The 110,744-nt window shown below is 71.4% G+C and carries 111 protein-coding genes and 2 pseudogenes (2 of these 113 only partly in view); 42 read left to right on the top strand and 71 right to left on the bottom strand.

Annotated features, from left to right (window positions below):
* The 4 genes from M6G08_RS11145 to M6G08_RS11130 form a co-directional block, all read right to left on the bottom strand.
* On the bottom strand, nt 1-266 hold the beginning of the coding sequence (locus M6G08_RS11145; protein WP_272587012.1) for a hypothetical protein. It extends 334 nt beyond the left edge of the window; only the first 266 of its 600 coding nucleotides appear in the window; it begins with the start codon at nt 264-266; the stop codon falls past the left edge of the window.
* A 7-nt stretch (nt 267-273) separates the two neighbouring features.
* The gene (gene mqnC, locus M6G08_RS11140) at nt 274-1,473 is read right to left on the bottom strand and encodes a cyclic dehypoxanthinyl futalosine synthase (RefSeq protein WP_272587011.1); all 1,200 of its coding nucleotides are present in this window, start codon (nt 1,471-1,473) and stop codon (nt 274-276) included.
* A 78-nt stretch (nt 1,474-1,551) separates the two neighbouring features.
* On the bottom strand, nt 1,552-2,442 hold the full coding sequence (locus tag M6G08_RS11135; RefSeq protein WP_272587010.1) for a prepilin peptidase: 891 nt from the start codon (nt 2,440-2,442) through the stop codon (nt 1,552-1,554).
* The gene (locus M6G08_RS11130) at nt 2,439-5,468 is read right to left on the bottom strand and encodes a BTAD domain-containing putative transcriptional regulator (protein WP_272587009.1); all 3,030 of its coding nucleotides are present in this window, start codon (nt 5,466-5,468) and stop codon (nt 2,439-2,441) included. The genes M6G08_RS11135 and M6G08_RS11130 overlap by 4 nt, the downstream gene beginning before the upstream one ends.
* A gap of 285 nt (nt 5,469-5,753) precedes the next feature.
* Between M6G08_RS11130 and M6G08_RS11125 the strand changes: the two genes are divergently transcribed.
* From M6G08_RS11125 to M6G08_RS11115, 3 genes and pseudogenes are all read left to right on the top strand, one after another.
* On the top strand, nt 5,754-6,416 hold the full coding sequence (locus M6G08_RS11125; protein WP_272587008.1) for a hypothetical protein: 663 nt from the start codon (nt 5,754-5,756) through the stop codon (nt 6,414-6,416).
* Between the two features lie 34 nt (nt 6,417-6,450).
* Nucleotides 6,451-6,759, top strand: a pseudogene (locus M6G08_RS11120) (hypothetical protein); the annotation flags it as partial.
* Between the two features lie 157 nt (nt 6,760-6,916).
* Nucleotides 6,917-8,770: a serine/threonine-protein kinase gene (locus M6G08_RS11115; protein WP_272587007.1), complete on the top strand. Its 1,854-nt coding sequence runs from the start codon at nt 6,917-6,919 to the stop codon at nt 8,768-8,770.
* Nucleotides 8,771-8,782: 12 nt separating this feature from the next.
* Here the strand turns inward: M6G08_RS11115 and M6G08_RS11110 are convergent, their stop codons facing one another.
* The 11 genes from M6G08_RS11110 to M6G08_RS11060 all read right to left on the bottom strand — a co-directional run bounded on the left by M6G08_RS11110 (nt 8,783) and on the right by M6G08_RS11060 (nt 17,278).
* Entirely contained in the window at nt 8,783-9,832 is a 1,050-nt protein-coding gene (locus tag M6G08_RS11110) for a hypothetical protein (RefSeq protein ID WP_272587006.1), read from the bottom strand.
* A complete protein-coding gene (locus M6G08_RS11105) occupies nt 9,832-10,503 on the bottom strand; it encodes a hypothetical protein (protein ID WP_272587005.1) in 672 nt (223 codons plus the stop codon). The genes M6G08_RS11110 and M6G08_RS11105 overlap by 1 nt, the downstream gene beginning before the upstream one ends.
* A gap of 69 nt (nt 10,504-10,572) precedes the next feature.
* Nucleotides 10,573-11,046, bottom strand: coding sequence for a TadE/TadG family type IV pilus assembly protein (locus M6G08_RS11100; RefSeq protein ID WP_272587004.1), 474 nt, complete (start codon nt 11,044-11,046; stop codon nt 10,573-10,575).
* Nucleotides 11,043-11,495, bottom strand: coding sequence for a TadE/TadG family type IV pilus assembly protein (locus tag M6G08_RS11095; RefSeq protein WP_272587003.1), 453 nt, complete (start codon nt 11,493-11,495; stop codon nt 11,043-11,045). Before M6G08_RS11095 ends, M6G08_RS11100 begins: the two co-directional genes overlap by 4 nt.
* Nucleotides 11,496-11,957 carry a TadE family protein gene (locus tag M6G08_RS11090; protein WP_272587002.1) on the bottom strand — a complete coding sequence of 154 codons (462 nt, stop codon included), beginning with the start codon at nt 11,955-11,957 and terminating at the stop codon, nt 11,496-11,498. It lies immediately after the preceding gene.
* A gap of 23 nt (nt 11,958-11,980) precedes the next feature.
* The gene (locus M6G08_RS11085) at nt 11,981-12,232 is read right to left on the bottom strand and encodes a hypothetical protein (protein ID WP_272587001.1); all 252 of its coding nucleotides are present in this window, start codon (nt 12,230-12,232) and stop codon (nt 11,981-11,983) included.
* Between the two features lie 126 nt (nt 12,233-12,358).
* A complete protein-coding gene (locus M6G08_RS11080) occupies nt 12,359-13,282 on the bottom strand; it encodes a type II secretion system F family protein (protein WP_272587000.1) in 924 nt (307 codons plus the stop codon).
* Complete coding sequence (locus M6G08_RS11075) at nt 13,279-14,340, bottom strand: type II secretion system F family protein (RefSeq protein ID WP_272586999.1); 1,062 nt, start codon at nt 14,338-14,340, stop codon at nt 13,279-13,281. Before M6G08_RS11075 ends, M6G08_RS11080 begins: the two co-directional genes overlap by 4 nt.
* Nucleotides 14,341-14,345: 5 nt before the next feature.
* Complete coding sequence (locus M6G08_RS11070; protein WP_272586998.1) at nt 14,346-15,653, bottom strand: TadA family conjugal transfer-associated ATPase; 1,308 nt, start codon at nt 15,651-15,653, stop codon at nt 14,346-14,348.
* The gene (locus M6G08_RS11065; RefSeq protein WP_272586997.1) at nt 15,650-16,543 is read right to left on the bottom strand and encodes a hypothetical protein; all 894 of its coding nucleotides are present in this window, start codon (nt 16,541-16,543) and stop codon (nt 15,650-15,652) included. The genes M6G08_RS11070 and M6G08_RS11065 overlap by 4 nt, the downstream gene beginning before the upstream one ends.
* A gap of 18 nt (nt 16,544-16,561) precedes the next feature.
* Entirely contained in the window at nt 16,562-17,278 is a 717-nt protein-coding gene (locus M6G08_RS11060) for a hypothetical protein (RefSeq protein WP_272586996.1), read from the bottom strand.
* Between the two features lie 500 nt (nt 17,279-17,778).
* Here M6G08_RS11060 and M6G08_RS11055 point away from each other — a divergent pair, with 500 nt between their 5' ends.
* From M6G08_RS11055 to M6G08_RS11045, 3 genes are all read left to right on the top strand, one after another.
* A complete protein-coding gene (locus M6G08_RS11055; protein ID WP_272586995.1) occupies nt 17,779-18,714 on the top strand; it encodes a hypothetical protein in 936 nt (311 codons plus the stop codon).
* A 40-nt stretch (nt 18,715-18,754) separates the two neighbouring features.
* Nucleotides 18,755-19,498 (top strand): hypothetical protein, encoded by a 744-nt coding sequence (locus M6G08_RS11050; protein WP_272586994.1) that lies wholly within the window; start codon nt 18,755-18,757, stop codon nt 19,496-19,498.
* 103 nt (nt 19,499-19,601) lie between these two features.
* Nucleotides 19,602-21,719 (top strand): hypothetical protein, encoded by a 2,118-nt coding sequence (locus tag M6G08_RS11045; protein ID WP_272586993.1) that lies wholly within the window; start codon nt 19,602-19,604, stop codon nt 21,717-21,719.
* Nucleotides 21,720-21,795: 76 nt separating this feature from the next.
* On the opposite strand, the gene M6G08_RS11040 is transcribed toward M6G08_RS11045, so the two are convergent.
* Both M6G08_RS11040 and M6G08_RS11035 read right to left on the bottom strand, forming a co-directional pair.
* Nucleotides 21,796-22,365 (bottom strand): hypothetical protein, encoded by a 570-nt coding sequence (locus M6G08_RS11040; protein ID WP_272586992.1) that lies wholly within the window; start codon nt 22,363-22,365, stop codon nt 21,796-21,798.
* Nucleotides 22,366-22,652: 287 nt separating this feature from the next.
* A complete protein-coding gene (locus tag M6G08_RS11035) occupies nt 22,653-22,955 on the bottom strand; it encodes a winged helix-turn-helix domain-containing protein (RefSeq protein WP_272586991.1) in 303 nt (100 codons plus the stop codon).
* Nucleotides 22,956-23,117: 162 nt separating this feature from the next.
* On the opposite strand from M6G08_RS11035, the gene M6G08_RS11030 reads away from it, so the two are divergent.
* The 5 genes from M6G08_RS11030 to M6G08_RS11010 all read left to right on the top strand — a co-directional run bounded on the left by M6G08_RS11030 (nt 23,118) and on the right by M6G08_RS11010 (nt 26,042).
* Entirely contained in the window at nt 23,118-23,408 is a 291-nt protein-coding gene (locus M6G08_RS11030) for a hypothetical protein (RefSeq protein WP_272586990.1), read from the top strand.
* Complete coding sequence (locus M6G08_RS11025) at nt 23,405-23,746, top strand: hypothetical protein (protein WP_272586989.1); 342 nt, start codon at nt 23,405-23,407, stop codon at nt 23,744-23,746. Before M6G08_RS11030 ends, M6G08_RS11025 begins: the two co-directional genes overlap by 4 nt.
* Before the next feature lie 223 nt (nt 23,747-23,969).
* Nucleotides 23,970-24,626: a hypothetical protein gene (locus M6G08_RS11020; protein WP_272586988.1), complete on the top strand. Its 657-nt coding sequence runs from the start codon at nt 23,970-23,972 to the stop codon at nt 24,624-24,626.
* A 44-nt stretch (nt 24,627-24,670) separates the two neighbouring features.
* Nucleotides 24,671-25,651, top strand: coding sequence for a hypothetical protein (locus M6G08_RS11015; protein ID WP_272591311.1), 981 nt, complete (start codon nt 24,671-24,673; stop codon nt 25,649-25,651).
* A gap of 85 nt (nt 25,652-25,736) precedes the next feature.
* On the top strand, nt 25,737-26,042 hold the full coding sequence (locus M6G08_RS11010) for a hypothetical protein (RefSeq protein WP_336298987.1): 306 nt from the start codon (nt 25,737-25,739) through the stop codon (nt 26,040-26,042).
* Nucleotides 26,043-26,066: 24 nt separating this feature from the next.
* On the opposite strand, the gene M6G08_RS11005 is transcribed toward M6G08_RS11010, so the two are convergent.
* Both M6G08_RS11005 and M6G08_RS11000 read right to left on the bottom strand, forming a co-directional pair.
* A complete protein-coding gene (locus M6G08_RS11005; protein WP_272586986.1) occupies nt 26,067-26,813 on the bottom strand; it encodes a hypothetical protein in 747 nt (248 codons plus the stop codon).
* Complete coding sequence (locus M6G08_RS11000; RefSeq protein ID WP_272586985.1) at nt 26,810-28,180, bottom strand: putative T7SS-secreted protein; 1,371 nt, start codon at nt 28,178-28,180, stop codon at nt 26,810-26,812. Before M6G08_RS11000 ends, M6G08_RS11005 begins: the two co-directional genes overlap by 4 nt.
* Before the next feature lie 156 nt (nt 28,181-28,336).
* On the opposite strand from M6G08_RS11000, the gene M6G08_RS10995 reads away from it, so the two are divergent.
* A complete protein-coding gene (locus M6G08_RS10995; RefSeq protein ID WP_272586984.1) occupies nt 28,337-28,942 on the top strand; it encodes a hypothetical protein in 606 nt (201 codons plus the stop codon).
* A gap of 201 nt (nt 28,943-29,143) precedes the next feature.
* Here the strand turns inward: M6G08_RS10995 and M6G08_RS10990 are convergent, their stop codons facing one another.
* The gene (locus M6G08_RS10990) at nt 29,144-29,443 is read right to left on the bottom strand and encodes a WXG100 family type VII secretion target (protein ID WP_073725395.1); all 300 of its coding nucleotides are present in this window, start codon (nt 29,441-29,443) and stop codon (nt 29,144-29,146) included.
* A gap of 256 nt (nt 29,444-29,699) precedes the next feature.
* Between M6G08_RS10990 and M6G08_RS10985 the strand changes: the two genes are divergently transcribed.
* Nucleotides 29,700-34,340 (top strand): FtsK/SpoIIIE domain-containing protein, encoded by a 4,641-nt coding sequence (locus M6G08_RS10985; protein WP_272586983.1) that lies wholly within the window; start codon nt 29,700-29,702, stop codon nt 34,338-34,340.
* A 71-nt stretch (nt 34,341-34,411) separates the two neighbouring features.
* Here M6G08_RS10985 and M6G08_RS10980 read toward each other — a convergent pair whose 3' ends face one another.
* From M6G08_RS10980 to M6G08_RS10970, 3 genes are all read right to left on the bottom strand, one after another.
* Entirely contained in the window at nt 34,412-36,757 is a 2,346-nt protein-coding gene (locus M6G08_RS10980; RefSeq protein WP_272586982.1) for a BamB-related PQQ repeat family beta-propellar protein, read from the bottom strand.
* A gap of 148 nt (nt 36,758-36,905) precedes the next feature.
* Nucleotides 36,906-38,657 (bottom strand): serine/threonine-protein kinase, encoded by a 1,752-nt coding sequence (locus M6G08_RS10975; protein WP_272586981.1) that lies wholly within the window; start codon nt 38,655-38,657, stop codon nt 36,906-36,908.
* A gap of 85 nt (nt 38,658-38,742) precedes the next feature.
* The gene (locus M6G08_RS10970) at nt 38,743-39,591 is read right to left on the bottom strand and encodes a menaquinone biosynthetic enzyme MqnA/MqnD family protein (RefSeq protein WP_272586980.1); all 849 of its coding nucleotides are present in this window, start codon (nt 39,589-39,591) and stop codon (nt 38,743-38,745) included.
* 292 nt (nt 39,592-39,883) lie between these two features.
* Here M6G08_RS10970 and M6G08_RS10965 point away from each other — a divergent pair, with 292 nt between their 5' ends.
* Nucleotides 39,884-40,087 (top strand): cold-shock protein, encoded by a 204-nt coding sequence (locus M6G08_RS10965; protein WP_004984723.1) that lies wholly within the window; start codon nt 39,884-39,886, stop codon nt 40,085-40,087.
* A 155-nt stretch (nt 40,088-40,242) separates the two neighbouring features.
* Nucleotides 40,243-40,887, top strand: coding sequence for a class I SAM-dependent DNA methyltransferase (locus M6G08_RS10960; protein ID WP_272586978.1), 645 nt, complete (start codon nt 40,243-40,245; stop codon nt 40,885-40,887).
* A gap of 17 nt (nt 40,888-40,904) precedes the next feature.
* Here the strand turns inward: M6G08_RS10960 and M6G08_RS10955 are convergent, their stop codons facing one another.
* Both M6G08_RS10955 and M6G08_RS10950 read right to left on the bottom strand, forming a co-directional pair.
* A complete protein-coding gene (locus M6G08_RS10955) occupies nt 40,905-42,833 on the bottom strand; it encodes an AMP-dependent synthetase/ligase (RefSeq protein ID WP_272586977.1) in 1,929 nt (642 codons plus the stop codon).
* 258 nt (nt 42,834-43,091) lie between these two features.
* Complete coding sequence (locus M6G08_RS10950; protein ID WP_272586976.1) at nt 43,092-44,384, bottom strand: acetyl-CoA C-acetyltransferase; 1,293 nt, start codon at nt 44,382-44,384, stop codon at nt 43,092-43,094.
* 103 nt (nt 44,385-44,487) lie between these two features.
* Here M6G08_RS10950 and M6G08_RS10945 point away from each other — a divergent pair, with 103 nt between their 5' ends.
* Together M6G08_RS10945 and M6G08_RS10940 are read left to right on the top strand one after the other, a co-directional pair.
* The gene (locus tag M6G08_RS10945; protein WP_272586975.1) at nt 44,488-45,786 is read left to right on the top strand and encodes a 3-oxoacyl-ACP reductase; all 1,299 of its coding nucleotides are present in this window, start codon (nt 44,488-44,490) and stop codon (nt 45,784-45,786) included.
* Nucleotides 45,786-46,676, top strand: coding sequence for a MaoC/PaaZ C-terminal domain-containing protein (locus M6G08_RS10940; RefSeq protein ID WP_272586974.1), 891 nt, complete (start codon nt 45,786-45,788; stop codon nt 46,674-46,676). The genes M6G08_RS10945 and M6G08_RS10940 overlap by 1 nt, the downstream gene beginning before the upstream one ends.
* On the opposite strand, the gene M6G08_RS10935 is transcribed toward M6G08_RS10940, so the two are convergent.
* Nucleotides 46,664-47,377, bottom strand: a complete 714-nt coding sequence (locus M6G08_RS10935) for a TetR/AcrR family transcriptional regulator (protein ID WP_272586973.1) — start codon at nt 47,375-47,377, stop codon at nt 46,664-46,666. The genes M6G08_RS10940 and M6G08_RS10935 overlap by 13 nt on opposite strands.
* 31 nt (nt 47,378-47,408) lie before the next feature.
* On the bottom strand, nt 47,409-47,996 hold the full coding sequence (locus M6G08_RS10930; RefSeq protein WP_272586972.1) for a TetR/AcrR family transcriptional regulator: 588 nt from the start codon (nt 47,994-47,996) through the stop codon (nt 47,409-47,411).
* Between the two features lie 71 nt (nt 47,997-48,067).
* Here M6G08_RS10930 and M6G08_RS10925 point away from each other — a divergent pair, with 71 nt between their 5' ends.
* A complete protein-coding gene (locus M6G08_RS10925; RefSeq protein ID WP_272586971.1) occupies nt 48,068-48,961 on the top strand; it encodes an NADP-dependent oxidoreductase in 894 nt (297 codons plus the stop codon).
* A gap of 120 nt (nt 48,962-49,081) precedes the next feature.
* Here M6G08_RS10925 and M6G08_RS10920 read toward each other — a convergent pair whose 3' ends face one another.
* From M6G08_RS10920 to M6G08_RS10880, 10 genes are all read right to left on the bottom strand, one after another.
* The gene (locus M6G08_RS10920; RefSeq protein WP_443048778.1) at nt 49,082-50,443 is read right to left on the bottom strand and encodes a dicarboxylate/amino acid:cation symporter; all 1,362 of its coding nucleotides are present in this window, start codon (nt 50,441-50,443) and stop codon (nt 49,082-49,084) included.
* Between the two features lie 79 nt (nt 50,444-50,522).
* Nucleotides 50,523-50,624 carry a putative leader peptide gene (locus tag M6G08_RS35850; RefSeq protein WP_328287003.1) on the bottom strand — a complete coding sequence of 34 codons (102 nt, stop codon included), beginning with the start codon at nt 50,622-50,624 and terminating at the stop codon, nt 50,523-50,525.
* A gap of 142 nt (nt 50,625-50,766) precedes the next feature.
* The gene (locus M6G08_RS10915) at nt 50,767-51,066 is read right to left on the bottom strand and encodes a DUF4229 domain-containing protein (RefSeq protein ID WP_272586970.1); all 300 of its coding nucleotides are present in this window, start codon (nt 51,064-51,066) and stop codon (nt 50,767-50,769) included.
* A gap of 83 nt (nt 51,067-51,149) precedes the next feature.
* Entirely contained in the window at nt 51,150-51,674 is a 525-nt protein-coding gene (locus tag M6G08_RS10910) for a GNAT family N-acetyltransferase (protein ID WP_272586969.1), read from the bottom strand.
* 16 nt (nt 51,675-51,690) lie between these two features.
* The gene (locus M6G08_RS10905; RefSeq protein WP_272586968.1) at nt 51,691-52,335 is read right to left on the bottom strand and encodes a UdgX family uracil-DNA binding protein; all 645 of its coding nucleotides are present in this window, start codon (nt 52,333-52,335) and stop codon (nt 51,691-51,693) included.
* A 157-nt stretch (nt 52,336-52,492) separates the two neighbouring features.
* Nucleotides 52,493-53,656, bottom strand: coding sequence for an aminofutalosine synthase MqnE (mqnE, locus tag M6G08_RS10900; RefSeq protein WP_272586967.1), 1,164 nt, complete (start codon nt 53,654-53,656; stop codon nt 52,493-52,495).
* 48 nt (nt 53,657-53,704) lie between these two features.
* Entirely contained in the window at nt 53,705-54,160 is a 456-nt protein-coding gene (locus M6G08_RS10895) for an Lrp/AsnC family transcriptional regulator (protein WP_272586966.1), read from the bottom strand.
* A 67-nt stretch (nt 54,161-54,227) separates the two neighbouring features.
* Nucleotides 54,228-54,884, bottom strand: coding sequence for a UbiX family flavin prenyltransferase (locus M6G08_RS10890; RefSeq protein WP_272591309.1), 657 nt, complete (start codon nt 54,882-54,884; stop codon nt 54,228-54,230).
* Nucleotides 54,885-54,939: 55 nt separating this feature from the next.
* Nucleotides 54,940-55,845: a menaquinone biosynthesis prenyltransferase MqnP gene (mqnP, locus tag M6G08_RS10885; protein WP_272586965.1), complete on the bottom strand. Its 906-nt coding sequence runs from the start codon at nt 55,843-55,845 to the stop codon at nt 54,940-54,942.
* The gene (locus tag M6G08_RS10880; RefSeq protein ID WP_272586964.1) at nt 55,842-57,299 is read right to left on the bottom strand and encodes a menaquinone biosynthesis decarboxylase; all 1,458 of its coding nucleotides are present in this window, start codon (nt 57,297-57,299) and stop codon (nt 55,842-55,844) included. Before M6G08_RS10880 ends, mqnP begins: the two co-directional genes overlap by 4 nt.
* A gap of 76 nt (nt 57,300-57,375) precedes the next feature.
* Here M6G08_RS10880 and M6G08_RS10875 point away from each other — a divergent pair, with 76 nt between their 5' ends.
* Entirely contained in the window at nt 57,376-57,681 is a 306-nt protein-coding gene (locus M6G08_RS10875) for a PLD nuclease N-terminal domain-containing protein (protein WP_272586963.1), read from the top strand.
* A 25-nt stretch (nt 57,682-57,706) separates the two neighbouring features.
* Here the strand turns inward: M6G08_RS10875 and M6G08_RS10870 are convergent, their stop codons facing one another.
* The 5 genes from M6G08_RS10870 to M6G08_RS10850 all read right to left on the bottom strand — a co-directional run bounded on the left by M6G08_RS10870 (nt 57,707) and on the right by M6G08_RS10850 (nt 60,415).
* Entirely contained in the window at nt 57,707-58,033 is a 327-nt protein-coding gene (locus M6G08_RS10870) for a hypothetical protein (RefSeq protein WP_272586962.1), read from the bottom strand.
* On the bottom strand, nt 58,030-58,521 hold the full coding sequence (locus M6G08_RS10865; RefSeq protein WP_272586961.1) for a DUF6232 family protein: 492 nt from the start codon (nt 58,519-58,521) through the stop codon (nt 58,030-58,032). Before M6G08_RS10865 ends, M6G08_RS10870 begins: the two co-directional genes overlap by 4 nt.
* A 552-nt stretch (nt 58,522-59,073) precedes the next feature.
* A complete protein-coding gene (locus M6G08_RS10860; RefSeq protein ID WP_272586960.1) occupies nt 59,074-59,469 on the bottom strand; it encodes a VOC family protein in 396 nt (131 codons plus the stop codon).
* Between the two features lie 98 nt (nt 59,470-59,567).
* Nucleotides 59,568-59,930, bottom strand: coding sequence for a DoxX family protein (locus tag M6G08_RS10855; protein ID WP_272586959.1), 363 nt, complete (start codon nt 59,928-59,930; stop codon nt 59,568-59,570).
* A complete protein-coding gene (locus M6G08_RS10850; RefSeq protein ID WP_383140863.1) occupies nt 59,927-60,415 on the bottom strand; it encodes a cupin domain-containing protein in 489 nt (162 codons plus the stop codon). Before M6G08_RS10850 ends, M6G08_RS10855 begins: the two co-directional genes overlap by 4 nt.
* Before the next feature lie 116 nt (nt 60,416-60,531).
* Between M6G08_RS10850 and M6G08_RS10845 the strand changes: the two genes are divergently transcribed.
* The 5 genes from M6G08_RS10845 (at nt 60,532) to M6G08_RS10825 (ending at nt 64,947) form a co-directional block, all read left to right on the top strand.
* A complete protein-coding gene (locus M6G08_RS10845; RefSeq protein ID WP_272586957.1) occupies nt 60,532-61,395 on the top strand; it encodes a LysR family transcriptional regulator in 864 nt (287 codons plus the stop codon).
* Nucleotides 61,396-61,599: 204 nt separating this feature from the next.
* Nucleotides 61,600-62,334 (top strand): TioE family transcriptional regulator, encoded by a 735-nt coding sequence (locus M6G08_RS10840; RefSeq protein WP_272586956.1) that lies wholly within the window; start codon nt 61,600-61,602, stop codon nt 62,332-62,334.
* Between the two features lie 48 nt (nt 62,335-62,382).
* The gene (locus M6G08_RS10835; RefSeq protein WP_272586955.1) at nt 62,383-63,066 is read left to right on the top strand and encodes a DUF6232 family protein; all 684 of its coding nucleotides are present in this window, start codon (nt 62,383-62,385) and stop codon (nt 63,064-63,066) included.
* Entirely contained in the window at nt 63,063-63,416 is a 354-nt protein-coding gene (locus M6G08_RS10830; RefSeq protein WP_272586954.1) for a hypothetical protein, read from the top strand. The genes M6G08_RS10835 and M6G08_RS10830 overlap by 4 nt, the downstream gene beginning before the upstream one ends.
* 130 nt (nt 63,417-63,546) lie before the next feature.
* Nucleotides 63,547-64,947, top strand: a complete 1,401-nt coding sequence (locus M6G08_RS10825; RefSeq protein ID WP_272586953.1) for a condensation domain-containing protein — start codon at nt 63,547-63,549, stop codon at nt 64,945-64,947.
* A gap of 39 nt (nt 64,948-64,986) precedes the next feature.
* On the opposite strand, the gene ccsB is transcribed toward M6G08_RS10825, so the two are convergent.
* From ccsB to hemL, 7 genes are all read right to left on the bottom strand, one after another.
* Nucleotides 64,987-66,048 carry a c-type cytochrome biogenesis protein CcsB gene (ccsB, locus tag M6G08_RS10820; RefSeq protein ID WP_383140976.1) on the bottom strand — a complete coding sequence of 354 codons (1,062 nt, stop codon included), beginning with the start codon at nt 66,046-66,048 and terminating at the stop codon, nt 64,987-64,989.
* Nucleotides 66,049-66,140: 92 nt separating this feature from the next.
* On the bottom strand, nt 66,141-67,850 hold the full coding sequence (gene resB, locus M6G08_RS10815; protein WP_272586951.1) for a cytochrome c biogenesis protein ResB: 1,710 nt from the start codon (nt 67,848-67,850) through the stop codon (nt 66,141-66,143).
* Between the two features lie 4 nt (nt 67,851-67,854).
* Nucleotides 67,855-68,625: a cytochrome c biogenesis CcdA family protein gene (locus tag M6G08_RS10810; protein ID WP_272586950.1), complete on the bottom strand. Its 771-nt coding sequence runs from the start codon at nt 68,623-68,625 to the stop codon at nt 67,855-67,857.
* Between the two features lies 1 nt (nt 68,626).
* Complete coding sequence (locus tag M6G08_RS10805) at nt 68,627-69,286, bottom strand: TlpA family protein disulfide reductase (protein ID WP_272586949.1); 660 nt, start codon at nt 69,284-69,286, stop codon at nt 68,627-68,629.
* 66 nt (nt 69,287-69,352) lie between these two features.
* A complete protein-coding gene (locus tag M6G08_RS10800) occupies nt 69,353-70,654 on the bottom strand; it encodes a polysaccharide deacetylase family protein (RefSeq protein ID WP_272586948.1) in 1,302 nt (433 codons plus the stop codon).
* A 109-nt stretch (nt 70,655-70,763) separates the two neighbouring features.
* A complete protein-coding gene (locus tag M6G08_RS10795; protein WP_272591308.1) occupies nt 70,764-71,414 on the bottom strand; it encodes a histidine phosphatase family protein in 651 nt (216 codons plus the stop codon).
* A gap of 41 nt (nt 71,415-71,455) precedes the next feature.
* Entirely contained in the window at nt 71,456-72,772 is a 1,317-nt protein-coding gene (gene hemL, locus M6G08_RS10790) for a glutamate-1-semialdehyde 2,1-aminomutase (protein WP_272586947.1), read from the bottom strand.
* 295 nt (nt 72,773-73,067) lie between these two features.
* Here hemL and M6G08_RS10785 point away from each other — a divergent pair, with 295 nt between their 5' ends.
* Nucleotides 73,068-73,694, top strand: a complete 627-nt coding sequence (locus tag M6G08_RS10785) for a hypothetical protein (RefSeq protein ID WP_272586946.1) — start codon at nt 73,068-73,070, stop codon at nt 73,692-73,694.
* Between the two features lie 28 nt (nt 73,695-73,722).
* On the opposite strand, the pseudogene M6G08_RS10780 reads toward M6G08_RS10785, so the two are convergent.
* Nucleotides 73,723-73,869: pseudogene (locus M6G08_RS10780) on the bottom strand (flavoprotein); the annotation flags it as partial.
* Between the two features lie 30 nt (nt 73,870-73,899).
* Nucleotides 73,900-75,129 (bottom strand): epoxide hydrolase family protein, encoded by a 1,230-nt coding sequence (locus M6G08_RS10775; protein ID WP_272586945.1) that lies wholly within the window; start codon nt 75,127-75,129, stop codon nt 73,900-73,902.
* 62 nt (nt 75,130-75,191) lie between these two features.
* Here M6G08_RS10775 and M6G08_RS10770 point away from each other — a divergent pair, with 62 nt between their 5' ends.
* From M6G08_RS10770 to M6G08_RS10760, 3 genes are all read left to right on the top strand, one after another.
* Entirely contained in the window at nt 75,192-76,154 is a 963-nt protein-coding gene (locus M6G08_RS10770) for a helix-turn-helix transcriptional regulator (RefSeq protein WP_272586944.1), read from the top strand.
* Between the two features lie 175 nt (nt 76,155-76,329).
* The gene (locus tag M6G08_RS10765) at nt 76,330-76,473 is read left to right on the top strand and encodes a hypothetical protein (RefSeq protein ID WP_272586943.1); all 144 of its coding nucleotides are present in this window, start codon (nt 76,330-76,332) and stop codon (nt 76,471-76,473) included.
* Nucleotides 76,474-76,640: 167 nt separating this feature from the next.
* Complete coding sequence (locus M6G08_RS10760; RefSeq protein WP_272586942.1) at nt 76,641-77,534, top strand: phosphorothioated DNA-binding restriction endonuclease; 894 nt, start codon at nt 76,641-76,643, stop codon at nt 77,532-77,534.
* 39 nt (nt 77,535-77,573) lie between these two features.
* Here M6G08_RS10760 and M6G08_RS10755 read toward each other — a convergent pair whose 3' ends face one another.
* The 6 genes from M6G08_RS10755 to crcB (M6G08_RS10730) form a co-directional block, all read right to left on the bottom strand.
* Nucleotides 77,574-78,242 (bottom strand): potassium-transporting ATPase subunit C, encoded by a 669-nt coding sequence (locus tag M6G08_RS10755; RefSeq protein ID WP_272586941.1) that lies wholly within the window; start codon nt 78,240-78,242, stop codon nt 77,574-77,576.
* 5 nt (nt 78,243-78,247) lie between these two features.
* Nucleotides 78,248-80,386 (bottom strand): potassium-transporting ATPase subunit KdpB, encoded by a 2,139-nt coding sequence (gene kdpB / locus M6G08_RS10750; RefSeq protein ID WP_272586940.1) that lies wholly within the window; start codon nt 80,384-80,386, stop codon nt 78,248-78,250.
* Nucleotides 80,383-82,062 (bottom strand): potassium-transporting ATPase subunit KdpA, encoded by a 1,680-nt coding sequence (gene kdpA / locus M6G08_RS10745; protein ID WP_272586939.1) that lies wholly within the window; start codon nt 82,060-82,062, stop codon nt 80,383-80,385. The genes kdpB and kdpA overlap by 4 nt, the downstream gene beginning before the upstream one ends.
* A gap of 7 nt (nt 82,063-82,069) precedes the next feature.
* The gene (gene kdpF / locus M6G08_RS10740; protein WP_073725512.1) at nt 82,070-82,159 is read right to left on the bottom strand and encodes a K(+)-transporting ATPase subunit F; all 90 of its coding nucleotides are present in this window, start codon (nt 82,157-82,159) and stop codon (nt 82,070-82,072) included.
* 245 nt (nt 82,160-82,404) lie between these two features.
* Nucleotides 82,405-82,779 (bottom strand): fluoride efflux transporter CrcB, encoded by a 375-nt coding sequence (gene crcB, locus M6G08_RS10735; protein ID WP_272586938.1) that lies wholly within the window; start codon nt 82,777-82,779, stop codon nt 82,405-82,407.
* Nucleotides 82,776-83,282 (bottom strand): fluoride efflux transporter CrcB, encoded by a 507-nt coding sequence (gene crcB, locus M6G08_RS10730; RefSeq protein ID WP_383140826.1) that lies wholly within the window; start codon nt 83,280-83,282, stop codon nt 82,776-82,778. Before crcB (M6G08_RS10730) ends, crcB (M6G08_RS10735) begins: the two co-directional genes overlap by 4 nt.
* A 322-nt stretch (nt 83,283-83,604) precedes the next feature.
* Between crcB (M6G08_RS10730) and M6G08_RS10725 the strand changes: the two genes are divergently transcribed.
* Nucleotides 83,605-83,934 (top strand): Rv3488 family transcriptional regulator, encoded by a 330-nt coding sequence (locus M6G08_RS10725; RefSeq protein ID WP_272586937.1) that lies wholly within the window; start codon nt 83,605-83,607, stop codon nt 83,932-83,934.
* Between the two features lie 6 nt (nt 83,935-83,940).
* On the opposite strand, the gene M6G08_RS10720 is transcribed toward M6G08_RS10725, so the two are convergent.
* Nucleotides 83,941-85,218: an APC family permease gene (locus tag M6G08_RS10720; protein WP_272586936.1), complete on the bottom strand. Its 1,278-nt coding sequence runs from the start codon at nt 85,216-85,218 to the stop codon at nt 83,941-83,943.
* A gap of 231 nt (nt 85,219-85,449) precedes the next feature.
* Between M6G08_RS10720 and M6G08_RS10715 the strand changes: the two genes are divergently transcribed.
* From M6G08_RS10715 to M6G08_RS10705, 3 genes are all read left to right on the top strand, one after another.
* Nucleotides 85,450-85,941, top strand: coding sequence for a DUF6153 family protein (locus M6G08_RS10715; RefSeq protein ID WP_272586935.1), 492 nt, complete (start codon nt 85,450-85,452; stop codon nt 85,939-85,941).
* A gap of 86 nt (nt 85,942-86,027) precedes the next feature.
* Nucleotides 86,028-86,687 (top strand): DUF305 domain-containing protein, encoded by a 660-nt coding sequence (locus tag M6G08_RS10710; protein WP_272586934.1) that lies wholly within the window; start codon nt 86,028-86,030, stop codon nt 86,685-86,687.
* A 133-nt stretch (nt 86,688-86,820) separates the two neighbouring features.
* Entirely contained in the window at nt 86,821-87,276 is a 456-nt protein-coding gene (locus tag M6G08_RS10705) for a DUF4396 domain-containing protein (protein ID WP_272586933.1), read from the top strand.
* Between the two features lie 84 nt (nt 87,277-87,360).
* On the opposite strand, the gene M6G08_RS10700 is transcribed toward M6G08_RS10705, so the two are convergent.
* The 5 genes from M6G08_RS10700 to M6G08_RS10680 form a co-directional block, all read right to left on the bottom strand.
* Complete coding sequence (locus tag M6G08_RS10700) at nt 87,361-87,648, bottom strand: heavy-metal-associated domain-containing protein (protein WP_272586932.1); 288 nt, start codon at nt 87,646-87,648, stop codon at nt 87,361-87,363.
* A gap of 150 nt (nt 87,649-87,798) precedes the next feature.
* Entirely contained in the window at nt 87,799-89,226 is a 1,428-nt protein-coding gene (locus tag M6G08_RS10695; protein ID WP_272586931.1) for a sensor histidine kinase, read from the bottom strand.
* Entirely contained in the window at nt 89,227-89,955 is a 729-nt protein-coding gene (locus M6G08_RS10690; RefSeq protein ID WP_272586930.1) for a response regulator transcription factor, read from the bottom strand.
* Nucleotides 89,956-90,016: 61 nt separating this feature from the next.
* Entirely contained in the window at nt 90,017-90,631 is a 615-nt protein-coding gene (locus tag M6G08_RS10685) for a CE1759 family FMN reductase (RefSeq protein ID WP_272586929.1), read from the bottom strand.
* Entirely contained in the window at nt 90,628-91,728 is a 1,101-nt protein-coding gene (locus M6G08_RS10680) for an LLM class flavin-dependent oxidoreductase (protein WP_272586928.1), read from the bottom strand. Before M6G08_RS10680 ends, M6G08_RS10685 begins: the two co-directional genes overlap by 4 nt.
* A gap of 96 nt (nt 91,729-91,824) precedes the next feature.
* Between M6G08_RS10680 and M6G08_RS10675 the strand changes: the two genes are divergently transcribed.
* Both M6G08_RS10675 and M6G08_RS10670 read left to right on the top strand, forming a co-directional pair.
* Nucleotides 91,825-92,163, top strand: coding sequence for a YnfA family protein (locus M6G08_RS10675; RefSeq protein WP_272586927.1), 339 nt, complete (start codon nt 91,825-91,827; stop codon nt 92,161-92,163).
* Nucleotides 92,164-92,213: 50 nt separating this feature from the next.
* Nucleotides 92,214-92,993: an SDR family NAD(P)-dependent oxidoreductase gene (locus M6G08_RS10670; RefSeq protein WP_272586926.1), complete on the top strand. Its 780-nt coding sequence runs from the start codon at nt 92,214-92,216 to the stop codon at nt 92,991-92,993.
* 13 nt (nt 92,994-93,006) lie between these two features.
* Here the strand turns inward: M6G08_RS10670 and M6G08_RS10665 are convergent, their stop codons facing one another.
* Complete coding sequence (locus M6G08_RS10665) at nt 93,007-94,200, bottom strand: RtcB family protein (protein ID WP_272586925.1); 1,194 nt, start codon at nt 94,198-94,200, stop codon at nt 93,007-93,009.
* 218 nt (nt 94,201-94,418) lie between these two features.
* On the opposite strand from M6G08_RS10665, the gene M6G08_RS10660 reads away from it, so the two are divergent.
* The 4 genes from M6G08_RS10660 (at nt 94,419) to M6G08_RS10645 (ending at nt 98,367) form a co-directional block, all read left to right on the top strand.
* On the top strand, nt 94,419-95,264 hold the full coding sequence (locus M6G08_RS10660; protein WP_272586924.1) for a DUF3558 domain-containing protein: 846 nt from the start codon (nt 94,419-94,421) through the stop codon (nt 95,262-95,264).
* 117 nt (nt 95,265-95,381) lie between these two features.
* On the top strand, nt 95,382-96,212 hold the full coding sequence (locus M6G08_RS10655) for a DUF3558 family protein (RefSeq protein WP_272586923.1): 831 nt from the start codon (nt 95,382-95,384) through the stop codon (nt 96,210-96,212).
* An 89-nt stretch (nt 96,213-96,301) separates the two neighbouring features.
* Nucleotides 96,302-97,597 (top strand): DUF2637 domain-containing protein, encoded by a 1,296-nt coding sequence (locus M6G08_RS10650; RefSeq protein ID WP_272586922.1) that lies wholly within the window; start codon nt 96,302-96,304, stop codon nt 97,595-97,597.
* A 386-nt stretch (nt 97,598-97,983) separates the two neighbouring features.
* Nucleotides 97,984-98,367 carry a hypothetical protein gene (locus M6G08_RS10645; RefSeq protein ID WP_272586921.1) on the top strand — a complete coding sequence of 128 codons (384 nt, stop codon included), beginning with the start codon at nt 97,984-97,986 and terminating at the stop codon, nt 98,365-98,367.
* A 37-nt stretch (nt 98,368-98,404) separates the two neighbouring features.
* Here M6G08_RS10645 and lysS read toward each other — a convergent pair whose 3' ends face one another.
* Complete coding sequence (gene lysS, locus M6G08_RS10640; RefSeq protein WP_272586920.1) at nt 98,405-100,144, bottom strand: lysine--tRNA ligase; 1,740 nt, start codon at nt 100,142-100,144, stop codon at nt 98,405-98,407.
* 153 nt (nt 100,145-100,297) lie between these two features.
* Between lysS and argS the strand changes: the two genes are divergently transcribed.
* Nucleotides 100,298-102,058, top strand: a complete 1,761-nt coding sequence (argS, locus tag M6G08_RS10635; RefSeq protein ID WP_272591306.1) for an arginine--tRNA ligase — start codon at nt 100,298-100,300, stop codon at nt 102,056-102,058.
* 79 nt (nt 102,059-102,137) lie between these two features.
* Here argS and M6G08_RS10630 read toward each other — a convergent pair whose 3' ends face one another.
* On the bottom strand, nt 102,138-102,560 hold the full coding sequence (locus tag M6G08_RS10630) for a peptidoglycan-binding domain-containing protein (protein ID WP_272586919.1): 423 nt from the start codon (nt 102,558-102,560) through the stop codon (nt 102,138-102,140).
* Between the two features lie 309 nt (nt 102,561-102,869).
* Between M6G08_RS10630 and M6G08_RS10625 the strand changes: the two genes are divergently transcribed.
* On the top strand, nt 102,870-103,658 hold the full coding sequence (locus tag M6G08_RS10625) for a peptidoglycan-binding protein (protein WP_272586918.1): 789 nt from the start codon (nt 102,870-102,872) through the stop codon (nt 103,656-103,658).
* Entirely contained in the window at nt 103,655-104,500 is an 846-nt protein-coding gene (locus M6G08_RS10620) for a helix-turn-helix domain-containing protein (RefSeq protein ID WP_272586917.1), read from the top strand. Before M6G08_RS10625 ends, M6G08_RS10620 begins: the two co-directional genes overlap by 4 nt.
* Here M6G08_RS10620 and M6G08_RS10615 read toward each other — a convergent pair.
* The 4 genes from M6G08_RS10615 to M6G08_RS10600 all read right to left on the bottom strand — a co-directional run bounded on the left by M6G08_RS10615 (nt 104,489) and on the right by M6G08_RS10600 (nt 109,013).
* Nucleotides 104,489-105,328 (bottom strand): arylamine N-acetyltransferase family protein, encoded by an 840-nt coding sequence (locus tag M6G08_RS10615; protein WP_272586916.1) that lies wholly within the window; start codon nt 105,326-105,328, stop codon nt 104,489-104,491. The genes M6G08_RS10620 and M6G08_RS10615 overlap by 12 nt on opposite strands.
* Nucleotides 105,329-105,389: 61 nt before the next feature.
* Nucleotides 105,390-106,628 carry an aminotransferase-like domain-containing protein gene (locus M6G08_RS10610; RefSeq protein ID WP_272586915.1) on the bottom strand — a complete coding sequence of 413 codons (1,239 nt, stop codon included), beginning with the start codon at nt 106,626-106,628 and terminating at the stop codon, nt 105,390-105,392.
* Nucleotides 106,629-106,695: 67 nt separating this feature from the next.
* Nucleotides 106,696-107,601, bottom strand: a complete 906-nt coding sequence (locus tag M6G08_RS10605) for an SAM-dependent methyltransferase (protein WP_272586914.1) — start codon at nt 107,599-107,601, stop codon at nt 106,696-106,698.
* A gap of 89 nt (nt 107,602-107,690) precedes the next feature.
* Nucleotides 107,691-109,013: a helix-turn-helix domain-containing protein gene (locus tag M6G08_RS10600; RefSeq protein ID WP_272586913.1), complete on the bottom strand. Its 1,323-nt coding sequence runs from the start codon at nt 109,011-109,013 to the stop codon at nt 107,691-107,693.
* Between the two features lie 208 nt (nt 109,014-109,221).
* Between M6G08_RS10600 and M6G08_RS10595 the strand changes: the two genes are divergently transcribed.
* Entirely contained in the window at nt 109,222-109,947 is a 726-nt protein-coding gene (locus M6G08_RS10595; RefSeq protein WP_272586912.1) for a DUF4232 domain-containing protein, read from the top strand.
* A 46-nt stretch (nt 109,948-109,993) separates the two neighbouring features.
* Here M6G08_RS10595 and hemB read toward each other — a convergent pair whose 3' ends face one another.
* Nucleotides 109,994-110,744, bottom strand: the 3' portion of a protein-coding gene (gene hemB, locus M6G08_RS10590) for a porphobilinogen synthase (protein ID WP_272586911.1). The gene runs 242 nt beyond the window's last position; the window shows 751 of its 993 coding nt (coding positions 243-993); its start codon lies beyond the right edge, outside the window; the stop codon is at nt 109,994-109,996.

Here is a 110,744-nt window from a genome sequence, read left to right as displayed (position 1 = left end):
CCGAGGAGTGCGAGCCCGCGCTCCCCGAAGATCGGCTCGGTGCCCAGCCGGTCCGCCTCGCGCGGGTCTGGGTGGTACGCCTGCTCCAGCAGTTCCGGGCCGTACGGATTGAGCAGTCCGGGCGTCAGGATGCCGGGCCACCGGCGCACCCGCGCCCGCGGGTGGTCGGCGGCCAGTGCCTCGTACGGGCCGACGGCGGCGAGCTGCGCGCCGTCGACCACGACGGCCGCCTCGGGCGAGGCCTCGGAGACGTGGATCGTCAGCACGACGGCCTCAGTTGGGGGCGAGCAGCTTCAGCTCGGGGTGGGCCGTGCCACCCGCGATGGCCGTGGACGAGATGTGGGAGACGACGCGCTCGTCCACGGGGTCGTTCGCCGGGTCGTCATGCACGACGAGGTGCTCGTACGTGGTCGACCGCTGCGCCGGGACGCGCCCCGCCTTGCGGATCAGGTCGATGATCTCCAGCCGGTTGGACCGGTGCTTGGCGCCCGCGGAGGAGACGACGTTCTCCTCCAGCATGATCGAGCCGAGGTCGTCGGCGCCGTAGTGCAGGGAGAGCTGGCCGACCTCCTTGCCGGTGGTCAGCCAAGAACCCTGGATGTGGGCGACGTTGTCGAGGAAGACCCGGGCGATGGCGATCATCCGCAGGTACTCGAAGAGCGTGGCCTGCGTGCGGCCCTTCAGGTGGTTGTTCTCGGGCTGGTAGGTGTACGGGATGAAGGCGCGGAAGCCGCCGGTGCGGTCCTGCACGTCCCGGATCATCCGCAGGTGCTCGATGCGCTCGGCGTTGGTCTCGCCGGTGCCCATGAGCATGGTGGACGTCGACTCCACGCCCAGATTGTGGGCGATCTCCATGATCTCCAGCCAGCGCTCGCCGGACTCCTTGAGCGGGGCGATCGCCTTGCGCGGACGCTCGGGCAGCAGCTCCGCACCGGCCCCGGCGAAGGAGTCGAGCCCGGCCGCGTGGATGCGCTGGATCGCCTCCTCGACCGACACCTTCGAGATCCGCGCCATGTGCTCGACCTCGCTCGCCCCCAGGCTGTGGATGACGAGGTCGGGGAACTCCTTCTTGATGGCGGCGAAGTGCTTCTCGTAGTACTCGACGCCGTAGTCCGGGTGGTGGCCGCCCTGGAACATGATCTGGGTGCCGCCCAGCTCGACCGTCTCCGCGCAGCGGCGCAGGATGTCGTCGAGGTCGCGGGTCCAGCCCTTCCTGGTGTCCTTGGGGGCCGCGTAGAAGGCGCAGAACTTGCACGCCGTGACGCACACGTTGGTGTAGTTGATGTTGCGCTCGATGATGTACGTCGCGATGTGCTCGCTGCCGGCGTACTTGCGCCTGCGTACGGCGTCGGCGGCGGCGCCCAGCGCGTGCAGCGGGGCGTCCCGGTAGAGGTCGAGCGCCTCTTCGGGGGTGATCCGCCCACCGGCGGCGGCGCGGTCGAGGATGGGCTGAAGGTCGGCCTTCTCGGTCACCGGCGTCCCTTTCGCAAGGTTCGTAAGGGTTGTGGACAGACCTGACCAGCGTACGCCAGGCCTTTTACGGGTCGGTGTTCAGGCCGCGTAGGCCCCCGCCAGGACGCCCAGGAAGGCGCCCGCGATCAGGAACGGCCCGAACGGGATCGCCGTCTTGCGCCCCGCCCGCCGGGCGACGACGAGGGCACCGCCGTACAGCGCGCCGAGCAGGAAGCCGGCGAAGGTGCCGAGCATCAGGGTCGGCCAGCCGTACCAGCCGAGGACGGCCCCGGCGCCGAGGGCGAGCTTGACGTCTCCGAAGCCCATGCCGGCCGGGTTGATGAGGAAGAGCACGCCGTAGCCGCCGCCGAGGGCGAGGGCGCCCAGCACGGCGGTGGTCCACTCCCCCGCGTGCTCGGGCACGAGCGCGGTGAGCCCGAGGAGGACGAGCGCGGCGCCGGCGAGCGGCAGGGTGAGGGGGTCGGGCAGGCGCCGTACCCGCAGGTCGACGGCGGCCAGCAGCACGCCGACCGGGGCGAGCAGCAGCCAGACCGCCACCTCCGGACGGGTCCCGGTGGCGGCGGCGAGGGCGGCGCAGACGAGGGCGGTGACGGTGGCGAGGACGGCGGTGCCGGGGCCGTAGAACGCGTTGTCGGTGCTGCGGGAGTTATCGCTGCCACCGGTACTGCCGGTGCCGCCGGTACTGCCGGTGCCGTCGGTAGTGCCGGTGCCACCGGTGCTGCCGTTGCCACCGGTACTGCAGGTGCCACCGATAGTACCGGTGCCGCCGTTACCGCCGTTGCTGTCGGTCGCGCACTGCCCGCACCGGGCCCGACCGAGCCAGCCCGGCACGGGATGCTCCCGTGGGCACCGATCACGCCACTCCGCCCCCGCGGGGGCGGAGAAGCGGTAGGCGGCCCGCGGCAGCAGCGCTCCCGTCACCAGGCCCCAGAGCGCGGCGACGAGGACGATCAGGAGGTCGAGGCTCATCCCGCCGCCGCGACGCCGTCGCGCCAGGTGGGCAGCAGTTCGTCCAGCAGCGCCTCGGTGCGCGGCGGCAGCCCGCGGGCGCCGCTGCGGTCGACGAGGTCGGCGGCCAGGGCGTGCAGCCGGGCGGTGTCGTCGGTGGCGCGTGTGGCGCGCAGCAGCTCGTGCCACAGGCGCTCGTCGGCGGGGGCGGTGCGCAGGGCCGCGTTCAGCGCCTCGATGGCCTTCTCCGCGCGGTTCTTCTCCAGGTGGAACTCGGAGAGCGCCAGCCCGGTGTCGGCGACGAGCAGCGGGAGCTGGGCGTCGACGATCTCGTGGGTGAGCCAGCGGTAACGGCCCTCGGGCCGGTCGGCCAGCAGCGGCCCGCGCACCAGCACCAGTGCGTCGGTGAGGAGCCGCCCGCGCACCTGGCGGCTGCCGACGCCGCGGCCCTGCGTGGCCTCGTAGTAGAGGGAGCGCAGGACATCGAGGTCGGAGACGACGGACTTGGCGAGGGTGAGCCGTCCGGTGGCGTCGGTGCCGAGCCGCGGGGTGCCGTCGGGGTCGGTGCCGAGCCAGACCCGCAGCCGCTCCAGCAGCGCGTCGCGCACGTCCGCCGTGACGCCGCGCGGCCACAGCGCGGAGGACAGCACACGTGGGTGCACGCCCTCGCGGTGCAGCAGGAGCATCGCCAGCGCCTCGTGGAGCAGGGCACTGCGGTCGCCGTCGGGCGCGTCCAGGCCGATGATCTCGTACGACCCGACGAGGCGGGCGTACACCGCGGGCCGCCCCTGCTCGCTGATGTCGACGAGGAAGGGCGGGCGGTTGGCCCGGCCACCGGACCCGTCGGGCCCATCGGACCCACCCGGCCCGTGCTCGGGGTCGGGGGCGGCGTCGGTGAACAGTTCGACGACGGCCCGCTGCTGGGCGGCCGGCAGCATCTGGGCCCCAAGCTCCAGTCCGAGGAGCGGTGCGAGCAGCTTGCCCTCGCCGGTGATCTGCATCTCCCAGGCGGCACCCGGGAGGTCGGCGCCCTCGGTGCCGACGAGGTAGCCGATACCGAGGCGACCGGCGTCGGCGGCGAGTTCGGCGAGCCGGAGGGCGTCCTCGTCGGAGGGCTGGGCGGCGAGCAGGACGAGGTGCGGGGCCCAACGCGTGTGCCGGGCGGGCCCGGTGCGGCCGGTGAGGACGGAGTCGTGCCCGGCGGCACCGAGCGCGCCGCGCCGCTGTCGGGTCTCGGCGGACATGGTCTCGAAGAGGTCCTCGAACCCGTCGAGGTGCCGGATGCGGTTGGGCGCGAGCGGCGTGAGGTCGTCGCCGAAGCCGACGAGCGTGATGGTCATGCGGTCGGACCAGCCGTTGGTGGCCAGTTCGGCGGCGACCGACGCGAACACGGCGGTCCGGTCGGCCTCGGTGCCGCCGAGCGAGACGATGCCGGGCACCGACTCCAGGTTCAGCAGCAGCCGGGAGTCGTCCATGGTGCCGAGGCTGACGAGCCCGGGGTACGGCGCGGCGGTGTCGGCGTCCTCGTACCGCTCGGCGTCGGCGCGGGCCAGCATCCAGAAGGTCTGGTCCTGCCCGAGCTGCCAGGGCGTCGGCGGCTTCCCGGCGGGCTGGGCGAGCTGGAGGTGCAGGTCGCCGTTGCCGCCCATCCAGGCCGCGTACACGACGGGCAGCGGCCGCGACTCGGCGGTGAGGGCGGCGGCGAGTCCGCGCAGCGCCCGGTCCAGGAGGCGTACGCCCTCGGGGTCGGCGCCGACGAGCAGTGCGTCCTGCACGTCCTGAGCGTCGCCGGTCGGCGTGGGCGGCTCCATGCCGCGCCGCCCGCCGACGCTCCCGAGCGCCGACTGCCACAGCGCCTGCCGTCGCCGGCGGCCGAGGGCGCCCAGGAGGCCGGCGGCGAGGAGGGGGGCGGCGAGGAGGGCTTCGGGAAGGCCGAAGGAGTGGTCGGCCGCGGCGGGGGCGGCTTGGTCGTGCCCGGTGCTGGGGGCGGGAGTGGCGGGCGCGGGCCGCTGCTCGGGAAGGGAGACCTGGGCGTTGTCGCCGCCCCCCTGGGCCCCGGCTCCACCAGCACCACCAGCCCCCTGGGCCCCGTTCCCGGCTCCGCCGCCGCCCTGCGCGTGGTCACCGGTCTGGGCGTAGTCGCTGATTTGCTGCTGCACCTGCTCGGAGACGTTCGGCGCCTCGTCGGGCATCTCGACGAGCTCGCCGCCGCGGGCGTCGCCGGGCATCTCCATGATCCAACCGGGTCGGATGAGGCTGGCCTCGGACAGCTTGGACCCGTCCGGCTGCACGCGGTCCTTGTTCAGCTCGAAGATCTCCTTGTACCGGCGTCCGTCACCGAGGTGCCGGTCGGCGATCTCCCAGAGGGAGTCGTGGTGACGTCCCTCCGGCGGCTGGATCCGGTAGTACTTCGTGTCGCCGTGCGCGGCGGAGGCACCCTCGGCGCGGGCCGCGGCCTGACCGGCCTGCTCGGCGACGGCGCTCGCGGTGCCTGCGGCCTGCTCCTGCTGCTGGGCGAAGATTCCCGGCGTCTGCTGGGCCGCCGCCACGGAGGGCTTCTGGTTCCCCTCGATGCTCTGCCCGAGCTGCGACAGTCCCGGCGTGAGGCTCGCCGCGGTGGCGCCGACCAGCAGCAGCGCGGCGACGAGCTGCCGGGCGAGCAGCTGACTGGGCCCGGACCCCGGCACCCGCCCCGGCACCCCGACGCCGGACAGCGCGGCCTTGACCTCGACGAGCACGCAGGCGGTGAACTGCGCCCAGGCGAACCAGACGACGACGGTCAGGATGTTCTGGAAGGTCTTGACGGTGATCTCACGCTGAAGCCAGTCGAGGCTGGGCGCCCCGTCCGGAAACGGCCACCCGGCGGTCATGGCCAGCGCGAGGGGCACCCCGACGACCAGCCCGAGCAGCGCGACGAACGCGAGGAACGCCTTGACGAAGTCCCCGAACGACCGCCGCCGCACCCGCACCGGCTGCGGCGTACGGTTCCTCGGTGCCGCCGAGGGAGCCGTCGAGCTTGCGGAGCTTGAGGTGCGGCGTCGCGGCATGGGCGGTGTCCTGGGTCGTGGGCCGTGTCGGAGAAGGCGGCGGGAGCGTCCGGTATGAGGGATGTGCTGAGCCTACAGAGATCTTATGGACTCCCACCGACACCGTCGAAGGCCCGAATGAGGACTCCACCGCAACATCCGCCCGCTTCGCTCCCTTTGCCCCATAACGCCGTCACCCCCTTCACGGCCCCCACACAATCCCCGGGAACCGGCCAGACCCCCCCCCGCACCGCCCCTGATGGCTCCGTTCCCTGTCGCAACGCCGCACTCCGGGGAGGAACAACCGTGGCCCGCAGCACCCTCTCCATCACCGCCGGCACCTTCACAGCGACGGCGGCACTGTTCCTGACCGCGTGCGGAGGGGGCGGGGACGACTCGTCGTCGGAGGACACCAAGGGGGCGGACACGGGGGTGGGCACGGGGGTGGGCAGTTCCTCGCCGTCGGCATCCGCGTCTGCGGCGGCAGCCGCCGGGCGTCCGGAGATCACGCTTCCGAGCAGCTTCCGCCTCACCTTCGAGGACTGGACGGCCGACGAGCCCGGCCAGCAGACCGTCCTGAACGACGGCAACGAACAACTCCGGGCGGGCTACGCGGCGATCATCGCCGGCGACCCCGACAGCGAGGCGCTCGCCTTCTACGACACCGAAGCCGGCCTCTCCCAGGACCGCGAGTGGATCAAGTCGTACACGGACAAGGAGCTCACCGTCCTCGGTGAACTGCCGGTGTTCGAACCGGAGGCGACGCTCTTCGCCGAGGAGACCAAGGCACAGCTGAGGTACTGCACGGACGAGAGCGAAGCACGCACCAAGAACCGCAAGACGGGCAAGGTCGAGGCCAACCCTCCCGGCACCGACCCGAAGGTCGCCTACACGGTGACGATGCAGAAGAACGACCAGGGCGTGTGGCAGGCGGTATCCACCGAGTCGAAGAGGGGCGGGTGCTCCTGATACGGCGACGGACGAGGTTCCTGACGGGACCGCAATCCCGCTGACCGAGCTGGAGGACTACGGGCGCCAGCTGCGGTCGCTGAAGACGCGGCTGAACCACACCAAGAAGCTCTTCGAGTCGTACAAGGACGACATCGGCGACGGCAGCGTCAACGACGCTCTCGGCGACTTCGAGTCCTACTGGGAAGACGGCCGCGAGGACATCACCCAGCAGCTCGACGCGCTCGCCTCCATGTCGGACGCCGTGGTCCGGGAGTTCAAGAAACTCGACGACGACCCGACCAAGAAGGTCAACGATGCCGCCAAGACGGAGGACCAGCGAGGCGGGAAGGGCGGCACGGGTAGCGGGGCGACAAGTGGAGCCGTAGGGGCCGGGGTCGGGCGGGGGCCCTCTCGCTGGGGCTGCCGTTCGTCCAGACGCATGTAGCCCCTCGATCACGCCCCGCTCCGGCCCCATCCGTACCATGACTGACTCAACCCGCTCGCGGAAGGACCCCCCGATGGAAGCGCTGTCGCCCGACGACGTCCGGGAGATAGCCGGCTACCGACTGCGTGCGCGGCTGGGCGAGGGCGGCATGGGAGTCGTGTATCTGTCGCACACCCGTGGCGGGCAGCCGGTCGCCCTCAAGGTCGTACGGCGTGACTACGCGCAGGACCCGGAGTTCCGCAGGCGTTTCGCCCACGAGGTCGCCGCCGCCCGCCGGGTGCAGGGTCCGTACACCGCTCCCGTCCTCGACAGCCTCACCGACGGCCCCGAGCCCTGGCTCGCCATCGGCTACGTTCCGGGTCCCTCCCTCGCCTCCGCGGTGTACCAGCACGGCCCGCTGCCGCTGCGTACCGTGCTGCAACTGGTCGCCGGCATGGCCGAAGCCCTGCAGACCATTCACGCGGCCGGTGTGGTCCACCGGGACCTGAAGCCGTCCAACGTGCTCCTGGCCTCGGACGGGCCGCGTGTCATCGACTTCGGGATCGCCCGCGCGGCCGACACCACCGCGCTGACCGGGACGGACGTAAGACTCGGCACCCCTGCCTACATGGCTCCCGAGCAGGCCATGGGCGGTGATGTCACACCGGCGCTGGACATCTTCGCGCTCGGCCTCGTCGCCTACTTCGCGGCCACCGGACGCCATCCCTTCGGCGAGGGCTCATCGCCGGCCCTGCTGTATCGGATCGTCTCCAACGAGCCCGATCTGACCGCGTGCCCCGACGAGTTGCGCGGCCTCGTCGCCGCGTGCCTGGCCAAGGAGGCGGACGCACGGCCGACGCCGGCCCGCGTCATCGAGACGTGCCACACTCTGGCCGGGACTTCGGGGCTGGCCCGCCAGGAGGGCTGGTGGCTGCCGACCCCCGTCGCCCAGCAGATCGCCCACCAGGAGCACACGCTGCGCCTGTACTCGGCTCCCGGCCCCGCCGACGCGGTCCCGCCTCTCCCGTCCCCGGTGCCCACCCGGCCCGGGTTGCCGCCGCAGGCCGCGTTCGCCGCCGCGGCGCCCACCCGGCCCGCGAGTTCACCCGCCGAAGCGTTCATGGCCGCGGCGCCCACCGCACCGTCGCAGCCCCCGCAGGTCATCGGCGGGCCGGCTCAGCAGGGGCCGGCCGCGACCGGGGAACCGTCCAGGCGTCGTCGTGGGCCACTGGTCGCGACCTTGGCCGTCATCGGCGCCCTCGCCATCGGCGGGGGCTCGGTCGCCGCCTACCGACTACTGGCGGACGACGGCTCCGGGGGCGATCGGACGGCGTCCGGTGCCGCCTCCGGCCCTGTCTCCCCCGATCCCACCGCTGCCGACGGCGCGGTCGGGCAGGACTCCGGGGCTGGTGCGCCATCGACCGACGAGGCGCCGAGGACTGAGCCGGGATGGCAGATCAGCGCGCGGAACAAGAACCTGGTACTGCGGGCGCCCAAGTACTACGCGAACGCCGAGGACATCGGCTCCGGCACACGGTGCAGCCCTTCCGACGTCACCACGCTCGACATCGAGGACCTCACGCTGGAAACCAATGGTTCCTACGTGCCGACTTCCGGTCGGTGGCTCACCTACACGGACTGTCCGGACCCGATCAAACTGAACGGCATCCGTCTCGCCGACGACGGCGGGTCGTTCGCCACCCTGACCGAACGCCGTCCCACACCCACAGAGTGCCGCGACGCCGCCCGCGCGGCCACGCTTCCGAACCCGATTCCACTCAGCAGGATCAGGGACGATTCCCTCCTCAAGGAGGGAACCGCCCTGTGCATCGAGTCCGGCCAGGGCACGGTGACCCACCTGTGGATCACCAGGGTGAACAAGGAGAGCGCCGAGAACGACAACCTGCGCACGTACATCTTCACGGCCACCCAGTGGAAGCCCGAGTGACAACGGGCCGGCCTAGCGGTTCACCGACTGGATCTCCTGCACCGTAACGTCCTGCGTGGCGCCGAACGTGCCGTCCGGGAGGTCTCCGCCCTCGCCCGTGGTACTGGTCCACGAGATCTTCCAGGTGACGGTCGCCTGCAGGGCGTACGCACCGTCGGAGCCGGAAGCGCGGAGGTAGGTGACGCCGCAGGGCGGGGTGTCGTTCGCCTTGCCGTCCGCGTACGGCTCGCCGATGCTGCCGTCGGCGTCGATCTCGCAGTCGCCCGAGGCGGGGTAGGTGCGGGCGTCGCTCGTGCCGGGGTCGATGTGCAGGGAGACGGGCTCGGCGGTGGTGGTGGCGGACAGGCCCGTGCCGGGGAGGCTGGCGGTGACCGAGATCTTCTTGAACCTGGACTTGTCCAGCCAGATCCAGGTGGGGAGGTTCACCTTCGTGGCTCCGGCCGGCTTGATCTCGATCTCCGTGCCGGGGACGGGGAGTTCGTCGTAGGCGTATTCGGCGAGGATCTGCGGAGTGACGGCCAGGGGCTCTTCGGGCACGTCTCCCTCGTCCACCCAGAACGGCTGCCTGTTGCAGGAATTGGCCTCCGGATCATCCTTCCGGTTGGGGTTCTTCACCGCCGCCCAGAACATCCCCTCGCCCTGCTTGTCGAGGTTGTAGTTCTTGTAGGGTTCGCCGTCCTTGTAGTACGCGTCCAGCGAGTCACCGATGAAGTCACCGACGCCACGGAGGAAGAACAGGCCGTCGATGCCCCGCCACAGCTTCACGGTCTTCTCGATCTGCTCGGGCGAGAAGGCAGGCTCGTACCAGCAGGCGGGCGGTGTCCAGTTGCTGTTCTCCGGAGTGAGGGTTCCCGTGCCGGTCGGCTCGGAACTGCCGTTCACACTGGTCGTGACCTTGGTCTCGGCCCTGATGACGCCGTCCCCGGTGGAGCCCTTGGCATTGCCCTCCGTGCCACCGCCGGCGTCGCGGCCGCCACCGGCGACGGCCACGGACGGCACTGCCGTCACGGCCAGGGCCAGGACGGGTACGAGAAGGGCGCGTGTCGCAGGCAGAGGACGCATCACATGCACTTCTTCGCCGCCTCGGTCGAGGACACGCTCGTGGTCTGCCACACACCTTCGGAGTTCTTCTCCAGCCGGGTGTTGTAGAAGACGTAGTCGCTGGGTGACGCGGTGACGGAGCGGTCCACCTTGCCCGTCTTGCGGTCCTTCGGGTAGGTGCCGGTCGCGTCCATGCAGTAGGTGACCGTCGCCACCCCGTCCTTCGGCAACGTCACCTCACGGTCGTAGTAGCGGGTCTCACCCGTGAAGCTGCGGTTGTTGTCGTAGAAGGACTTGATGTAGGTGGCGGCCGACATGAGGGCCTCGTCCTTCGAGTAGAACTTCAGCGCCGGGTGCTTCTCCGCGTCCACGACGATCGCCTCGTCGATCGAATTGACGCGCCGCTCGTTGTCCGCCAGCACCGCGTCCTTGACCGGATCGCCAGTCGGACCGCCCTCGAAGACGTTCTTCACGTCGGACGGCAGCTTGATCTCCGGGCGGTCGATGCTGTCCTCGCTCGCGGACGGGGAGGGCGACGTGGATGCCGAAGCACCCGTGTCCGCGCCCGCGATCTCGTCCTTCCCCGAGTCCCCGGACCCCCCGGAGTCCGAGCCTCCGCAGCCGGAGAGGAGCAGGGCGACCGTTGCCGTCAGGGCGGCGGCAGCGGTGGCGGTGGTCGTGCGTGTGCGCATGGGAGTTTTTCCTCCGTCGGTGGGGGGATGGGGGGGCGCGGTCAGAGGCAGGGGCGGTGTCGTGTGTGCTCAGCCCACCTCGTTCTCCGCCACCGCCTGCCCGTGGACGACCACGTCACCGCCGTAGAACATCCCCGTGAAGACCGGGGAGTAGGTGAGCTGCACCTCGACCTGCACCTGCTCCGTGTCGGCCACCACGCAGTGCGTCCCGGCGATGTCCGCGCCGGTCATGTTCATCTCGGCGGCGAAGGCCTTGACCCTCGCGTCGCAGTTCTCGTAGTTGATGGGGGCGGGACCGCCCACGTCGTCGTAGAGGGCCTCGCGGTCGATGTCCTGGGCGGCGTAGCGGGCGGCCTGCTCGGCGATGTCCGCGGCGCGTTCCCGCTTGGAGATGGACATGCCGCCGTCGATGACGAAGGCCGACAGGGCGAGGAAGACCAGGGCGAAGATGATGACCGCGCCGGCGCCCGAGCCACGGTCGTCCAGGTGGGCGAGCCGGTGGGCGACCCGGTGCGCGATCCTGCCGCGTACGAGGGATCTCACGCCGTCCTCCGGTACGGGTCCAGCGGGGAGCTGAAGGTCGCCGAGAGGGTGGTGGGGATGTTCAGGCCGATCATCGCCAGGCCGCGCACCTCGCAGCTGACCTCCACCGTGAACAGCGTGTCGGGCTCGAAGCCCGCGCTCTTCTGGACGACCGAGACCGGGCCCGAGCAGACGTCCGCGAGGTTGGCCTCGGCGGCCTTCTTCGCCTCGGCGACCGCCGTGCCGTGGTTCTTCTGGATCGAGCCCGCGCGTGCCGCGTCCCGGGCCGCGCCGTCGAGGGCGCCCCGTCCTTCGACCAGCTGGCCGAAGCCCACCAGGACGAGGATGAAGAGGATCATCACCGGGGCGAGGATGACCACCTCGATGGTGGACAGCCCGTCGTCGTCCGCCGACACCCGACGGCGGTCTTCGAGCGCCGTCGGTACGAGAGCCCGCAGGGCGACACGCATCTAGTTCCCCCCGTCCTCGACGAAGCGTTCCACCGGACCCATCGACTCCGCGTGCACCGTCAGGTCCAGGCCCGGGAACACCGTCGGGATACGGGCCGTGATCTCCACACCGACCGTGTCCTGTTCCGGCTGGAGCATCTTCACGTCCGGTGCGATGACCAGCTGGGGACCCAACTGGCTGATGTAGCTGTCCACCACGTCCCGCGCCTCGCCGCGCCAGGCGCCGGGCTGGGCGTCGGCCGTCGCACGGGCCTTGCGCGCGCCCGCCTGGGCCGCCGCCTGCGCCACGTGGTCGGCGAAGAAGTACAGCCCGAACTGCACCGTCGCGAAGATCATGAAGAACAGGACCGGTGTGAGGAACACGAACTCGATCGCGGTCATGCCGGATTCGCCGCGGGCGGCCGCCGCTTCGCGGGCGGCCTCGACCCTGCGGCGCAACCGTCTGAACACGTTGGCCGGCATCCCCGTGTACCCCGTACGTCCGGTCAGCAGGTGCTGCTCGCGTCGGCGCCCTCGATGCAGTTACCGACGTTCTCGGCGCCCTTCTCCATGGCCTTGGTGATGATCGCGGCCACCACGCCGACGATCGCGACCACGACCGCGGAGATGATGACCCATTCGACGGCGGACGCGCCGCGGTCGAGTTCGCCGGAGCGGGCGCGCTCCACGCGGCCCTGGAGGAAGACGACCAGGAAGTCCACTGCCGGGATGCCGGTGCGGAAGTTCTGTCCGTTCATGATGAGTTGTCCTCTCGTATCAGTTTCTGGAAGCGAAGCCGCTCCGGAACCTCTGAAGTCTCTGGAGCACGTGCAGCCCCTGTAAGCCTCTTGGGCCTCCCGAGCCTCTGGAGCTGGTAAGCCGCGTCACACCTGAAACACCCGCATCGCCGCCGGATAGATCAGGAACACCAGGAACCCGGCGCACAGCAGGAGCTGGGCCACGAGCATCGACTGGGACTTCTCGCCCGCACTGCCCTCGATCTCGGCGAGTTCGCGGTGCCGCATGGTCTCGGCGCGGGAGGCGAGGGACTCCCGGACCTTGGCGCCGTCGTCGGAGACCAGGGCGAGGGAGGCGGCGAGGTCCTTGAGCTCCTCGACGCCCAGGTCCTCGCCGAGCTGGCCGAGCGCCTGCCACTGGCTGATGCCAGTGATGCGGGCGTCGGCCAGGGCGTTGCGGATGCGGTGGGTGGCCCAGCCGTCCGACACCTCCGCCGCCGCCATCAGGGCCTCGGGCAGGCCACGGCCGCCGGCCAGGCTCATGGAGACCAGGTCCAGGTACGCACCGATCACGCGCCGCAGGTCACGGCGTTTGTCGGCGGCGTCCCGGCGTACCTCCAGGTCGGGGAGGAAAAAGAAGATCCCCGCGCAGAGCAGGGCCAGCCAGACCGGGATGATCGGGCTGTCGCCGAACCCGAGCCGCCACACGATCGCGAACAGGAACGGACCGAAGAACAGGCCGCCCACGGCCAGCAGCGTCTTCGTCGCCAGGAACTTCTCCCAGCTGCGGTCCAGCACCGCCAGGTCGGCGCGCAGCGAGCGCAGCTCCCAGCCCTGCTGCAGGTACAGCTCGGCGACGCGGGCGCCGACCCGGGCGCGCAGCGTGCCGAGGCGGCCGTCGTCCTTCGCCGTGCGCGACGACGACTCGTACGCCGTCCCGCGCGCCCGCATCGCGTCGATCCGGGCGACCTGCTGGACCGGGCTCCGCCTGCTCGGCATCAGGGCGCGGACCAGGGCGTAGACGCCCAGGCCGATGACCGCGCCGACCAGGACCGGCATCGTCAGGTTCATCGTCGTACCCCCTCGTCCCCAGACGCCTGCGACGGCTGGGACGGTTGCGGCAGGCGCTGCGCGGTCTGGGCGGCCGGCTGGCCGGGGTGGCCCGGCTGGCCCGGCGTACGGGGGCGCACGAACTGGACGTCCGAGCCGTCCCGGACCAGGAAGCGCTCCGGCGTCTCGATGGTCGACAGCTTGCGCATCCACCAGAAGCCCAGCGCGAACAGGCCGCACACGCAGGCCAGGACGAGCTGGCCGACGGGGGAGCCGTACGGCTCGACGAAGTCCCGGTTGAAGATGGACAGGCCGAGGACGAACAGCACCGACACCGCTACGACGATCTGCACCGAGCGGCGGGTCGATGCGCGCTGGGCCATCACCCGCTGACGCATGTCGACCTCCTCGCGCGCCGACTTGGCGAGCGCGCCGAGGACCTGGCGCAGACCCGGGCCGCGCAGCCGCGCGTTGAGGATCAGCGCGGCGACGATGATGTCGGCGGAGGCGTCGTCGATCTCGTCGGCCAGGTGCTGGAGCGCGTCGGGCAGCGGGGTGCGCGAGCGCAGCCGGTCGACCAGGGCGTCGAGGTGGGGGCGGAGTACGGGCGCGGCGGCTCGGGCGGAGGCCGGAATGGCCTGCTCCAGTCCGACCGCGCCGGCGATGGTGTCGCGCAGGGATTCCGTCCAGGAGGCCAGGGCCTCGACCCGCTTCATGGCGGCGCGTTCCTCGGCGGCGCCGCCGAAGAGGTGGTCCCAGAAGAAGACGAGGATGCCGGCGGCGATGCCCAGTACCGCCCAGCGGGTGACGAGCATGACGGCGAGGCCGACGATGGCCGCGAGGGAGCCGCGCTGGCCCGCCCAGCGGATCAGTTCGTTGGCCCGCTCGGCGGCCTGGCGCTTCTCGTGCTCCGGCTTGGCGGGCAGACCGCGTACGGCGACCATGAGCAGCGCGATGCCGCCGCCGACGGCGACGCCGCAGCCGAGCGCGTACAGGACGGTGGTGGAGAACAGACCGCCCATGGAGCCGAGGGAGTCGAGCGCGGCGAGAGTGGTGTGCGTGGGGGGTGTGGTGGTCATGTGCGTCACCCCCACGTTCCGTTGGGCCGGTAGCCGTAGGCGATGAGTTCCTCCAGGCAGGCTATGGGGGCGTGCGGGACGACCCGGCCGTCGGGCGCCTCGGCGAAGACCTCGCTGGAGAGCACGCGTCCGTCGACGCCGTTCACCTCGCGGACTGAGGTGACCATGCGCTGGAGGCGTCCGCCGCTGTGGAAGTTGTTGCGCCGCTGGATGAAGACGACGAAGTTGACGGCGCCGGCCACCAGCATCTGGCTGGCCTCGATCGGCAGCCGTTCGGCGGCCTGGAGCGCGTACGTCGAGATGCGGTTGAAGACCTCGTGCGAGCTGTTGGCGTGGATCGTGGAGAGCGAGCCGTCGTTGCCCTGCGACATGGCGTTGAGCATGGTCACGATCTCGTCGCCGAGCACCTCACCGACGATGACGCGGGAGGGGTTCATACGGAGGGACCGGCGGACCAGTTCCGCCATGCTGATGCTTCCGTGGCCCTCGGAGTTGGGCAGCCGTTCCTCGAAGGCGACGACATTGGGGTGCAGGTCGGGGAAGGTGTCGAGGCCCAGCTCCAGGGCGCGCTCGACGGTGATCAGGCGCTCGTTGGGCGGGATCTCGTTGGCGAGGGCGCGCAGCAGCGTCGTCTTTCCGGCGTTGGTCGCGCCCGCGATCATGACGTTCTTGCGGGCCCGGACCGCGCAGGCCAGGAAGTGGCCCAGCTCGGGGGTGAGGGTGCCGTTGCCGACCAGGTCGGAGATGAAGACCTTGCCCATGCGGGCGCGCCGGATGGAGAGCGCGGGGCGCCGGGCGACGTCCATGACCGCCGACAGACGCGAACCGTCCGGCAGGCGCAGGTCCAGCTGCGGGTTGGCGGAGTCGAAGGGGCGGGAGGAGAGGCCGGAGTAGGCGCCGAGGATCTGGATCAGCTCGATGAGCTCCTCGTCGGTCTCGGCGACCGGCTCCCCGCGCTCCTCACGCCCGTCGGAGTAGCCGACGAAGACCTGGTCGCAGCCGTTGATGTCGATGTTCTCGACCTCGGGGTCGTCCAGCAGCGGCTGGAGCCGCCCGACGCCGAACAGCGCGGCGTGCACGGCGGCGGCGTACGCCTCCTCCGTCTCCGCGTCCAGTGGCGTACGCCCGGCGTTGATCTCGGCGCGGGCGTACTCCTCCAGGATCTGCGCGATGACGGCGCGCGCGTACTGCCTCTCGTCCTCGGTGGACATCGGCGTGACGCCGCTGACCTGGTCCTGGCGACGCTGCTCGGCGATGCGGTCGCCAGCCTCCTGCCGGAACCGCTTGACCAACGAGTGGTCGACTGTGGTCATCGGCCGGCTCCGGCGTGACCGGCCATGCCGGTGCCTGCGGGACCGGTGGAACCGGTGGAACCAGCAGGACCGGCGGGTCCGGTCGGCATGGACCAGGCGGCGCCGAACTGCTGGTACAGGTCCGAGGTGACCTTGCGGGCGGAGCGGATGAGCAGCGACTTCTCCAGCCGGCCGCGCCTGCGTCCGGCCAGCTGGTCGGCGCCGGCCGGGTCGTCGGCGATGGTGCCGACCACGCGGGCGCCGGTCTGGGCGGCCACCAGCATGTCGTTGACCTGGCCCGACAACTTGGCGGCGTTGTTGGTGTCAGCGACGAGGACGACGCCGATCAGCGGCATGCCGAGGCTCGCGGCGCCGCGCGGGCCGCCGTGCAGCTTGTTGTTGAGGGCGGCGGCGCGGTCACGGACGCGGGCGATGGCCTCCGGCTCGGTACGGGAGAGCAGGAGGACGAGCGAGGCGTGCGGGAACAGCTCGGTGGCCGGGGAGTCGCCGCTGATGCGACCGCAGTCGGCGATGACGTCGGCGGGCGCGTTCGGGGAGTCTGCGAGGGAGGCGAAGGCCCGGCCCAGGGTGGGCCACAGGCCCGCGAGACCGGCGGCCTGCTCGGAGATGCCGAGGCCGACGAGGACCTCCAGGCCACCGCTGAGCGGCTGTACGTGGTCCCAGAGCTGGTCGGGCACGAGGCCGCGGCGCGCGGTCGCGGCGATCGACAGCATGCCGGTGTTGGGGTTCAGCGGCCCGCCGTGCGCTGCGGCGGACCGGTACACCAGGTCGCCGCCCGCCGGGTCGGTCTCGGCGAGCAGGACGCGGCGCGGCCAGACCGCCGCGAGGGCGACGGCCGCGGTGGTGACGCCGGGGGAACCCTTGTCGGCGGCGAGGGCGATGAGGGCCATGGGTGGTTGGGTCGCCTTCTACTTGCCGGGGACGCGCACGAGGGCCACCTCGCCAGCGGAGGACGCCGAGGCGAGGGCGGCCGCGTCGGCTTCGTCGACGAGAAGGGTGATGGACTTGTTGCCCGTACTCACGGTGGCGTCGCTGTCTCCCGTGACCTTCTCGACCGAGGCGTTCGCGATCAGGGCGTTGCCGGAGGAGGACGACGAGGAGTCCTGGTCGGAGTCGGAGCTGCCGGCACTGCGGGAGCCGACCCGGTACGCGGCGACCGTGTCACCGCCCTTGATGTCCGCGTAGTACTGGCCCTCCTTGAGAGCCACGCCGACGGACGCCTTGCCGGCGGGCATCTTGGGCTCCTTGGCGAACATCTCGCCGACCGGGAGGGAGCCACCGGGAATCATGGTCACCGCTTGGTAGGTCTGGATGGTCTTGAGCTGCGATTCCTTGATGTAGTGGATGCCCGGGTCGTCCGCGACCATCACGATCGTGGAGTTCTGATCGGTGATCTTCCCGCCCGGCGGGATGTCCTTCGTGACCTTGACGACCTCGACCCGTTCCCCGACCCGCAGCACCAGCATCGTGGCACCCAGCGCGCCCAGCAGGATCAGCAGCACCGCCAGCGCGGCCAGCGCGGGTTTGCGCTCGCGAGGAGGGCTGGGAAGCCGGTCACCGACCGACGGCTGAGCCGGAGCCGCGGCACGTCCCGCGCCCGCCCCCGTACGCCCCTGGATCTTCACGCAACCGCTCCCCGTACACCCAAGAAATTGTCTGCCGCGCACTCGCTTGAGCAGCAGTCACCACTCAAGTGCGCGCAATCATCAGTAAATTCGGACACTCCGCGCGTCCCGCCCGACCGTTGGTGTCCAGGGGCACCCCCTGACACACCCGCCCGACCTGGGCGAATAGCCAGCAGCGAGGCGAGTGTCAAGCCATCGCACCGTATCAGCCGCACATAAGCCCCTCAAGACGCGCCGGCTCCCTCGGACCTCACGCCTCACACCGTTACCATTCGGCAACTTCGCGCCGCCGCCGCCCCTTTGAGTACCGCCCGAGAGCCACCCGTTCCAACTGTGCGTGTGCGAATAGGCTCCCGCTACAGCGAGACACCGTCCGCATGCCGTTCGTCACGGTGCGGCCATGATGCCTGCACGAATCACTCACGAAGGTGCGGAGGGCGCGTGCCATGATCTTCGCTCGGACTGATGATGGGTCTGCACGGCATACAGGGGGAAGGACGATGGACCTGCTACCGGTGAACGGGGCAGCGCTGGCCGCCGATGCCAGAGCCCTGGCCGCGGTCCAGGCCATCAGCACGCGACACGGCTTCGACTACACCGACGACGCGGCGGTGACCGTGCTCCTCACCGAGCGACGTCAGGCGTTGACCGCGGAGCAGCGACGGCCGGCGGCAACGCTGGGGGTACTGGCGCTGACGGCCGGCCTGCTCCTGCCGTGCGCCGTCCCGATAGTCCCGGCGCTGACCGATCACCTCTTCGCCGCGCTGGGCGCCGCCGGGTGTCTGTTCGTCGTCGGGGTGGCCATGGTCGTGCACGTGCGCGTCCGCTGGAAGCGCGCGCTGACGGACGGACCGCTCGCCGGCTACCGCGAGGTCCTCGGCGTGGCCCGCGCACACGGCATTCCGCTGACACACGTACCGGCGTGGCTGGAGGGCCGGTCGTCGACCGGGGGCGGCAAGGGCGCGGTGCCGATTCCGACGTACGCGGCCGTCGAGCCACTGCCGGACCAGGCGCCACCGGACGAGCCACTGCCGGGCACGGCACCGCCGGGCGCGGGGCCGTGCCGCGCGGCGGACGCCCCCGCCACCGCACCGGTCACCGTGCCGCCGAAGCCCGAAGCCGTCAGCGCGTACGAGACGATGGCCGACGTCGGCGGCTGGCACGACGAGACGGGCTGCCTGCTGATCCTGGGCGGCGCGTGCGGGGCGATGTGGGCCGCGACGTCGGACGAACCCGGCGCCTACGGTGCCCTGCTCCTCGTCCCCCTCGCCGTGTACATCTGGCTCGTCGGCCGTCGGCAGGGCCGGGAGAAGGAACGGTTGCGGGAGGCGGCGCTGGCCTATGTCCGGGAGGTCGCGGCGGCGCAGGCAGCCGGGGCCAAAGTGCCCGAACTTTCGCCCAAGCTACGCGAACTGACCGAATCACAACACGACTGACCGGACCGAACTCCCCCCCACCCCCCACCAAGGAGTCCCCATGAAGCGCGCCGCCCCGGCCGCACTCGCCGCCCTGTCCACCCTCTCCCTCGCAGCGCTCACCTCCTGCGGCGGGGACTCCGGCTCGGACACGGACTCGGCGGAGAAGCCGGCAGCGACCGCACAACAGGAGAAGCAGCAGACGCCGGAGGAGCGGCTGAAGCAGCTGGTGATCACCAAGGCGGACGTCTCCGGCATGACCCTGTCCGACGCGGACGTGGCGAGCTCCGACAACAGCGAGTTCGCCTTCGCCAAGTCCCCGCAGGAGGTAACGGTCGAGAAGCCCGTCTGCGCCCCACTCGCCCACGCCATGAACCAGCTCCCCCTCGGCGAGCCGCAGGCCGACCTCACGCGCTCCCTCAGTTCCGACGCCACCAAACCCTTCACGTACGTGATGCTCATGGCATACGAGTCCGGCAAAGCCGAGGCCGCCCTGGCCGGCCTGTCCAAGGCCGTGGGAGCCTGCACCGGCGGCTTCACCGCCAAGGCCAACGGCAACACGAGCGCGTACGACTCCGTGACCGCCGAGAAGCCCGTGGCGGAGGCCGGTGACGAGTCGCTCGCCTTCCGGTCGACGCTGACGTTCCGGGGCGCCACGCACTCCGTGCACACCCAGGCCGTACGCAGCGGTGACGTCGTCGCCGTGTACTTCTCGGTCGACGGCATGGCCATGGTCAACGCGAGGCCGAGCGACGCGAAGCTGTCCGCGGCGGTCGTGAAGGCGCAGAACGCCAAGCTGGGTTGAGGGAGGGCGGTTCGCAGCAGCGAAGTCGTCAGTAGAGTGCCGCGGGCGAGGAATGCACGGTCGGGGACGGGGACACGGGGCAGAGCGAGCGGTGACCACACTCATGCCGGACGAACGACCCCCGGCCGTCGGCACCGGGCTCGGCGGGATCCGCCTGCTCCTCACCCTCTGCGGCCTCACCGCCCTGCTCCTCACCTCAGCGGCTCTGGCGGCCTCCCCGGCCCGCGCCGCCGACGCCCCCGCGGCGAACCAGCCGCCCAACCAGGCCGCCTACCTGGCCGACCGCCTCCGCGAGAACCCGGTCCACGTCACCGATCAGCTCCCCCGCGTGATCCCGCCCTCCATGGCGCCCGACTTCGCCCGGCTCGCCAAGCGCACCGGTGTACCGACGTACGTGCTCGTCCTGCCGTACCAGAGCGGCTCCGGCGAGGACCTGCTGGGCACGGTGCACGACAAGCTCGGGCACGACGGGCTCTACGTACTCCTCGACGACTCGGGAGTGAGGAAGGCGGCGGCCTACGGCGTGAACGCCCCCGCTGAGGCCGCCCGCAGGGTCGCCGCCTACGAGCTCCCCCACGACGCGGGCCCGCTGCGCAACTTCGAACGCTTCGTGGACGTCGTCGCGCAGGGCCCGGAGAAGGCGGAGGCGCGAGCGGCCGCAGCCGGCAAGAAGCTCCGGGACGGCTACGAGCCCGAGGAGATGTACATCGGCCCGGCCGACCGGAAGAACCAGTCCTTCGTCACGGGCATCGCGCTCACCAGCGTACCGCTGACGATCCTGCTGCTGGCGCCGTGTGTACGGCGGGCCCGTCGCCGCTTCCCACGAGCGACCCCGCCCCGCCCCGCCGCGGGCCGCCCCGTCTGGCGGCGTCTGCTCACCCCGGGCCTCGCCCTCGCCGCCGTGGCAGCGATCGCCCTCACCGCTCCGCTCGTCTTCGACCAGACGAAAAGAAGTGTTGCTCCGCTGCCCAGCGCCGCCGACATGACGGCACGCGTCGAACGGGTCGCAGCCGGCCTGGCCCGCGACCCGGTGTACGTGGACCCGGAGAGCCCACAGGTTCTGGACGCCACTCAGCTCTCCCGGCTGCACGACCGCATCGAACAGTTCGGGCGCTCAGAGGGCGGTGGCCCGGTGTACGTCACCGTCGTGCCGCACCTGCCGGAGGACGAGTCAGCCGGTGACGAGGAGCTGTTCGCGGCCGCGGTGCGGGCAGAACTGAGCAAGGCGGACCAGGTCGGCGAGGCGGACGGCGTGTACGTCGTCGCCGACCCGCTGGACGGCTACATCGACGTCTTCAACCACGGCCTGCGCCTGGAGAGTCTCCGCCTCCTCTACGACATCCCCGAGTTCATCTCCTACGGAGACGACCGGTCGGACGAGGCAGACGACCACCTCCTGGGCGAGCGCCTCGACGCGCTGATGACGTACCTCGACAAGTCACCGCGCACCGACGAGCCGACCACCTCCGGCGACCCTGCGCGCCCCCTCAGTCCCGAGGCAGAGAACGCCCTCCCGCCGCTCTTCGCCACCGACTTCTGGCCGGGCCTGTTCGTCGGCGTGGTGGCGGCGCTGCTGCTGCTCGGGCTGGTGGCGGGCTTCCTCGGGATCGTCGCGGCGGTGCTGCGCCGGCGTATTCCGGCGGTGCTGCGGACGCAGGCGCTGACTCTGGCGGCACCGAGCAAGCCGTCCGAGGCGTACCTGTGCCGTACGGCTTGTACGGAACTCTCGGCGGCGGGACAGGCCGTCGCCGAGACCGACGCCGGGCGGGAGGCTCTCGCCCTCGCCTGGGAACGTTTCGACGCCGCGATGTTCCTCGTCGATGGCGACATCGAAGGCATGAGCTCACTTGGTGCGCCGGGTACCGACCCGGCGACCCTCCTGGCCGTCATTGTCCTCGCCCGCGGGGCCCGCAACGCCCTCGACGGCGATACCAACGACCGTTGCTGCGCCATCAACCCGCTCCACGGCCCCTCGGCCGGCCGCCGCCACGTCCGCGTCTTGGCGCAAGGCAACCGCAGGCGCAGGCTGTCGCTGTGCCCGCTCTGCCTGGACGCGGCCAACACCACACCGTACGAACTGCGCGAACGCAGGCTGACCCTGCCGGGCCCGTCCGGCACGCGCGTGCCGTACGACGAGCCGACGGGCAGTCCCCTGTCCGTGCTCGGCGACGGGATCAACCGCCTGGCGGACCGAGTGCGGGAGACCTCACCCGCCCAGTGAGCCAGGGACCGCTCCCCGCATCGCGTCTGACGCCGATCGGAGGACACACGATGGACACACGAGACACCGGCACCGATTACCGCCCAGCGGCAGCGCGGCGACTCTTGCCCTTGCCCTTCTTGCGCAGCTTCCGCTGGCGCTCCCCCTCCCGCGCACGGCGCTCTTCGATGACGGCACGGCGCCAACGGTAGAAGAGCCAGCCCACTCCGCCCGCGACGGCGACATACGCGAGCACTGCCGACCCTGCCCCGGGGATATAGGCACACCCCGGCTCGTACGACCGGCAGTTCTTGCCCGGCAGGCCACTGATCAGGAAGGAGACCGGCGCCAACACAGCCGCGACGCAGGCCACTCGGGTAACGACCCACATCACACGCGCCGGGCCACTGGGCCTCGCCTGGCCGTCGAACCGGCCCGGCACAACACCGGCCCACCCGACAAGACTCAGCACTCCCAGAGCGGCACCGACTGCCCAGGAGCCACCGGGCACGTCGTACACAACCGGCGCGATGTGACGCGAGAACCACCGCATGCTCCCAATGGCGAGGACCAGCACCGGTACGCCCACAACCAGGTACAGGACCAGCCCGGTCATGTCCCGTTTCCGGGTCGGGACGTCCTCGTCGGCCTTCTCCTCGTCCGACACCTGCTCGCTCCCCGCCGTACTCACGATCCCACCTGCTCTGCCGAACCCCGCCCCAGGTGCCCATCACGACGGCCATCACGAAGAGGGTCCCGAGGAACCCTCCGTACGAGCTGCTGTCCGGGTCGTCCGTCGGGCCGGCGACGCCTTCAGGGGCGTACCGCACCCTAATCCCTGGGGTACGACACCCCGCCCGATCAGCTCACTCATGAGGGACACGGCGGCTGACCTCCTACCCGCATCATGACGGGCCCGGCCAGGGCAAGCAGGGCTCTCGACAGCCGGTCGGGCTACTGCTCGGCGTCGCCCTGCTCAGGCACCGGCGACTCATTGGTGCCCTCGGGATACGCGACGAAGGTGCCTTTGGCGGGGAGCGTGACGACGAGCCCCCGCTCTCGGAGTTCGCGAGTGGCGCGACGAGCGGTGAGATGTGCGACTCCGTACTCCGCAGCAAGGTCACGCTCGCCGGGCAACCGAGCACCCGGTCGCAGTTCCCCTGCCGAAATCCGCTCTGCGATGTGATCAGCCATCTGCATGTACACGTAGGCGATCTTGTTCGGGTCAATCGGCGACTGCCCTGATTCCCGTGTCATTCGAACAACGTACGACAGCACTCAGCGCCAGCCATCACCGGAGCACACCTAACCGCTATACACCACACATGCGCACCCTGTAGCGTGGCTGCCACGACAAGGACCCCGGCGACGGGTAGTGGCCGCCCCGGGGCATGGCCGACGCTGCAAAGGAGCGCCAACATGCTGGACCTTACCGTCCGCTTTCTCGCGTGGATGCTGAGCATCTGCACACCAGGCCCTCAGGGCCGCCACCGCCTGGTCGAGGAGCCGCCCTTGCGGTTCATCCCCGCACCGCCACCCCGCTTCACCGAAACCCTCGACGGCAACGCCTCCCGCCTCGTACGCCCCTACGTTCTGGCGTCGCCCAACCGCCGACACCCAGCCACTTTCGGCATCGGCGTCGGCGTCACCGTGGGTCAGAAGTGCATCCACAACCCCGACAACGCATACGCACCGGCAGCCACCCGATGACCCGCCCCGCCCGGCGCATGTGCGCCCGCTGTCAGCGCACCACGGACGAACCGGTTCTGGTCCACGAAGTCCACGCCGCCACAGGCCCCGGCTTCAACGTCTACGCATGCCCGGAGTGCGCCCCGCACTACCCGCCGATGCCGGACCCCCTCGAGATCCTCGACGCCGCCGCCCGCCGCCGCTCCCACCTGAAGATCCGCGTCTGCGACGCCAACGCGGACGGGACCGCGGCCGACTCCACCCCCAAGCCCGAAGTCCACGCCGGCGACACCCGGCCAACCCCCTGTCCAAGGGCGCACCCGCCCTGCGCGTGTACAGGACGCCGACCGGCCCTGTAGCGAGAACAGAACACCCACAGTCCCGCCACGGCTCCGGACGCAGCACATCCTGCGCCCGGAGCCGCGCCCCGTCTTGACACAATCAGGACACAGCGCCACGTCATATCGCCCCGGGGAGCCCGAAATGCCCCGCTTCTCGGAATAGTTCGCCCTGGCGAAACCAGCAACCTCATCGATAACGTCTGTGCTCTTGACTGAACTTTTGTCTCACGGGGAGTCCACTGTGAAGCGCCGCTCTTTGCCGCTTGTAGCCACAGTCACCGCAACGGCAGCACTGCTCTTGACGGCCTGCGGCAGTGGGGAAGGAGAGCCCAGCGACAAGGACAAGATCGCTGGCGCTGACACCGGCGACTCGTCGGCATCGGTGTCTCCCTCACCAAGCCCATCGGCCGACGTCGATCGCCCTGACCTCTCGTTGCCCGACGATGTCAAGGAAGTCTTCGAGGACTGGAACACCGGGGACGCCGCCAAGGACGCAGTCCTCGAAGACGCGGGACGATCAATGACGGCTGTCACTCGTGCCATCACCGAGGGAGACACCAAGTCGCCCGCTCTCAGCTTCTACTACGAGGGCGAGGCATTGGCGGGAGCCGCGAAATGGGTGCAGACCTTCGTGGACCACAGCGCGACCATCACCGGAACCACGCGCTACTACGCGCCGACCGTGGATCTGTCCGGCAAGACCACCGCAGCGGTCACGCTCTGCGCAGATGAGAGCAAGGCTTTCAACAAGTTCCGGGAGTCGAACAAGGTCGACCGTAGCGCCCCCTCCGACAACTCCTACGTGTATTACGTCAGCCGCCTGGAGCAGAACCCTGCGGGGGTTTGGGTCACCAGCAAGGTCATCTCCAAGCGGGGGAGCGAGAAGTGCATTCCGTAAGGCTGAGCAGAAAGCTGCTCGCCCTGCCAGCAGCCGTGCTGTTCATGAGTACTCCGCTCACAGCGGGCTCGGCGCACGCAGAGACTGGCTTCGGCGGATCACGCGGAGAAGCCGAGACCAGCAGCGGTTCAAGCGGCCGCACGATAACCTCTCAGGTAACTTTCAATACCTCCGAAAACGGAACCGCCAAGTCGACCGGCGCTCTTACTCCAGTGGGCGACTATGAACCACCTGCCTGCTGGTACGAGCCGAAGTGGACGCCCGAAGAGTACGAGAAGGATTTCAAGGATCGCTGGAACGTCGGGCACTTCAGCGGCGCGGCGGAGGGCTACGCCGCCGAGAAGTCTCGGTACATCGAGGGAAACCCCTACGAGGACTTCAACAAGGAGAAGGCCGGCGAAGGCATGTTCTGGGGAACGGTCTACGACTGGGGCCGCCTCGAAGGGGATGACTACCTGGCCTGCAGCCAAGCCGACTTCTGGGTCGACAACGGCGATGACCCACCGGTGGAAGGGGCCATCGACACCGAGACCTTGGCGATGCTCGCGTACAACCAACTTCAGGTACCCGACACGGAGGTCTCCTTGGCCCCTGCGGACACCACGAAGGTCAACCTCCCCACTTGGGCCTGGCTCGACAAGGCTGACTTCCACGAGGTCTCGGTCACCGCGACCCTCGATGTGGGTGGTTGGAACCTCTCCGCCACGACCACGGCCACCCCGGTGTCACTGAAACTCGAGCCTGGCACACCGGACGCCGATGTCTACCCCGCCTCCGGCGAATGCGTCATCAACGCTGACGGCTCCATCGGCGAGCCCTACGCGAAGGGCAAAGCCGACCAGGAACCGACCTGCGGCATCAAGTATCTCCGCTCCTCGGGAGACGGCACGTACGACCTCCAGGCCACCATTACCTGGGAGATCACCTGGACCGGCACCGACGGCGCCGGCGGCGACCTGCCGGACGGGACCTTTGGCAGCAACCAGGCGGTCACCGTGCAGGAGATTCAAGCGGTCAATCGGTGAGCAGACGGCGATGAGAGCGGGTTGCCTCAGGCTCAGTATGCTCAGGCGTCGATGGCAGCCTAAGGAACGACGGGAGGAGCAGACGGTGTCTTTTCTTCGATTTGCAAGTGACGAAGTAATGGGCATGGCCGGGACACTGGAGACCAGTGGCGGCCAGATGAAGTCCGCCTCGAAGGAGATGAAGCACGCCGACTCGAAACAGATGGGCCACAGCGGCCTCGAATCGGCCTGTGACGATTTCGCTGACTCCTGGGACTACGGCTTCGGTCAGCTGTCGAAAGTGACGAAAGGCGTGTCGAAGTTCGCCAAGAAGGCGTCGGAGGAATTCACCAAGCTAGATCAGAAACTTTATGACGAGATGAAGAAGAAGCAGGCGGAGTCCGGTAAGTAATCTGAATATGGCGGTCTGCCGAGCTCAGCGGTTCTGCTGCGCCACGTCGAACGTGAACGTGCGGCCTATCTGCGCCAGCCGTCCACAGTAGGAATCGAGCAGGAACACTGAGGGCGTGGAGATGGTCACGTAGACGCAGTAGTCCCGCGGCGCGGGGACGATCAGCTGGAGCGATGCCACGGGCAGAGTTGGCCGAATCGCCCCGGCAGGACTGTCGGCGTCCAGGACCCCGCTCTCTGTCATAAAGCGCGCCGGCAGCGTGAGCAGGCGCAGTGACGCGGACATCACGCCTGGCCCGCAGGGCAGCTTGGCTGCCAACAGCATGTCCTGACGCCCCTGTGCGCCTTTGCCCAGGTCGAAGTCCAATTCTTGCGGTTCTCCCTCGCCGGCGAAGAACTTCTCGTACTTCGCCCGGTAAATGCCTTCAGCCGTCAGGAGCCGGTCGTAGTGCCCGCTCGGGCGCACAGTGACCGCGAGCAGCCCCATGGACAGTCGCTCCTCGCCCGAAACGTTTTCGGTCCCCAGGCACATCGCCGTCAGATCGACGGTGTCATCGCCTCCTGCGGAGAAGCCGGGGAGGGCAGCACGCATTTGTTGCGTCGCGGAGTCCAGCTGCCCCTCGTCGGCGTCCGGTACCAGCTGTGCCAGCGCCTCGCGCCAGCCGTCGACGGCTCCCGGATCGGGAAGTCGGACGAACTCGTCGGGAACGGTGCACTGGAAGGCATAGGGAACCTCGCGACGAGCGGCCGCGTCGATCGGCGTCTGTGTCATGCGGCAGTCCCGAAGTTGGAGGGCTGCAGGCCCTTGGTGAAGCTTTCGCCGGCCGATGTGAGTGTGGTGGCGGTGTCGAACCGGGGCCCCAGCGGACCGGGCGCCATCGTATTCGGCTCGCTGTCCGGCGCCTCGTAGGCGGCGAATCCGGCTCCCGGGCCGACCACCGGTATGTCGGAGATGTTCCAGTCGCCGTCCAGCCACCGGCCGTCATTGGTGTTGGAGCCGATGGCGAAACCCGCACCGGTCACCGTGCCGACGACATCGAGCGCCTTGCCCGTGGCGACGTGCACCCAACCCTGCCCCGCCCTGGCGAATCCGCGCAGCGAGCCGGCCATGCCACTGGGGATCTTCGCGATGTTCCCCCAGGCCCCCGGGCCGATCCTGCCCAGGGTGGCCATGAGTCCCTGGGAAGCCCTCAGAGACCGGCCGGACTGAACGAGTGCCCGCCCGGCCTGCGCCAGCTTCGCACCGGCGAGGGAAGCGCCACCGGCGACGACTCCAAGCGCGTCCCAGGCCAGAGTCTCCCAGGTGACACCCTCCGCCCCACCGATCATCGCGGCGCTGTGGGCGGCGAGAGCGCCGACACCGACGATGAAACCGATGAGCCCCAGCGCTCCCACGCCTGTACCGAGCATGAGGGCGACCAGGCAGACCACACCGATCACCATGGCGATGTCGGCGAGAATGTCCCCGACCAGCTTCCAGAAGTTGGGGTCGCTGAGGACGTTCCAGGCATCGGTCAGGAACTCGGTGAAACCGTCCACGAGGTCGTCGAACCAGCCGGGCTCGGGCGGTGCGTCGTCCGCCGCCTCCTTGACCGTGCGTGCCGTCGCGTCCGCCGCCGAGATGTACTCCACGTTCAGGGCGCTAGCCCTTCCCCGCACGGCTTCCAACTCGTCATTCGCCGCGTCGTACGCCCGCTCCTTGCCCTTCTTGTCCTTCTCGTACTCTTCCTTTTCTTTGTCCGTCATTTGTGACGTGTCGTCGGAGGCACCGTCGAGGTCACCCTTGGCACTGCTCACCTTGCGTGCGGCCGCCGCCGCCTCTTCCTCCAGCTTGCGCGCCCGTGCCTGGAACGCGTCGAGACTCGTCTCCCAGTTGGACAGCGCACGGTGTGCAGACCCGACCGAGTCGAGGGCCCGCTTGAGATAGGGCGGAATCTTGTCGACGGACTCCGTGAACACCTCGGCGGCCTTGCCGGCCCAGATGCCGTCGGACTTGCCGATTTTGCCGAGTTGGGTCTGCGCCGTACCACTCTCCCGGTTGACACGGCCGATCGCGGACACCATCAGGCGCACCGTCTCCAGATCGCCCGGAGCCGGATCGAACCCGAGGTTGGGGTACTTCGACGAACCCACTGCCATCCCCCTACATGTCGCGCCCCCGCCGCTAGGGGCTTGTCTGGCCTAGTGATAGGAAGCTATCCGTGAGGCGAGTGGTTCCCCCGCCGCCGACGAACACGGTAACCGCGTCCTGACACCTTCCGACGACCCGGCCCCGGCCCCACTCCAGGAGGTTCGATGTTCCTGCAGCCTCAGATGAAGGCACTGCTGCGGGACAGTGCACAAGGCGCAGAGCGCCATGACGCACGCAACCTGCAGCGTTCTTGGCGCAAGTTCGCGGCCTTCGCCTATGTCGCCGAGCAGTACGGGTACCGCTACGAAGGGCTGTCGTCGATTTCGCCCAAGGGAAGCCCGAACCCGTACTTCGCCTTTCGACGCCTCCCGGACGCCCCGGAGCGATCCGCGTGGGCCGCCCGGCACTTCCCCACCGCACTGCAAGGGGGACAATTGCCCGGTATGCGGCCCGGTGGCAATCGTCTGCGCCCACTGGCCGAGGCCAAGCATGACGTCGACCTCCTGCACGCCCGCATCATGGTCGACTACAGCCGGACCCATCGGCGGCGAGGGCTGACCGCCCTCCTGGTCATTCCCCTAGCCATGCTCATTCCCCTCTCCCAGACAGGCTTCACGCCCCAGTCGACCCTCGTGTGCGCTGGGATTTGGTTGTTCTTCGCCGCGCTCTTCGCGACCGGCCTGTACATCGCCCGGCGCAGGTACTCGAAGTACGGGCGCATCCTCCGGGAGGCCGACGTCGACTGGCCACCGAGCTCATCGTTCAGGTGAGTTGAGTTTTAGCGATCTTTCCATGTGACCGAAAAATCGCCGAGGACGTCGCGCGGTTTCTCGCTGCCCAAAGCGTCGCCGCGGTCATACCGAGTTCTGTCTGCCGCCCGTTCAGACTTTCTTCCTCAGGGACCACCCCGTCCGGGCGCGGCCTGACACGTACGTGTCGCCTCGCGCCCGGACAAGGGGGTGACGCCGACTTCAGCCCTTGGCGCTCTTCGCCAGCTGCTCGTCCAGGTCCTCGTACGCCTTCTTCGCGTTCGTGAGGAACTTGGACAGGCCCTCCAGGCCCTTCACGGTCTTGGCCGCGCCCTTGGTGAAGTCCTTGATGGACTCGTCGTAGGCGCCGGAGGCCTTCTGCGTGGTGAAGCCGTTGGCGACGAGTTCCTCGACGCCCTTCTCGATGGCCTTCAACATGTCTTCCATGTCGCCCATCGCCTTGATGAGGTCGTTGGCCTTCTTCTCCATCTCGGCATAAGTAAGGTCTGCGTCCTTGGCCATGACGGCTCTCCCTCCCGTTGCGGTCGCCGCAGGGCCTTCCCCCGTGGCTTGCCCGACGCGGGCCGCCCGGTCGTGTGCCGACGGTCCGCACGAGCAAAGATCTTACGGGTGGGGCTGTTGGGATGACAGGGATGCCCGGCGAGGGAAGCGGGAACCGGTGCGCAGCCCGTTGCACAGGGGAAAGGTGCGGCAGCTAAGGTCGCTGCACTGTGTTCAGCGTTCCGGGGGCGGCCTCAGCCCAGCGAGGAGGACGAACGTGCGCCTGAGTCTGACCGTCGTCGACCCGATCGGCGGGGCCAGCGCCGATGTGGTGCTCGACGCCGATCCGGAGTCGTCGGTCGGCGACATCACTCGGGAGCTGGCACGCCATGTCGGTGTTGCCGATGGTGCGCAGGTCATTCCTATCGGCGGGCGTCCCGGCCCCGGCGGCGCACCGCAGGCCTTCGTCGACGGCTACGCCCTCGATCCCGACGCCAACATCGTCGGCTCACCGCTGCGCGAGGGGGCTGTCGTCAGTCTGCACGATCCGGCCGGCTGCGTTGCCGGTGAGCCGACCGGTGTCGTGGAGTTCCGCGTGGCCGGCGGTCCAGCCGCCGGTGTCGTGCACCGGCTGGGCGTGGGCCGGTACGACATCGGCAGCGGGCCTGCCGCGCACCTCCGCATCGACGATCCCGAACTCGCCTCGCGCGCCGCCACCTTGTCCATCGCCATGGACGGCACCTGCGACGTCACCCTTCACGGCATCGAGAAGAAGAACACCGGGGTCCAGGAGGAGCCGCAGGAGAAGTGGAAGAAGAGGCGGAAGGGAGAGGATAAGCAGGAGGAGACGGAGCGCGACCCCAACCACCCCCGGCTCGACGGTGACGACTTCGACGGCGGGACCTGGCCCCTCGGCTCCCAACTCGCCCTCCGCAACACGCTTCTCGAGATCGATGCCTACTCCCCTCCCAACGCCGCCCTGAAGTGGTCGGAGGACGGGGCCGGGCTCGACTACAACCGGCCTCCTCGACTGCGCCCGGCGGAGCGCGAGACGCACTTTCGGCTGCCTACTCCGCCCAGGGACTACGAAGCCCGGCCGCTGCCCTGGCTGATGGCGCTGTTCCCGCTGGTCGGCGCCGTCGTGTCCGTCATGATTTTCGGGCGCTGGTACTACATGATCATGGCGCTGCTGAGCCCGGTCATGCTCTTCGGCAACTACTTCATGGACAAGAAGCACGGGCGCAAGTCCCATGCGCAGCAGGTCAAGGAGTACAAGGAGACCAAGGAGCGGATCGAGAAGGACGCGCAGGACGCGCTGCGGCTGGAGCGGCTCGAGCGGCGCGGCACCGTTCCCGACCCCGCCTCCGTGCTCGCCTTCGGCACCGGGCCCCGTACCCGGTTGTGGGAGAGGCGGCGCACGGATGCCGACCATCTGCTTCTTCGGGTCGGCACCGGGCGGGTGCCGTCCGAGGTCGTGCTCGACGATCCGGAGCAGGACGACCACAAGCGCCAGGTGACCTGGGACATCGAGGACTCGCCCGTCGCGCTGCCGCTGCGGGAGCTGGGCGTCATCGGTGTCGCGGGGCCCGGTGACTCGGCCCAGGCACTGGCGAGGTGGGCCGTGGCGCAGACGGCGGTGCTGCACAGCCCGATGGACGTCCAGTTCTACGTGCTCACCGAGAACCAGGCGCAGCCGCGCTGGGACTGGGTCCGCTGGCTCCCGCACGCCCGCCCGGTGAACGGCCAGGACGTCAACGTGATGGTGGGGACGGACTCCGAGACCGTGAGCGCCCGGGTCGGTGAGCTGACGCAGTTGCTCGACGCCCGGCAGAAGGCGCTGAAGGAGAACAACCGCGGGGGTGCCGGTCCCGCCTTCTCCGACCCGGACATCGTCGTCGTCTGGGACGGGTCGCGTCGGCTGAGGTCGCTGCCGGGTGTCGTGCGGCTCCTGCGGGAAGGGCCGGCGGTCGCCATGTACGCGATCTGCCTGGACGAGGAGGAGCGCTTCCTGCCCGGCGAGTGCCAGGCCTTCGTCGTCGCCGAGCCACTGCGCCGCCACGATGACGGCGTCACCGCTCAGGCCGGCGGTTCCGCGCAGGCCGCCGGCGGCTTTCCCTCCTTCCAGGCCTGGCACCAAGGTGCCCAGCAGGCGCAGCAGGCCGCCGAGCGGGCCCCCGAGCTGCGGCTGCGCGTCGAGCAGACCGGCGCACGGCGCAGGTCCGGGGTACGCCCGGACTTCGTCTCCCCCGCCTGGTGCGCCCGGCTGTCGCGGGCGCTGTCGCCCCTGCGCGACATCAGCGGCGAAACCGAGGACTCCGCCCTCCCGTCCTCGAGCCGGCTCCTCGACGTGCTCCAGCTGGAACCCCCGACGCACGACGGCGTCGCCGCGCGCTGGCGCATGGGCGGTCAGTCCACCATGGCGGTCATCGGTGAGTCGTACGACGGGCCGTTCGGCATCGACATCCGGCGCGACGGCCCGCACGGGCTCATCGCCGGTACGACCGGTTCGGGCAAGTCGGAGCTGCTCCAGACCATCGTGGCCGCGCTCGCCGTCGCCAATACGCCCGAGAACATGACGTTCGTCCTCGTCGACTACAAGGGCGGTTCCGCCTTCAAGGACTGCGTCAAGCTCCCGCACACCGTCGGTATGGTCACCGACCTCGACGCGCACCTCGTCGAACGCGCCCTGGAATCGCTGGGCGCGGAGCTGAAGCGGCGCGAGCACATCCTGGCCGCCGCCGACGCCAAGGACATCGAGGACTACCAGGACCTGGTGCGCCGGGACCCGTCCCACGCTTCCGTGCCCCGGCTGCTCATCGTCATCGACGAGTTCGCGTCCATGGTCCGGGACCTGCCCGACTTCGTGACGGGTCTCGTCAACATCGCCCAGCGAGGCCGCTCGCTCGGCATTCACCTCCTGCTGGCCACACAGCGGCCGAGTGGTGTCGTGTCGCCCGAGATCCGCGCCAACACCAACCTCCGGATCGCGCTGCGCGTGACCGACGCCGGTGAGTCGACCGACGTCATCGACGCTCCCGACGCCGGTCACATCGCCAAGAGCACGCCGGGGCGCGCGTACGTCCGTCTCGGCCACGCCTCCCTCATCCCCTTCCAGTCCGGCCGCGTCGGTGGCCGCCGCCCGGGTGCCGCCGATCCGGCGGCGCTCGCCCCGTGGGCCGGGCAGCTCTCGTGGGAGGACCTGGGACGGGCGGGGCTCGCCAAGCCCAAGTCCGAGGCGCGGGAGGACGACGAGATCACCGATCTGAAGGTCCTGGTGGACGCCGTCCGCGAGGCCAACACCGCCCTCGGCATCCCGGCCCAGCACTCTCCGTGGCTGCCCGCCCTGGACGAGACGCTGCTGCTGGACGACGTTCCGGAGGTGCGCGGCCAAGGGGCGCTGCCGGCTGCTCCGTACGGCATCGCGGACCTGCCCGCCGAACAGGCCCGTCGCCCCGTGGTCGTCGACTTCGCCACCTTCGGGCATCTGCTCATCGCCGGTGGTCCGCGCAGCGGTCGCTCACAGGTGCTGCGTACCATCGCGGGCTCCCTGGCCCGCACCGTGTCGAGCGCTGACGTCCATCTGTACGGCATCGACTGCGGCAACGGCGCCCTGAACGCGCTCACCCGGCTGCCGCACTGCGGCGCGGTCGTCGGCCGCAATCAGCAGGAGCGGGTCATCCGGTTCTTCAACCGGCTCACCGGCGAACTCACCCGGCGACAGGACCTGCTGGCCGAGGAGGGCTACGCCGACATCGGGGAGCAGCGGGCCGCCGCGGCCGAGGACGAGCGGCTGCCCCACATCGTGGTCTTCCTCGACCGCTGGGAGGGCTGGCTGCCCACGCTCGGCGAGTACAACCACGGCGACCTCACCGACCAGGTGATGGTGCTGATGCGCGAGGGCGCCAGCATCGGCCTGCACTTGGTGATCACCGGCGACCGCCAGCTCCTGACCGGGCGGATCTCCTCCCTGACCGAGGACAAGTACGGTCTGCGCCTCGCCGACCGCGGTGACTTCTCGTTGCTGGACATCAACGCGCGCAAGCTTCCCGAGGAGATCCCGCCCGGCCGGGGCTACGCGAGCGGGACGGCGACCGAGACGCAGTTCGCCCTGCTCGCCGAGGACACCACCGGTCAGGGTCAGGCTGCCGCGCTCGTCGCGATCGGCGAGGCGGCGACCGCCCGGGACGCCGGGCTGCCGCGCTCCCGCCGCCCGTTCCGCGTCGACGTGCTGCCCAGCCGGATCTCCTTCGCCGATGCCTGGGACATGCGCGACCCGGTGGCGAGCGCCTCGCCGCTGTGGGCGCTGGTGGGTGTCGGCGGCGACGAGCTCACCGCCTTCGGCCCCGACCTCGCGCAGGGGGTCCCGGCGTTCGTGATCGGCGGGCCCGCGAAGTCCGGGCGCAGCACGGTGCTGATGAACGTCGCGCGCTCCTGCCTCGCCCAGGGCGTACGGCTGGTCCTGGCGGCACCCCGCCCGTCGCCGCTGCGCGAGCTGGAGGGGACGGACGGAGTCCTGAAGGTCTTCACCGGCCGGGACATCGACGAGGACGAGATGGAGGAGCTGATCGAGTCGGCCAGTCCCGGGCAGCCGATCGTCGTCCTGGTCGACGACGCGGAGGTGCACGACGACTGCGACGCCGAGGACATCTTCAAGCGCATCGTCGAACGCGGTGTGGAGGAGGGTCTGGCCGTCGTCATCGCCGGTGACGAGGAGGAGATCTGCGACGGCTTCTCCGGCTGGCAGGTCGACATGAAGAAGGCCCGCCGCGGCATCCTGCTGTCCCCGCAGGACAGCTCCGCGGGTGAGTTGATCGGCATCCGCACGAACCGGAGCATGGTCGGCGGCCAGATCACTCCGGGCAAGGGCATGCTGCACCTCGGCAGCGGGGAACATCTGACGGTGACCACGCCGATGTGACGGGCGCCCGCCGCCCGGGAGTGGCGACGGGCCGCAGGACCGACGTTCGGTTCTGCGGCCCGTCGTTCTCGCTACACCGCCGGCAGCGCGTAGATCTCGTGGCCGTGCGTCGCCAGCAGCCGGTTGCCGGCGAGGGTGATCTGCCACGGCTCGCCCACCGTCTTGCTGTCGGTGTACGTCCAGCGGAGCTTGCCCGTTTTCGTCTCCAGGGCGACGATGCCGCCGTCGACGGAGCCGGTGGCGCCGTACACTGTCGAGCCCGCGCGGAGGAACGACTCCGGGCCGTCGACGTCCAGTTCGTCGCAGAGCCAGGTCCGCTTGCCGGTCTTGACGTTCACCGCCCACACGCCGTCGTCGTGGTCGCTGACGTAGAGCACGCCGTCGAAGACCGTGGGGTTGTCGAAGCCTCGGCGGCCGGCCGGGTCGAGCGTCCAGACGGTGCGGCCCTTCTCCACGTCGACGGCCTTGAGTTCGTCGCCCGGGAGGAAGACGAGGCCGTTCGCGACCGTGGGCTGCCAGGACCACTCGTCGCCGATCTTCTTGGTCCACACCTGGCCGCCGGTGGCGGTGTCCCGGACGGTGAGGTTGAGGTTCGAGTCGGCGTAGACCAGGTACTTGCCGGAGGCGGTGCCCTGGACGTCGTAGTCCTTCGTGCCCCAGTCACGGTGCTGGACCCACGCCGTCTTCCCCGTGGTGTGGCTGACGGCCGCGACGGCCGTGCGGTACTTGGTGGCGCTCTTCGACTGGCCGTGGTCGGTCGCCGTGACGTAGACGTTCTTGCCGTCGATGGCGATCGTGTCCTCGACGGACAGCTGCTTGCCGAGGCGGCTGCGCCAGGCCTCCTCTCCGGTCTTGACGTCGTAGGCGACCAGGGCGCCCTCGTAGTCGCCGTCGGCGAGGAAGACCTTGCCGCCGTGGAAGAGGAGCCTGGCTCCGGGCCGGCAGATACCCGCCTTGGTCCAGCGGGCCTTGCCGGTCCTGACGTCGTAGGCCACGAGCGGGTCGCCGCTGACCAGGAGCAGTCCCGCGTGGGTGAGGAGCGGTACGCGCGGGCTGGTGCTGTCCTCCTTCGCCGACTTGTGCCACAGCGGCTGCGGGGCCACTCCGGCGGGCGGGGTCGTAAAGGTCTCGTCCGCGGGCTCGGCCGAACCGCCCTTGCCGGGAGCGTCCGTCGCGTCGTCGGAGACGCCGTCCCCGGAGGCGAACAGCCACCCGCCGCCGACTCCGGCCACCGCGACGGCCGCCGCGGCGCCGAACGCCAGGCCGAGCGCCCGCCGCCGGGAGCGGTCCGGCGCCGGCGCCCCGCCCGCGCCGACCCGCACCGTGCCGGGAAGGGGGGCGCCGTAGCCGGGTGACGGTGCCGACGTGCCGCCGGGCGGCGTGCCGTATCCGGCCGGTGGCGTACCGCCGGGCGGTGTCCCGAGCGGCGCCGTACCGGCCGGCGGTGTCCCGACCGGCATGGTCGGCGCCGGACCGAACGCGGGCGCCGCCTGCGCCGGCGGGACGTTCGCGGGTGCGTCGGGTGCCTCCAGGTCCAGGATCCCCGCGGCATGGGTCGCGATCGTCGAGGCCACCGCCGAAGGCAGCCAGTCGTGCAGGGCGGCGTCGATGCCCTGCCCGGCCAGCGCGGTCACGATCTCCGCGGGCGCCGGACGCCGCGCCGGGTCCTTCATGAGGCAGGCACGGATCAGCCCCAGCAGGGACGGGGGTACGCCCGTCAGGTCGGCCTCGCCGTGCACGATCTGGTAGAGCAGCGAGGCGTGCGAGGCCGTGCCGTCACCGAAGACGCCGCGCCCGGTCGCCGCGAACGCGAGCACGGAACCCAGCGAGAACACGTCGCCCGCCGTGCCGACGTCCTTGCCCGTCGCCTGCTCCGGCGACATGTAACCGGGAGAGCCGACCACCACGCCGGTCTGGGTCATCCGGCTGCCGTCCACGGCGCGCGCGATGCCGAAGTCGATGAGGCGCGGTCCGTCGGCCGCCAGCAGGACGTTGGACGGCTTGAGGTCGCGGTGGATCAGGCCCGCCGCGTGGATGTCCTGGAGGGCGGCGCCGAGTCCGGCGGCCAGCGCGCGGACCGTGCGCTCCGGCAGCGCTCCGTGGGCCGCGACCACGTCCGTCAGGTCGGGACCGAGGACGTACGACGTCGCCAGCCACGGCAGGGGCGCGTCCGGGTCGGCGTCCACGACGGGCGCGGTGAACCGGCCGGAGACCGCTCTCGCGATCTCGACCTCGTGCCGGAAGCGGGCCCGGAAGTCGCCGTCCGCCGCGAGGTCGGGGCGGACCACCTTCACGGCGACCGTACGGCCGCCGGGCGACCGGGCGAGGTAGACGCGTCCCATGCCACCGGCGCCCAGTCTGCGCAGGAGGCGGTAGGGGCCCAACTCCCTCGGATCGTCCGCTTGCAGTGTGTCCATGGCCGGCCTTCCCCGTCGTCAAGCGTGGGCGAACGCCGCGCCTCGCACAGGGACGTTCGCTGTGGCAGACACAGTAGTAAGAGGGGTGGCTGAGGCGGTTGCAGGGGGACGGCGGTCCATCGGCCCTCCCGCACACCTGACGCGGCGGCTACCGCACTCTCGACAACCGCGCCTTCGGCCGCCCCGAGTCCTCGCTGTCCGACTCGTACCGGAGGTCGTCGCCGACCGGCGTGAGGCGGACGGTGTGGAGGGCCTGGTTGCACACGTCGCGGTTGCCCTCGGCTCCCACGGCGCCGGCGACGATCTGCTTGTCGGTGACCTTTTTCAGGGTCAGTACGTCGTCGCAGGTGCCGCCGAAGAGGTCGGTGTGGCGCAGGGTGCCCAGTTTCTCGCCGACCGCGGCCTCGCGGACGGTCAGCCGGAAGGTGCCGAGGGGCAGGTTGCCGTCGACGGCGACGGCCTGGCCCTCCCAGGTGCCGACGTAGCGGTCGGGGACGGGGGCGGCACCGGCGCCGCCCGTGTCCGCTCCGGGGTCGGACGGTGCGGTCGCCGACGGGGTGGGGGTGCCGCCGTCCGCGGAGTCGTTGCTCCCGCCGCCCGGGAGCAGGTCGAGGACGAACACCGAACCGACCGTCACCGCCGCCATCGCCCCGGCCACCGCGAGCGCCACCGTGCAGCTGAGCCGGCGGCCCCGGCGCCCCTCACCCGCCTGTGTGGAGGTGGCCGCGACGGAGACGGAGAGCCTGCCGGGCGGGCGGTCGCCGTCGCGCGGGGCCGGTACGCCGGTGCCGGGCGCCGTAGGCGTGGGCATCACCGTCGGCGTGGGCATCACCGGCGGGGGCCCGAAGACGCCGGGCGCCGCACCACTCCCCGCATTCCCCGCGCTCCCCGCACTCCCCGCATCCCCCGCTTCCCCCGGCGGCCTGCTGAACCCCGCGTCCCCCGCCCCCACCGACGGCCGGCTGAACCCCACCGGCCCCGACACCGCCCCCGGCGGCTCCTCCGCCGCCTCCAGGTTCAGCAGCCGCACGGCGCTCCGGCTGACCCGCTCCACCAGCGGTCCCGGGAGCCAGCCGCCGGCGACCAGGCGGGCCGCGCCCTCGGGAGCGAGGCGCCGGGCCACGTCGCCGGGGGCCGGGCGGGCCGCCGGGTCCTTGGCGAGGCACGCGGCCACCACGTCCCGCACCTCGCCGTCCAGGGTGCCGAGCCGCGGCTCCTCGTGGACGACCTTGTAGAGGAGCGCGGCCGAGGAGTCACCGGGGAAGGGCGGCTCGCCCGTCGCCGCGTACGCCAGTACCGCGCCCAGGGAGAAGACGTCCGCCGCGCCCGTGACGCCCTTGCCGAGGATCTGCTCGGGGGACATGTAGCCGGGGGAGCCGATCGAGACGCCGGTGGAGGTGAGGGACGCGGTGCCCTCCGTGGCGCGGGCGATGCCGAAGTCGATCAGGAGGGGGCCGTCGAGGGTGAGCAGGACGTTGGACGGCTTCACGTCGCGGTGGACGAGGCCCAGGTCGTGCACGGCCGCCAGCGCCTCGCCCAGGCCCGCGCCGAGCGCCCGTGCCGAGTGGTCCGGCAGCGGGCCGCCGTCCGTGACGGCCGCGGTGAGGGACGGGCCGGCCGCGTACGCGGTGGCGACCCACGGGACGCGGGCCTCCGGGTCCGCGTCGAGCACGGGCGCCGTCCAGGCGCCGCCGACCCGGCGCGCCGCGTCCACCTCGCGCCGGAATCGGGCGCGGAACTCCTGGTCGAGCGCGAAGTGCGGGTGCACGATCTTCACGGCGACCGTGCGGCCGCCGGCGCTGCGGCCCAGGTAGACCCGGCCCATGCCGCCGGCGCCCAGCCGGCCGAGCAGCCGGTAGGGCCCCACGGCCGTGGGCTCGTCGACGTCGAGCGGCTGCATGGCGTCCACCCCTCCCCCGTACGCCAGTGTCTGGGAGCAGGGTAGTGCGCCGCCCGTGCCGGGCCCCGGTGGAAACAGGGCTGTGTCAGGGCTGGAGCAGTTCCACCTGCACGTCCGCCGGGAAGCCGGTCGTCGGGCCCACCCGGCGGGCGAACTCGGTGACCGCCTCCAGCTGCGGGCCGCCGAAGCGGAAGTCGAGGGTGGTGAAGTACTTCGCGAGGGTCTCCTCGTCGAAGGCCTCCCAGCGGGCCGCCTGCTCGGCGACCTTGTCGACCTCCTCCAGGGAGAGGTTGCGGGAGGCGAGGAAGGCCTCGTGCACCTTGCGGGTCAGCTCCGGCTCGCGCCGCGCGTAGTCCTTGCGCGCCGCCCAGACCGCGAAGACGAACGGCAGGCCCGTCCACTCCTTCCACAGCGCGCCCAGGTCGTGCACGGCGAGGCCGTAGCGCGGGCCGTCGATCATGTTCGCGCGCAGCGCCGCGTCGCCGATGAGGACGGCCGCGTCGGCCTCCTGCATCATCAGGCTCAGGTCCGGCGGGCAGGTGTAGTAGTCGGGCGTGACCCCGAAGCGCTCGGCGAGCAGGAGCTGGGCGAGGCGGACGGAGGTGCGCGAGGTGGAGCCGAGGGCGACGCGGGCGCCGTCCAGCTTCTCCAGCGGCACCTGCGAGACGATCACGCACGACATGACCGGTCCGTCGCAGCCGACGGCGATGTCGGGGAAGGCGACGAGGTCGTCGGCGTTCTTGAGGAATTCGACCAGGGTGACGGGACCGATGTCGAGATCGCCCTGGACGATCTGCTCGCTGAGCTTCTCCGGGGTGTCCTTCGTGAGCTCGAAGTCGAGGAGCGTTCCCGTTCTCGCGAGCCCCCAGTACAGGGGCAGGCAGTTCAGGAACTGGATGTGGCCGACGCGCGGCCGGGTGCGAGAATTGTCCACATCGCGAGGCTAGCCCTCCCCCCGTTTCCGCCGGTCGCCGACCCCCGGCGTCAGCCGAACGGCCGGGTGGTTCAAACATTCGGGTGAAGTGATCTTGGCCTCTGTTGCGCCGGGGGCCCTGCGTGCTAGGCTCACAGCAAGTTGCAGTTTGGTTTCCCTTGCAGTACAGAGCCTGCGGAGCATGTGACCGCGGGCTCTCGTCGTTCTCAGACGTATGCAGTTGTGCGGCATTCACAGTCTTCACACTTGCTGGTTCTGGAGCAGGGCAACCCTTTGAGCCCAAGGAGGGCTTATGGCTACCGGAACCGTGAAGTGGTTCAACGCCGAAAAGGGCTTTGGTTTCATCGCCCAGGAAGGCGGCGGCCCCGACGTCTTCGTCCACTACTCCGCGATCAACGCGACCGGATTCCGGTCCCTCGAGGAGAACCAGCAGGTGTCCTTCGACGTCACGCAGGGTCCGAAGGGCCCGCAGGCGGAGAATGTCACTCCTGTCTGATCGACAGCAGTACCCAAGGAGCCCCGCGCCGGTTTCGGCGACGGGGCTCCTGCCCTTTCCGGCGCCCGGCGCCCGGCGCCCCATGAATTCCCGGTGACTCCTGGTGGATCCTGTGCGTCCAGGCGGCTGTCGGTGGCAAGCCTTAGGGTCCCGCCATGACCCACGACACCGGCTTCCTGGACACCACCCGCACCTTCTACGACACCATCGCCGAGGACTACGCCGACCTGCACCGTTCCTCGGGCGCCGGCACCCCGCTGGACCGGGCGCTGATGGGCGCCTTCGCCGAGCTGGTGGGGCCGGAGGGGGAGGTGGCCGACCTGGGCTGCGGGCCCGGCCGGGTCACCGCGCACCTCGCCTCGCTCGGCCTGCGCGTCTTCGGCCTGGACCTCTCCGCCGCGATGCTGGAGGTCGCGCGCCGCGAGCACCCGGGGCTGCGGTTCGAGCAGGGCTCCATGCTGGAGCTGGAGCTGCCCGACGGGGCGCTCGCGGGGGCCGTCTCCTGGTACTCGTCGATCCACACGCCGTGGGACCGGCTGCCGGACCTCTTCGGGGAGGTGCGGCGCGTGCTGGCGCCGGGCGGGCACTTCCTCCTCGCCTTCCAGGTCGGTGACGAGCCGATGCACCTCGACCGTCCCTTCGGCCGCCCGGTCGCCCTGCACTTCGAACGGCGGCGGCCCGAGGCGATGTCCCGGCTGCTGGAGGAGGCCGGGTTCACCGTGCTGTCGCGGACGGTGCGCGTGCAGGAGGAGGACACCTCCGCGAAGGTCCCGCAGGCCTGCCTGATCGCCCGCCGCTGAAGCTCCCCCTCCCGGCCCTACGTCTCGTACAGGCCCTCCACCGCCTCCGCGAAGTCCCGCACGATCACGTCGCGGCGCAGCTTCATCGAGGGGGTCAGGTGGCCCTCCCACTCCGTGAAGTCCCTCGGCAGGACGGCGAAGCGGCGGATGGACTCCGGGCGGGAGACGAGTCTGTTGGCCTCGTCGACGGCGCGCTGGAGGACCGCGTGCACCTCCTCGTCGTCGACGAGCAACTCCGGCGGCACCGGGTGCTTGCCGTTCATGCGGCGCCAGTGGTCGACGCCCTGGACGTCGAGGGTGAAGAGGGCACAGACGTAGGGGCGGCGGTCGCCCAGCACGATGCACTGGGAGATCAGGGGGTGGGAGCGCAGCCAGTTCTCCAGCGGGGCCGGGGCCACGCTCTTGCCGCCCGCGGTGATCAGGAGCTCCTTCTTGCGGCCGGTGATCGTCAGATAGCCCTCGTCGTCCAGGCTGCCGAGGTCGCCGGTGGCGAACCAGCCGTCGGGGGCGGCCGGGACGACGCCGCCCGCCTGCGGGTCCCAGTAGCCGTGCAGGACCTGCTCGCCGGCGACCAGGATCTCGCCGTCGGCGGCTATCCGGACGCGGGTGCCGGGCAGCGGCCAGCCGACCGTGCCGAGGCGCGGCTTGAGCGGCGGGGTCACCGTCGCCGCGGCCGTGGTCTCGGTGAGGCCGTAGCCCTCGAAGATCTCGATGCCGGCCCCGGCGTAGAAGGCGGCCAGGCGGCGGCCGAGCGGGGAGCCGCCGCAGATGGCGTACTTGACGCGGCCGCCCATCGCGTTGCGAATCTTGCGGTAGACGAGCGGGTCGTAGAAGGAGCGGGCGGTCTTCAGGCCGCGGCCGGGGCCGCCGCCCTCGCCGGTCTGGCGGGCCTCCGTGGCCTCGCCGTAGCGCACGGCCACTGAGACGGCGCGGTCGAAGGCAAAGGCGCGGCCGCCGGACTCGGCCTTGGCACGGGCGCTGTTGAAGACCTTCTCCAGCATGTACGGGATGGTGAGGAGGCAGGTCGGGCGGAAGGCGGCCAGGTCCGGGAGCAGGTCCTCGGGCTTCAGGCTCGGGGCGTGGCCCAGGCGGACGCGGGCGCGGACGCAGGCCACGGCGACCATGCGGCCGAAGACGTGGGACATCGGCAGGAAGAGCAGGATCGAGGGCTCCTCGCCCGTCTTCGCCTTGAAGACGGGGTAGAGCAGCTCGATGGCGTTGTCGACCTCGGCGAAGAAGTTGCCGTGGGTGAGCGCGCAGCCCTTGGGGCGGCCGGTGGTGCCCGAGGTGTAGATCAGGGTGGCGAGGGTGGACGGGCCGAGCATGCCGCGGCGTACGTCGATCTCCGCGTCCGGCACCCGCTCGCCCAGCTCCGCCAGCCGCTCCACGTGCCCCTTGTCCATGACCCACAGGTGCTTGAGATCGGGGATCCGGTCCAGTTCGGGACCGAGGGCCGCGGCCTGCGCGGTGGTCTCGGTGACCAGGGTGACCGCGCCGGAGTCCTGGAGGATCCAGCGGGTCTGGAAGAGGGAGGAGGTCGGGTAGACCGGGACGGTGACCAGACCGGCCGCCCAGGCGGCGAAGTCCAGCAGCGTCCACTCGTACGTCGTCCGGGCCATGATCGCGATGCGGTCGCCCGGCGTCAGGCCCTCGGCGATCATGCCCCTGGCCACCGCCAGCACCTGCGCGGCGAACTGTGCCGCCGTCACCTCGGACCAGTCCCCGTCCGGCGACCTGCGGCTGAGCACCACCTGGTCCGGGACGGCCGCCGCGTTGTCGAAGGGCAGGTCGGCGAGGGAGCCGCGCCGCACCGGCGGGGCGAAGGGGGGTACGTACGCCTCCCGCACAGCCCCGTCCAGCCGCCGCGTCTCGGGCCGCACCAGGGTGGGGCCGGGCGAGTCGGCGTAGGCGGCGGACGCGGCGAAGGAGGGAAGCGGGGTGGACACGGGCGGCTCCTGGAACGGGCAGCGGCGACACTGCGAACGTGCAGCGGCGACACTGCTCTGCTGGCGACCGCGCGGTCGGCGGTGCTCTGCTGCATGACGTACGTGCCTCGCGCGCCGAGGCGTTCATCGCCGGGTCCGCGGACGTGGGTCACCGGCGGTCAGGTGGGGATCGTACGGTTCCCTCGTGGGGAGTTGGTGCGGGTTCCGGGACGGTCCCGCGCCGGGGGTGTGCAGTCTTGGGGGTTACCTGCCAGTAAGTCACGTTCTTTCCAGTATGGCCGTCACGCCCTGGCCGCCCGCCGCGCAGACCGAGATCAGTCCGCGTCCCGGCCCCCCGCGCTCGGCGAGCAGCCCGGCCAGCGTCGCCACGATGCGGGCGCCGGTCGCGGCGAAGGGGTGGCCGGTGGCCAGGGAGGACCCGGCCGTGTTCAGGCGGGCGCGGTCCACCGGGGCCAGGCCCCGCTTCTCCCAGGCGGCGAGCGTGGCCAGCACCTGGGAGGCGAAGGCCTCATGGATCTCGACCAGGTCGAAGTCCTCGATCCCGAGCCCGGCCCGCTCCAGCATCCGCGGGACCGCGTACGCCGGGGCCATCAGCAGACCGTCCTCGCCGCCCGCGACGTCGCCGCCCGCGAAGTCCACGGCCGCCGTCTCGTACGCCGTGAGGTACGCCAGCGGCTCCAGCCCCCGCGCCTCGGCCCACTCCTCGCTCGCCAGCAGCACCGTCGCCGCGCCGTCCGTCAGGGGCGTCGAGTTGCCCGCCGTCATGGTGGGGCCGGGGGCGTCCAGGCCGAACACCGGCTTCAGCGCCGCCAGTTTCGCGGCGGTGGAGCCGGGGCGCAGGTTCTGGTCGCGGGCCAGCCCCCGGAAGGGGGCCACCAGGTCCTGGAAGAAGCCCCGCTCGTACGCCGCCGCCAGCCGCTGGTGGCTGGTGGCGGCCAGCTCGTCCTGGGCCTCGCGGGTGATGCCCCAGGCGCGGGCGGTCACGGCCGCGTGCTCGCCCATCGACAGGCCGGTGCGGGGCTCGGCGTTGCGCGGGATGTCGGGGACCAGGTGGGCCGGGCGGATCTTCACCAGCGCCCTGGCCCGGCCGCCGGCGGACTTCGCCCGGCGGGCCTCCAGGAGGATGCGGCGCAGGCGGTCGTTGACGCCGAGCGGCGCGTCGCTGGCGGTGTCGGCGCCGCCCGCGACCGCCGACTCAATCTGGCCGAGGGCGATCTTGTTGGCGGCGGCGATCACGGCCTGGAGTCCGGTGCCGCAGGCCTGCTGGATGTCGTAGGCGGGGGTGCGCGGGTCGAGGGCCGAGCCGAGGACCGTCTCGCGGGCGAGGTTGTAGTCGCGGCTGTGCTTGAGGACCGCGCCGGCCACGAACTCGCCGACGGCGCCCGGCTCCGTCAGGCCGTGGCGCCCGACGAGGCCGTCGAGGGCCGCGGTGAGCATCTCCTGGTTGGAGGCGGTGGCGTACGGCCCGTCGGAGCGGGCGAAGGGGACGCGTGCGCCACCGACGACCGCGACGCGGCGCGCCTGTGGCGGCTGCGGCTTCAGGGGGCTCATCTCGACCTTCTCCTCACCCGTGACATAGGCTTACCTACGGTAACCTTACTCCAGAGTAAGCACAGCGTCAGCGCCACCTACACAGCCGTTGGGGAGACAGGACATGGCCGACCGCTATCTCAGCTTCACCGGCACCGCACCCGGCCGCTTCCTCACCCGCCGCCTCGGCCTGCCGCAGCCCGCACAGCTGCGGCGCGACGCGCTCACCGGCGGCCTGCTGCACCTCGCGGCCGGCAAGACGGAACTCGACCTCGCGTCCGTGCTGGACCGCACGGGCCTCGCCCCGGACACGGACGGACACCCCGCCGCCGTCGTCCTCGACGCCACCGGCGTCCGCGACGTCGACACGCTCGCCGAGGTGCACGCCGCCCTGCACCCCGTCGTACGGTCCGTCGCCACCAGCGGCCGGGTCGTGGTGCTCGGCGCCCCGCTCGACCCCGCCGACCACCACCAGGCAGCCGTGCAGCAGGCGTTGGAGGGCTTCACCCGCTCGCTCGGCAAGGAGATCGGACGCGGCCGGACGGTCAACCTCGTCCGCCTCACCGACGCGTCCGCCGCCGAGTCCACCCTGCGCTTCCTCCTCTCCCCCGCCTCCGCCTACGTCAGCGGCCAGGTGATCGAGGTCGGCCCCGCGGCCGGCTCCCCCACCGCCGTACCCGACGACGCCGAACTGCCCCTCGCCGGGCGCACCGCGCTGGTCACCGGCGCCGCGCGCGGCATCGGCGCGGCCGTCGCCGGGTCCCTGGCCGGGCGGGGCGCCCGGGTCGTCGTCCTCGACGTGCCGCAGGCCGGGCAGGAGGCGCGCCGGCTCGCCGAACGCCTCGGCGGCACCGCCCTCGCCCTGGACATCACTGCCGCCGACGCGGGCGAGCGCATCGCCGCCGCCGTGCCCGGCGGGCTGGACGTCCTCGTCCACAACGCCGGCATCACCCGCGACCGGCGTCTGGCCAACATGCCCGCCGAACGCTGGAGTTCCGTCCTCGACGTCAACCTCGCGAGCGTCCTGCGCACCACGGACGCGCTGCTCGCGGCGGGCGCGGTCAACCGGGGCGGCCGGATCGTGGCGACGGCCTCGATCGCGGGGCTCGCGGGCAACGCGGGGCAGACCAACTACGGCGCGAGCAAGGCGGGGATCGCCGGCCTGGTCCGCTCCCTCGCGCCGCGCGCGCTCGCCGGGCACGGGGTGACGGTGAACGCGGTGGCGCCGGGCTTCATCGAGACGAAGATGACGGCGGCGGTCCCGCTGTTCATCCGCGAGGCCGGCCGCCGCATGAACTCCCTGGGCCAGGGCGGCCTGCCGGTGGACGTCGCCGAGACCACCGCCTGGCTCGCGCACCCCGCCTCGGGCGCGGTCAACGGCCAGGTCGTACGGGTCTGCGGCCAGAGCCTGCTGGGGGCGTGATGACACACACGGCACGCCCGCCCGCCCTCGCGCCGCTCCTGCTGCGCGGCGCCCTGCTCTCGCCCCTCAAACGCCCCCGCACGGACGCGGACTTCCCCCGCACCCGGCTGGTACTGCCCGGCCTGCGGGTGGACCTGGCGCGGCTGGCGGCGTACGAGAGGGTGTGCGGCTTCCCGACCGGCGCGGACGCGCTGCCCGTGACGTACCCGCACGTACTGGGCTTCCCCTTGGCCATGCGCCTGATGAGCGGGCGGGACTTCCCGCTGCCGCTGCTCGGGCTCGTCCACACGTCGATCGGCATCACGCGGCGGGCCGCCATGCCCGCGACCGCCGAGTACGAAGTCAGCGTCCACGTCGAGGGCCTGGCCCCGCACCGGCGCGGCACCGAGGCCGCGGTGGTGACGGAGCTGCGCACCGGCGGCGGGAACGAGCCGGTGTGGGAGTCGCGCAGTACGTACCTGGCGCGGCACCGGGTGGACGGGAGCGCGGCACCGCGCGGCCCCGAGCCGGCCGCCGCGAACCCGCGAGACCACGACCCGGCCGCCCCGGACACCGAGCCGCTGCCCGTCCGGGCCGAGTGGCGCCTCGCCGGTGACGTCGGGCGGCGTTACGGTGCCGCCTCCGGCGACCGCAACCCGATCCATCTGCACCCGCTCACCGCCCGCCTGTTCGGCTTCCCGCGGGCCATCGCACACGGCATGTGGACCGTGGCCCGCTGCCTCGCCGAGCACGGGACGCCGGACGCGGCCGTGGTGCGGGCCCGGTTCCGGGCGCCGGTGCTGCTGCCGGGGACGGTGGCGTACGGGGCGGGGGGCGGGCGGTTCGAGCTGCGCGGCGGGGACGGACGCCGGCTGCACCTGTCCGGTCAGGCCGGGCCCTACCCGGCCTGAACCGGCACCGCCGGCGCCCCCGACTCGGAACCGGTCTCGGCATCGGCCTCCGTCCCGGTCTCCTGGGGCGGTGCCCAGGGCCGGCCCGCCATCAGGTCGCCCAGCCCCGCCCAGGCGAAGTTCATCAGGGTCGCCGCCGCCTGCTTGGCGGTGACGCCCTCGGTGGCGCCGGCCCAGTCGGCGAGCGACTCGGCCGCGCCGACCAGCGCCTCGGCCAGCCCCGCGACCTCGCCCTCGGGCAGGTGCGGGCGGCCGTGCGCCTCCCGCGCCGCGGCCGCGATCAGCTGGGTCACGAACGCGACGATGTCCTCGCGCATCGCCGCGACCTCGGCGGCGAACCGCTCGCCGTGGGTGCGGGCGTGGAGGTGCAGCACCCGCCAGGCGTCCGGGTTGCTCGCGGTGTGGGTGAAGAACGCCCGCAGCCCCGACCAGAGTTGTCCGTCGGCGGGCAGTCCCGGCCGTACACCGGCGCGCACGGCCTCGGTGAGGGCCCGGGACTCGCGGCGGACGCAGGCGCTGAAGAGGTCGTCCTTCGAGTTCAGGTACAGGTACACCAGCGGCTTGGAGACACCGGCCAGTTCGGCGATCTCGTCCATCGACGCCGCCATGTACCCGCGCTGTCCGAAGATCCGCACGGCGGCGTCCAGCATCTGCTGCTCACGGACCGCCCGCGGCATCCGCTTGGTCTTCCCTGCACCCATAGGCATCAGCGTACGGTCCGCGCGGCGGTGATCAGGCCGTCCGCGCTCCGGCGGCCTCCCAGGCCGCCTCGATCATCCGGAAGACCTCCTCCACCGCCGCCCGGGGATCGTCCGCCTCGCGGGCCAGCGCGTGGGCGTCGACGACGAACCTCGCGAGCGCCCGGCAGGCCGTCGTGGTCCGCGGCAGGCCGAGGTCGGCGGCGACGGCCGCCGCCAGGGACTCCGCGTGGCGCAGCCTCATCGACTCCTCGTACTGCCGCAGCGCGGGCGACGCGTCGATCATGCGCCAGACCGGGGCGGCCTCGGGCGCCGCGCAGTGCGCCACGAGAGCGTGCACCTCGCGGCGCAGCGCGGGGATCAGCGGCTCGTCCGGCGCCCGGCCGGTGACGGCCCCGGTGAGGCGCCGCTCGAAGTCCGGGTCCCGCTCGAAGACCAGGGCCTCTTTGGCGGCGAAGTGGGAGAAGAGCGTGGTGACGGCCACGTCGGCCTCGGCGGCCACCTCCCGGATGCCCACCGCGTCGTACCCGCGCTCCAGGAAGAGGCGCAGGGCGGTGTCGGCGATCTTCTGCCGGGTCGCGGCCTTCTTGCGCTCACGGCGTCCGGTCGGCACGGTCGTCATGACCCCAAAGCTATCAGGTGCGAAATCGAACCCGTTTCAAAACACTAACGGTTAGTGCTACGGTCGGCCGCATGAGGAAAGTGAGCTTCGCCGAGTTCGGCGGTCCGGAAGTCCTCGAACTCCTGGACGCCGAGGAGCCCCACGCGGGCCCCGGTCAGATACGCGTCGCCGTGCGGGCGGCGGGCGTGAACCCCGTCGACTGGAGGCTGCGTGAGGGCCAGGTCCTGGGCGCCCATCCGATCGAGCTGCCCGCCGGGGTCGGGCTGGACGCCGCCGGGGTGGTGGACGAGGTCGGTGAGGGCGTCGACGGTGTGGAGCCCGGTGATCCGGTGTTCGGCGAGGGCGTCGACACCTACGCCGAGTTCGCCGTGCTGTCGGCCTGGGCCCGGATGCCCGAGGGCCTGACGTTCGAGGAGGCGGCCGGGTACCCGTCCGTCGTGGAGACCGCGCTGCGCGTCATCCGCGAGGTGGGGGTGCGGCCCGGACAGACGCTGCTGGTCAGCGGCGCGTCCGGCGGAGTCGGGTCGGCGGTGCTGCAGAGCGCCCGCGACCGCGGCATCGCGGTGATCGGCACGGCCGGTGCCGCCAACCAGGACTACCTGCGGGAGCTGGGCGCCGTACCCACGACGTACGGCGAGGGATGGGTCGAGCGGGTGCGCGGGCTCGGCCGCGTGGACGCGGCGCTCGATCTGGCCGGCTCCGGGGTGATCGGCGAGCTGGTCGAGCTGACCGGGGACCCGCGGCGGGTGGTCTCCATCGCCGATCTCGGCGCGCCGGAGTTCGGCGTCCGGTTCTCCGGTACGGCCGGGAGCGTGCCGGACGCGCTGGCCGAGGCGGTGGACCTGATCACGCGGGGCCGGCTCCACATCCCGGTCGAGAAGGCGTACCCGCTCGCCGATGCCGCGGCGGCGCACGTCGACAGCCGGGCGGGGCACACGCGCGGGCGCCGGGTCCTGGTGGTCTGACGGCGGCCGTGGCGGCGTCAGGGCCGGCGCGGTGGGCGTGGAAGCGAGAACGGGCCGGTCCCCCTCCCCGTGCGTGTCGCACGGGGAGGGGGACCGGCCCGTTCGCCTGTCGGAACGAGGTCAGGCGGCGGCCGGAACCGGCTCCGGCACCTGCTTCTCCCGCTCGCGCTCCGGCTCGTCGATCGGCGAGCTGTGCGCCTCGTCGTAGGCCTTGCGGTCGAGCAGTCCCTCGCGGGCCGAGACGATGACCGGGACGAGAGCTTGGCCGGCCACGTTCGTCGCCGTGCGCATCATGTCCAGGATCGGGTCGATGGCGAGGAGGAGGCCGACGCCCTCCATGGGCAGGCCCAGCGTGGACAGGGTCAGGGTCAGCATCACCGTGGCGCCGGTGAGGCCGGCCGTGGCGGCGGAGCCGACCACCGAGACGAAGGCGATCAGGAGGTAGTCGCCGACGCCGAGGTCGATGCCGAAGATCTGCGCGACGAAGATCGCGGCGATCGCCGGGTAGACCGCGGCGCAGCCGTCCATCTTGGTCGTCGCGCCGAACGGCACGGCGAAGGACGCGTACTCCTTCGGGACGCCGAGGCGCTCGGTGACCTTCTGGGTCAGCGGCATGGTGCCGACGGACGAGCGGGAGACGAAGGCCAGCTGGATCGCGGGCCAGGCGCCCTTGAAGAACTGCAGCGGGTTGAGCTTGGCGACGGTGGCGAGCAGCGCCGGGTAGACCACGAACAGCACGATGGCGCAGCCGACGTAGATGTCGGCGGTGAAGGTGGCGTACTTGCCGATGAGGTCCCAGCCGTAGGTGGCGATGGCCTTGCCGATGAGGCCGATCGTGCCGATCGGGGCGAGGCGGATGACCCACCACAGGGCCTTCTGGAGGAGTTCGAGGACGGACTCGCTCAGGTTGAGGATCGGCTGGGCCCTCTCGCCGAGCTGGAGGGCGGCGATGCCGGCGACGGCGGCCATGAAGACGATCTGCAGGACGTTCAGGTCGGTGAACGGCGTGATGACGTCGGTCGGCACGATGCCGGTCAGGAAGTCGATCCAGGACCCGGTGTTCTCGGGCTTGGCGCCGTCGGCCGGGGTGAGGCCGGTGCCGGCGCCGGGGTTGGTGACCAGGCCGATGACGAGGCCGATGGCCACCGCGATCAGCGACGTGATCATGAACCAGAGGAGGGTGCGGGACGCCAGGCGGGCCGCGTTGTTGACCTTCCGCAGGTTGGTGATCGACACCAGGATGGCGAAGAAGACGAGCGGTGCGACGGCCAGCTTCAGCAGGCCGATGAAGAGGTCACCGACCTTCTCCAGGGTGGTGACGAGCCAGGATATGTCCTGGCTGCGGGCCAGCCAGCCCAGCAGGACGCCGAGGACGAGACCGGCGAGTATCTGGGCCCAGAAGGGCACCTTGAAGGACTTCTTGGCCGGGGACTGGGCGGAAGGCTTCGCGGGCGACGGATTCGCGGGCGAGGAAGAGGACACGGACAGACTCCGTAGGGGACGGGACGCGGGGGACGGACGCGCAGGGCTGACGTGGAGAACGACGGGATGAGGAGGAACGTCAGGGGCGACAGTTCGCGGACGCGCACCGACAGAGGTCCACGTGCAGGCGCGCCACGAGCGCGAGGCTCGGGGGTGTGTGGGGCGCGGCTGCGTGCTTCATGCACACGACTTTAACACCAGTGCTTTGGGGCCCTCAAAGCCTCACTTTGAGAGGCTGGAGGCCGGCTCCTGCCCGTAAAACGCAGATCGCCCCGGTTTTCCGCGGAATGCGGGAACCGGGGCGTACGTGGGTGTGACGGACGTTACGAGGTCTGGCCCTGCGCCCTCGCGGAGTCGTCGGCGACGTCCTCCTGGCCGCGGTTGGCCTCCAGGTTGGTCTTGAAGCGGTCGACCCGGTTCACGACCTGCACCGAGGCCCGGTCCCGCTCCTTGCGCAGCGCGACGTAGCTGATGGGGGCGGAGACCAGCAGGGCGAGCAGGATGATCCACATGCCGTTGGAGTCGCCGAGTCCGCGCGGGAACACGCCGACGTAGACGAGTCCCCAGACGGCCACGAGGCAGCCGACGAAGATCCCGAGGCGCATCAGCGTGTAGCGGAGCATCTCAATCCACTCTTCCGTTTCTGGCACAAAGAGGCACTGTCCAGTGAAGCATGCCGGGCCGCCCGCCCCGCAGGGGGGTCGGCTCAGGCCAGCGGCAGCAGCATGAAGACGTCGTCGCGGTCGTCGCCGGGAGCCACCCGGATCGCGCCGGGCACCCGGCCGACCTCCTTGTAGCCGCAGGACTCGTAGAACCGCTCCAGTCCGAGGCCGCCCCGGCAGGTGAGCCGGATCGCCTCGACACCGTCGAGGGTGCGGGCCGCGTCCGCGGCGGCGGCCATCAGGTCCCGGCCGTAGCCCCGGCCCTGGTGGCGCGGGTGGACCATCACCGTGTAGAGCCACAGCCAGTGGGTCATCAGCCGGTGGGTGTTCAGGGTGAGGAACGCGGTGGCGGCCACGCGGCCGGCTTCGTCGTGCCCGACGAGGAGGCGGGTACGGCCCTCGGCCATGGCGACCATGTGCTTGACCAGCTCGGGGCGGATGTCCTCCCGGGTCGCCGGCGGGACGAAGCCGACGGAGCCGCCCGCGTCGGTGACGTCGGTCCACAGGTCGAGTACGCCGTCGCGCAGGTCCGGGGTGAGGGCGGGATCGAGAGTGAAAGTAAGGGACACAGCCCCATCGTAACCATTACTCGGCGAGTGCCCGGGTCGCCACCTCCAGATCGGAGACCAGTCCCCGGTAGGCCCCGTCCCGGTCCTCGGCCCGCAGCACCGCCGAGGGGTGCACGGTCGGCACCAGCCGTTCGAGGCGCCCGTGGACCTCCTCCTCCAGCACCGTGCCGCGCACCTGCGTGACCCGGAACGAGGAGCCGAGCAGCGCCTTGCCGGCCGTCGCGCCGAGCACCACGATCAGTTCGGGCTCCACCCGGTCCAGCTCGGCGGCCAGCCAGGGCCCGCAGGCGGTCGTCTCGCGCAGGGTGGGCGCCTTGTGGATGCGGCGCTTGCGGGGTTCGGCCCGCGTGAACTTGAAGTGCTTGACGGCGTTCGTGACGTAGGCGTCCGCCGGGTCGAGGCCGGCCTCCGCCAGCGCCCGGTCGAGGAGCCTGCCGGCGGGGCCGACGAAGGGTTCGCCCGCCCGGTCCTCCTGGTCGCCGGGCTGCTCACCGACGAGCATGACGCGGGCGGTCGCCTTGCCGGCGCCGAAGACGGTCTGGGTGGCGTCCCGGTGCAGGGGACAGCCGCGGCAGTCGACGGCCGCCCGGCGCAGGGCGGGGAGACCGCCGCGCTTCGGAACGAAGGGTTCGGCGGTGTAGGCGTCCTCGGTACCGGCCATGGGGTCCGACTACCCGCCATGGGGATTCGGACCCGTGCCGGGTGCGGGTGGGTGGGGGCTGGTCGCGCAGTTCCCCGCGCCTCTGTCAGGGGCGCGGGGAACTGCGCGAGCGACCACCCACCGGCCCGCACCCGGCGGACAGCCGCACCGCCCCTTGTCACACCCGCATCGGCTGCGGAGACTCCCGGCGCCCCGCGTCGGGACCGTCGTACTCCCTGAGGACCTCGTACCGCGTGTTCCGCTCCACCGGCCGGAACCCCGCGTCGCGGATCAGGTCGAGCAGGTCCTCGCGCGTCAGCTTGTTCGGCGTGCCGAAGTCGTCCGCGTCGTGCGTGATCTTGTACTCGACGACCGAGCCGTCCATGTCGTCGGCGCCGTGCTGGAGGGCCAGCTGCGCGGTCTGGACGCCGTGCATGACCCAGAAGACCTTGACGTGCGGGACGTTGTCGAACAGCAGCCGCGACACCGCGAAGGTCTTCAGCGCCTCCGCGCCGGTCGCCATCTGCGTGCGCGCCTGGAGTCGGTTCCTGACCTTGCCGTCCTTCAGGTCCACGAAGTCGTGCTGGTAGCGCAGCGGGATGAAGACCTGGAAGCCGTTCGTCTCGTCCTGGAGCTCACGCAGGCGCAGTACGTGGTCCACGCGGTGGCGCGGCTCCTCGATGTGGCCGTAGAGCATGGTGCACGGGGTCTTCAGGCCCTTCTCGTGGGCCAGGCGGTGGATGCGCGACCAGTCCTCCCAGTGGGTGCGGTGGTCGACGATGTGCTGCCGCACCTCCCAGTCGAAGATCTCGGCGCCGCCGCCGGTCAGGGACTCCAGACCGGCGTCGATCAGCTCGTCGAGGATGTCGGAGGCGGACATCCCGGAGATGGTCTCGAAGTGGTGGATCTCGGTGGCGGTGAACGCCTTGAGCGACACGCCCGGCAGCGCGGCCTTCAGTTCCCTGAGCGAGCGCGGGTAGTAGCGCCACGGGAGGTTCGGGTGCAGGCCGTTGACGATGTGCAGCTCGGTGAGGTTCTCGCCCTCCATCTCCTTGGCGAGCTTCACCGCCTCCTCGATGCGCATCGTGTACGCGTCCTTCTCGCCCGGCTTGCGCTGGAAGGAGCAGTACGCGCAGGACGCGGTGCACACGTTGGTCATGTTGAGGTGACGGTTGACGTTGAAGTGGACGACGTCGCCGTTCTTGCGCGTCCGCACCTCGTGCGCGAGGCCGCCGAGCCAGGCCAGGTCGTCCGACTCGTACAGCGCGATGCCGTCCTCGCGGGTCAGCCGCTCCCCGGAGCGGACCTTCTGCTCCAGCTCCCGCTTGAGCCCGGCGTCCATGCGATACCTCTTTCTGAGACAGACTCCGTAAACCGTACGCCCCGCTCGCTACACCTCTTCGGGCAGCTCGCCCACGCGGTTCTCCCACTTGGTGGAGAGCACGATGGTGGTACGGGTCCGGGAGACGCCCTTCGTCCCCGACAGGCGCCGGATGATGCTCTCCAGGCCGTCCACGTCGGCCGCGCGCACCTTGAGCATGTAGGAGTCGTCGCCGGCGATGAACCAGCAGTCCTCGATCTCCTGCAGCTCCCGCAGCCGCTGTGCCACGTCCTCGTGGTCGGCCGCGTCGGAGAGCGAGACGCCGACGAGGGCGGTGACGCCGAGGCCGAGCGAGGCGGCGTCCACGGTGGCCCGGTAACCGGTGATGACGCCGGCCGCCTCCAGCCGGTTGATGCGGTCGGTGACGCTGGGTCCCGACAGTCCGACGAGGCGCCCCAGCTCCGCGTACGAGGCCCGGCCGTTCTCCCTCAGGGCCTGGATGAGCTGCCTGTCCACCGCGTCCATGCGATCGAAGCCTTCCACTGAAGAGTTCTGAAGATGTGGGTAACAAACGTGTGGGGGGAGGTGGTGCTCAGGTGGCGGGGCGGGCCCCTCCGAGGTCGCCGCTCCAGCGGCGGTAGAGGCCGTGCCCGACGCCCGCCGCGTCGAGGACGCGTCCGGCGACGAAGTCGACCAGGTCCTGGATGTGCGTCGCCCCCGCGTAGAAGGCCGGCGAGGCGGGCACCACGGTCGCGCCCGCGTCGTCCAGTGTCACCAGGTGCCTGAGGGTCCGGCCGTCCAGCGGGGTCTCCCGGACGGCCACGACCAGCTTGCGGCGCTCCTTCAGGGTCACGCTCGCCGACCGCTGCAACAGGTCCTTCGACAGCCCGAGGGCGACACCCGCCACACAGGCCGTCGACGCGGGCACGATCAGCATGCCCTTGACGGGGTACGACCCGGAGGACGGCCCGGCCGCGAGGTCGCCCGCGCTCCAGTGCCGCACCCGGTCACCGAAGACGTCCACGTCGAACGTGTCCGGCTTGCCGTCGGCCCCGCGCGCGAGCCAGGTGTGCAGGTCGTCGCGCCAGTGGGCGTCGCGGAAGGAGATGCCGGTCTCGTCGAGCAGGGTGAGCCGCGAGGCCCGGCTGACCACCAGGTCGACGCTCTCACCGGCGGCGAGCAGCGCGCGCAGCACGGCGGCGGCGTACGGGGTGCCGGACGCCCCGGAGACCCCCACGATCCAAGGCACGCGCTGCGTCTGTCCTGGGTTCATGATGCCGAGCCTAGTCGCAGGCTCAGGGTATTCAGACCGTGAGGCCCCGTACGAGCAGATCCAGCAGCGCGCAGACGAAGAGTGCGATGCCGATGAAGCCGTTGACGCTGAAGAACGCCCGGTTGAGGCGGGTCAGGTCGTGGGGGCGGACGATGGTGTGCTCGTAGGCGAACGCGGCCGCGACGATCAGCAGGCCGAGCCAGAAGAACGCGCCGGCGTCGGTGGCGACCGCGTACCAGGCGAACAGGGCCGTGGTGACCGTGTGGCAGGCGCGGGCGCCCCAGATCGCGGCCGGGATGCCGAAGCGGGCCGGGACCGACTTCACGCCGACCTGCCGGTCGGTCTCGACGTCCTGGCAGGCGTAGATCAGGTCGAAGCCGCCGATCCAGATGCCGACCGCGAGGCCGAGGATCACGGCGTCCCAGGACCACTCGCCGCTGATCGCCAGCCAGCCGCCGATCGGGCCCATGGCCTGCGCGAGACCGAGGATGGCCTGCGGGAAGTTCGTGAACCGCTTGCCGTACGGGTAGACCACCATCGGGACGACGGCGATGGGGGCGAGGGCGAGGCAGAGCGGGTTGAGCAGGGCCGCCGCGCCCAGGAAGACGACCAGGGCGATCAGCGCGCCGGTCCAGGCGTGCTTGACCGACATGGCGCCGGTGACCAGTTCGCGGTGGGCGGTGCGCGGGTTGCGGGCGTCGATCTCGCGGTCGATGATCCGGTTGACCGCCATCGCGAAGGTGCGGAGGCCCACCATGGCGACGGTGACCAGGAGCAGCCGGCCCCAGTGGATGTTCTCGTCCCACATGTACATCGCGGTCAGCGCGGCGATGTACGCGAAGGGCAGGGCGAAGACCGAGTGCTCGATCATCACCAGGCGCAGGAACGCCTTGGTGCGCCCCGGCTGCTGCGGCAGCGCGGCGGAAGCCGACGTCACAGTCCGTACTCCTTCCAGCGGCGGTCGACCTTCGCCGCCGTCTCCGGGTCGGACAGCACCATGTCCGGCCAGCCCCCGTCTCGCGTGTACCCCTCCTCGGGCAGCTTCTTCGTGGCGTCGATGCCCGCCTTGCCGCCCCAGAACTGCTGGTAGGAGGCGTGGTCGAGGTGGTCGACCGGGCCTTCGACGACGGTGAGGTCGCGGGCGTAGTCGGTGTTGCCGAGCGCCCGCCAGGCGACCTCGTGCAGGTCGTGGACGTCGCAGTCGGAGTCGACGACCACGATCAGCTTGGTCAGGGACATCATGTGGGCGCCCCAGATGGCGTGCATGACCTTCTGGGCGTGCTTGGGGTACTTCTTGTCGATCGAGACGATCGCGCAGTTGTGGAAGCCGCCGGCCTCGGGCAGGTGGTAGTCCACGATGTCCGGGACGATGATCTTCAGCAGGGGCAGGAAGAACCGCTCCGTGGCCCGGCCGAGGGGGCCGTCCTCCGTCGGCGGGCGCCCGACCACGATCGACTGGAGCAGCGGACGCTTCCGCATCGTCACGCAGTCGATCTTCAGGGCGGGGAACGGCTCCTGCGGGGTGTAGAAGCCGGTGTGGTCGCCGAAGGGGCCCTCGGGGAGCATCTCGCCGGGCTCCAGCCAGCCCTCGATGACGACCTCGGCCTGCGCCGGGACCTGGAGCGGGACGGTCTTGCAGTCGACCATCTCGATCCGCTTGCCCTGGAGGAACCCGGCGAACAGGTACTCGTCGATGTCGCCGGGGAGCGGGGCGGTGGAGGCGTACGTCACGGCGGGCGGGCAGCCGAAGGCGATGGCGACGGGCAGCCGCTCGCCCCTCCTGGCCGCCACCTGGTAGTGGTTCCGGCTGTCCTTGTGGATCTGCCAGTGCATGCCGATGGTGCGCTTGTCGTGGCGCTGGAGCCGGTACAGGCCCAGGTTGCGGATGCCCGTCTCCGGGTCCTTGGTGTGGGTGAGCCCGAGGTTGAAGAAGGAGCCGCCGTCGTCGGGCCAGGTGAAGAGGGCGGGGAGCCGGTCGAGGTCCACGTCGTCGCCGTGCAGGACGACCTCCTGGACCGGCGCGCTGTCGCCCTTGACCTTCTTCGGCGGTACGTGCGTCATCGCGCCGAGCTTCCCGAAGGCCTCGCGCACGCCGACGAAGCCCTGCGGCAGCTCGGGCTTCAGCAGCCCGCCGATCTTGTCCGAGATGTCGGAGTACGACTTCAGGCCCAGGGCCTTGAGCAGGCGCCGGTCGGTGCCGAAGACGTTCATCGCGAGGGGCATGTCGGAGCCCTTCACGTTCTCGAAGAGCAGGGCGGGGCCGCCGGCCTTGTTCACCCGGTCGACGATCTCCCCGACCTCCAGGTACGGGTCCACCTCGGCCTTGATGCGCTTGAGGTCGCCCTCGCGCTCCAGAGCCCTGAGCAGGGAGCGAAGATCGTCGTAAGCCATGCGGTCCAGTATCCCCGAGCGGCTACCCTGGGCCTGTACCGACCCTGTACCCCACCGCTTTCGCTGGAGAGGCTCCATGCTTCGGGTGCTGATGTTCCTGATCCCACTGGCGTTGAGCGTCTACGCGTTCATCGACTGCATCAGCACGAAGGACGGCGACATCCGGCACATGCCGAAGCCGCTGTGGGCGATCCTCGTGCTGCTCTTTCCGCTGGTCGGGTCGATCTCCTGGCTCATCGCCGGCAAGAAGCGGCAGCCGGCCGGCTCGTCGCCGTGGGGCGGTGGCGGACGCCGCCAGTGGGTGGCGCCGGACGACAACCCCGACTTCCTGAAGTCCCTGGACAAGGACGACGAGAAGGACGAGGACCCCCGGGCCGAGTGAACGCCGTCCGGGCGGACGGTGCGCTCTATGCGCCGAGGGCGTTCAGGAAGTTCCGGACGGCCTCGACGACGGGCGCTCCCACGTCCCCCACCAGTACCGCGATCCCCGTCACCGCCGCGAGCACGTTCCGCAGACGCGCGGGGTCGCTCCCGTCGGCCGCCTGCAGTTCCGGCAGGCACTGGTCGACCACCTGCCGGTCGGTGTCCGAGAGGTGTGTGCGCAGGTTCTGGACGGCCTCGATCATCCGGGCGCGGGCGGCTGCGGGGTCCACGGGTCCGTAGTTGTGGACGATGCCCGTGTTGTTGTTGCCGTACTGGCTCACCCGGTCACCGAAGTGCATGTCCCCGCTCATCGCCTCACCCCTGTGTTGCCGTTGCCGATCTGCTGGATCCTGTCGCCGACGTGGAAGTTCTCCACCGAGACCTGGAACTCCGCGCCGGGGTCGTCGATCGCGTCCATGATCTTGACGACGAGGTCGTCGACGACCGCGCGGTCCTCGCTCGCCACCAGGGTGGCCGGGTTTCCGGACGTCTCGATCACCAACGCGTACAGCAGCTTGCGGGTCAGGATCTCGTACAGGGCGAAGGCCAGGAGCAGGTAGAAGATGATTCCGCAGATGCGCACCGCGTAGCCGAGGAAGGTGACGAGGCCCCACGAGGGCAGTGCGTCGAGGATCGCGATGACGATGACGCCGAACAGGGTCATCCCGACGCCACCGGCGAGGAACTTCAGCGTTTCGCCGGTTCGGCGGGTCGGTATCTCGACGGTCTTCGCCCGAGCGATGTTCTGCAGCGGGTAGGCGTCGTCGCGCAGCCACAGCACTCGACGACTGACACGCACGTCGACGGTTTCTCTTCCCGGCACCAGGCCCCCAACCCCCGTTTTTACCACTCCTTGACACACTAGGGTGGTCAACTCCCCACAGCAACAAGGCGATCCGGCCATCTACGGCTCGAAAGTGCCGGAGAGCGGCCGGCCACGCCCGTGTCTCAGGAGCGGGCCCAGCGCTGCGCGGCGGAGCCGTCGCACCTCCGCATCATGATCATGCTGCCCGCCGCGGCCTCTGCCGGACACGTGCCGTCCCTGGGGGCGACGACGGCGCCGCCACTCCTGACCGCTCTGGCTGCTGCGGCGGCCTCGCGCAGGATCAGCCCCAGCGCCTCGGCGGCCGGGTGTCCCGGTCACCCGCGAGCAGCGGCGCGGGGCGTCGTCCTCCAACGGCTCGGCACCACTGCCCGTGAGGCCTGGTCCGGGTCCGGCCTCCCCGCTCAACTCTCTCCCCGTTCGCCTGGCGCCGCGAGCGCCCGTGGGACCGTCACGGCGCTCGCGGGAAGCCACATCGTTGGCATGGCGCCCCCGAGTACGCCGCTGTACCGGTCTGGTGAGGCCGCGTCACCTTGTCCTCGCGGCGGCTTCCGGGGTCACCGGGGTGAAGAAGTTGACCAGGTTGCCGTCGGGGTCTCGGAACAGGAACGCGCGGTTGCCCCAAGGCATCGTCGTCGGTTCCCTGACGATGTCGTCCACGAAGCCGGCCAGGTCGCGACGCACGCCGTCCACGTCGTCGACGCGGAACTCGATGATGAGGCTGCGGTTGTCGGCCGGGTGGGCGGAGCCGGGAGCGAAGAGCGGCACCGTCCGGGTGCTTCCGATCGCGAGGGTCCCGGAGCCGGTGCGGATTTCGGCGAAGTCCTCGGTGGCCCAGTCGGCGCGGACCGAGGTGGCGCGTTCGTAGAAGTCGACGAGGCGGGCGACGTCGTCCGTGATGATGCGGATCGATGCGAGGTTCATGGGTGGGCTCCTGTCCGGCCGGGTCTTTCGTGACCGCACGCTAGGAGCGATGTAGGTCACCGGCCGACCGCCTCCCCCGCCTTTTCCGCGGTGGCGGCTCACAGCCAGACCGTGCCGAGCGGGACGGTGGCCGCGGCGACGGTGAGCAGGGTGAGGTTGAGGGCGATCCGCCGGTCCCCCAGGCGCAGGTGCACGCCGGTCGCGCCGATCTGCAGGAGCACGAACCCGACGGCCGCGGCCGGGGCCAGCCCGGGCGCGACACCGGTCAGCGGCGGGAGGACCAGCCCGGCGGCGCCCAGCACCTCGACCACCCCGACGGCCCGGACGGCGGGCATCGGCATGCTGTCCACCCAGGCCATCATCGGCCGCAGCCGCTCACGGCTGCGGACCGCCTTCAGTACACCGCCGTAGAGGTAGAAGGCGGCGAGGAGAGCGGCGACGATCCAGTAGGCGACGGTCACGACCGCGCCCTCCCCGCGAAGTCGGTGGCGGGTTCGGTCGCGTAACGGCGCATGGTGCGGACGCTGTCCTGCGGGGTCGGGGCCCGGCCGTCCGCGTACTGGTCCCCCAGGTCGCGGAAGTACCGCACGTACAGGTCCGGGGTGAAGGTGCTGAGCAGGACGGCCGGTTCACCGGTCACGTTGGCGAAGGTGTGCGGTGCGCCGGGCGGGACGAGCACGAACGTGCCCGCCGTCGCGTCGTGGTCCGTGTCCCCGACGGTGAACCGGACCGTGCCGGATACGACGTAGAAGCCCTCGTCGTGCTCGGCGTGGCGGTGCTGCGGCGGTCCCGGGGTGTGCGGGGCGAGGACGGACTCGGCCACCCCGAGGCGGTGCCCGGTGTTGCGGCCGTCCTCCAGGACGCGCATCCGCGTGCTGCCCAGGAGGATCACCTCCCCGTCCCCCGGCCCGACCACCGACACGGCGGGATCACCGGTCGTGGTCATGGCCGTCTCACTGGTTCGCGCTTCTTGGTGGGTCATGCTCCGATTGCACCGCCGGGGCGGCACGACCGTCCAAGACCTCTTCCGCGAAGGCGATACCGTACGGGTATCGTCGCTGTATGGAGCTACGTACGCTGCGCTACTTCGTGGCGGTCGCCGAGGAACTCCACTTCGGCCGGGCGGCCGCCCGGCTCCACATGAGCCAGCCCCCGCTGAGCCGGGCGATCAGGCGGCTGGAGACGGAAGTCGGCGCTCCGCTGTTCGACCGGAACCCGGCCGGGGTCACGCTCACCGAGGTCGGCACGGTCTTCCTCGACGAGGCGCGCGACCTGCTCGACCGGAGTGACCGGATGCGGGTACGGGTGGCCGCCGCAGCCGGCACCGCGACCCTCACCGTCGGCATCCTCGGCGACAGCACCGACCCGGACGTCCTCCGGCTGGCCGCCGCCTACCGCCGGCGCCACCCCCAGATCGAGGTCACCGTCCGCGAGACCGACCTGACCGACCCCACCTGCGGACTGCACGCCGGGCTGGTGGACGTGGCCCTGACCCGCGCGCCGTTCGGCACCACCGGCCTGACCGTGCGTGAGCTGCGCGCCGATCCGGTGGGCGCACTGCTGCGCGCCGACGATCCGCTGGCCCGCCGCGACGGCCTGACCCCGGCCGACCTGGCCGACCGCCGCTGGTTCCGGTTCCCGGAGGGAACCGACCCGCTCTGGAGCGCCTACTGGAGCGGCGGGCGGCTCCGTGAGGGCCCGGTGGTCCGCACCGTGCAGGAATGCCGGCAGGCCGTGCTCTGGAACGGCACGGTCGGCATGACCCTCGTCGGTCACGAGCCCACGGAGGGCCTGACCGTGGTCCCGCTGACCGGCATGCCGGCGAGCCGTGCGGTGGTGGCCTGGCCCGAGGGCGACCCGAACCCGCTGGTCCGCGCGTTCGTCCGGAGCGCCGTCGCGGCGTTCCGGGGACCGGGCGGGTCTTAGGGCCTGCCCGTGGGCCTGCCCGTGGGCCTGCCCGCGCCGGAGTCCTGCGCCGCAGGGGCGGCGGCCGGGTCGTGCGAGGCCCTGGACGCGGTGGCGGGCGACGGGTGGCGAGCCGCGAGAACAACGCCCACCGGCGCCCCTTCTCCGGTCGCGCCGTGCTGGAGCGCCGGCTCCGAGCGCGGGCCGCGCATAGGCTGCGGGCCGATGAACACCGACGACCGCCGCCGCCGTCTGCGCACCGTCGACCTGGCCCGCGCGGCCGGGCTGTCGACGCAGCAGATCCGCAACTACGAGGACGCCGGCGTCCTGCCGCCGGCCGGGCGGACCGAGTCCGGGTACCGCGTCTTCGGCGAGCGGCACCGGCAGGCGCTGCTGACGTACCGGGGGCTGCGGGAGGGGTACGGGCCGGTGACGGCGACGCGGGTCATGCGGGCCGTGCACGAGGGGGACGTCCCCGGCGCGCTCGCCCTCGTGGACGCCGCGCACGCCGCCCTGCACGAGGAACGGGTCTCGCTGCGGGCCGCGCGGGAGGCGCTGGAGGTGCTGGCCGGGCAACGGACGGAAGCGGTGGCGGGCACCGGCGGCCTGCGCATCGGCGAGGTGGCCGCGCTGGTCGGCGTACGGACGTCCGCGCTGCGGGTGTGGGAGACGGCGGGGCTGCTCGCGCCCGGGCGGGAGCGGGGCACGAAGTACCGCGTGTACGGGCCCGCCGACGTGCGCGACGCGCGGGTGGTGCACACGCTGCGCCGCAGCCACTACCTGTTCGACCAGATCCGGCCCGTCCTGGACGGCCTGCGCCGGGAGGGCGGCGGCGAGGCGCTGCGGACGGCGATCGCCGCACGGGAGCAGGCGCTCACGGCCCGTACGCGGGCCACCCTGGAGGGTGCGGGCCGGCTGCACACGTATCTGACTTGCACCGAGGACACCGTGCGTGGTTAATGGGTCACTCACTGACGGCCCATCAGCCGACGGAGGGTCAGGACAGCGATGGAGAGCACCCCGCACCAGGAGTTCCAGCCACCGGGCCAGGGATTCCAGCCACCCGGCCAGAGAACCCGGCCACCGGGCCAGCCGGCCCAGCCACCGGGTCAGTACGACATCCCGCCACCGCCCGCCGTGCCGCCGCGGTCCGTACGGGCCATCGACCTGCGGGTCGGCAAGCGGCTGCTGTGGGTCGGGGCGGCGGCGTACCCCCTGCAGAACATCACCCGGGTCCACACCTTCACCATGACGCCCCGGCGCAAGGAAGCCACGCTGCGGTTCCTGAAGCGCACGGCGCTGATCCTGTCGGTGGCCTTCGGACTGACGATCGTCGCCGGGCTGGCGGCGTTCGCGGACACGTCGACGGCGGGCGGCATCCTCACCTTCGTCTGGCTGGGGGCCATCGCGGCGCTGGTGTTCAGCATCGTGGAGCTGTTCTCCGTACTGACGGCACCGGCCCAGTACGTCCTGGCGATGGAGACGTCCGGACCGTCCATCGCGATGGTGACCAGCGCCGACCCGCACCAGCTCGACCGGCTCGTCGCGCCCATCGTGCAGGCCATCGAGAACCCCGAGGCGGAGTTCCACGTCAAGGTGGAGCAGCTCCTGGTCAATCCCAGGAACTACTACTTCGGCGACAACGTCAACATGTACGGCGGATCGGGCAACGTAGGGGTGGGGAACTCATGAGCGGCGACAACTACTACTTCGGCGACAGCGTCTCGATGCACGGCGGTTTCGGCAACACCGGCATCGTCAAGAATCACGCGGCCCCCGCCGGGACCGAGGCGTCGCCCGCCCTGGAGGCGGCGATCCAGCAGCTCGTCGAGCTGGTGGGCGAGCTGCGCGCACAGGTGCCGCCGGCCAGCGCGCAGTCCATCGACGACTGTCTGCCGGACATCACCGCGCCGACCGGTGTCGAGCCGCAGCAGCGGCACCGCGCGCTGATGGCGGTCGCCGGGATCGCCGCCACGGTGGGAGCGGTCGGCCAGCCCGTCGTCGAGGCCGTGAACAGCGTCCTCGCGCTGCTCGGCGGCTGACCGCGCGGCCCCCGTACCGCCGTTCGAGGGGCCATCCGTTTCGTTGAACCCTGCCGACACACCATGTGCGCGGTCGCGGGCACGGCATTCCCTTGGTCGGGTCTGTTACATCTGCGAACGGAGACCCCTCGTGCGACTGACCGACATCCACCGCTGCGAGATCCGGCCCGGGCGCCTCGTCGAGTGGACGCTCAGTCCGGCGACCGTCGAGGTCGCGGCGGCGCTGCCCGAGGACACGCGGCCACCGGCGTACATCCAGGAGTCGCACATCCGGACGGCCCGGTCGGTGCGCGACGACGGTCTGTTCGTGCCGACCTGGCTGGGCGCGGCCTTCGACCTCCCGGGACCGGTCGACCTCGACGTGCTCCAGGAGGCGCTGCGCGCCTGGACCCTGCGGCACGAGACGCTGCGCAGCGGCTTCCGGTGGGGCGACGCCCCCGGCGCCCCCATGCGGCGGTTCACCCTCGACGCGGACGCCGTGTCCCTGCACCGCGAGGACGTCGGCGACTTCCCGGACGCGACGGAACTCTCCCGCCACCTCCAGGACCGCTTCGACCGGGTCGCGGACGCGCTGCGCTGGCCCAACCTCATCTACACGGCGGTCGTCCGCGACGACGGCGTCAGCGTCTACATGGCCTTCGACCACAGCAACGTCGACGCCTACTCCATCTACCGCATCCCCGCCGAGGTCGAGGAGCTGTACGCGGCCGGTGTCGCGGGCCGGACGGTGCCCCGCCCCCGGGTGGGCAGTTACGTCGACTTCTGCGAGGCCGAGCGGGCGGACGCGGACCGGATCGACGGCGGCCACGACACCGTCGCCCGCTGGCGGGAGTTCATCCGGCGCTGCGACGGGCGGCTGCCGTCCTTCCCCGTCGACCTCGGCCTGGAGCCGGGCGGCCCGCTGCCCGAGCAGAAGCTGCTGCGCGAGCCGCTGGTGGGCGCGGCCGACGCCGCCGCCTTCGAGGCGTACTGCCGTCCCTACGGCGGCAGCCTGGTCGGTGTCCTGGCCGCCACCGCCCTGGCCGTCCACGAGATCGGCGGCGAGCCCGTCTACCGCACCGTCGTGCCGTTCCACACCAGGTCGCGGTCCCAGTGGTCGGAGTCGGTGGGCTGGTACGTCGGCGGCGCGCCGATCGAGGTCCCGGTGGCGGGGGCCGGCGACTTCACGGCCGCCCTGCGCACCGTACGCGCCGAACTCCAGGCCAACCGGCGGATGTCCCGCATGCCCATCGACCGCGTGCTGCGCCTGCTCGGCACGGACTTCAAGCCGACCTCGCCCGACCTGTACTCGATCGTGTCGTACGTCGACGCCCGCGACGTCCCCGGCTCCGGCAGCTGGCCGGACCGCACGGCGTACGCGCTGCTCCGGGTCTCGTACGGCGACCAGGTGTGCGCCTGGGTCACCCGGCTCCCGGAGGGCCTGTGGTTCGCCGCCCGCTACCCGGACACCGACGTGGCGCACAAGAACCTGCGGCTGTACGTCGAGCGGCTGCGGGACGTCGTCACGGGCGTCGCCCGCCGGCACCCGTAGGGGCACCGGCGGGTCCTTCGGGTCCTCCCGTCCGGCGGATCAGAACCCGACGGACCGGAGGGCGCCCAGGCCCACGTCGGCGTAGGAGTGCTTGCCGGAGACGAAGATGTTGACGCCGTAGTAGTTGAACAGCCAGCAGGCGAAGGCGGCCAGCGCCAGGTAGGCGGCCTTGCGGCCCTTCCAGCCGGCGGTGGCGCGGGCGTGCAGGTAGCCGGCGTAGGCGACCCAGGTGATGAAGGACCAGGTCTCCTTGGGGTCCCAGCCCCAGTAGCGGCCCCAGGCGTCGCCCGCCCAAATGGCGCCCGCGATGATCGTGAACGTCCACAGCGGGAAGACGGCGGCGTTGACGCGGTAGGCGAACTTGTCGAGGGACGCGGCCGAGGGCAGGCGGTCCAGGACGGAGTCGGCGAAGCGGCCGGGGGTGCCGCCGGAGGCCAGCTTGCTCTCGTAGCCGTCCTTGAACAGGTACAGGATCGTGGAGACCGCGCCGACGTAGAAGACCGCGCCGCAGAAGATCGCCGTGGAGACGTGGATGTACAGCCAGTACGAGTGCAGCGCGGGGACGAGCTGGTCGCTGGCGGTGTAGAGGACCGTGACGGCGAGGCCGAGGTCGAGCAGGACCGTGGTGATCAGCGGGAGGCCGAGCCAGCGGACGTTCTTCTTCAGGGCGAGCAGGACGAGGTACACGCCGACGGCGGTCGTCGTGAACGTGATGTTGAACTCGTACATGTTGCCCCACGGCGCCCGCTTCACGGACAGCGCGCGGGCGATCACTCCGCCTGCCTCGATGGCGAAGGCCAGCACGGTGAGGGAGATGGCGATCCGCCCGTAGAGGTCGCCCTTCTCGGTGCCGCCGTGGGCGCCGGGGCCGTCGGGCACGTCGCGGGAGCCGGTGGCGGCACGCACGACGACCTTCGGCCGCTCCAGTACGGCGGTGCCGCCGGCCTTCTTGACGGTGACGGCCGGGGCCGCCTTGCCCTTGCCCTCGGCCTTGTCCTCGCCGGACGCGGTGAGCGCGGCGGCGGTGCGGCCGACCTTGCTGCGGCTGCCGAAGAGCCACTCGGCGATGTAGGCGAAGAACGCCAGCGTGTAGACGGCCATCGCGGAGTAGATCAGCGTGTTGCTGATGTTCGCGAGGTTCTCGTTGGTCGCGGCGGCCAGCTCGGTTGCGGCCTCGGTTGCGGCGGCGAGAGTCACTTGTCAGACCCTTCGGCAGATACGACGTGGGTGTCGGGGGAATCGGGAGTGTCTGGGGCCCGCTCGTACAGGCTTCCGGCGAGGTCACCGAGTTCTTCGGGCACCTTCGCGGACTCGCTCCGCCCCAGGCCGGCCATCTCGACGACCGTGACGCCGTCGTCGCCCTTGACGGCCCGCACCCAGACGCGGCGACGCTGGATGAACAGGGAGCCGGCGAGACCGAGGATGGCGGCGACGGAGCCGGCGAGCGCCCAGCCGCTGGCGGGCTGCCGGGTGACCTGGAAGTTGGCCCATTCCTGGACGCCGTTGAAGGTGACGGTGCCGGCGCCGTTCGGGAGGGTCATGGTCTCGCCGGGCTTCAGCAGCTTCTTGAACAGCTCGCCGTCGGAGTCCTTGAACTCCTTCAGCTTGGTCTTGTCGAGCTGGTAGATGCTCTTCGGGATGCCCGCGTCCACCCCGAGGTCGCCGTGGTAGGCCGAGAGCGCCAGCGTCGGGTTGAGCAGCGCCGGGAAGGTCGAGTACATCGCGCTGCCCTCGCCGCCGTAGGTCGGCAGGAAGAAGGCGTTGAAGCCGAGCTGCTCCTTCTCGCCCTCGGCGTTGCGGTAGCCGTCGCGGACCATCACGGCGCCGGAGGAGGTGACGTTGGAGTCCAGCGGCAGCAGGGCCGTGGCCTCCTTGTCCATGACGACGTTGCCCTCGGCGTCCTTGATGGTGAGGATCGGCGCGTAGCCGTGGGCGGTGAGGTAGACCTTGGAGCCGTCGATCTCCAGCGGCTTGTTGACCTCGATGACCTTGGACTGCTGCTCGCCGTAGGCGCCCTCGGTGTAGGTGACCTCGGCCTCGTAGACGCGGGGGGTGCCGCGGTTGGGACCGGTGGCCTCGTAGGTGCCGTGGAAGTCCTTCAGGCTGAAGCTGAAGGGGACCAGGTCGTGGTCCGGGTCGAAGAGGTTGCCGGACTTGAAGTCGTCGTACTGGGTGAGCGTGTTGGAGAAGCCGTCGCCCTCCAGGATCAGCTTGTTGCCCTCGTACTTGAAGAGCTGGCCCCAGGCGAAGGCGATCAGCATCACGATCAGCGCGACGTGGAAGACGAGGTTGCCGGCCTCGCGCAGGTAGCCCTTCTCGGCGGCGACGGCGTCACCGACGGCGTGGGCGCGGAAGCGGCGCTTCTTCAGCAGCTTCAGCGCGGCCTCGCGCACCTCCTCGGGCTCGGCCCCGGTGCGCCAGGTGGTGTACGCGGGCAGCCGGGACAGGCGCCGGGGGGCGCCCGGCGGACGGCCGCGCAGCTGGCCGACGAACTGCCAGGTGCGCGGGACGATGCAGCCGATGAGGGAGACGAACAGCAGGATGTAGATCGCGGAGAACCACACCGAGCTGTAGACGTGGAAGAGGCCGAGCTTGTCGTAGAGGGGCCCGAGGAAGTCGTTGTTCTCGCGGAACTCCTCGACCTTCAGGGCGTCGACGCCCTCCTGCGGGATCAGCGATCCCGGGATGGCGCCCAGCGACAGCAGCAGGAGCAGCAGCAGCGCCACCCGCATCGAGGTGAGCTGCCGCCAGAACCAGCGGAACCAGCCGACGACGCCGAGGGAGGGGAGGTTCGGGGCCTCTTCCTTGGGGGCGGTGGTCAGCTGGGAGCCGGCGGCGCCGAGGTCCTGGTCCTCGGCGGCTGCCGGGGTCTTGCCGGTCGCCGTTTTCGAAGTGCCGCTCATCGGTTCAGATCCCTACAGTGAAGCCGTTGGACCAGGTCTGCATGTCCTGGACGATGCTGTCCCAGGCGCCGGTCAGCAGCAGCAGGCCGGTCGCGATCATCATGCCGCCGCCGATCCGCAGCACCCACACATAGTGGCGCTTGATCCAGCCGAAGGCGCCGAGCGCCTTGCGGAAGGCGACCGCGGCGAGCACGAAGGGCAGGCCGAGGCCCAGGCAGTAGGCGACGGTCAGTATCGCGCCGCGGCCGGCCGTGCCCTGCTGGGAGGAGAGCATCAGCACCGAGGAGAGGGTCGGGCCGATGCAGGGCGTCCAGCCTATGCCGAACAGGGCGCCGAGGACGGGGGCACCGATCAGGCCGCTGACGGGCTTGCGGTGGAAGCGGAACTCGCGCTGGGTGAGCCAGGGCATCAGACCCATGAAGAAGACGCCCATGAGGATCATGAAGACGCCGAGCACCTTGTTCAGGATGCTCCGGTTGTCCTGGAGCGTCTCACCGAAGTAGCCGAACAGCGCGCCGCTGGAGACGAAGACGGCGGTGAAACCGAGGACGAAGAGTGAGGCGCCGGCGACCATCCGCCCGCGCCGGGCCTCTTGGAGGTCGGTGCCGGTGACGCCGGTCACGTAGGAGAGGTAGCCGGGGACGAGCGGCAGGACGCAGGGCGAGAAGAAGGAGACGAGGCCGCCGAGCAACGCGATGGGCAGGGCCACCAGCAGGGCACCGTTGAGTACCGTGCCGTTGCTGCCCGCCACGGCGAGCGTGGACAGAGCGTTCACGTCACTTCTCCGACCCGCCGGAGGTGTCCTTCAGGTACGGGTCCAGCATCTTGCGGAGCTTCTCCTCGCTGAGCGCCTGGAGGGTGCGCGCGGCGACCTTGCCCTCCCGGTCGACGATCAGCGTCGAGGGGATGGCCTGCGGGTTGAGGGTGCCCTTCTCGAAGCGGAGCAGCAGCTTGCCGCTCGGGTCGTACAGGCTCGGGTAGCTGACCCCGAACTCCTCCTCGAAGGCCCGCGCGGGGCCGACGGAGGTGTCGCGGGTGTTGATGCCGAGGAACTGGACGCCCTGGTCCTTGACGTCCTGGTAGACCTTCTCGAAGTTCTTGGCCTCGGCCCGGCAGGGCGGGCACCAGGAACCCCACACGTTGAGGACGACGACCTTGCCCTTGTAGTCGTCGATGTCGGCCTGCCCGCCGTCGACCGTCTCGCCGGACAGGTCGGGGGCGTCGGCCCGCTCACCCTTCTTGACGGTGGAGATGCCGTCCGAGCCGGTGACGAAGCCGGTCTGGCCGCCGCCGCCCGAGGTGCCGCCGGAGCCGCACGCCGTCACGAGCAGCGCCGAGACCGCCGCTGCGGCGGCGAGCGCGGCGCGACGGCGGACGCGGACGGCGGTGCGGTTCGAGCGGTTCGAGCGCAGGGGGGCGCGGCTGGCGGCACTCATGTGAAAAGTTTCGCATGTCCGTTCCGGGGATCTTGCGCACCCCCCTCACGGGCGGAAACCCGCATTTCAGGCGGCGTTTCCCGAGGAGGTCGGGGCGCCTGTGCCGGCCCCCTTGAGGAAGGCGTTCCAGCCGCCGGCCGGCCGCTGCCCCACCTCGACGGTACGCAGCTTGGCGAGCACGTCGGGCTTCTGCACGTCCAGCCAGTCGGTGAACTGGCGGAAGGAGACGAGCCGGATGTCCTCGCCCTTCTCCCTCTCCCGGGCGATGTGCTTGAGGACGTTCTCTACGGCGTCCATGTAGATGCCGCCGTTCCACTCCTCGAAGTGGTTGCCGATGAAGAACGGCGCCCGATTCGTCTCATATGCCCGCTTGAAGCCGGATATGTAGGCGTTGGTGGCCTGTTCGCGCCAGCCGGGGTAGTTGTGGGCGGGCGCCTTGGTGGAGTTGACGGACTGGTTGGCGAGGATGTTGTAGTCCATCGAGAGCACCTCGAAGGAGTGCCCGGGGAAAGGTATCTGCTGCAGCGGCAGGTCCCAGATCCCGTCCTTCTTCGCCGGCCACACCTGACGGCCGCCGGGCGAGGAGGCGTCGTAGCGCCAGCCCAGCTCGCGGGCGGTGGGCAGCAGGTTGTCCTGTCCGAGGAGGCAGGGCGTGCGGCCGCCGACCAGCTCCTTGTCGTAGTCGAAGGGGAGAGCCGGGAGGTCGGTCCAGCCGCTGTTGGTCTTCCACTCCTTGACGAAGGACTTCGCCTGGTCGATCTCGCTGCGCCACTGGGCCGGCGTCCAGTTGCCGACGCTGCCGCCGCCGGCGCAGAAGTGCCCGTTGAAGTGGGTGCCGATCTCGTGGCCGTCCAGCCAGGCCCGGCGCACGCCTGCGAGGGTGTCCTTGATGTGGGCGTCGGTGAGGTAGCCGATGTCCGAGGCGCCGCGCGGGTTGTTCGGCGGGTCGTAGAGGCGCTTCTTCGACTCGGGCAGCAGATACAGCCCGGAGAGGAAGAAGGTCATGTGCGCGCCGTGCTCCTGTGCGAGGTCGAGGAAGCGCGGGAAGAGCCCGTTGCCGACCTCCCCCGCCCCGTCCCAGGAGAAGACGACGAACTGCGGCGGCGCCTGCCCCGGCTCCAGCGGCACCGGCGCGTCCGGCTGGTGGGGCTGCTTGCCGGTGTACGACGTCGAGCCGTCCCCGATGGGCTTGGCGGGGGCCTTCTCGCTGCCGGACGGCGAGGGTTTCCCGGAACCGCCGGCCCGGTCCGAGCCGTCCGACGACGGGTGGGAGCCGGTACCGCAGCCCGCGAGCCCGACGGCGGCCGCGGCCCCCGCGCCGAGTCCGAGCATCCCCCTGCGGGTGAGAGTGCGGGTGGAAGTGCGCATCGCAACCTCGTTCGTCACGTCCTCTGGTGGTCACTAGGTGAGAGGACGTGACGAACGTGCGGGTTCCGGAAATTTGTGCGGATTGCGTGACGGGGGGGTCAGGCCCCGGTCAGGCCCCGTACGCCTTGCCCTGCTGCCCCTTGACCGGCTTGGCGCCGGCCAGGAGGTGGGCGGGGACGAGGTCGCGGGCCGGCTCGGTGTAGCCGACGGAGACGATGCGGTCGCCCCGGTACGTGAACGTCGTCAGGGACGCCAGCGTGCACTGCCGCTTGCGCGGGTCGTGCCACAGGCGCCGCCGCTCGACGTACGAGCGCAGGATCCAGATCGGCAGCTGGTGGCTGACGACCACGGCCTCGTGCCCGCGCGCCCGCTCCTTGGCCGCGTCCACCGCGCCCATCATCCGCACCACCTGGTCGACGTACGGCTCGCCCCAGGACGGCTTGAACGGGTTGACCACGTGCCGCCAGTTGCCGGGCCGGCGCAGGGCGCCGTCGCCGATGCCGAAGGTCTTGCCCTGGAAGACGTTGTCGGCCTCGATGAGCCGCGCGTCGGTGGCGAGGTCGAGTCCGTGCGCCTTGGCGATCGGCGTCGCCGTCTCCTGCGCCCGCTCCAGCGGGGAGGCCACGACGTACTTCACGTCGCGGGGGGCGAGGTGCTCGGCGACCCGGTCGGCCATGCGCCGGCCCAGGTCGGAGAGGTGGTAGCCGGGCAGGCGGCCGTAGAGGACGCCGGTGGGGTTCTCCACCTCGCCGTGCCGCATGACGTGGACGACGGTCAGCTCCTGGTCGTCGGTGTCGTGGCTCACGCCGTCGCCTCCGCAGCCGCGCGGGCCGCCGCCGGGAGGGCGTCGGCGACGCGCTGGACGGCCCGCTCGTCGTGGGCGGTGGACACGAACCAGGACTCGAAGGACGACGGCGGCAGGTAGACGCCCTGGGAGAGGAGCGAGTGGAAGAAGGCGGTGTAGCGGAAGGACTCCTGCGCCTTGGCGTCCTCGTAGTTGCGCACCGGACCGTCCGTGAAGAACACGGAGAACATGTTGGAGGCGGTCTGCAGGGTGTGCGCGACGCCCTCCTTGCCGAGCGCCTCGGTGACGAGGCCCTGGATCTGGAGGGAGGTCGCGTCGATCCTGTCGTACGCCGCCTCGTCGAGGAGCCGCAGCTGGGCGAGCCCGGCGGCGGTGGCCACCGGGTTCCCGGAGAGGGTGCCGGCCTGGTAGACGGGCCCGGCCGGGGCGAGGTGCGCCATGACGTCGGCGCGCCCGCCGAACGCGGCGGCGGGGAACCCGCCGCCCATGACCTTCCCGAAGGTCATGAGGTCGGGAACGACGCCCTCCACCCCGTACCATCCGGCGCGGCTGGTCCGGAAGCCGGTCATGACCTCGTCGGAGACGAACAGCGCGCCGTTCGCGGCGCACGCGTCCTTGAGCCCCTGGTTGAACCCGGGCAGCGGCGGCACGACGCCCATGTTGCCGGGCGAGGCCTCCGTGATCACGCAGGCGATCTCGCCGGGGTGGGCGGCGAAGGCGGCGTGCACGGCGTCGAGGTCGTTGTACGGCAGCACGATCGTGTCGCTCGCCTGGGCGCCCGTGACGCCCGGGGTGTCGGGCAGCGCGAAGGTCGCGACGCCGGAGCCGGCGGCGGCCAGCAGCGAGTCGACGTGACCGTGGTAACACCCGGCGAACTTGATCACCTTGGTGCGCTGAGTGAACCCGCGGGCGAGCCGGATGGCCGACATGGTGGCCTCGGTCCCGCTCGACACGAGCCGGACCTCCTCCAGCGGCGCGACCCGCTCCACCATCGCCTCGGCGAGGGCGACCTCCCCCTCGGCGGGCGTACCGAAGGACGTCCCGCGCGCGACCGCCTCCTGCACGGCGGCGACCACCTCGGGGTGGGCGTGCCCGAGGATCATCGGACCCCAGGAGCACACGAGGTCGACGTACTCACGCCCGTCGGCGTCCGTCAGGTACGGGCCGGTGCCGGACACCATGAACCGGGGCGTGCCGCCGACGGCGCGGAAGGCCCGCACCGGGGAGTTCACGCCGCCGGGCGTGACGGCCGCCGCGCGGTCGAACAGAGCCTGCGAGGCCGGTGCTTCGTATGGGTATGCCAGTTCGCTCATGACCTGCGACTTCTCCGACCTTCTCGACCTTCTCCGACGTATCGGACCCTGCGCGGCCTCTGGTTGCCCAGGGTGACTTCGTCAAGGGTAGACAACCGCCCCCAATGCCGTGCCGTCTGCCAGACTGGAAGTCATCCACGCAGCTCACCGGGCGACGCGGACGGGGCTGCCGAACGTCCGGCGGGCATATGTCCGACCGCACGTTTCGGCGAGCGGCCGTGGGGGAGGTCACTGACACGATGATCGGGTTGCGCGGCGGGGACCACGCGTCCTAGAAAAGCAGTCGGGTGGAGATATGCATCGCGGTGGCGGACTGGGCGAGGGGACCGACGACCTGGGTCCTCGACGTGCCCGGCGGGGAAGGCACCGACGCGAGGCGGCGGAATCGACCGAAGCACGTCAGGCACACGGCACCCCGGGCGAGCCGGACCGGCTCGAGGGGCGGACCGACCGGCTGGGGGCGGGGAGCAGGAATGGTGGTCGGGTGGGGGTGACCTACAAGTACTTCGGCGCGCCCGACGGCGCGACCGCGGCCCGCGTCCCGATCTCGATGCGCCCCGAGGAACTGGGCGGCGACGAGCTCGGGATGAACGGCATGTTCACCAAGATCAAGCCGGAGACCATGGCCGCCATGGTCCTCACCGGCATCGAGGGCGTGCCCCTGCACAGAGTGCCCCCGCTGGAACTGGTCGTCCTCCACCCCGACTACGCGGTCGTGAAACTCCCGATGACCGTCGTCGACCCCCTGCGCGGCATCGGCGAGGAGGCGGTCGGCGCGGCGGCCTTCATCTGGTCGACGGTCCCGGACCGGGGCGGGCCGCGGGACGCGTTCAACGTGTACCAGTTGCTGCACGAGTGGCAGGACTTCTCACATCGGCTGCATGAGGCGGGGCATCAGCCGTACTGCTTGGTGTGGCCCTGAGCTGGGGGTTCTTGCGGGGCGCTGATCGCTACCGCGCGGAGAGCCTGGGGGCGAGCAGCTCCAGCACCTCCTCCCAGCGGTAGCGCTCGGCCCCGCCGCCCGCCTTCGGCCGGTGAGGCTCGTAGGAGCCGATCAGGACGCCCATCTCACGCAGTACGTCCAGACTCCGGTACGCCCGGCCTTTGATGGTTCAGGGCGCTTCCCGTCAGCGCACCTTGTCGAAGAACTCGCGGACGTCGCTGACAAGCAGTTCCGGAGCTTCCATCGCGAGGAAGTGGCCGCCACGGTCGAGTTCGGTCCACCGCACGATGCTGTGGTCACGTTCGGCCCAGCGGCGGATGGTCACATCGCGGGCGGAGAGCAGCACGGCGGTGGGCACGGTCCCCCGTGGACCGGCTGCCCAGTCGCCCTGACCGTCGCTCCAGCCGGTGTCGTGCGCCGCGCCGAGGGCAGTCCAGTCGTCGGTTGCGGCTTCGCTCCAGGTGCTCGCTGAGATCTCCTCGTAGTAGACCTGCGCGGCCGAGGCAGCGGTGGCGGTCAGCCAGTACAGCGAGACCTCGGTCAGGATGCGGTCCCGGTGGATGCTGTCCTCGGGCAGTGCGTCTTCCGGGTCGGTAGACTCCTTGAATTTTTCCACGGTCCAAGCCAGCTGGCCGACAGGGGAGTCGGTGAGGGCGTAGGCCACGGTCTGCGGACGCTTGGAATTGCACTGCAGGTAACCGTCGTTGAAGTTCTGCATCCGATGCCAGCGTCGCTGTTCGGCTTCCGTCAGGCCGTCCATCTCGCCCTCCGCCCCGGCGGGAAATGTGATCATGGCGTTGACGTGGACGCCGATCACATGGTCCGGTGCCTGCTTGCCCATCTCCGGGGCAACCCATGATCCGGTGTCGTAGCCCTGCACGCCGTAGCGCGTATAGCCGAGGCAGGCCATCAGCTGGGTGAACACCCCAGCCATCCGAGCCGTGTCCATGCCCGGCCCGGCCAGCGGGGTGGAAAAGGCGAACCCCGGCAGCGAGGGAATGACCAAGTGGAACGCATCGGCCGGATCACCGCCGTGCGCGCCGGGATCGGACAGCGGACCGATGACATCGAGGAAGTCCGCCACCGAGCCCGGCCAGCCGTGCAGCAGCATCAGCGGCGTGGCATCGGCCCTGGGGGAGCGCACGTGCAGGAAGTGGATGTTCTGCCCGTCGATGGTGGTCACGTACTGAGGAAACGTGTTGAGTTCCGCCTCGTGCGCCCGCCAGTCGTAGGCGGCGCGCCAGTACTCGGCCAGGTCCTTCAGGTAGGCCACCGGGACGCCGCGGCTCCAGCCGACACCGGGCAGCTCATCCGGCCATCGAGTGGCGGCCAGGCGGGCTTGCAGATCATCGAGTTGGGCCTGCGGTATGTCGATGCGGAAGGAGCGGATACCACTGGGTGTTGTGTTCGCCATGGTTGCGACGCTAGGACTCGCTTAGGTCAGGTTCGGTCCTCACTTTCCGGCAGTCTTACGGCATGCTGGAGACCTCCGGGCGGCTGCTGAAGCTGCTCTCCCTGCTGCAGACCCACCGCGACTGGTCCGGGGCCGAACTCGCCGAACGCCTCGGCGTCAGCCGACGCACCCTGCGCCGTGATGTGGAACGGCTGCGCGCGCTCGGCTACCCGGTGAACGCCACCCAGGGCACTGCGGGCTACCGGCTCGGGGCCGGGACCACGCTGCCGCCGCTGCTGCTCGACGACGACGAGGCTGTCGCCGTCGTCATCGGCCTGCGCACGGCGGCCGGTGGCTCGGTCGCCGGCATCGAAGGGTCCTCGATGCGCGCGCTCACCAAGCTCGAGCAGATGCTCCCACCCCGGCTGCGGTACCGAGTGAACACCCTGCACACCGCTACCGTCCGGGCAGGCGCAGCCCCGGCTCCCAAGGTCTCCGCGGACACCCTCATGGCCATCGCGGAGGCGTGCCGCCGACGCGAGCGGCTGCGCTTCGACTACGTCAGCCCTCGCCGCAGCCGCAGCACACGCTTGGTCGAGCCGCACAGCCTCGTCAGCTTCGACCGCCACTGGTACCTGGTCGCCTGGGACACCGACCGCACCGACTGGCGCACCTTCCGCGTCGACAGACTTACTCCGCGCATTCCGACTGGACCGCGGTTCACCCCCCGCGAACTCCCCGACACCGACGTGGCCACCTATCTGGCTCACCAGTTGTCGTCACGGACCTGGCCGTTCCGGGCCACCATCACCCTGCACGAGCCCGCCGCAGCGGTCACCGACCGTATCTGGCCCGGCATGGGCGCCATCGAACCCGTCGACGACGACAGCTGCCTACTGCACCTGGGCGCCGACAATCCCCGTGACCTCGCCTGGATGATCACCTCGGTCGACGCCGATTTCACTCTCACCCACGCGCCACCCGAACTCGCCGACGCCCTGCACGCCCACGCCGCCCGCTGCCTGAATGCCGTACGCAAGGCATAGGCACTCCTGCCGCGCAGGCGTCCGGGCATCTCCCGACGAACGGGCTCGAACGCGCCGCACAGATCCAGTTCGAGGAGTTGAGAGAGCACCTCACGCACGGTGACCGTGCGGCAGCGGCCAGGGAATTGATCGACGTCGTCAGCGTCGCCCTCAACCTGGGATTCAGCCCGGACGGATGCTCGACTACATCGAGTTCGAGGACGACTCCGCCATGGTCAAGACCAACCCGCCGTCCGACATCATCGGCCTCCCCCTGTCCAACAGCGCCGTCCGCACGCGTTACGGCATCACCGTCGTCACCATCAAGCGACCCGGGTGAGGGTTTCACCTACGCCACGGCCGAGACCGTCGTGGAAGCGGACGACACCATCATCGTCGCCGGACGCACGCGAGCGACCGAGCGCTTCAGCGAAATCCAGTAGGACATGCCCGAACAGCGCCCTGGACCTGAGGGATGACGATCCGGTCCGTCTACGATCAGCCGTCATGGACTGGCTGGAGCGGATCGCGAAGTTGCGGCAGTGGACCAGGAGCGGCACCCGCGCTCCGCACAAGCCACTGCTGCTCCTGTACGCCCTCGGCCGGTTCCAGGACGATGCCGACGGCGCCCTGCGGTACACCGCGGTGGAACGGGACTTGCAGGACCTGCTGGTCGAGTACGGGCCGCCGAACAGGACCACACCCGCCTACCCCTTCCACCACCTGGTCAGCGACGGGGTGTGGGAGGTCCGCACCGACCGCGGACCGGGCAGCCCCGGCAGCGGGGTGCGGGACCTCCGGGAGACGGGCGCCACCGGGCGGCTCGCGCCGGATCTGAGAGCGGCGCTGCGACGTGAGCCGGACCTGCTCGGCAGTATCACGCGGCTGCTGCTCGACCTGCACTTCCCGCCCTCCCTGCACGGAGAACTGTGCGAAGCCGTCGGCCTGGAGCTGGAGCCGGGAGCGGTCGAGCGGCTCTCGGCGGTACGCGGACAGCGGGACCCGCGGATGCGGGAGCTGGTCCTGACCGCCTACGAGTACCGGTGCGCCTTCTGCGGATACGACGGGAGGATCGGCGCGGTGCCGGTCGGTCTGGAGGCCGCCCACGTGCGGTGGTGGGCGTTCGGCGGACCCGACGAGACCGAGAACGGGCTGTGTCTGTGCTCGCTGCACCACAAGCTCTTCGACAAGGGCGTCCTCGGCGTGGGAGACGACCGGCGCGTCCTGGTCTCGCAACGCTTCGTCGGCCACAGCCCCGCCGCCCGCGAGCACGTCATAGCCCTCGCGGGCCGCCCGCTCATCGGACCGCAGCCCGGCTCGCGTCCCGTCGCCGCCGCTCACCGCGACTGGCATGCCCGGCAGGTCTTCCGCGGCGAACCGCGCCCCGCCACCACTGCCTGACCTCGGCGGCCGTCCCCGAGAACCCCCTTCTGCCTGCTCTCACCTCTCGGCCACGAGTTCCTTCAGCGCGATGTTCAGTTCCAGCACGTTCACCCGGGGCTCGCCGATGAAGCCGAGGGTGCGGGGCTCGGTGTGCTCGTCGACCAGCTTCCGGACGCGTTCGGCGGGCAGTCCGTTGCGGTCGGCGACCCGGTGCACCTGGAGGTCCGCGTACTCGGGGGAGATGTGCGGGTCCAGGCCGGAGCCGGAGGAGGTCACCGCGTCGGCCGGTACGTCGGAGGGGCTGACGGTGTGGCCGGCCACGGAGTTGTCCTTGATGACGGCGGCCTTGGCGTCCTCCACCCACTGGAGCAGCTCCGCGTTGTCGGCGGAGCGGTTGGTGGCCCCGGACACGATGAGGTCGTACTGGGTGTTGACGCTGTTGGTGCCGAGGCCGTTGGCAGGGCGGCCCTGGAACCACTTCAGGTCGGGTTCCGGGGTGTCCTGGCCGCCCTTGAGGGGGAGGTTGTACTGCTGGCCGATCAGGGAGGAGCCGACGACCTTGCCGTCGGCCTCGATCTCCGAGCCGTTCGCCCGGTCGGGGAAGAGGCCCTGGGCGATGCCGGTGACCAGCAGCGGGTAGGCGATTCCGGTGACGACGGTCAGGACGAGGAGGGCGCGCAGGCCCGCCACGAGCAGCCGGGCGGTGTTGCTTACGGACGTGTTCATGACGGTCAACCGATTCCGGGGAAGAGCGAGACGATCAGGTCGATGAGCTTGATGCCGATGAACGGGGCGATCAGCCCGCCGAGGCCGTAGACGGTGAGGTTGCGGCGCAGCAGCCGGTCGGCGCTGACCGGCCGGTAGCGCACCCCCTTCAGGGCGAGCGGGACCAGCGCGACGATGATCAGCGCGTTGAAGATCACCGCGGAGAGGATCGCCGAGTCCGGCGAGGACAGGCGCATGATGTTGAGCTTGTCCAGTCCCGGATGGACGGCCGCGAACAGCGCCGGGATGATCGCGAAGTACTTGGCCACGTCGTTGGCGATGGAGAACGTCGTCAAGGCGCCCCGGGTGATGAGGAGTTGCTTGCCGATCTCGACGATCTCGATGAGCTTGGTCGGGTCGGAGTCGAGGTCGACCATGTTGCCGGCCTCCTTGGCGGCCGACGTGCCGGTGTTCATCGCCACGCCGACGTCCGCCTGCGCGAGGGCGGGCGCGTCGTTGGTGCCGTCGCCGGTCATCGCGACCAGCCTGCCGCCGGCCTGCTCCCGTTTGATGAGGGCCATCTTGTCCTCGGGGGTGGCCTCCGCGAGGAAGTCGTCGACGCCCGCCTCGTCGGCTATCGCCTTCGCGGTCAGGGGGTTGTCGCCGGTGATCATGACGGTCCTGATGCCCATGCGGCGCAGTTCCGCGAACCGCTCGCGCATGCCCTGCTTGACGACGTCCTTGAGGTGGATCACCCCGAGGACGCGGGCGCCTCGCTCGTCCTCGACGGCGACCAGCAGCGGCGTGCCGCCCGCGGCGGAGATGCGCTCGGCGGCCGTGTCCGCGTCCTCGGCCACCGTGCCGCCGCGCTCCCGGACCCAGGCGGTGACGGAGCCCGCGGCGCCCTTGCGGACGCGCCGGCCGCCGACGTCGACGCCGGACATGCGGGTCTGGGCGGTGAAGGGGATCCATTCGGCGCCCGAGATGTCGCTGTGGCGGCACTCGCGGCCGTGCCTCTCCTTGGCGAGGACGACCACCGAGCGGCCCTCGGGCGTCTCGTCGGCCAGCGAGGAGAGCTGGGCGGCGTCCGCGACCTCGGCCGCGGTGGTGCCGCGCACCGGCACGAACTCGGCGGCCTGCCGGTTGCCGAGCGTGATGGTGCCGGTCTTGTCCAGCAGCAGCGTGGAGACGTCGCCGGCGGCCTCGACCGCGCGGCCCGACATCGCCAGCACGTTGCGCTGCACCAGGCGGTCCATGCCCGCGATGCCGATCGCGGAGAGCAGCGCGCCGATCGTGGTGGGGATCAGGCACACCAGCAGCGCCACCAGCACGACCATCGTCAGTTCGGTGCCCGCGTAGCCGGCTAGGGGCGGGAGGGTGGCGCAGGCCAGCAGGAAGACGACGGTCAGCGAGGCGAGCAGGATGTTCAGCGCGACCTCGTTCGGCGTCTTCTGCCGGGCCGCACCCTCGACCAGGTTGATCATCCGGTCGATGAAGGTCTCGCCCGGCTTGGTGGTGATCCGGACGACGATGCGGTCGGAGAGGACCTTGGTGCCGCCGGTGACGGCGCTGCGGTCGCCGCCGGACTCGCGGATGACGGGCGCGGACTCGCCGGTGATCGCCGACTCGTCGACCGAGGCGACGCCCTCGACGACGTCGCCGTCGCCGGGGATGACGTCGCCGGCCTCGCAGACCACCAGGTCGCCGACGCGCAGCTCGGTGCCGGCCACCGTGCTCCCGTCGGCCCGGCGGGCGACGGTGTCGGTCTTGGCCCTGCGCAGCGTGTCGGCCTGCGCCTTGCCGCGGCCCTCGGCGACGGCCTCGGCCAGGTTGGCGAAGATCACGGTCAGCCAGAGCCAGGCGCTGATGGTCCAGCCGAACCGGTCGCCGGGGTCGGTGAAGGAGAACGCCGTGGTCAGCACGGAGCCGACGAGGACGACGAACATGACGGGCGACTTCACCATCAGCCGCGGGTCGAGCTTGCGCAGCGCGTCGGGCAGCGACCTGACCAGCAGTCTTGGTTCGAAGAGGCCCGCGCCGACGCGGCCCCCCGGCTTGTGCCCGGTCGGTATGTCGTCGTGCGGCGTCCGGGGGTCGGTGGCCGTGGACGTGGCTGTGGACATGGAGTCCTCGTGCTCCTGGGTGTCGGTCGTGTCGGTGGTCATGCCGCCAGCCCTTCGGCGAGCGGGCCCAGGGCGAGTGCCGGGAAGTAGGTCAGACCGGTGATGATGAGGATCGCGCCCACGAGCAGGCCGGTGAACAGCGGTTTCTCGGTGCGCAGGGTGCCCGCGGTGGCGGGGACGGGCTGCTGACCGGCCAGGGAGCCGGCGAGCGCCAGGACGAACACCATCGGCAGGAACCGGCCGAGCAGCATGGCCAGGCCCAGGGTGGTGTTGAACCACTGGGTGTCGGCGTCGAGGCCGGCGAAGGCCGAGCCGTTGTTGTTCGAGGCGGAGGTGTAGGCGTAGAGGATCTCGGAGAAGCCGTGCGCGCCGGTGTTGGTCATCGAGTCGCCCGGGGTGGGCAGGGCCATCGCCGCGGCGGTGAAGGCCAGCACCAGCGTCGGGGTGACGAGGATGTAGCAGGCGGCGAACTTGATCTCGCGGCCGCCGATCTTCTTGCCCAGGTACTCCGGGGTGCGCCCGACCATGAGCCCGGCGATGAAGACCGCGACGACCGCCATGATCAGCATGCCGTAGAGCCCGGACCCCACGCCGCCGGGCGCGATCTCGCCCAGCATCATGCCGAGCATGGCGATGCCGCCGCCGAGGCCGGTGAAGGAGGAGTGGAAGGAGTCCACCGCGCCGGTGGAGGTGAGGGTGGTGGACACCGCGAAGAGCGACGAGCCGCCGATGCCGAAGCGCAGCTCCTTGCCCTCCATCGCACCGCCGGCCGCCTGGAGGGCGGGGCCGTGGTGGGAGAACTCGGTCCACATCATCAGCGCCACGAAGCCGGCCCAGATGGCGGCCATGGTCGCGAGGATCGCGTAGCCCTGACGCACCGAGCCGACCATGACGCCGAAGGTCCGGGTGATGGCGACGGGGATCAGCAGGATCAGGAAGATCTCGAACAGGTTGGTGAACGGGGTGGGGTTCTCGAAGGGGTGGGCGCTGTTGGCGTTGAAGTAGCCGCCGCCGTTGGTGCCCAGCTCCTTGATGACCTCCTGCGAGGCGACCGCGCCGCCGTTCCACTGCTGCGAACCGCCGGTGCTGTGCTCATTCAGGAATTGGCCGACCTCGTGGATGCCGGAGAAGTTCTGGATGACGCCGCAGGCCACCAGCACCACCGCGCCGACCGCCGCGAGCGGCACCAGGACCCGGACGACACCGCGCACCAGGTCGGCCCAGAAGTTGCCCAGCTCGCCGGTGCGGGACCGGGCGAAGCCGCGTACGAGGGCGACGGCGACGGCGATGCCGACGGCCGCGGAGACGAAGTTCTGCACGGCGAGCCCGGCGGTCTGCACGACGTGGCCCATGGCCTGTTCGCCGGCATACGACTGCCAGTTGGTGTTGGCCACGAAGGACGCGGCGGTGTTGAACGCCTGGTCCGGGTCGATGGAGGCGAAGCCCAGCGAGCCGGGCAGCACGCCCTGGAGCCGCTGGAGCAGGTAGAGGAAGAGGACGCCCGCGAAGGAGAAGGCGAGGACGCCGCGCAGGTACGCGGTCCAGCCCATCCGGGTGTCGGGGTCGGCGCCGATGCCCTTGTAGATCCACTTCTCGACCCGCAGGTGCCGGGGGGAGGAGTAGACCCGGGCCATGTAGGTGCCGAGGGGGGCGTGGGCGAGCGCCAGCGCGGCCATCAGGGCGAGCATCTGGAGCACGCCGGCGAGGACGGGGCTCATGGGGCGCTCAGAACCTCTCCGGGTGAATCAGGGCGAGGACGAGGTAACCCAGCAGGGAGACGGCCACGATCAGGCCGACGACGTTCTCTGCGGTCACAGCTTCGTCACCCCCTTGGCGACGAGAGCCACGAGCGCGAACACCGCGATCGTGGTGACGACGAAGGCCACGTCGGCCATCGCGAGCTCCTAGTGAGGTTCGAACGGGAGTCTGACAACGAGATGAGAACCCCGGTCCGACCCGATTCGGCCGCCGTTGATGGCTTCCTTACGGCGGCCCGAGCGCCTTTGATGCATCTCTTACGGCGCCGGTGAACGCGCGATGTGCGGGCTCCCGTGCTCCGGTCAGCCCCAGACCCCGTCCGCGATCGCGGCGCCGAGGAAGGCCGCGCCCAGGCCGGCGGCGACACCGGCGACGACGTTGGCGGCGGCCGGGAGCCGCGCGCCGGTCTCGGCCAGCCGCAGCGTCTCGTAGGAGAACGTGGAGTAGGTGGTCAGCGCTCCGCAGAACCCGGTGCCGGCCAGCAGGCGCACCGAGTCGGAGGCCGCGCCGTGGGCGGCCGCTCCGGTGAGCGTGCCGAGGACCAGGCAGCCGACGACGTTGACGGTGAAAGTGCCGAAGGGGAAGGGGGTGCCGTGCCGGGCCTGGACCGCGCGGTCGGTCAGGTACCGCAGGGGCGCACCGACCATGGCACCGGTCACGACGAGCAGCCAGTTCACTTGCGCCTCCCGGAGATCGCGCGTCGGGTGAGGCTCGCGGCGCACCAGACGCCGGCGAGGGCGGCCGACACGGTGGTGGCGAGGTAGGCGAGGGCGGTGCCGGGGTCGCCGCCCCGGAGCAGGCGCTGGATGTCGACGGCGTAGGTGGAGAAGGTGGTGAAGCCGCCCAGGACGCCGGTGCCGAAGAACGGGCGCAGCAGGCGGTGCGCGGACCACACGTCGGTGACGAGCACCATGAAGACTCCGATCACCGCGCAGCCGGCCGCGTTGACCAGCAGGGTGGTCCAGGGGAAGGCGCCGGGCTCCGTGCGCCACAGCAGCGAGGCGCCGTAGCGGGCCGCGGCGCCCAGGGCACCGCCGGCCGCGACCGCCAGGAGGACGGGCGCCTGTCCCTCGGCGAGCTCGCGCCGCTGGGCGGGGACCGACAGGTCGACGTCGCAGTCGATGGGCTCGCGGCCCTCGGGGGCGTCCACCGGCGGTGGCTTGCGCGGGGTGTTCCGCAACGCGGGTCTCCTACTCGTGCGGCCGTCCGGGCATGCGGACGGTCCTGGTCACCAGTAGGGACTGTTGGCGGCGAAGGTGCCGCGGTTCGGGTACGGCGAGCCCCACCGCCGCGCGACCACCCGGACGGGGCAGGCCGCTGCCGCCCAGGGTAGCCCAGCGGGCCTGCACGGGTCCCGCCCGAGTTCCGCCGGAGTCCAGCCCGAGTCCACCCGGAGTCCAGCCCGGGTCCACCCGAGTGCCGCCGGACTCCCGTGCCGGACCGTCCGGGCCTCGTAGACTCGACGGCCGATATCGGTTGCGTCACTGTCGGAGGTGGACCGGGTGCGGGAGTTCCAGCGGGGCGCGGTGCGGCTGCACATCCTGCACCACGCGGCCCAGGAGGAGATCCACGGTGCCTGGATGACCGCGGAGCTGGCCCGGCACGGGTACCGGATCAGCCCCGGCACCCTCTATCCGACGCTGCACCGCCTGGAGGCGGACGGGCTGCTCACCTCCGAGCAGCGCGTGGTGGACGGCCGCACGCGCCGCGTCTACCGGGCGACCGAAGCGGGGCGGGCGGCCCTCGCCGAGGACCGCAGGGCCCTGGAGGAACTGGCCCGCGAGGTGCTCGGCGACGAGCGGCACCGCCCTGATCATTCACCAGGGAGGTGACTGCGGCTACGCGCCGCGGGCGGCGAGTGCCCGGCGGACGCCGTACGCGATGACGCCGACGGCGAGCACGGCCGCCCCCGAGATCACGGAGGAGACCGGCAGGGTGAACGCCAGCAGCAGGCAGCCCGCGAACCCGGCCGCCGGGACCAGGCGCGGCGGGCGCCCCTCCTCGGGGGGCAGCGTCCAGGCGGAGGCGTTGGCCACGGCGTAGTACACCAGGACCGCGAACGAGGAGAAGCCGATCGCGCCGCGCAGGTCAGCCGTCGCGGCGAGCACGGCCACCACGGCGCCCACGAGCAGTTCGGCGCGGTGCGGCACCTTGAACCGCGGGTGGACGGCGGCCAGGCCGTGCGGCAGGTGCCGGTCGCGGGCCATGGCCAGGGTGGTGCGGGAGACGCCGAGGATCAGCGCCAGCAGCGAGCCGAGCGCGGCCACCGCCGCCCCGGCCCGGACCACCGGCGACAGCCAGTCGGCGCCCGCGGCCCGTACCGCGTCCGACAGCGGCGCGGTGGCCTCGGCCAGCCCCTCGGGGCCGAGCACCGACAGGACGGCGAGCGCCACGAGGACGTACACGGCGAGCGCGATGCCCAGGGCGAGCGGAACGGCGCGGGGGATGGTGCGGGCCGGGTCGCGGACCTCCTCGCCCAGGGTGGCGATGCGCGCGTATCCGGCGAACGCGAAGAACAGCAGGCCCGCGGCCTGGAGCACCCCGCGCACGTCGGCGTCGCCCCCGACGTCCCAGCGGGCGGCGTCCGCCGCGCCGGAGCCGAAGGAGGCGATCACCACCGCGGCCAGCACCGCCAGGACCACGGCGACGATCACCCGGGTCAGCCACGCCGACTTCTGCACCCCGGCGTAGTTCACGGCGGTCAGCGCCACCACCGCGGCGACGGCGACGGCGTGCGCCTGACCGGGCCAGACGTACGCGCCCACGGTCAGGGCCATGGCCGCGCAGGAGGCGGTCTTGCCGACGACGAAGGCCCAGCCGGCGAGGTGGCCCCAGAAGTCGCCGAGCCGCTCCCGGCCGTAGACGTAGGTGCCGCCGGAGGCGGGGTATCGGGCGGCGAGCCGGGCGGACGAGGTGGCGTTGCAGTACGCCACCACGGCGGCCACCGCGAGCCCCAGCAGGAGCCCGGAGCCGGCGGCGCGGGCGGCCGGGGCGAGCGCCGCGAAGATCCCCGCGCCGATCATCGAGCCCAGCCCGATCGTCACGGCGTCGGGCACGCCCAGCCGCCGCCGCAGCTCGTCCGGCGTCCCCGCCGCGGCGGTCGAAGACTCGCCCATCAGCCCACTCCGTTCCGTCTCACGCCGCGCGGCCCGGCCACGTGGCTCGCGGCACGCGGCACACGGCACACGGCACACGGCACACGGCTTACGGTTTTCGATATCGGCAGACGATATATGAGCCCGGTGACTCGGCAGTGAACTTCCGGCGCCGGACGGGGAACGCCGCTCCCCGCTCCCCCGCGCGAGGCCGCCGCGTCCGCTCCCGCCCCAACCCGTAGCATGACGTGCGTGACCAGGAGCACCCCGTCGATCATCCGCCCGGCCGGGCGGCTGTTCACGCTGCTGGTGACTGCGGTACTGGCCGGGCTGCTCGGCATGCACGGCCTGGCTCCCGGGGTGCCGACGGCGCACGCCGGCACCGGCACGTCGTCCGGTGCCCACCACGCGGAAGCCATGGCGGCGGCCCACACGGAAGCCATGGCGACGGCCCACACGGACGCCGTGACGGCCCACACGGACGCCGTGGCGGCTCACGCGGACGGCGCCGCGGCCCTCGCGGACCGGGCCTGCGGACACTCGGCCGGCGGATCGGGACACGTCGATCACGCCGACGGCACGTGTGCGGCCGCCGGGACCGCCTCCGCCTACACGCCGCCGCCCCTGACCGGCGGCACGGCCGACGCGCCCGCCGCCGCCTCCCCAGCCGTGACGGCCCCGGGAGCGCCCCAGGACGGACGGGGCCCGCCCGACCTCTCCGAACTGCAACTCCTGCGGATATAGAGCGGCCCGCACGCCCTCGCATCCACCAGGCACATCCACTCGAACGCGCGCCGCGAGCAGGCGCGCGTGAAGGAGTTGCACCCAGCATGAAGCACAAGCGTTCCCTCGTACGCCGTACCGCCGCCGTGATCGCCGCCGGAGCGGCGGCACTCGCCCTGGCCGCCTGCGGCGGGGCCGACGACGGCGACACCGGCGGCTCCGCCGGACACGGCGGCCACAACGCGACGGCCTCCGCGTCCGCGTCCGCCTCCGCACCGTCCTCGCAGGGCAAGCACAACGCCGCCGACGTGGCGTTCGCGAAGGGGATGATCCCCCACCACCGCCAGGCCGTCGAGATGGCCGGCCTCGCGCCCGGACGGGCGGCGTCGCCCGAGGTCGAGAAGCTGGCCACGGAGATCAAGAAGGCCCAGGACCCGGAGATCAGGACGCTCTCCGGCTGGCTCACCGCGTGGGGCGAGGAGGTGCCCGCGGAGGGCGCCGCGATGGACCACTCCGGGCACGGCGCGGGCGCCATGGACGGCATGATGACGGACCAGGAGATGAGCGGGCTCGCGGACGCCTCGGGCGAGGCGTTCGACACCGCCTTCCTGGAGCTGATGGTCAAGCACCACGAGGGCGCGCTCACGATGGCGAAGACCGAGCAGGCCGACGGCTCGTTCGCCCCGGCCAGGAAGATGGCCGACGAGATCATCACATCCCAGAGTGCCGAGATCGAGCGCATGAACCGGCTCCTCGGCAAGGGCTGATCCACCGGCGGGCGTCCGTCGCCACCGGGGTACTCAAAACAGGTACCGGAATACCCCATGGGGGTATATGGTTCCCGACCGTGGGGCCCACCCGGACCCCCACGGTCGGGACGTCGATTGGGGTTGACACGTCATGGAGCATCAGCACGCGCACGGCGCGACCTGGGCGATGGCGGTGCGGGCGACCCTGCACTGCCTCACCGGGTGCGCCATCGGCGAGATCCTCGGCATGGTCATCGGCACCGCCCTGCTGTGGGGCAACGTGCCGACGATGGCGCTGGCGATCGGCCTCGCCTTCGTCTTCGGCTACTCGTTCACCCTCTTCGCGGTGGTGCGCGCGGGGGTGTCCCTGAAGGCCGCGGTGAAGGTGGCGCTGGCCGCCGACACCGTGTCCATCGCGGTGATGGAACTGGTCGACAACGCCATCATCGCGCTGACGCCGGGGGCGATGGACGCGCACCTGTCGGACGGACTGTTCTGGTACGCGCTGCTCGGCGGTTTCGCCGTGGCGTTCCTGGTCACCACACCGGTCAACAAGTGGATGATCGGCCGCGGCAAGGGCCACGCCGTGGTCCACGCCTACCACTGACGGCACCTTCGCGACCGCCTGTCCGAACGTGCCGCCGGGCGGCCCCCGGAGCATCGGGGGCCGCCCGGCGTCGTACGGGGATCCTCAGGCGGCGCGGCCGGTGAGCTCGTAGCCCGCCTCGTCGACGACCTTCGCCAGGAGCGCGTCGTCGGGCTCCCCCTCGGTGGTGACCAAGACCCGGCCGGCCTCGCGGTCGACCTCGACCGCCCGTACGCCGTCCAGGACGCCGATCTCCCGGTCGAGCGTGGCCTCGCAGTGTCCGCAGGTCATGCCGGAGACGGCGTAGACCGTGGTGACACCCTCGGCGACCGCCGCGGTGGTGTCGGTGGCGGCGGTGGTGGAGCAGCTGCCGTCAGGGGTGCAGCAGGACATTTCTTCCTCCTGGGAGTGATCGGTGGGGACACCCGGGCCAGCCCGAGACCCTGGGTACCCCGTGGGGGTACGCGAGCTCGCTCGGTCAATCTATACCCCGTGGGGGTATGCGCGAAAGCCGCACGGGCGACGACAACGCACTCGCCGTCCTCAGTCCCCGTCCCCGCCCGCCACGGGCCCCCCGCCCACCGTGAAGCCGATCACCGACCCGCCCCCGTCCCGCCGGAAGGCGAACGTCGCTCCACCGTGCGCCAGCGCCACCTCCCGCACGATCGACAGGCCGAGGCCGGAACCGGCCCGGGAGCGGGCGTCGGCGGCGCGGTAGAAACGGTCGAAGACCCGGGTCAGGTCGGCCTCGGCGATGCCCGGACCGCGGTCGCGGACCTCCACCCTGATCGGGCCCTCCAGAGCCGGCCCGGCGACCGCGACCTCGATGGGCCCGGTGCCGCCCGGGTCGAACTTCGCGGCGTTCTCCACCAGGTTGGACAGCGCCCGCGTCAGCATGGCGGGCCGCCCCTCCGTCACCGTCTCCCCACGGACGCTCACCCCGATGTCCCGCCCCGTACGGCGCCGCGCCAGACTCGCCACGTCCCGCGCGACCCGCGCCAGGTCGACCCGCTGCGGGGGCTCCCCGGCGGACTGCCCGGCCGCCAGCTCGACCAGCTCGTTGACCAGGTCGGTCAGCTCACGGGCCTCCTGGCCGAGGTCGGCGACCAGTTCCCGGCGCGCCTGCGGCGGGAGCTCGTCGATCCGGCGCAGCAGCGAGATGTTGGTCCGCAGCGAGGTCAGCGGCGTCCGCAGCTCGTGCCCCGCGTCCTGGACCAGCCGCCGCTGGTCCTCCTCCGACTGGGCGAGGCGGACCAGCATCAGGTCGATGGCGCGGCCCAGGCGCCCCACCTCGTCCGGGCCGGTCACCGGCACCTGGACACCCAGCCGGCGGGTGCGGGCGACGTCCTCGGCGGCGGAGGTCAGGAGCACCAGCCGCCGGGTGATGCGCCGCGCCAGCCACCAGCCGAACAGCCCGGCGGCCGTCACCACCGCCGCCATCAGCAGCAGCGTCCGGCGCTGCAGCGCCCGCAGCAGCTCCTCGGTGTCGCTGAACTCCTGCGCCACCTGCACCGCGCCCCGGCCGCCGCCCAGGGACACCGTCGCGACCCGGAAGACGTCGTCGCCGACCCCGACGTCCTCGTGCTCGACCGTCCGCCCGGCCACGGCGGCGTGCGCGGTGCGCCGGTCGGCGTCGGTCACCGGCAACCGGGGACCGGCCGGGTCGGAGATCTCACCGTCCGGCCCGAGGACCTGCACGTCGGTGCGGGCCGGGCGCACGATCTCGTGGCCCGGCGCGGAGGAGGCGAAGTCGCCGGGCGACATCCGCCGCTGGCGCACCTCGGCCCGCAGGTCCTGCACGACCTGCGCGAAGACGGTCTCCTGGTCCACCCGCACCAGCCGGGCCGCCGCGTTGTACGAGAGCACCCCGACGAGGACGGTGACCACGGCGGTGACCGTCGCGAAGGACACCGCGAACGTCGTCCGCAGCGACAGCAGCCGGGGCCGGCGCCCGAGCGGGGACGGGCCCACTCAGTCCTCCCGCAGCACGTAACCCACCCCGCGCACGGTCTGGATCGGCTGCGGCGCGCCCGGCTGGTCCAGCTTGCGGCGCAGGTAGCCGACGTAGACGGCGAGGTTCTTGGAGCCGGGCCCGAAGTCGTAGCCCCAGATACGGTCGTAGATCGTGGAGTGGTCCAGGACGACGCCCGCGTTGCGCACCAGCAGCTCCAGCAGCTCGAACTCGGTGCGGGTCAGCTCCAGCTCCCGCCCGTCCCGCCAGGCGCGGCGGGCCCGCGGGTCCATGCGCAGCCCGGCCGCCTCCACGTACCGGGCGGCGGCGTCCGGCTCCTGTGGCCCGGCCGCGGCCGGGGAGTCGGAGTCGGGGTCCTCCCGGTCCGTGCGCCGCAGCAGGGCACGCAGCCGGGCGAAGACCTCCTCAACGTCGAAGGGCTTCACCACGTAGTCGTCGGCGCCCGCGTCCAGGCCCGCGATCCGGTCGGCGGTCTCCACCAGCGCCGTCAGCATCAGGATCGGCGTCGGGTCGCCCTCGGCGCGCAGCTCCCGGCAGACCTGGAGGCCGTCGACGCCCGGCATCATCACGTCCAGCACCAGCACGTCCGGCCGGCCGCTCTGCGCCTGCGCCAGCGCCTCGGTGCCGTCGGCGACCGCGGTGACCCGGTAGCCCTCCAGGGTGAGGGCACGCTCCAGGGCGTGCCGGATCGCGCGGTCGTCTTCGGCGAGCAGAACAGTCCGGGGCACCCGTCCAGTCTGCCAAGGCGACCGGGCCCGTGACCGGACGGCCGGGCTTCTTACCGATCTCTCACCCTGGGGGCCGCAGCGCCGCCAGCCGTTCCTCGAAGGGCACGACCTCGAAAGCGTCGTCCGCCGGCTTCCCGGCCGGCCGCGCGGCCGCCGGCAGCCCGGCCGTCAGCGCGGCCAGCTCGCCGGCCGCCCGCTCGATCCGCCCGTCCAGCCCCTCGGCGCCCCAGTCCTCCGAGGCGGCGTACACGCCGGTCGGGACGACGACGGCCTTGAGGTAGGCGAAGAGCGGGCGCAGGGCGTGGTCCAGGACCAGCGAGTGCCGGGCCGTGCCGCCGGTCGCGCCGATCAGGACCGGCTTCCCGGCGACGGCGTTCTCGTCGGTGACGCTCAGCGCGTCGAAGAACGACTTGAACAGCCCGCTGTACGACGCCGAGAACACCGGAGTGACGACGATCAGCCCGTCGGCCGCCGCGACCGCGTCGAAGGCGGCGGCGAGGTCCGGGCCCGGGAAACCGTTGGTGAAGGTGTGCGCGATCTCCACCGCGAGGTCGCGCAGCTCGACCACCTGGGCCTCGGCCGACGTCCGCTCGGCGGTGGCGGCGGCCAGGCGGTCGGCGAGCAGCCGGGTGGAGGACGGGACGCTCAGTCCCGCCGAGACGACGACGAGCTTCATGCCCGTACTCCTTCCTCGCGCTCCCTGCGGGCGGCGGCCAGCAGAGACGCGTGGGTCGGCGCGTCCGGCACGTCGGCCGGACGGTCCTTGGCGAACTCCTTCCGCAGCACCGGCACGACCTCCTCGCCGAGCAGGTCGAGCTGCTCCAGGACGGTCTTCAGGGGCAGCCCGGCGTGGTCCATCAGGAACAGCTGGCGCTGGTAGTCACCGGCGTAGTCGCGGAAGGCGAGCGTCTTCTCGATCACCTGCTGCGGGGAGCCCACCGTCAGCGGCGTCTGCGCGGTGAAGTCCTCCAGCGACGGCCCGTGCCCGTAGACCGGCGCGACGTCGAAGTACGGCCGGAACTCGCGGACCGCGTCCTGACTGTTCCTCCGCATGAACACCTGTCCGCCGAGACCGACGACCGCCTGCTCGGGGGTGCCGTGCCCGTAATGGGCGTAGCGGTTGCGGTACAGCTCGATCATGCGCTTGGTGTGATCGGCCGGCCAGAAGATGTTGTTGTGGAAGAAGCCGTCGCCGTAGTACGCGGCCTGCTCGGCGATCTCGGGCGAGCGGATCGAGCCGTGCCAGACGAAGGGCGCGACGCCGTCCAGCGGGCGCGGCGTGGAGGTGAAGCCCTGGAGCGGGGTGCGGAACTTCCCCTCCCAGTTCACCACGTCCTCGCGCCACAGGCGGTGCAGCAGGGCGTAGTTCTCGACGGCGAGGTTGATGCCCTCCCGGATGTCCTTGCCGAACCACGGGTACACCGGGCCGGTGTTGCCGCGGCCCATCATGAGGTCCACCCGGCCGTCGGCCAGGTGCTGGAGCATCGCGAAGTCCTCGGCGATCTTCACCGGGTCGTTCGTGGTGATCAGGGTGGTGGAGGTGGACAGGATCAGCCGCTCGGTGCGGGCCGCGACGTAGCCGAGCATCGTGGTCGGGGACGACGGCACGAAGGGCGGGTTGTGGTGCTCACCGGTCGCGAAGACGTCCAGGCCGACCTCCTCGGCCTTCAGCGCGATGGCGACCATGGCCTTGATGCGCTCACGCTCGGTCGGCGTCCGGCCCGTGGTCGGGTCCGGGGTGACGTCGCCGACGGTGAAGATGCCGAACTGCATGGTCGCTCAACCTCCGATTTGTTGACGGTTCAACTATACCCGTGCAACGGTCGCCCACCGGCCGATATTCCGCAGGCGGCGTGCGAGGCTGCCCCCATGCTGGTCCTCCGCTCCGCCGCCCTCTTCGTCGTCGCCGCCCTCTTCGAGATCGGCGGTGCCTGGCTGGTCTGGCAGGGGGTGCGGGAACAGCGCGGCTGGCTGTGGGCCGTCGGCGGCGTCCTCGCCCTCGGCGCGTACGGCTTCGTCGCCACCTTCCAGCCCGACGCCCACTTCGGCCGCATCCTCGCCGCGTACGGCGGGATCTTCGTCGCCGGCTCCATCCTGTGGGGCGTGATCGCGGACGGCTACCGCCCGGACCGCTGGGACATCACCGGGGCCCTGGTCTGCCTCGCCGGGATGGCCGTGATCATGTGGGCGCCGCGCAACGGCGGCTGACTACGCTGGCGGCGACCGTTCGTACAGTCTCTGACGCCCAGGAGCAGCCCATGGCCACCGCAGCCACCCCGTCCGCCGCCTCCCGCATCGCCGTCGTCACCGGTGCGAGCAGCGGCATCGGCGCCGCCACGGCCCGGCAGCTCGCCACCGCCGGCTACCGCGTCGTCCTCACCGCCCGCCGCAAGGACCGCATCGAGGCGCTGGCCGAGGAGATCCAGGCGGCCGGCCACAAGGCCACGGCGTACCCGCTGGACGTCACCGACCGCGCGGCCGTCGACGAGTTCGCCACCGCCTTCAAGACGGTCGGCGTCCTCGTCAACAACGCGGGCGGCGCGCTCGGCGCCGACCCCGTCGCCACCGGCGACCCGGACGACTGGCGCCGCATGTACGAGACGAACGTCCTCGGCACCCTCAACCTCACCCAGGCCCTCCTGCCCAAGCTGGAGGCGAGCGGCGACGGCGCGATCGTCGTCGTCTCCTCCACCGCCGGCTTCGCCACCTACGAGGGCGGCGCGGGCTACGTCGCCGCCAAGCACGCCGAACACGTCCTCGCCGAGACCCTCCGCCTGGAAATCGTCGGCCGCCCGGTCCGCGTCGTAGAGATCGCGCCCGGCATGGTCAAGACCGACGAGTTCGCCCTCACCCGCTTCAGCGGCGACGAGGACAAGGCGGCCAAGGTCTACGCCGGCGTCCCGGACCCCCTCACCGCCGACGACGTCGCCGACACCATCACCTGGGCGGTCACCCGCCCCGCCCACGTCAACATCGACCTCCTGGTGGTCCGCCCTCGCGCCCAGGCGTCGAACACGAAGGTGCACCGGGAGGCGTAGGAGGCGGTGCTCCTCAACCCTTCACGCACACGAACTGCTTCAACTTGGCCACGACCTGGACCAGGTCACGCTGCTGCCCCATCACCTGATCGATGTTCTTGTACGCCCCGGGGATCTCGTCCAGCACACCCGAGTCCTTGCGGCACTCCACACCGCTGGTCTGCGCTTCCAGATCCCGCACCGTGAACCGCCGCTTCGCAGCATTCCGGCTCATGCGCCGCCCCGCCCCGTGCGAGGCGGAGTTGAAGGCCTTCTCGTTACCGAGCCCCTTCACAATGTACGAGCTGGTCCCCATGGAGCCAGGGATGATCCCGTACTCGCCCGAGCCCGCCCGAATGGCGCCCTTGCGGGTTACCAGGAGGTCCATCCCTTCGTACCGCTCCTCCGCCACGTAGTTGTGGTGACAGGAGATCTCCGGCTCGAAAACCGGCTTGGCCTTCTTGAACTCCTTGCGGACCACGTCCTTCAGGAGCGCCATCATGAGGGTGCGGTTGTACTTCGCGTACTCCTGCGCCCAGAACAGGTCGTTGCGGTACGCCGCCATCTGCGGGGTGTCCGCGACGAACACCGCGAGGTCGCGGTCGACCAGGCCCTGATTGTGCGGGAGCTTCTGCGCCACGCCGATGTGGTACTCGGCCAGTTCCTTGCCGATGTTCCGGGACCCGGAGTGCAGCGTGATCCACACAGCCCCCTCATCATCGAGCAGCAGTTCGAGGTAGTGGTTGCCCCCGCCCAGCGTCCCCATCTGCTTCCCGGCCCGCTCGTGACGGAACTTGACCGCTTCCGCCACCCCGTCGAACCGCCCCCAGAAGTCGTCCCATCCACCCGTCGCCAGCCCGTGGAAGCGCCCCGGATCGACGGGACTGTCATGCATCCCCCGCCCCACCGGAATCGCCTGCTCGATCTTCGAGCGCAGCCGCGACAGGTCACCGGGCAGGTCGTTCGCCGTCAGGGACGTCTTCACCGCCGACATCCCGCAGCCGATGTCCACGCCCACCGCCGCCGGGCACACCGCGCCCCGCATGGCGATCACGGACCCGACCGTCGCGCCCTTGCCGTAGTGCACGTCCGGCATGACCGCGAGGCCCTTGATCCACGGCAGGGTCGCGACGTTGCGTAGCTGCTGGAGCGCACCCTCCTCGACCGTCGCCGGGTCGGTCCACATCCGGATCGGCACCTTCGCGCCCGGCATCTCCACGTACGACATATCGCCCTCATTCCCCCGGAAAACCAACAGAAGCCTCAAAGCGCAAAACCGGCGCCAAGGGCAGCCAAAGGGGCGGCTGACCGGCGTTCACGGCGGCGCGTGCGATACACATTGTCTTCAGGGGACGCCCCCGCGCGGCAAGCGAATAACCAGCGGGGACACTGAAGTACCAGTGCCTGGCGTACCGACCACAGCCACCCGGCGAGAGGAGCCGCACCGTGCAGCGGAAGGCCTACGTACCCGGCGCCGCCGCCTGTCTGGCGGTGTTGCTGGCCGGCTGCACCGGCGCCTCGGGTGACGGCGCCACGTCGGACGACTCCAACCCGGGCCGGCCCGGCGTGACGACCGAGGCGGCCGAGCCCGGCAAGTACCGCACCCTCCCGGAGCCGTGCGGCGCGGTCGGCGAGAAGGCGCTCGACTCGCTGCTGCCCGGGATCGAGGAGATCGCGGACGAGCGGCAGCGCGAGAAGGCGTACGCGGGTGAGCCGACGCTCGCCTACGACACGGACCGCAAGGTCGGCTGCCGCTGGAAGGTGGAGTCGGCGGACGCCACCAACCACCTCTTCGTGAACTTCGAGCGGGTCGTGTCGTACGACAACACCGTGAGCGACGACAGCGAGGCCGAACAGCTCTTCGCGGAGCAGGTGGAGGGGGCCGACCTCCCCGAACCGGTGGTCTCGGACTCCGAGTCCGCCCCGGACTCCGCGTCCCCGTCCGGGGCCCCCTCATCCGGCGCCCCGTCGTCCGGGGGACCGAGCTCCGGCCCGAGCGGCGCGTCCTCCGCGCCCTCGTCGAGCGCCTCCGCCGACGCCACGCCCACCGGACTCCAGCCCCGGCTCCTGGACGACCTGGGGGACGAGGCCTTCGTGGACGACGAGCTGAGCAGCTCGGGTTCCACGGCGAAGCGGCGCACGGTGACTGTGGCGTTCCGCACGTCGAACGTCATGGTGACCGTCGAGTACGCGGAGCAGTCGGCGACCCTCGGAGCCGTGCCGGACAGTGAGGAAATGCAGGACAAGGCGCGGAAACTGGCTTCCCAGCTGGCCGATTCGCTGGGTGGTTGAGTCCGCTCCGGGCGCCCCGGCGGCCGTGTGTGGAGCACCTGAAGAGGAGCCACACGGTTTCCCCACCGCGTACGGTGACCCCTCGGACCCGTTCCGAACGCAGGAACCACGAGTGCCATGAGTGAAGGAACCATGCAGCGACGAGCCCAGCGTGACCAGCAGGATCCGCGTGCGAAGCGACTCACCCGCGCCCTTGTCTGCGCGGCCGCCGTCCCCGTGATGCTGGTGGCAGCCGGCTGTTCCTCGGACTCCGGCTCCGACGACGGGAAGGACAAGGCGGCGGAGAAGACGGCCGCCTCCAAGTCCGCGAAGCCGTCCCCGACGGTGCGGGCGGCGGCGTACGGGAAGCTTCCGGAGCCGTGTTCCGTGCTGGCCGAGAAGACGCTGGAAGACCTGGTGCCCGAGGCGGACAAGGGCAAGGAGGGCGCTTCGAACGACACGGCGACGCGCGGCGGTTGCTCCTGGGACAGCCTCGACGACAACGGTGTGAAGGGCTCCCAGTTCCGCTGGCTGAGCGTGTCGATGCTGCGCTTCGAGTCGGATCAGTCGCGCGGCCCGGGCGACAAGCTGGCGCGTGACTACTACACGAAGCAGGTGCAGGACGCCCAGGGCACCGAGAACGCCAAGAGCGTCAAGACGGCACCGGTGAACGGCACGGGCGACGAGGCCTCCGTCGTCAGCTACGAGCTGAAGAAGAAGGAGGGCACCTTCAAGCAGCAGACGGTCGTGGCGCGCGTCGAGAACGTCGTCGTCACGGTCGACTACAACGGTGCGGGCCTGGCCGGTGACAAGACGCCGGACGCCGCCGACCTGGCGAAGGACGCGCAGAAGGCGGCCAAGGAGGCGGTGGCCTCGGTGACGAAGGCCAACGGCAGCACGTCGAGCAGCTCGCCGTCGCCGTCCAAGTCGTCCAAGTCGTCGACGTCGTCGTCGCCGAAGACGGACTGACGGGCCGTATCACCCCACCGGCCACCCGACCCCCGCACACATGTGCCACTCTGTTGCGCGCAACAACTGGCACTGGGAGGGGAGTACGGGTGGCCGCGCCACTACAGCTGACCCGGACGCATCGCGTTCTCATCGGCATCGTCGTCTTCGGTGCCGTCGTCATCGCGGCGATCGGTTTCGCGGGTTCGTACGCGGCGGTGCGGGAGCTGGCCCTGAAGAAGGGCTTCGGCGACTTCAGTTACGTCTTCCCGATCGGCATCGACGCGGGCATCTGCGTGCTGCTGGCGCTGGACCTGCTGCTGACCTGGATCCGCATCCCCTTCCCGCTGCTGCGGCAGACGGCGTGGCTGCTGACGGCGGCGACGATCGCGTTCAACGGCGCGGCGGCCTGGCCCGACCCGCTGGGCGTGGGCATGCACGGCGTGATCCCGGTGCTGTTCGTGGTGTCCGTCGAGGCCGCCCGGCACGCGATCGGGCGGATCGCGGACATCACCGCCGACAAGCACATGGAGGGCGTCCGCCTCACCCGCTGGCTCCTCTCGCCGGGTCCGACCTTCCTGTTGTGGCGGCGCATGAAGCTGTGGGAGCTGCGCTCCTACGAGCAGGTGATCAAGCTGGAGCAGGAGCGGCTGGTGTACCAGGCGCGGCTGCGTTCGCGGTTCGGCCGGAACTGGCGCCGCAAGGCGCCGGTGGAGTCGCTGATGCCGCTGCGCCTGGCCCGGTACGGCGTGCCGCTGGCGCAGACGGCCCCGGCGGGCCTGGCGGCGGCGGGAATCGAGCCGGCGCTGCTGCCGCCGGCGCCCAGGGAGCAGGGCGGGGAGCCGCAGGCCGTCGCGCCCTCGGCGGAGCAGCGTCCGGAGCTGGTCAAGGCCCCGGCGGCGAAGACGCCGCCCGCCCGGGAGGTGCCGGAGGCGGAGGGCGAGCCCGACGAGCAGAGCCCCTGGTTCAACACCCGCCAGGTCGAGTACCAGGGCGGCTACGACCCCGCCTACGACCCCGCGGAGCACTACGCCGAGTGGTACGAGGAGCAGCGGCGGGCCGACCAGTACCGGGACCAGTACGAGGAGGAGCCTCCGCTTCAGGAGCCCTCGCCGGAGGAGACCGGCAGCTTCCCGATACCGGTGGTTCCGGGCCGTACCCGCGAGCTGGGTGAGGGCGGCGGTACTCCGGCCGCGTCCGATCCCTCGTCGCAGGGTCCGGACGAGGACGCCTACTACCAGGTCTTCAAGCAGTCGATCAACGGCAGCTATCCGACGCCGCGGGAGTTCGGCGACAACGTGGAGGCGACGTTCGGCACGCAGCTTCCCGACCACGAGACGAAGCGCATGGTCACCCACTTCACCGACCGCCACAGCGCGGAGCTGGAGGAGGACCACATCGCGTAGGCGGCGCATGCGGCGCATGCGGCGCACCGACGACGGAGGACGCGCGCGTCGCGGTCGCCTCCTACCTGTCCCGGTCCGGTGCGGGCCTGCGGCGTGAGGTGTCCGCCGCGCTGGACGGTGGGGACGACGCGGTGCCCGACTGCTCACCTTCGGCCAGTCCGAGTGGATCGGGGCCCACGCTGGAGGGCGTGGCCTCGCCCGTCGCCAAGCGGGCCACCCAGCACGGCGGCGACGTCATCTCCCCCGTCACCGGTACGCCGAGTTCCCTTTTCGGGTGATCACACAACGGCCAGGGGGTCACACTGTGAGCGCCGACCACTGATCCGACCGGAGTGGCGGCGGACCGAAGCCGACGGTCCGCCCCGACCCCGGACAGAAGGAATCTCATGCTCACTTCCGTACCCGTCGGATGGCTGTGGCTGCTGGCCGCGGCGTCCACCGCCCTGTCCAGCTGCCTGCTGGGGAGCTGGATACCGCTGCGGAAGTTCCGCATCGCCTATCCGCTGATCATGGTCACCTGCGGCGGGCTCCTGATCGTCGTCTGTGAGCTGAACGGCTTCGGTCTGTCCGAGGCGCTGGTGATGTACTCCTGCGCCCACATCGGCCTGACGCTGGGCATGCTGCCCCAGCGGAAGCTGTTCAAGGAGGTGCTGGAGCGGTGGCGCAGGGGCGAGCCAACGGACCACATCAAGGTCCCGCGCGGGCACCTCGCCTTCCTCGTCGTCACCGTGGTCGCCGTCTCACTGGCCGGCTTCGCGCTGACCCGCTGAGTTCCGGTGCCCGCCCCGCGACGGGCACCGGAACCCCCTACTCCCCGAGCAGGGACCGCACCCGCTCCTGCCCCACCGCCAGCAGCAGCGTGGGCAGGCGCGGGCCGGTGTCGCGGCCGACGAGCAGGTGGTAGAGCAGCGCGAAGAACGACCGCTGGGCGGTCTTGATCTCCGGCGGCAGCTCCTTGGGCGTGGCGTCGGCGGAGAAGCCGGCCTGGACCTTGGGCACGCCGTAGACGAGGTGGGTGAGCCCGTCCAGGGACCAGTGGTCGGCGAGTCCGTCGAGCAGCAGCCGCAGCGAGGCCCGGCCCTGCTCGTCCAGCGACTTGAGCAGCTCGGCGTCGGGCTCGTCGCGGACGATGGTGCGCTGGTCGGCGGGGACGTGGGTGTTGATCCACGCCTCGGCCTTGTCGTACCGGGGACGGGCCTCGGCCAGCGCGCCCAGCGGGTCGGCCGGGTCGAGTTCGCTGAGGATGCGCAGTGCCTGGTCCTCGTGGCCGGCGGTGATGTCGGCGACCGAGGCGAGGGTGCGGTACGGCAGCGGCCTGGGCGTGCGCGGCAGCTCACCGGCGGCCGTGCGGACGGCGCGGGAGTGGGCGGCGGCGTCGGCGGGCAGGGCCGATCCGTCGGCGACCTTGGCGTCGAGGCGGTCCCACTCGTCGTAGAGCCGCTGGATCTCCTGGTCGAAGGCGATCTTGAAGGACTGGTTGGGGCGGCGGCGGGCGTACAGCCAGCGCAACAGCTGCGGCTCCATGATCTGCAGCGCGTCGGCCGGGGTGGGCACCCCGCCCTTGGAGGAGGACATCTTCGCCATGCCGCTGATGCCGACGAAGGCGTACATCGGGCCGATGGGCTGCTCGCCGCCGAAGATCCCGACGATCTGCCCGCCGACCTGGAAGGAGGAGCCGGGCGAGGAGTGGTCGACGCCGCTGGGCTCGAAGACCACGCCCTCGTAGGCCCAGCGCATCGGCCAGTCGACCTTCCAGACCAGCTTGCCGCGGTTGAACTCGCTCAGCCGGACCGTCTCCGAGAAGCCGCACGCGGTGCAGGCGTACGTCAGCTCGGTCGAGCCGTCGTCGTAGGCGGTGACCGTCGTCAGGTCCTTCTCGCAGTTGCCGCAGTACGGCTTGTACGGGAAGTACCCGGCGGAGCCGGAGCTGCCGTCGTCCTCGGCGGCGGCGCCGGAGCCCTCGGCGGCCTCCAGCTCGGCGTCGTCGACCGGCTTCTGCGACTTCTTCGCCGGTGCCTTCTTGGTGCGGTACTGGGCGAGGATCGCGTCGATGTCCTGCCGGTGCTTCATGGCGTGCAGGATCTGCTCACGGTAGACGCCGGTGGTGTACTGCTCGGTCTGGCTGATCCCGTCGAACTCGACGCCCATCTCGGCGAGCGAGTCGACCATGGCGGCCTTGAAGTGCTCGGCCCAGTTCGGGTACGGGGAGCCCTCGGGGGCGGGGACGGAGGTCAGCGGCTTGCCGATGTGCTCGGCCCACGTCTCGTCGACGCCCGCGATGCCGGCCGGGACCTTGCGGTAGCGGTCGTAGTCGTCCCACGAGATCAGGTGCCGGACCTCGTGGCCCCGGCGGCGCACCTCGTCGGCGACCAGGTGCGGGGTCATCACCTCGCGCAGGTTGCCCAGGTGGATGGGGCCGGAGGGGGAGAGCCCGGAGGCGACGACGACCGGTTTGCCCGGGGCACGGCGCTCCGACTCGGCGATGACCTCGTCCGCGAAACGGGAGACCCAGTCGGTGGTCTCTGTGCTCTGAGCCACGATCGGCACGTCCTTCTTTCTGACTCGGGCAGCCGGTACGGTCGCACGGCTGACCGCTCCATTCTCCCAGCCCGGCCCACATCCGCGAAAACCGCTTTTCACCGCGTGGGATACTCGGTTTCCGTAGTACTCCAGGAACCCGAGCAGAACGGCAGCCACTCCATGGCCTCGGTCACGTCCCTCAGCGACTCCGTCCAGCAGCACCTCGCGTCCGCCCTCACGGCCACCCGGCCCGAGGCCGCCGGCGTCGACCCGCTGCTGCGACGCAGCGACCGGGCGGACTACCAGGCCAACGGCATCCTCGCCCTGGCCAAGAAGGCGAAGGCCAACCCGCGGGAGCTGGCGACCGAGGTCGTCGCCCACATCACCACCGGCGACGAGCTGATCAAGGACGTCGAGGTCTCGGGCCCCGGCTTCCTCAACATCACCGTCGCCGACCGGGCGATCACCGGGAACCTGGCCGCGCGGTACGCGGACGGCGAGCGCCTGGGCGTGCCGCCGAAGGAGGACGCGGGCGTCACGGTCGTCGACTACGCCCAGCCGAACGTGGCGAAGGAGATGCACGTCGGCCACCTGCGGTCGGCGGTCATCGGCGACGCCCTGCGCTCCATGCTCGACTTCACCGGCGAGCGGACGATCGGCCGGCACCACATCGGCGACTGGGGCACCCAGTTCGGCATGCTCATCCAGTACCTGTTCGAGCACCCCGGCGAGCTGGCCCCGGCCGAGGAGGTCGACGGCGAGCAGGCCATGTCGAACCTGAACCGGGTGTACAAGGCGTCGCGCGCGGTCTTCGACTCGGACGAGGAGTTCAAGGAGCGGGCCCGTAAGCGGGTCGTCGCCCTCCAGTCCGGCGACAAGGAGACCCTCGAGCTGTGGCAGCAGTTCGTGGACGAGTCGAAGGTGTACTTCTACTCCGTCTTCGAGAAGCTCGACATGGAGATCCGCGACGAGGAGATCGTCGGCGAGTCCGCGTACAACGAGGGCATGCCCGAGACCGCTCGCATCCTGGAGGAGACGGGCGTCGCGGTGCGCTCCGAGGGCGCGCTCGTGGTGTTCTTCGACGACATCCGCGGCAAGGACGACCAGCCGGTGCCGCTGATCGTGCAGAAGGCCGACGGCGGCTTCGGCTACGCGGCCTCCGACCTGACCGCGATCCGCAACCGGGTCACCGACCTGCACGCGACCACGTTGCTGTACGTCGTCGACGTGCGCCAGTCGCTGCACTTCAAGATGGTCTTCGAGACGGCCCGCCGGGCGGGCTGGCTGAACGACGACGTCACCGCGCACAACATGGGCTACGGCACGGTGCTCGGCGCGGACGGCAAGCCGTTCAAGACGCGTGCCGGCGAGACCGTGCGGCTGGAGGACCTGCTGGACGAGGCGGTGCAGCGGGCCGCCGAGGTCGTGCGGGAGAAGGCGCGGGACCTCACCGAGGCCGAGATCCAGGAGCGGGCCGCGCAGGTCGGCATCGGGGCCGTGAAGTACGCGGACCTGTCGACGTCGCCGAACCGCGACTACAAGTTCGACCTGGACCAGATGGTCTCGCTCAACGGCGACACCAGCGTGTACCTCCAGTACGCCTACGCCCGTATCCAGTCGATCCTCCGCAAGGCCGGAGAGGTCCGCCCCGCCGCCCACCCGGAGCTGGAGCTGCACGAGGCGGAGCGGGCGCTGGGCCTGCACCTGGACGCGTTCGGGAACACGGTCTTCGAGGCGGCCGCGGAGTACGCCCCGCACAAGCTGACCGCGTACCTGTACCAGCTGGCGTCGCTGTACACGTCGTTCTACGACAAGTGCCCGGTGCTGAAGGCCGAGACGCCCCAGCAGGTGGAGAACCGGCTCTTCCTGTGCGACCTCACGGCCCGCACCCTGCACCGGGGCATGGCCCTGCTGGGGATCAGGACGCCCGAGCGGCTCTGAGGCCCGAAGACGCACACGCGGCCCGTCCTCTCCCCCGTGGGAGGACGGGCCGCGGCGTCTTGGCGGCCTCAGCCAGGACTCAGCACGCGCACATGTGGTCCCGGAAAGCGGCCTTGGTGCGCGGTCCGGCGATCCCGTCGACCACGAGGCGATAGCCCCCGCGGTCGTTCAGGTAGCGCTGCAGCGCCCTGATGGTGTCGGGGCCGAGGATGCCGTCCTCTGCCCCGGCCCTGAAGCCCCGGTGGTTGAGGTAGCCCTGCGACGCCCTCCAGCTCTGGGTGCCGAGCAGCCCGTCAACCTTGCCGGGGTTGAAGCCGTACTTGAGCATCAGGCGCTGCCATTCCCTGGCCTGCGCCCTGCTCAGCCCCAGGTTGTTCACCGCGAGCGGTGTGACGGCCCCGGCGCTCGCCGCGTGCTGCCGCACCGGTTCGGGCGCCGCCGTGGCGGTGCCGGCAGCGGCCAGACCGCCGACGGCGATTCCGATCGCGGTGGTCACGCTCACGAGCGCCCTGGTCGAACCTCGCATGTGTTTCCCCTCCCCTGCATTCGCGGTGCTGTCGGCAACGAGCATGCGAGACACCCGGCGGGAGCCTCCACAGGTGCCGCCGAAGTGACGCCGACACGGGACGTCCCACCCTCTGACCTGCGGAGACGCCGACCAAGAAGTCGGTGTCCCGGGACGGCCTCGGCGGGCGGTGGCCGATATGCACGGGTGCGGGAACCGCTTGCGGGTGTAGGGCGTGGTCGCTGAGGCAGAATGAGACGGGGGAACGGGGACCGGACCGGCGAGCCCGAACGCGAGTGGGGGAACATGTCGCGTTGGAAAGAGCTGCCCGCGGAACTGCATCCGCACGTCCGCCAGTTGGTGGTGCGATTACGCGGGCTGAAGGACCACGGCGGACTGACCGTGCGGCAACTGGCCGCGAAGACCGGGTACAGCGCGAAGTCCTGGGAGCGGTACCTGAACGGCAGGTCCCTGCCGCCCCGCGAGGCCGTCGAGTCGATGGCCCGGATCGCCGGTGAGGATCCGGCCCGGACACTGGCACTGCACGAGGTGGCCTCGGAGCACTGGGGGAGGACGAGGGGGACCGCGCCCGCCGAGCCCGGGACCGCGGAACCGGAGGCCTCCGAGGACGAGCGGCGCCGGGGACGGCCGCGGCGCGTCGCGGTCGTGGCCGGGGCGGCGGCCCTGGTGCTGGCCGTGTCCGCGGCCGTCCTGCTGGCCGTGCGCCTCACCGACCGCTCCGGCGGCCCGGAGCGCGGCGGCAGCGCAGCGGCGGCCACCGCCGCCACGTCCACCCGGTCGGCGTCCCGCTCCCCCACGGCGTACACCTGCCGCGTGGAGCGGACCGACGGACGCTGGTACGCGGGCAACAGCCGCAGCGAGGACGCCATCGTGGCGTACGGCGAGGCCGGGCCGGAGGTGGCGGAGGTGCAGTGTCTGCTGGAACGGGCGGGACTCTCGCCGGGTGAGATCGACGGGATCTTCGGGCCGTTGACGCAGCGCGCGGTCAAGCGCGTCCAGAAGCGGGGCGGACTGGTCGTGGACGGCATAGTCGGCCCGCACACCTGGAAGGCCCTGCGCGGGACCCCGCCGTGACGCCGGCGCACACCAGGCTGGTCACGGCACTGCGGGAGCTGCGGACGCGTACGGGGTTGAGCCTGGCGGCGCTGGCGGAGCGCACGGCGTACAGCAAGTCGTCGTGGGAGCGCTACCTCAACGGCAAGACGCTGCCGCCGCGTCAGGCGGTGCGTGACCTGTGCCGGCTCGCCCGGGAACCGGAGGGACGGGTGCTGGCACTGTGGGAGATCGCGGAGTCGGCGTGGAGCGGGCGCGCGGCGCCACCGGCCCCCGCACCTGCCGAGCCAGATCCGCAGCCGCAGCCCCCACCGCCGACGACGACGCAACCGGGGGCCAGGGGAAGGCTCCTGGCCGTGCTCGTCGCCGTCTGCGCCGTGACCGTGGTCGGCGTCGCCTCGGCACTCCTCCTGCTCCCCGACCGGGAGCGAGCAGCCCCCCGGGCGTCCGCCGCCACGGCCCCCGGACCTCGTTGCCACGGCACCACCTGCGAGGGCCAGGACCCGATGCACATGCTCTGCGGCGGCGGCCCCGACACCCTCTCCACCCACCGCACCGCCACCGGGGCCCGGCTGGAGCTGCGCTACAGCGAGAAGTGCGGCGCCGGCTGGGCCCGCATGTGGGGGACGCGCGTCGGCGACCGGCTGGAGGTGACGGCCGGTGGTCCGACCCGCCGGGCCGAGATCGCGGACGCGGTGGACGCGGAGTCGTACGTCTACACCGTCATGACCGAGGTGCGTCCCGGAGCCGTCCTGCGGGCCTGCTTCCGGCCCGCGGCCGCCGACGCCGACGGCGGGCGGGAGTGTGTCGAGGCGCGCGTGGGCGGGGCCACGGCCACCGCCCGGCCGCCGTCACGTCGGTAGCGTCAGCCCTTCCGGCACGTCGAGGCCCAGTTCGCGGGTGAGGACCCGGCGGACGTCCGCCTCGTCCGCCAGTTTCCGCTCGGTGACCGTGCCGTCGTCGCGGGTCTCGGTGACACGGTCGCCGTCGAGCAGCAGGTGCCCGGCCGGGGTCAGGCGCTGGGCGAAGGGGCGCCGGGAGAACGGGGAGCGCGGGTTGGTGGCGACGTGCCAGTTGATCATCTCGAAGTCGGACGGTTCGAACGGCTCCACGGTGAAGGCGTACTGGCTCACCCAGCCGTCCGGGCCGTGCGCCTGAAGCACCCACATCTCCAGCGGCCCCCGATGCGGCGCGTGCACCAGCCGGTGCCGGCGCCCGGCGCCGTGGAACTCGGCGTCCGCCAGCAGCGGCACCGGCTCCAGCAGGGAGCCGATGGCGCCGAAGCCGACGTCGGCCAGGTACGGCCGGGGGTCGCCGGGCACCTCGACCAGGAGGGCCATGTGGGTGCGCGGCCGGTCCTCGAACCGCTCGGCGCCGATGACGACCCGCGCGGCCAGCCGCGTCAGCCGGAACCCGAGCACCTCCAGGGCCGCCGCGAACAGGGTGTTGTGCTCGTAGCAGTAGCCGCCGCGCCGGCGGCCGTGGACCAGCTTGGCCGTGAGGTCGGCGAGGTCCAGGGAAGGGGCGGTGCCGCCGAGGGCGTCGAGGTTCTCGAACCCGATGGCCCGAACGTGGGCGAGGTGGACGCCGCGGAGCGTCTCGGCGTCCGCCCGCCGCGGCCCGTCCCAGCCGATCCGGCCGAAGTACGCGTCGAGGTCGAGGGGCGGCGTCGTCCGTGCGGTCTCAGACATGGCTTCACCGTACGTGCGGACGCGCCGCCCGTCCTCGGCTCTTCGGCCTGGTCCGGAGGGCCTACGACTCGTCCGACGCCGCCCGCAGCCCCTCCCCCAGTCTCCGCAGCCCCTCCGCGATCTCGTCCGGCGTCTGTGTGACGAAGCACAGCCGCAAGGTGGCGCGGTCGGGCTCGCCGGCGTGGAACGGGGCGCCGGGGACGTACGCCACGTCGTGCCGGACCACCTCGGGGAGCAGGGCCGTGGTGTCGTACCGCTCCGGCAGCCGCGCCCACACGAACATGCCGCCCTCGGGTCGGGTCCACTCCGACCCCGCCGGGAGCGCGTCCGCGAGACCGGCGAGCATGGCGTCCCGGCGGACGCCGTAGGCGGCGGCGACGCGCGCCACGTGGGCGTCCAGGTCGCGGTCGGCCAGGTAACGGGCGGCGGTGAGCTGGTTGACGGTCGGGGTGTGCAGGTCGACGGCCTGCTTGGCGACCGCGCAGGCCCGGCGCAGTCCGGCGGGCGCCCGCAGCCAGCCGAGGCGCAGGCCGGGCGCCATGACCTTGGAGAAGGAGCCCAGCAGCACGGTGCGGTCGCGGGCTCCGTCGTAGGAGGCGATCCACGGCACCCGTTCGCCCTCGAAGCGCAGTTCCCCGTACGGGTCGTCCTCGACGATCCACACCCCGCGCCGCGCGGCGGTCCGTGCGACGGCGGCCCGGCGGTCGGCGGGCAGGGTGCGGCCGGTGGGGTTGGAGAAGGTGGGCACGGTGTAGAGCAGCTTGGGCCGCTCGCGCACGACCAGTTCCTCCAGGGCGGCCGGGTCCATGCCGTGCTCGTCGCCCGGCACGGCGACGACCCGGGCGCCCGCGAAGCCGAAGACCTGGAGGGCGGCCAGGTAGCAGGGGTCCTCGACGAGGACGGTGTCGCCGGGTTCGAGCAGGGCGGTGGCGAGCAGGGACAGGGCCTGCTGCGAGCCGGTGGTGACGAGGAGGTCGTCGGCGTCGGTGGCCAGTCCGCGCGCGGTGGTGCGGGCGGCGAGGGCGGCGCGCAGGGCGGGCTCGCCCTCGGTGGCGGAGTACTGGAGTGCCCGCGCGGGCGTCTCGGTGAGAACGGCCCGGTAGGCGGCGGCGATGCCGTCCGCGTCGAACAGCTCCGGAGCGGGCAGCCCGCCCGCGAAGTTGATCACCTCGGGGCGGACGGTGACGGCGAGGATGTCCCGTACCGGCGAACCGCCGGTCGACCGGGCCCGCGCGGCGAGCGGCGGAAGGGGGGCGGCGGGGACGGGCACGTTCTCGGGGACTGTCTCGGTCACGGTCATGCCCGCACCCTAGAGAAGTACGTGGCGTCTACAAGCGACTTTCCGCGATCCGGACGCCGCCCGGCGCTCAGCCCTTCGTGCCCACCCCTCCGTACACGTTGATGTCGGCGTCCGTGACGTCGTTGATGTCCTTGTACCGGACCTTCTCGATGGCCTCCAGGCTCGCCAGGTAGGACTCCTCCGGCTGCTCGGGCACGGGGGCCGCGTGGTCCGGGCGCCAGTGGTGCACCGGGACGACGGTGCCCGGCTCGGCGAGGTCCAGCCCGGCCTCGGCGAAGAAGCGCTCGACGTCCTTGCGGGAGCGCAGCACGAAGGTGAACCCCCGCTCGGTGTAGGTCCGCTGGACGGCGCGGATGTTCTCCGGGTTGAGGTCCTCGGTGAGGTGGCTGAGGACGAGGCGGCTGCCGGCGGGCAGCGCGTCCATCAGCTCGCGGACGATCGGGTACGCCTCCTCGTCCTCGACGAAGTGCAGGACGGCGACCAGGCAGAGCGCGACGGGACGGCTGAAGTCCAGGGTCCGGGCTGCCTGTTCGAGGATGCGCGCCGGACTCTTCAGGTCGGCGTCGATGTAGTCCGTGCGCCCCTCGGGGCCGCTGGTGAGCAGGGCGCGGGCGTGGGCGAGGACGACCGGGTCGTTGTCGACGTAGACCACCCGGGACTCGGGGGCGATGCGCTGGGCGATCTGGTGCACGTTCTCCGCGGTCGGCAGGCCGGTGCCGACGTCGAGGAACTGGCGGATGCCGTCCTCCTCGGCCAGCGCGGTGACGGCGCGGCGCAGGAAGTCCCGGTTGTGCCGTACGTCGAGGTAGCCGCGCGGGTTGGCGGCGAGCCCGGCGGCGGCCGCGTCGCGGTCGGCGGGGTAGTGGTCCTTGCCGCCGAGGAAGACGTCGTAGACGCGGGCCGGGTGCGCCTTGCTGCTGTCGATCCTCCTTCTCAGTTCCGCGGGGTCCTGGCTGAGGGCGTCACCGGGCATGGGCGTCTCCTGACGGGGGAACCGTTGTGTGGTCAACAACCTAACGCCCCGGCCCAGTTGGCCGCGCCCGGTCCCCCGTTCGCTCCGGTTCAGTCGTCCTCGACCAGCTCCCAGTGGTCGCTGCCCAGCGGGTAGGCGTAGTAGGAGCCGTCCTTGGAGGCGCTGGTGCGGAACGGCTTGCCGTGGTCGTCGACGCGCAGGATGCCCTCCCGGCCGCCGCTCGACCACTCCAGCTCCAGGTACCAGCTGACGTCGTGGCCGCTGGTGTGCGCGTTGACGTGGAAGACCTCGGGGTCGGACTCGCTGACGGAGTACGGGAAGTCCCGCTGGCCCCCGATCGGCATCGCCAGGGGATCGCCCATGTCCAGCGCGACGTCGAAGGCCTTCACGCTCACCTCGCCGCCGCAGCCGTTGCCCATCACGTACTGGTTCCAGTCCAGCGGCGCCTCGCTGCGCACCACGCGTACGTGCAGGGCCTCCAGGACGACGGTCTCCGGGCCGGTGCCCTGCACGGTGAGGACGGCGGTCTGCCGGTTCGCGGAGACCGCGCCGTAGGCGGTGGCCCAGCCGACCGCGTCCTGCTGGGCGGGCGGCTTCAGCACGTTCTTCGGGCTGCGGTCGACGAGGAAGGCGTGGTCGCAGGGGGAGTCCCAGTGGTACGGGGTGGTCGAGACGGTGAGCATCGGGCCGTCGGCGGGCGGGCGGCGGCTCGGGGACGCGGCGGGACCGGCGCCCGTCGCGGACGCCGAGGGGGTCGCGGACCCGGACGTGGACGGGGACATTGACGTTGACGCGGAGGCGCTGCCGCCGGGGGCCGGAGGCGGGGTCGCGCTCCCGGACGCCGACAGGGAGTGCGGCACCGTACCGGCGGCCCCGGCGGGACCGCGCCGCCCGTCGTCGCCCGAGCCCGACACGAGGTTCGCCACGAGCGCGACGGCGACACTGACGGCGACGACGCCGGAGGCGGCGTAGAGGGCGGCGCGGGGGACACGGCGGCGGGGGGCGGGCGGCGCGGGCTCCGGCTGCGGGGGCCGGGGCGGGGCGGGTTCGGACGGCGCCGGTTCCGGGGGCTCGGGCGGTGCGTCCTCGACGGCGGCCGGGAGGCTCGGCTGCTCGGAGCCGCCGGTCCGCTCCTCGCCCTCGCTCCCGCTCTCACTCTCGCCCTTCTTCACACCCCGTAAAGCGTCCGCGCGGATCCAGCGGCGGTGGAGCTCCAGCAGTTCCTCGGGGGTGGCCCGGCACACGCGGGCGAGGCGTTCGACGGGAGCGAACTCGACGGGCACGACCTCCCCGCTGACGTACCGGTGGAGGGTCGACGCACTCATGTGCAGCCGCTTGCCCAGCGCCCCGTAGCTCAGCCCGGACCGCTCCTTGAGTTCCCTCAGCAGTCCCGCGAAGTCGTCCCCCGCCACCGTTTCTCCCTCTCCCGCATCCCCGTACCGCATCCCAGCGGGAGGTCATCCCCGCAGGTCAGAGCCGTTCTCGGCATTCCAGTGTCCCGCATGCCCCGGCAGCTGTGGCGACCGGGACGGCCCCGGCCCCAAGCTGTGGACATCCAAGCAGCCGCTCCCGGCGAACGGTCGAGCGGCTCACCTCAACTCCACCCGAAGGGGTCCACTCATGTCCACACGCACCGCCCGTCGCACCCGCCTGTTCGCCGCCACCACGGCCGCGCTGGCCGCACTCGCCCTGACGGCCTGCGAGAGCGGCGACACCTCCGACACGGGCGCCTCGGCCCCGTCCTCCGCCCCGGCCGGCGCGCAGGGCGAGCGGCCCGGCGGAGGGGACGAGTCGGGCAGCGGCACCGAGGTGAACGGCTCGAAGGGAACGAACGGCTCCGCCGGCACGAACGGCTCCTCGGGCGCGGACGACTCCTCCGACGAGCCGACCGAGGGTTCCACCGCCGGAGGGAGCGACGCCTCCGACGCCGACTCCGACCTGCCCGGCAAGTGCTCCGCCGCCGACGTGAAGATCACCGCGACGAAGGTGACCCGCCCCATCAACCACCTGCTGCTGACCGCCACCAACACCGGCTCGAAGACGTGCGTGCTGCCGCCGTACCCGGCGGCCCGCTTCGGCGAGGCCCAGGCGGTGCCGCCGGTCGCGGAGGCGACCAAGCCGCAGTCCCTGACCGGGGTCGAGCCCGGCAAGTCCGGCTACGCGGGCGTGGTGCTGTCGGCCGGCGACGGCAGCGGCGAGAACGGCTACGAGACGGACACCCTCACCGTCCCCTTCGAGGACGGCTCCATCGCCACCGTCGCCCTGCCCGCCGGCGGCGTGTACGTCGACAGCGCGCTGACGGTCACCTACTGGCAGACCGACATGGACGCCGCCCTCGGCCACTGAAGGGGTGCCCGCCCTCCCTGCGCGGAGCACCGGGCGAGGTCGCCGCTCAGCGGAGGGTGCGAGCGACCTCGGTGGCCCAGTAGGTCAGGATGTTGCGCGCACCGGCCCGCTTGATGCCGGTGAGGGCCTCCAGGACGGCGCGGTCGCGGTCGATCCAGCCCTTCTCGGCGGCGGCCTCGATCATCGAGTACTCGCCGGAGATCTGGTAGGCGGCGACGGGCACGTCCGTGGCCTCGGCGACCTTGGCGAGGATGTCGAGGTAGGGGCCGGCCGGCTTGACCATCACCATGTCGGCGCCCTCCTCGAGGTCGAGGGCCAGCTCCCGCAGGGACTCGCGCGCGTTGGCGGCGTCCTGCTGGTAGGTCTTCCGGTCGCCCTTCAGCGAGGAGCCGACGGCCTCCCGGAAGGGGCCGTAGAAGGCGGAGGCGTACTTGGCGGTGTACGCGAGGATCGCGACGTCCTCCCGCCCGATCTGGTCGAGGGCGTCTCGGACGACCCCGATCTGCCCGTCCATCATCCCGCTGGGCCCGACCACGTGGGCGCCCGCGTCAGCCTGGACCTGCGCCATCTCGGCGTACCGCTCCAGGGTGGCGTCGTTGTCCACCCGTCCCTCGGCGTCGAGCACCCCACAGTGCCCGTGGTCCGTGAACTCGTCGAGACACAGGTCGGACATGACGAGCAGCTCGTCCCCGACCTCGGCCCGCACGTCCCGCAGCGCGACCTGCAGAATCCCGTCGGGGTCGGTGCCCGCCGTCCCGGCGGCGTCCTTCTTCCCCTCCTCCGGCACGCCGAAGAGC

The sequence above is a fragment of the Streptomyces sp. M92 genome (assembly GCF_028473745.1).
GTDB lineage: Bacteria > Actinomycetota > Actinomycetes > Streptomycetales > Streptomycetaceae > Streptomyces.
This window is presented reverse-complemented; position numbering and strand designations above follow the sequence as displayed.

Bases quoted from the DNA above. Each gene is read 5' to 3' on its own strand.
- kdpA (WP_272586939.1), bottom strand. From the start codon at position 82,062: ATGAGCCCCGTCCTCGCCGGCGTGCTCCAGATGCTCGCCCTGATGGCC.
- M6G08_RS10880 (WP_272586964.1), bottom strand. From the start codon at position 57,299: ATGGCTTACGACGATCTTCGCTCCCTGCTCAGGGCTCTGGAGCGCGAG.
- M6G08_RS35850 (WP_328287003.1), bottom strand. From the start codon at position 50,624: ATGAAGCACGCAGCCGCGCCCCACACACCCCCGAGCCTCGCGCTCGTG.
- M6G08_RS11090 (WP_272587002.1), bottom strand. From the start codon at position 11,957: ATGCCGGCCAACGTGTTCAGACGGTTGCGCCGCAGGGTCGAGGCCGCC.
- M6G08_RS10990 (WP_073725395.1), bottom strand. From the start codon at position 29,443: ATGGCCAAGGACGCAGACCTTACTTATGCCGAGATGGAGAAGAAGGCC.
- M6G08_RS11115 (WP_272587007.1), top strand. From the start codon at position 6,917: ATGGAAGCGCTGTCGCCCGACGACGTCCGGGAGATAGCCGGCTACCGA.
- M6G08_RS11095 (WP_272587003.1), bottom strand. From the start codon at position 11,495: ATGCGTGTCGCCCTGCGGGCTCTCGTACCGACGGCGCTCGAAGACCGC.
- hemL (WP_272586947.1), bottom strand. From the start codon at position 72,772: ATGAGCGAACTGGCATACCCATACGAAGCACCGGCCTCGCAGGCTCTG.
- M6G08_RS10615 (WP_272586916.1), bottom strand. From the start codon at position 105,328: ATGTCTGAGACCGCACGGACGACGCCGCCCCTCGACCTCGACGCGTAC.
- M6G08_RS10870 (WP_272586962.1), bottom strand. From the start codon at position 58,033: ATGAGCGGGGACATGCACTTCGGTGACCGGGTGAGCCAGTACGGCAAC.
- M6G08_RS10805 (WP_272586949.1), bottom strand. From the start codon at position 69,286: ATGAGTGCCGCCAGCCGCGCCCCCCTGCGCTCGAACCGCTCGAACCGC.
- M6G08_RS10845 (WP_272586957.1), top strand. From the start codon at position 60,532: ATGGAGCTACGTACGCTGCGCTACTTCGTGGCGGTCGCCGAGGAACTC.
- mqnE (WP_272586967.1), bottom strand. From the start codon at position 53,656: ATGGACGCCGGGCTCAAGCGGGAGCTGGAGCAGAAGGTCCGCTCCGGG.
- M6G08_RS11050 (WP_272586994.1), top strand. From the start codon at position 18,755: ATGAAGCGCGCCGCCCCGGCCGCACTCGCCGCCCTGTCCACCCTCTCC.
- M6G08_RS10775 (WP_272586945.1), bottom strand. From the start codon at position 75,129: ATGGCGAACACAACACCCAGTGGTATCCGCTCCTTCCGCATCGACATA.
- M6G08_RS10685 (WP_272586929.1), bottom strand. From the start codon at position 90,631: ATGAAGCTCGTCGTCGTCTCGGCGGGACTGAGCGTCCCGTCCTCCACC.
- M6G08_RS11130 (WP_272587009.1), bottom strand. From the start codon at position 5,468: ATGCCGCGACGCCGCACCTCAAGCTCCGCAAGCTCGACGGCTCCCTCG.
- M6G08_RS10895 (WP_272586966.1), bottom strand. From the start codon at position 54,160: ATGGACGCGGTGGACAGGCAGCTCATCCAGGCCCTGAGGGAGAACGGC.
- M6G08_RS10670 (WP_272586926.1), top strand. From the start codon at position 92,214: ATGGCCACCGCAGCCACCCCGTCCGCCGCCTCCCGCATCGCCGTCGTC.
- M6G08_RS10655 (WP_272586923.1), top strand. From the start codon at position 95,382: ATGAGTGAAGGAACCATGCAGCGACGAGCCCAGCGTGACCAGCAGGAT.
- M6G08_RS10930 (WP_272586972.1), bottom strand. From the start codon at position 47,996: ATGACGACCGTGCCGACCGGACGCCGTGAGCGCAAGAAGGCCGCGACC.
- M6G08_RS10710 (WP_272586934.1), top strand. From the start codon at position 86,028: ATGAAGCACAAGCGTTCCCTCGTACGCCGTACCGCCGCCGTGATCGCC.
- M6G08_RS11045 (WP_272586993.1), top strand. From the start codon at position 19,602: ATGCCGGACGAACGACCCCCGGCCGTCGGCACCGGGCTCGGCGGGATC.
- M6G08_RS10850 (WP_383140863.1), bottom strand. From the start codon at position 60,415: ATGACCACGACCGGTGATCCCGCCGTGTCGGTGGTCGGGCCGGGGGAC.
- M6G08_RS10700 (WP_272586932.1), bottom strand. From the start codon at position 87,648: ATGTCCTGCTGCACCCCTGACGGCAGCTGCTCCACCACCGCCGCCACC.
- M6G08_RS10675 (WP_272586927.1), top strand. From the start codon at position 91,825: ATGCTGGTCCTCCGCTCCGCCGCCCTCTTCGTCGTCGCCGCCCTCTTC.
- M6G08_RS10830 (WP_272586954.1), top strand. From the start codon at position 63,063: ATGAGCGGCGACAACTACTACTTCGGCGACAGCGTCTCGATGCACGGC.
- M6G08_RS10720 (WP_272586936.1), bottom strand. From the start codon at position 85,218: ATGGGCGAGTCTTCGACCGCCGCGGCGGGGACGCCGGACGAGCTGCGG.
- M6G08_RS11025 (WP_272586989.1), top strand. From the start codon at position 23,405: ATGACCCGCCCCGCCCGGCGCATGTGCGCCCGCTGTCAGCGCACCACG.
- M6G08_RS11000 (WP_272586985.1), bottom strand. From the start codon at position 28,180: ATGGCAGTGGGTTCGTCGAAGTACCCCAACCTCGGGTTCGATCCGGCT.
- M6G08_RS10595 (WP_272586912.1), top strand. From the start codon at position 109,222: ATGTCCACACGCACCGCCCGTCGCACCCGCCTGTTCGCCGCCACCACG.
- M6G08_RS11135 (WP_272587010.1), bottom strand. From the start codon at position 2,442: ATGAGCCTCGACCTCCTGATCGTCCTCGTCGCCGCGCTCTGGGGCCTG.
- M6G08_RS10965 (WP_004984723.1), top strand. From the start codon at position 39,884: ATGGCTACCGGAACCGTGAAGTGGTTCAACGCCGAAAAGGGCTTTGGT.
- M6G08_RS10605 (WP_272586914.1), bottom strand. From the start codon at position 107,601: ATGCCCGGTGACGCCCTCAGCCAGGACCCCGCGGAACTGAGAAGGAGG.
- M6G08_RS10665 (WP_272586925.1), bottom strand. From the start codon at position 94,200: ATGTCGTACGTGGAGATGCCGGGCGCGAAGGTGCCGATCCGGATGTGG.
- M6G08_RS10645 (WP_272586921.1), top strand. From the start codon at position 97,984: ATGCTCACTTCCGTACCCGTCGGATGGCTGTGGCTGCTGGCCGCGGCG.
- M6G08_RS10935 (WP_272586973.1), bottom strand. From the start codon at position 47,377: ATGGGTGCAGGGAAGACCAAGCGGATGCCGCGGGCGGTCCGTGAGCAG.
- M6G08_RS10940 (WP_272586974.1), top strand. From the start codon at position 45,786: ATGACACACACGGCACGCCCGCCCGCCCTCGCGCCGCTCCTGCTGCGC.
- M6G08_RS11080 (WP_272587000.1), bottom strand. From the start codon at position 13,282: ATGAACCTGACGATGCCGGTCCTGGTCGGCGCGGTCATCGGCCTGGGC.
- M6G08_RS11075 (WP_272586999.1), bottom strand. From the start codon at position 14,340: ATGACCACCACACCCCCCACGCACACCACTCTCGCCGCGCTCGACTCC.
- M6G08_RS10680 (WP_272586928.1), bottom strand. From the start codon at position 91,728: ATGCAGTTCGGCATCTTCACCGTCGGCGACGTCACCCCGGACCCGACC.
- M6G08_RS10835 (WP_272586955.1), top strand. From the start codon at position 62,383: ATGGAGAGCACCCCGCACCAGGAGTTCCAGCCACCGGGCCAGGGATTC.
- M6G08_RS10760 (WP_272586942.1), top strand. From the start codon at position 76,641: ATGGACTGGCTGGAGCGGATCGCGAAGTTGCGGCAGTGGACCAGGAGC.
- M6G08_RS11055 (WP_272586995.1), top strand. From the start codon at position 17,779: ATGGACCTGCTACCGGTGAACGGGGCAGCGCTGGCCGCCGATGCCAGA.
- M6G08_RS10765 (WP_272586943.1), top strand. From the start codon at position 76,330: ATGCTCGACTACATCGAGTTCGAGGACGACTCCGCCATGGTCAAGACC.
- M6G08_RS11070 (WP_272586998.1), bottom strand. From the start codon at position 15,653: ATGACCACAGTCGACCACTCGTTGGTCAAGCGGTTCCGGCAGGAGGCT.
- M6G08_RS11015 (WP_272591311.1), top strand. From the start codon at position 24,671: ATGAGTACTCCGCTCACAGCGGGCTCGGCGCACGCAGAGACTGGCTTC.
- M6G08_RS10770 (WP_272586944.1), top strand. From the start codon at position 75,192: ATGCTGGAGACCTCCGGGCGGCTGCTGAAGCTGCTCTCCCTGCTGCAG.
- M6G08_RS11105 (WP_272587005.1), bottom strand. From the start codon at position 10,503: ATGCGCACACGCACGACCACCGCCACCGCTGCCGCCGCCCTGACGGCA.
- M6G08_RS10905 (WP_272586968.1), bottom strand. From the start codon at position 52,335: ATGGCCGGTACCGAGGACGCCTACACCGCCGAACCCTTCGTTCCGAAG.
- M6G08_RS10950 (WP_272586976.1), bottom strand. From the start codon at position 44,384: ATGAGCCCCCTGAAGCCGCAGCCGCCACAGGCGCGCCGCGTCGCGGTC.
- ccsB (WP_383140976.1), bottom strand. From the start codon at position 66,048: ATGGCCGTCTACACGCTGGCGTTCTTCGCCTACATCGCCGAGTGGCTC.
- M6G08_RS11030 (WP_272586990.1), top strand. From the start codon at position 23,118: ATGCTGGACCTTACCGTCCGCTTTCTCGCGTGGATGCTGAGCATCTGC.
- M6G08_RS10925 (WP_272586971.1), top strand. From the start codon at position 48,068: ATGAGGAAAGTGAGCTTCGCCGAGTTCGGCGGTCCGGAAGTCCTCGAA.
- M6G08_RS10785 (WP_272586946.1), top strand. From the start codon at position 73,068: ATGCATCGCGGTGGCGGACTGGGCGAGGGGACCGACGACCTGGGTCCT.
- M6G08_RS10860 (WP_272586960.1), bottom strand. From the start codon at position 59,469: ATGAACCTCGCATCGATCCGCATCATCACGGACGACGTCGCCCGCCTC.
- M6G08_RS11065 (WP_272586997.1), bottom strand. From the start codon at position 16,543: ATGGCCCTCATCGCCCTCGCCGCCGACAAGGGTTCCCCCGGCGTCACC.
- M6G08_RS10840 (WP_272586956.1), top strand. From the start codon at position 61,600: ATGAACACCGACGACCGCCGCCGCCGTCTGCGCACCGTCGACCTGGCC.
- M6G08_RS10705 (WP_272586933.1), top strand. From the start codon at position 86,821: ATGGAGCATCAGCACGCGCACGGCGCGACCTGGGCGATGGCGGTGCGG.
- kdpB (WP_272586940.1), bottom strand. From the start codon at position 80,386: ATGACCACCGACACGACCGACACCCAGGAGCACGAGGACTCCATGTCC.
- M6G08_RS10960 (WP_272586978.1), top strand. From the start codon at position 40,243: ATGACCCACGACACCGGCTTCCTGGACACCACCCGCACCTTCTACGAC.
- M6G08_RS10610 (WP_272586915.1), bottom strand. From the start codon at position 106,628: ATGACCGTGACCGAGACAGTCCCCGAGAACGTGCCCGTCCCCGCCGCC.
- argS (WP_272591306.1), top strand. From the start codon at position 100,298: ATGGCCTCGGTCACGTCCCTCAGCGACTCCGTCCAGCAGCACCTCGCG.
- M6G08_RS10995 (WP_272586984.1), top strand. From the start codon at position 28,337: ATGTTCCTGCAGCCTCAGATGAAGGCACTGCTGCGGGACAGTGCACAA.
- M6G08_RS10980 (WP_272586982.1), bottom strand. From the start codon at position 36,757: ATGGACACACTGCAAGCGGACGATCCGAGGGAGTTGGGCCCCTACCGC.
- M6G08_RS11085 (WP_272587001.1), bottom strand. From the start codon at position 12,232: ATGAACGGACAGAACTTCCGCACCGGCATCCCGGCAGTGGACTTCCTG.
- M6G08_RS10975 (WP_272586981.1), bottom strand. From the start codon at position 38,657: ATGCAGCCGCTCGACGTCGACGAGCCCACGGCCGTGGGGCCCTACCGG.
- M6G08_RS10755 (WP_272586941.1), bottom strand. From the start codon at position 78,242: ATGAACACGTCCGTAAGCAACACCGCCCGGCTGCTCGTGGCGGGCCTG.
- M6G08_RS11005 (WP_272586986.1), bottom strand. From the start codon at position 26,813: ATGACACAGACGCCGATCGACGCGGCCGCTCGTCGCGAGGTTCCCTAT.
- M6G08_RS11035 (WP_272586991.1), bottom strand. From the start codon at position 22,955: ATGACACGGGAATCAGGGCAGTCGCCGATTGACCCGAACAAGATCGCC.
- M6G08_RS11110 (WP_272587006.1), bottom strand. From the start codon at position 9,832: ATGCGTCCTCTGCCTGCGACACGCGCCCTTCTCGTACCCGTCCTGGCC.
- M6G08_RS10795 (WP_272591308.1), bottom strand. From the start codon at position 71,414: ATGCGGCACGGCGAGGTGGAGAACCCCACCGGCGTCCTCTACGGCCGC.
- M6G08_RS10875 (WP_272586963.1), top strand. From the start codon at position 57,376: ATGCTTCGGGTGCTGATGTTCCTGATCCCACTGGCGTTGAGCGTCTAC.
- M6G08_RS10625 (WP_272586918.1), top strand. From the start codon at position 102,870: ATGTCGCGTTGGAAAGAGCTGCCCGCGGAACTGCATCCGCACGTCCGC.
- resB (WP_272586951.1), bottom strand. From the start codon at position 67,850: ATGAGCGGCACTTCGAAAACGGCGACCGGCAAGACCCCGGCAGCCGCC.
- M6G08_RS10945 (WP_272586975.1), top strand. From the start codon at position 44,488: ATGGCCGACCGCTATCTCAGCTTCACCGGCACCGCACCCGGCCGCTTC.
- M6G08_RS10915 (WP_272586970.1), bottom strand. From the start codon at position 51,066: ATGCTCCGCTACACGCTGATGCGCCTCGGGATCTTCGTCGGCTGCCTC.
- M6G08_RS10800 (WP_272586948.1), bottom strand. From the start codon at position 70,654: ATGCGCACTTCCACCCGCACTCTCACCCGCAGGGGGATGCTCGGACTC.